Here is a 115,343-nt window from a genome sequence, read left to right as displayed (position 1 = left end):
CCGAAATCTCTTCGCCAATATGAGTCAGTAGATCACCTTTGGCGTATTTCGCTGCATAATCTTGGTCGAAAGGGATTTCTCCCAATAGTTCAATATCATTCTGTTTTAAGTAATCATATACCTCGGTGTTGCCTAAACCAGCTTTGTTTACAATAACACCAAAAGGTTTTTGTAATTCTTGTAATAGAGCAACCATCAATTTTAAATCGTGTAAACCAAAAGGTGTTGGTTCTGTAACTAGAATAACGTAATCCGTATCACTTATGGTTTCAACTACAGGACATGATGTGCCTGGGGGGGCATCATAAAGGGTTATGGTGTTTTTAGGATTAACGTGCTTTTTTATTTCTTTGATCACCATGGTTTGCATAGGTGAACCTATTTTTAAAACACCTTCCACTAAAGAGATCTGATTATCCTGCTGATAATAATTTATTTTGCCAATGGGATGTTCAATTTCTGTAATAGCTTGGTGTTCACAAGCAACAACACAAGCACCACAAGAATGGCATAGGCTTGCATTGACTTCAGCAAGTTGTGCTGAAGGAATAATATTGATAGCATTAAATTCACAGAAATCAGCACATTTTTTACAGTAGATACATTTATCTGTATCTATCTTAGGAATCAACTGAGTGATTTTTTGTGCTTTTTTCTTTTTAGCTTCCGGATAGAATAGAATATCATTGGGCTCTTCCACATCACAATCAACTAGTTGAACGTCTTTGGTGATATACTTTTTAATAAAGTGGTGTAGGCTAACCGAAATCGTTGTTTTTCCTGTACCACCTTTTCCGCTTGCGATGGCAATTTTGTAGGACATAGAATGAATAGTTTAAAGATGTAATCGGTGTAAATAATGATACACCGATTACTGATTTTTTTGATCTAACCGACTAATGATCACAGTAGTTTGCTGAAAATGTCAGACTGTTTTTAAGATAAGCTTCAATTAATTCTTTTGCTGATAATTTTGGTGCACCAACAAAAACATTGACACCATTTTGATTGAAAAGCTGAATAGCTTTTTGTCCCATTCCACCTGCAATAATATCACTAATGCCTTTTTCTGCTAACCATTTTGGAAGCAGGCCTGGCTCGTGTGGAGGAGGTGCTAGTCTTTCTTCAGAAACAATAATTTCATTTTCAAGATTTAGAACAGCAAAAAAGCTACAGTGTCCGAAATGGGCATCTAAAATATCCTGATTGTCTACTGGAATCGCAATTTTTTTCTTCATCATTTTATTATTTATTGGGTTAAGTTTGTTTAAAATGAATGGATAGTTTTATGTACGAAGAGGAAAATTTCACGCAAAGCTCTTAAGTGAAACGTTACTAGTAAAAAGAAGAATTTCCCAAACCTAATCTCTTTAAAAGTATGACGGTTCTTTACAAACGATGCGTGAATTTTAGTTCTACAGAATGGGTTCTAACTTGAACCTCTTCTTCGTCTCATTTTTTGACCTCTACCATATCCTCTATTTAGAGGAGCTGGTAGAGGTTGGTCTTCGCTTGGAATTTGTTTATCCGTTTCTTGAGGGTTAGGATTACATTTTCCAAGTCCTCTTCCAGTTTGAGAACCTTTTCCTCCTGGTCCTGTTCTGTCAAATCTTGGCATAAAACCTCCTTTTTATATAATTAAATACTAATGCGCTCAACAACATCTTGTATTTTTGTTGAGTCTTGAATAGCGATCATTTGTATGTTTAATTTTTCTAATAGTTCTTTAGCTTTAGGACCAAAATCTCCCGAAATAACTTTATCAGCCTTTAGCTCAAACATTAATTCTGCTGCTTTAGTTCCAGCACCATGGTTTGAATCTATAAACTCATTTTTCACAAAAGAGCTTTCTTTAGTTTCGCTATCGAATACACAAAACCATTCTGCTCTACCAAAGCGTTTGTCAAATTGAGATGCTAGTTCATTTCCTAAAGATGTAATTACCGTTTTACTCATGAGTTCTATTTTTGATTATTCAATAATTCTATTCTTGTTGACGTACACATAGGACATATTTCTTGTTCCAATGTTTTTGGAATTGTGAATCGTGCGTGGCACTGATCACAAATAAACCAGGAATCATCCATCCAGCTGTTCCCAAAAACTGTTACAATTTCTTTTGTTTCTACAAATGCCTGAGCAATTTTTCGTCTGGCACTTTCGTATATCCTTGCAAATGTAGGTCTTGATATTCCCATAAGCTCTGAGGCTTCTTTGTGGTTCATCAAATCGTAGTCTGCAAGTTTTATCGCTTCATATTCTTCGTAAAGTAGTTCTATTGGTGATTCAGCAACTTTATTTGTTCCATATGGTTTATAGCCTTTAAACTCTGGGGGGGCTACAATTTTTCTTAGTCTCCTTCTTCTGGGCATAAGGCAATTAAAATGATAATGAGAATATTCTCACTACAAATATAGTGAGAATATTCTCATTAAAAAGAAAGTTTGATTGTTTTTTATCACTTGCTAGATCAAATTCCTTAATTTTAAAAGTGAATATTTGTTAAATTCTTTATCTAGAAAACCTCTTTATTTTATCTCTTCAGCAAGAGATGCTTTTATTATTGGAGAATTGGTCTATTTTTGCAAAAAATATTTGATCTAGATTCTTTGATAATCGCTTCAGATATTCAATTATATAGAATAATAGAACGTAAGAGATGATTGATTTAATTGCATTTGATGCAGATGATACACTTTGGGGTAATGAAAACTACTTTTATCAGACCCAGAATGAATATGCTCAAATACTAAGTGATTATGGGTGTAAAGAAGCAGTGTTGGAACGATTACATTCTACCGAAATAAAGAATTTGAAGCTGTATGGTTATGGCGTTAAATCATATACCCTTTCGATGATAGAGGCAGCATTGAGCTTGTCATTTAGAGAAGTTCCTGGTGAGTTGGTTGCAAAAATTTTGGCTCTTGGGGCCAAGATGCTAACCGAACCTGTGTTGCCAATGAATCATGTGCAGCATGTTCTCGAGAATTTATCTCAAAACCACGATTTAATTAGTATTACCAAAGGTGATCTTTTGGATCAGAATAGAAAGATGAAGAAGTCAGGATTGGCAAAATATTTTTCTGATGTGATTGTTGTGAGCGAAAAGAATGATGAAGCTTATCAGCAAATTATTTCAGGACGAAATATTAAAGCAGAGAACTTCTTGATGGTGGGGAATTCCATGAAATCGGATATTCTACCAGTTCTTAATATTGGCGGTTATGGTGCTTATGTGCCTTCTGAATATACTTGGGAACACGAACAAGTTTCTGAGGTAGTAGAGCACGAGAAGTTGTTTGAATTAAAGGATATGAAAGAAATTCTAGACTTGAAATTCTTCAATTAGAAACAAGTAAGATATAATAGTGTAAGATCCCTGTTTCGTTGAAGCAGGGATCTTTTTCTTGAAGAATATATGGTTTAGAAGAGCATTAAATCTTTGATCTGTTCTTGGTAGTTTCGACCACTGATTATTTTAGAAGCTTTTTGATTGTTTAGTTTTAGAACAAAACGTCCTCCCATATATCTTTTTATTTCCTTGATATAGGAAACATTCACAATACAGGACCGCTGTATTCTTACAAATTTCTCATCTAACTTCTCCGAAAGGTAATTCAAGCTGTGGTCAATTACATATTCTTTACCTGATGATGTGTGTATGCTGACATATTTATCTTCGGCTGTAAAATGTGAAATATCATCTAAGCCTACAAAAATTACCCTATCAGCAATCTTTACAGGGATGGAGCTTATTTCTTTCTTAGAAATTTGCTTAAGTTGTTGTGAAAGAAAATTTTCCAATTCACTTTGATTATTCTCTGTTTTAAGTAGATGAAGTTTCTCAATGCTTTTTTCCAGTCGATCTTCTTTAACAGGTTTCAGAAGATAATCTATACTGCTAGTTTCGAAGGCTTGCAAAGCATATTCATCATGAGCTGTACAAAAAATGACAATAGCTTGATGGTGGATTTCTTGCAGAACTTCAAAGCCCGATTTACCTGGCATTTGAATATCCAGAAAAATCAAATCGGGTTTTAAATCCTCAATCATTTCAATGGCTTGATTTCCATTACGAGCTTCACCAATAACTTCAATTTTATCAGCATAGGGGAGTAGTAGTTTCTTTAAACGTTCTCGGGCTAGTGATTCATCGTCTATAAGTAGTGTTGTGTATTTTGATGTCATTTTTAGACTGATTTAGGAGTGAATGGAAGTCTGATACAGATGTTTTTATTTGGCTGATTCACCCAGGAAATCTTAGCTGATTCACCATATAGGAGTTCCAGTTTTTCGTATAAACTTTGTAAACCGTAACCAGAAATTGGCACGTCAGGGAAGTTAGGACCATTATCAAACACTTTCACAAATAAATGATCTTCCTTCTTTGAGATTTCTAGTTTGATGATGCCCTTTTCCTGAATGACAGAAACACCATGTTTCACTGCATTCTCTATTAAGGGTTGGATCAGGAATCGTGGAATTAATGATTTTTCTGCCAACTCGTCAATCTCGATTGAGTAATCTAAATCATCACCAAAGCGTACCTTCTCAATTTGTAAGTATGTTTCTGTTATTTCAACTTCTTTCTTAATATCAATCATATCTTGATCTTTGTGGTTGATGGCATATCTGAAAAAATCGGATAAGGCCAGTGCCATTTGTTCTGTTTTTGAAGGATTGATATGAGCTAGTGCAGCAATAGAGTTTAAGGAATTGTATAAAAAATGAGGATTGATTCTTGAATGTAAGGCTTGCAGTTCAGCTTTGCTTTTTAATAATTTGAGTTGGGATAATTCTATATCTCTCTTCCTAATTTCTTGAATATTCTTAAAGTTGACAAAGTTGAATATGAGTCTTGTGCATACAACTAAAATTAAGATTGTAATTTGTTCTAATTCGATTTCCCAACTCCAATAACTTTTATGAGTGCTTGTTAAACTTATAATGTAATGATAGTTGACAAAAAATAGGTAAACAAATAGTGCAGTTGAGAAAACTTGGAGGAGTAATTTATTTAAAACTCTAGAACTCACTATTTTTTGTTCTAAATAATAAAGACCAGTTAAGAGAATCAAAAGTGCTATTTCTGTTCCAATCCATATTTTGAGCAATCTAAATCCTGAAATGTATTGATAAGGAGCAAAACTCTGTGAAACTAAATAGAAGAAAATGATACAATTAATGGTTATAAAGCCTTGCTTTATGTACACACTTAATTGATTAGCTTCTGTCGTAATTATACGATATTTCAATAACAAAAGAATAACACAGAAGCCTAAGATGATACCTAAAATCTGGGTGACGAATCTGATCTTATCACCATATCGGTAGTCGTAATATTGTTTTATGGAACCATTGAAGTTCGATTTGAATTGATCATAGAAATTACCAGAATAGAGTTTGCTAATTACAAATTTATCTAGTTCAGTAAAGTTCGAAAGCTTGGGATCATCTTCATGAAAAATACAGGATGAGATATTCAATTCTTCTCTGGAATTGTGTCGTGTTTTTGATAAAGATCTTATAATGTAGTAGCGAAAATACTTGTTGCGATTTTCCTGATTCATTAATGAATCTAAAGAAAACATGTATTCCTGAGAACGAATCTTTCCATTAACTCTTAATCCGTAAAAGTTATGTACTCGTGTTTTGGTGTAATCCTTAGTCTTGTCAAGCCTTAAAGTTAAGTTGCCTAAAGAATTAACGAGTTCTATATTGACTGTTCTTATTAATTGCTGTAATTCTTTAATATTTTTTCTGATAGATAAGGAATCAAGCTTTGTAAAAGCTCCTGATAATTGCACTTTGATATCTTTTTCATATCTGTAAGCATATGAATTTGGGGGTAATATTTTGGATCGAATAAACCACCAATCGATTTTTTCAGACTCAGGTGTGATTTTTTCCGATTGACAAAAAGAACCAGTGCTAAATAAAAGTAGTTGTAGCAGTAAAAGCGTTAATTTTAGTCTCATAGTTTATTGTTTTAAAAGTTTCATATGTTAAAGAAACTTTTAGCAAGCCAAAACTACAAGATAATTCCGATAAGCTGCACACCTAATATGATAAAGAGCATTCTGATGAAAATATAATTTATGAGTATATAAAATGACAAATAGGAAGAAGCCAACTACGACATCGAAATTACAGTTTTAATTAACACATCACCAAATCAACACATTACCGCATTTCGACTTCGCTCAATGCAAGCATTCTCATTTCATCCTTCCGAAGCCTTGGCGTAGGCTTACATCACCACATCACCAAATCATCGTATTATTAAAGCAATGCATCAAACAAAATCTCTACAGGATGCAAGGCTTCTCTTTGGCTCCCATCCTTAATTTGGTGTCGGCATGAAGTGCCTGAAGCAGCCAAAAGTGTGGTGGGTTTTGTGTTTCGAACAGCAGGTAGGAGTTTAGCTATATCGATGCTAAGTTGATAATGTTCGGATTATTTTTAATAAATAATGGATTTTATAAAATTGAACTTTGTTAATGTTAAATAATTTACTGGTATTTGTTTATCAAATAATTTAATTATTGTTATATTTAAATGTTTTGTTTTTATCAATAAATACGAAATGATAATATTAACAAACATTATCTATTATGAGAATAAGCTTTACTCTATTAATTGCTCTGTTTTTGATCCCATTTTATGGTGTGTCACAAGGAGAGACACCTGTTTATAATACTGATGATGTAGCAGTATTAAAGAAAATTGCCAATGATAATTCATTGTTTATTCACAGACTTGACTGGTTAAATGACACCCCAGAATGGACTGGTGTGACTTGGAGTGATGCCACCAGTGATAAAAAAGTTGAGAAGCTTATTCTAAGAAATTCTAAGATGACTGGACTAGACATAACAGAACTAGAGGAGCTGGTTGAACTAGATTTCTATAATGGCAATTGGGGGAGTGATGACTCACCATCTTATTTTAATGTAGCAGGCTTAAAGAAGTTGAAAATTTTAAAATTTTGTGGGAGTTATGTAGAAAGTATCGATTTTTCAGGCCTGGAAAATTTGAAACGTCTTGATATTTCCAGTAATGATCTAGAGAGTCTGAACTTATCTGGTTTTGTAAATTTGGAAGAACTTTATTGCACATATAATAGACTCACACAAATTGATGTTTCAAACTGTATAAATTTAAAAGTAATTGATTGTAACTCAAATAAGCTTCCTTTTACTCAACTTTATCCACTTTTAGTGATTGATAGCCATGTATTAGGATCTGAGTACATTAAAGTTTTTTCTCCAACTGAATCTGATGGAATTGTTGATTATAGGGGTGAAGCAGAGTTTGATGGGCATATAACTGAATTTAAATGGTACAATAATGTAGACGTAGAGCTTAATTCTTCAGAAGTCGAAATGCTTGAGCCCGGTCTGTTTTCATTAAAGGTTGCAGGAGAGTTTTATTGCAAAATGACAAATATTCTCTTTCCATCTGTAGTACTAACGACGCATACTGTCTCAATTTTAGGAAAGAATAAAAACGAGAATGATATAATAGCTCTAAAAAAGATAGCAGAAGAAAATACAAAGTTTATTTATCGTGACGATTGGTTATCGGATAACCCTGATTGGAAAGGTGTAGTTTGGGGAGGCTTGTTGAGTGATACCAGAGTGGTTGAATTATCGATAGAAGACGGAAAATTGAGTAAGTTAGATGCAAGTGCCTTAACTGAACTTAGAAAGATTCAAGTCAATTCTTGGTATCATATTAAGACAAAGTTAAAAGAGGTTAATCTGTCAGGACTAGAACAATTAAGAGTATTTAGTTGCTCAGTCAATGAAATTGAAACACTAGATTTAACAACTGCTGTTAATATTGAGAAGTTAAATGTTTCGTATAATCAATTATCTGAAATTGATATTTCAAATAATCCAAGTCTAAAAGAATTATACTTTTCTGGTAATTTAATGACATTTAGCAAACTGTTTCCTCTTAAGTCATTCATTGATAATAATAATTTTTCACAAAAGCCTCTACTTGGCGAGATGGTGTCTAATGGACTAGTAGATCTTAGTTCTGAAGCTGATGTGAATGGAACAGCGACTAATTTTAAGTGGTTTAATAGTTTAGGCGTAGAGTTAACACCTGATCAGGTAGAAACAACGGATGTAGGAATATTTACTTTTAAGTTGGCAGGTGATTTCTATTGTGAAATGACCAATGACTTATTTCCAGATTTGACTTTACGTACCAATAAAGTCACAATAAAAGCAGCTAGCAACAATACCGATGATATCAAAACACTTAAAGGAATTGCAGAAGAAAACCCAAAATTTATTTACCGTGATGATTGGTTGTCTGAAAGCCCCGAATGGGAAGGTGTTACATGGGGAGGTAGTTTAAGTGATGCTAGAGTTGTAATATTAAACTTGAAAGAATCGAATATTACAAATTTAGATGTAAGCTCTTTATCTCTACTTGTAGAGTTTGATTGTTCTTCAATCTGGTCAAGTGAGATACGTCTTTCTAATTTAAATATTGATGGCTTACAATACCTTGAGAGAGTTGATTGTAGTAATAATAAGTTGTTGGAATTGAATTTAACGAATATACCTCATCTTAAATACCTTAATGCTGAGGATAATAATTTGGTAAGCCTAGATTTGTCTGCGCTTGCTAATTTAGAAAATCTTAGAATAGAAGGTAATGAATTAAAGTCGCTAGACCTGACTAATTTAAATAAGCTAATCGATTTAGGCTGTAGGTACAATCAACTAACAACTCTAATAAAACCCAATCCATCAGTGTTAGAACAGTGGTATTGTAATTATAATGCCTTAAGTTTTAGCAATCTTTATCATTTTAGAGATTTTAATCAAGTTTACTGGAGAGAACAGGGCTTGATATTTGATGAGTTAACGACAAAAGGAAATATTGATTATAGTAGCGAGTCGGAATTTGATCATTTTAAGACTGAATTTAAATGGTTTCATACAGCAGGCACAGAGTTAACATCATCTGAAATTGAAACAGTAGGTCCGGGTCAGTTTACTTTTAAAATAGCTGGTACTTTTTATTGTGAAATGACTAATGTTTTATTTCAGGATATGACATTACGAACCAAAACTGTTACGGTTGAAGGCACTGAAAAGAATTTAGCAGATATAGAGATTTTACGTCAACTTGCAGAAGAAAACTCTGAATTTATTTATCGTGACGATTGGTTGTCAGACGAACCTGAGTGGAAAGGTGTTGTTTGGGGAGGTAGCCTAGATGATATGAGAGTGGTCGAAATCAATATTGAAGCTGCCAGGTTTGAAAAACTTGATTTACGCCCCTTAAGTCAACTTAAAAAAATAAAATTAAACAGGTACAATGCACGACCAAGTTTGGTTGAGTTAAATATAAATGAACTTAAAGAACTTAAATATTTAGACATAGATAGGAACGAAATTGCCTCATTAGATTTATCAGCAGTTCCTGAACTTGAAACATTGATTTGTACGGATAATAAATTAGAAACGATAGATCTAAGTCAGCTGCCCAAACTTAAGCGTTTCTCTTGTGCCGAGAACAATTTGACAAATATAGATATCTCTCAAAATCCGAAGTTAGTATTTATCAACTGTCAGTCTAACCGTTTAAGTTTTTCTCAGCTGTTTCCATTATTAAGCATTGATAGTTATTATTGTACTTATCAAAGTGAAATTTTTGAAACGATGGAGTCAATAGGTATAGTTGACTATTCTTCCGAAGCAGAGTTCGATGGTGTTAAAACAGTATTTAAATGGTATAATAGTTTTGGCACAGAACTTAAAGAAGATGAGATTGAACTTATTGAACCAGGTAAATTTTATATCAAGATTAAAGGAGAGTTCTATTGCAAAATGACCAATCCTCTTTTCGAAGACATGACATTAAAAACGAACACTGTAAAAATAACAAGTGGGTCTGATCCTTATGGATTGAATAAAAATTGGATTCGTAAAAACAATTTTGCAGGAGGATCCAGACAAGGCGCAGTTGGTTTTAGTATTGGTTCATCTGGTTACCTTGGCTTAGGTGAGAATAATGGGCTATTGAAAGATTTATGGAGGTATAATTCAGATAGTGATTCATGGTGGAGACTTGATGACTGTCCTTTTGAAGCCAGAAGAAACGCTGTTGGTTTTGCCATAGATGGAATAGGATATATGGGACTTGGAAAGAATGATACCGATAAATTTGTAGACTTATGGCAATTCAACCCAGATAATAACACATGGACTCAAGTAGCCGATTACCCAGGGAAAAATACAGATTTAGCATCATGGGTTGTTCATAACAATAAAGTCTACTTTTTCTGTGGTAGAGATGAGGTTGGAAACTATTCCAATGAGGTTTGGGAGTACAATCCTACTGAAAATAGCTGGTTGAGAAAGAATGATTTTCCTGGCGATAAACGAATTTTTTCTGCAGCATACAGTATGCAAGGCAAAATATATGTAGGCAATGGTCAGAATTATGAAAATGGCTCGATGATGACCAACGATCTTTGGGAATATATGCCTGAAACCGACACTTGGATTGAGCAAGATATGCTATTGGGTTATACCACCATGTCGCCAAGTTATTTTTCGATAGGCGATAAAGCTTATTACGGATTAAGTGGATTTTCAAGCGGTAGCTTCTATCAGTTAGATCCCGTTAAAGAGGAGTTCGAAGAATCAATTTTTCCTTATGTTGAATCGGGTAAGAACCTAAATCAGCCCGTGATTTTTATTATAAACAAACAGGCTTATGTTTGTACTGGTTATCAGAAAGAGAGCTATTATAATGAAACCAATATTGCCGAAGTAATTGTTTTTGATCCGCCGGCACCTCCTGTTGTGAAAGTCCAAAATTTTGTGGCAACATTAGCCGACGACTTTAAAGTAAAACTGGAGTGGGAGGATATGTCAGTATCTGAGATTCGTCAGGAAATATTATATTCTAAAGATGGAGAAAACTTCGAACTTTTAGCAACTGAATATGCCAATTCTGGATCATTTGTGAGCCAGGACTTGGAGCCCAATACAAATTATTGGTTTAAAATTAGAGTGGTTGGAAAATGGGATGATTCTATCACAAGTGATATGGTGAATATATCAACCTTAACATTACCCGTTTCAGAGCCTACCGAGTTTAATGCTGTGCTTTTTGATCACCTAAAAGTAAATTTGATATGGCTTGATAACTCTAGGGCTGAACGATATCAGCAAGTTATGATTTCTGAGGATAAAGAAACGTGGAATGCTATTGATGTTGGTGCTGATTTAGAAAGCTATACCACCGATTATTTAAAAGCAGAAACAACTTATTACTTCAAAATAAAATCGATTGATAAAAACGATAATTCTGAAGAAAGTGAAATACTAAGTGAAACAACTTCAACAGCAACAGTTGCTAGTCCTACCGAATTTCAGGTTGAGGTTTTTGATTATCTAAAAGTAAAATTGTTATGGAAGGATAACTCAAGAGCCGATCAATCTCAAGAAATCATGGTTTCGGAAGATAAAGAAGATTGGTATATTATTGACATCGACGCTAATATTGAAACTTATACAACAGAATACCTGAATCCAGAAACAACTTACTATTTTAGACTTAAGTCTATCGGTGTTGATGGTGATCTGGCGGAGACCGATATTGTTTCTGTTACATTAGGTGAAAACGTATTTAATTCAGCTACAAATCTTACAGCTAATTTAGCATCAGATTTGGAAGTGAAACTAGACTGGCAAATTAATTCTATTGCAGGCGTTAGTCAGTATATTATGATATCGCAAGATGGTGAGAATTATACGCAACATGCCGAAATTTCTGCTGATGCAACGACTTATACCACAGCTGAGCTAAAATCAGCAACTTCTTATTATTTTAAGATCATGACCAAGTTTGATTATCATGAAAGTTTGATAAGCGAAAATGCTGAAGTAACAACAAATTTAGTGGTAGGCATTGAGGAAATTCGTGAGGATGAGATTAATATTTACCCAAATCCTACATATGATTACCTTAGGTTAGAACTTCCCGGTTCAGATCTAAAAAAAGTTAGAATTCTTGATGGGAAAGGGCAAGTAATACTTGTTAAAGAGGTAATTAATAATTTAACAATTGATGTAAATGGATTTGCAGCGGGAGTTTATTTTGTTCAAATATATTGCGATCAATTTTCAACAACTAAGAAAATTATAGTCATGTAAGCCAATGTAAATCAAAGCATAAGGGTTATCTGTTAATTCAGATAGCCCTTTGTTTTTTAAGGTTACGGATGCCTTATTTTATTAAACGCTTGCTTCAAATAATACCTCAACAGGATGCTGGGCTTCCCGCTGACTTCCATCCTTAATTTGGTGTCGGCATGAAGTGCCTGAAGCAGCCAAAAGTGTGGTGGGTTTTGTGTTTCGAACAGCAGGGAGGAGCTTGAGTTCCGCTATTTGCATGCTGAGCTGGTAGTGTTCGGCTTCGAAGCCAAATGAGCCGGCCATACCACAACAACCTGAATCAATTTCATTAGCCGTATAGTTCTTAGGGAAGGATAAAACTTCCTTTACAGGAAGGGTAGAGGCTAGTGACTTTTGGTAGCAATGTCCATGGAAACTTACTTCTTTAGTTTTATCAGTAAACTGTTCTTTTTTGATTCTTCCTGCTTGCATTTCTTGCCAAAGGAATTCTTCAATCATCAGGCAATTCTCTGAAAGCTCAAGAGCAGATGTTTTAAGCTCTGGATGGGCGAGATCTTTATATTCATCTCTAAAAGTGAGTAGAGCCGAAGGTTCTATGCCGACCAAGGGCGTTTCTTTACTAATGATATCTTTTAAGAGCTTGATATTTTTATTGGCAATTGACTGTGCTTGCTTTACCAAACCTTTCGATAGGTATGTTCTACCACTTTCGAGATGTTTGGGAATAATGACCTCGTAGCCTAATCTTTCAAGTAATTGAATAGCTTTTATACCGATATCTGTATCATTGAAATTGGTAAATTCATCTGCAAAGAAGTAAACGCGTTTTAGCTTTTCAATGCTAACTGAGTTTTGTTTTTTTGTCCAGGATTTCAATGTTGTCTCATGCAGTTTAGGAATGCTTCTTTCCTGTGCAAAACCTAGTTGCTTTTTAATTAGCTTTCCAAGTTTCGGATGCTGGTTGACGTAGTTGTATACCTTGGGTGCAATTCCACCTAGTTGATTAATCTTACTGATATTTGCAATAAGACGAGTACGCAATGGAATGCCATTGCTCTGATAGTAATGCTGTAAAAACTCAGCCTTTAGCTTAGCCATATCCACATTAGAGGGGCATTCCGATTTGCAGGCTTTACATGACAAGCATAAATCCAGAATGTCGTAGACCTCCTGACTATTAAATGGGTTTTCCTTTTCAGAATAGGTCAAGAATTCTCTTAATAGATTAGCTCTCGCCCGAGTCGTATTCTTTTCATCTAAACTTGCCTGATAACTCGGACACATTGATTTACCAGTAAGATGTGTATTTCTGCAGTCACCTGATCCATTACAGCGTTCGGCAGATCTGATAATACCTCCGTCAGCAGAAAAATCGAAATAGGTTTTTAGCTCTTTTGTTTCCTGATTGTTATTGTAACGCAAGTGGGTATTCATTTTGGGCGTATTCACTATCTTTTCAGGATTGAAAATAGTGTTAGGATCCCAAACAGCTTTAATATCTTTAAAAGCTTGATAGTTGATTTCTCCCATCATGAGTGGGATAAACTCACCACGTAAACGACCATCTCCATGTTCTCCACTTAGCGATCCTTTGAATTTTTTAACCAACTTAGCCGTATCCAGGGCAATGGCATGGAATTTTTCTCTATCAATGTCTTGTTTTAAGTTGAGTATAGGACGTAAGTGTATCTCGCCACTACCTATATGAGCATGGAAAACACAAGAGACCTCATGTTTCTTCATGAGAATCTTAAATTCTGCAATATATTCAGGAAGGACTTCAGGTAAAACAGAAGTATCCTCGATGACTGATACGGGTTTGGCATCGCCTTGCAAATTCGAAAGCACACCTAAAGCAGATTTTCTTAGGTCCCAAACACGCTTAATTTTTTCGGAGCCTTTTACAATTGGAAAATGATAACCCAAATTGTTGAGTGTAAACTCGGCTTCCATTTTTTGAGCTAGTTCATCAATTTCCTTTTGTGTTTCACGAGCAAATTCAATAATAAGTAGAGCTCCTGGCTTACCTTTTATAAAGAAACGGTTCTTTGCTTGTAATGGATTGCCTTCAGAAAGTTTCAGAATGGTATCATCCATCAGCTCGACGGCTCCAGGTTTATATTTTAAAGCAATTAAATTGCCTTGTATGGCATCTTCAAGAGAAGCAAAGTGTGCACAAACTAAAGCAACTTCCTTGGGAGGAGCAGGCACTAAATTCAGTTTTATTTCAGTCGTAAATGCTAAGGTCCCTTCAGATCCGGCAAGGAGATTACAAAAATTGAAGTTTTTGGAACTTGACGAAAATGGAGAGCTATCTAAAAGAAGATCGAGAGCATAGCCAGTGTTGCGTCTGTGATTTTTAGTGTCAGGAAATTCTTGACGAATGGTATCCTGAATTTCAGGATTTTCAAGAGTCTCACGAATGTGTTGGTAAATCTTTGTTTCTAAGCTCGACTTAACTCCTTTTGTGCGACATTTTTCATGAAACTCTTCATCGCTTAAAGCTGAGAAAGTGGCAGTTGAACCATCACTAAGTATTGTATTAATTTCCAGGGTATGATCTCGTGTACTGCCATATATAAGAGAATGCGAGCCACAGGCATTATTTCCCAACATACCACCAAGCATACAACGAGAAGCAGTTGAGGTTTCTGGTCCAAAAAATAAATTGAAATCTTTTAAATAAAGGTTTAGTTCATCAAGAATAACGCCTGGCTGAATACGAACCCATTTTTCATCTTCATTTAACTCAATAATTTTTGTGAAATATCTTGAAACATCTACTATAATACCATCGCCAACGACTTGTCCAGCTAGTGATGTTCCCGCTGCACGTGGAATAAGAGATAGCTTTTCTTGATTTGCAAAGAGGATAAGTTTCTTTATATCTGCTTCATTTTTCGGGTAGGCAACTGCAAGTGGTAAAACTTTATAGGCTGAAGCATCGGTTGCATATATTAAACGAGTGCTTTTATCTCTGTGAAATTCACCTTCGAATGTTTCTGTGAAGTTTTGGAATTTATCTGGTGTTTGCATGAAAATATTTCAAGTTTTAAGATGCGAATGTCTTAATATGCATAGCTTTGTACCATGTCTTAATCAATTGTTAACGATATAGATATTCTAGCTAAGTTCCCACTAAGATATTAAAATTTATTCTTATCAAGAATGGATATTAATATAGATTAAAATGTGTTAAAATGGACGCTTTCGAAATGCATTTTGGTCATTTATATCTAATTTCGCAATGTCGAGATTACAAAAACACATAAATTACTGACTTACAATGGACTTACTGCAAAAGATTAAGACGAATGCAAAGCTGCAAAACAAAAAAATTGTTCTTCCTGAAGGAACTGAGGAAAGAACATTGCAAGCTGCAGACATCCTTTTGAATGAAAAAATTGCACAAATTATTTTGATTGGAAACCCTGAGACAATCAAATCAGAAGCTAGTAGATTGAATTTAGAGCATATTTCTAAAGCAATTATCATCGATCCTGAGAATCATGATAAGATGGAAGCTTATGCTGAGATTTTGGTTGAGCTTCGTAAGAAGAAAGGGATGACAATGGAACAAGCTATGGGGCTTGTTAAAGATCCTCTTTATCTAGCTACCCTAATGATTAAAGCAGGTGATGCTGATGGTGAAGTTGCCGGTGCACAGAATGCTACTGGAGATGTTTTACGTCCAGCTTTTCAGATTGTGAAAACAATGCCTGGTTGCTCAGTTGTTTCTGGTGCTTTTATCTTAATCTTAAAGGATAAAACATTCGGTGATAATGGTATGTTGGTTGTTGCTGACTGTGCTGTTCATCCAAATCCTACTGCAAGCGAATTAGCTGAAATTGCCGTTGCAACTGCAAGAACAACTAAGGCTATTGCTAATATGGAACCCCGCGTTGCTATGCTAAGTTTCTCTACTATGGGATCTGCTAAGCACGAAATGGTTGACAAGGTTGTTGAAGCAACTCGTTTGGCAAAAGAAATGGCTCCAGAATTCTTAATTGATGGTGAAATGCAAGCTGATGCTGCTATTGTTGAAGCAATTGGTGCAAGCAAAGCTCCAAATTCAGAAGTTGCAGGTAGAGCTAACGTTTTAGTATTCCCTACACTTGAGGTTGGAAATATTGCTTATAAGTTGGTACAGCGCTTAGCTGGTGCTGAAGCTATAGGTCCAGTATTGCAAGGTATGGCTGCTCCTATCAACGACCTTTCTAGAGGTTGTTCAGTTAGCGATATCGTTAACTTGGTTGCTATTACAGCAAATCAGGCTGCAGGCATGTAAGCTGAGAATCAGAAAAAGAATCTTAATCAAACAAATAATAAACAAAATCTAATGAACGTATTAGTTTTAAATTGCGGAAGTTCTTCATTAAAGTATCAAATTTTGAGCATGGGCGAAGAGGCAACTCTTTTAGCTTCTGGTCTTGTTGAGCGTATTGGTCTTGAAAATGGTGTGTTAACTCACAAGCCTGAGGGAAAAGATAAGTTCAAGACTGTTCAAGATATTCCTAACCATTCTGTTGGTATTAACCTAGTACTTGCTGCTTTAGTTGATGCTGATCATGGTGTAATCTCTGACATTAAAGAAATTAACGCTGCAGGTCATCGTGTTGCTCACGGTGGTGAATATTTCCAGGATTCTGCTTTTGTTACTGAAGAAGCGAAAGCAAATATCAAAGCTTGTTGCGAATTGGCTCCACTTCACAATCCTGCTAACCTTGAAGGTATCCTAGCAATTGAGAAATTGTTACCAGGTTTACCACAGGTTGCTGTATTTGATACATCTTTCCACCAAACTCTTCCAAAAGAAGCTTTCATGTATGGTTTACCATACGATTGCTACGAGACTTTGAAAGTTCGTAAGTATGGTTTCCACGGAACATCACATAAATTTGTTGCAAACAAAGCGTGTGATATCTTAGGATGGAATATCGAAGATAAGAAAATCGTTTCTTGTCACCTTGGTAATGGTGCTTCTGTTTGTGCTATCGACGGTGGTAAATCTATCGAGACTTCAATGGGATTCACTCCAAACGAAGGTCTTTTAATGGGAACACGTACAGGTAACCTTGACCTTGGTGCTTTATTATATATCGCTGAGAAGAAAGATTTATCTATTCAGGAAACTAACAACTTGATCAACAAAGAATCAGGATTAGCTGGTATTTCTGGTATCTCTTCTGATATGAGAGATCTTGAGAATGCTGCTGCTGAAGGAAACGAAAGAGCTCAATTGGCTTTAGATATGTTCGCATATCGTGTGAAGCGTTTTGTAGGTTCTTATACTGCTTCTTTAGGTGGTGTTGACTTGGTACTATTCACAGGTGGTATTGGTGAGAACGATGCTACTTCTCGTGAGAAGATTGCTGGTAACTTCGGTTACTTTGGTTTAGATTTCGATTTTGAGAAGAACAAAGGTCTTCGTGGAAAAGATGCTGTTATCTCTACTGAAGATTCAAAAGTGAAGTGTATGATTGTAACAACTAATGAAGAATTAGTTATTGCTAATGATACTCAACGTATTGTTTCTGCGCTTTAATAAGCTCTAACATATTTCAGAAAGGCTATCTCGAAAGGGATAGCTTTTTTTTGTTTTTACTTTTATGGCTTTAATTTTACAATGTTGTATCTTAGATTGTTATTAACTTTAAAAAAGGACCAATGAAAAAAATAACAATACTATTCGTAATGTTTTTTGTTATCAATATGGCATTCGCTCAAGACATAGATGACGAGAAGAAAGCCATTAAGAATGTGATTCAAACTTCTTATGTTGAAGGTCTACAAAATGAAGGTAACCTTGAAAAAATAGATCAAGGAATTCATCCCGACTTTGTGTTATTAGGAATAGGAGAAGGAGAGAATATGTGGAAACTTCCTATTGATAAATGGAAAGAAAAGACGGTGAAAAAACTGGAAGAAGGAAAATTGCCAAGAAAAGAAAAGCCAGTTACAATTAAATTTTTATCCATAGATATTACGGGTACAGCAGCTGTGGCAAAAATTGAATTTTATGTGGGAAAGAAGTTGACCTATATCGATTATATTTCGCTTTATAAGTTTGAAGGTAACTGGAAAATGGTGAACAAGATTTTTTATAAGCTACCAGCTTAGTTTTATAAAAAATAGAATAATAAAAAGGCTATTAGAATTCAGTATTCTAATAGCCTTTCAGTTTTTAATGTAGTATTTCGCTAGCTTCTCTTTTGAGTTTCCAACGCTTATGTGTCCATAACCAATATGCTGGATCACGTTTGATTTGTTTCTCAAGAATATGTGTGTGTTTCTTGCTGATATCACCATACGCTGTTGAACGCGGATTCTCTTCTATTATTTCAAACTCAACTTCATAGTAGCCACGTTTGGTTCTTGTTAGGTTCATAAAAATAACAGCATAGTTGAATTCGACTGCATACTTCTCTGTACCAAACATGATTGCTGTATCTTGATCCAAAAATCTCGTCCAAAACAAATTGTTCTTCGACTTTTTAGGGCATTGATCGCTACCAAAACCTACTATTAGGTTTCGATTATCAATATTTTTAAAATAATCTTTTGCTTCACTCTTTGGGATCAATTCTACACCAAATTTGGACCTAGATTCTATGAATTTTTTGTTGAAAAATTTATTGCTCAGTGGTTTGTAGAGAGCTGCAGCTTGATATTTGAGAGTAAGGTTTAAGCAAGCAGCTGCCATTTCCCAGTTGTTATAATGCCCTGATGCCATCACAATACTTTTATTTTTCTTATAAAGGTCATCTAGAATTTCAGGATTTTTTATTTTACAACGCTCTAAAGCTTGTTCTTCACTTATGCTAAAACATTTAATACTCTCAACAATAAAATCACAGAAGAATTGATAAAATGTCTTTGTGATTTGCTTGATTTCAGTCTTGCTTTTTTCTGGAAAAGAAGCGTTTAGATTTGATAGTACGATCGATTTTCTATAGGATAGTAAGTAATAACAAACAAAATATAGTAGATCTGAAATCAGATATAAAATTTGAAGAGGAAGTAGTGAAAGTGGTTTTATGATGAGGTAATATAAGATTCGTGTCATTTGATTTTTTTAAAGCGACTGTAAATATAGAAAAGCAAAGTCATAAACGAAAGATAACCTGCATAGAACTATTAGAAATAGAGGGTTTGTGTCATAATAATGAATTGTCCTGATTTCTTAGATTCTAGAAATATTATTCTCTATTTTCTATTCAAATAATATATCTTTGTGGCAAATATCAAATTATGATTAGATCTACCGAACAAGCTTATAATACAATCGATACTAAGGCACAAGGCATACCTTATGAGGCTATTGATCATCTTAGAGATTTAGATTCGAATGAAGCAATAATCAAGAAGTTGAAATATGCTTTTGAGAATGCCTATAATGGAGCAGTTTATTATTCTGATGAATTGAGAATTATGCTACCTGCACCTTTATGGTATGCAGTAGTTGCAGAAAAACACTTGCATTTAGATTATGCTGAGGATTTATTGAACCTATTTAGTGTTGAGGAAGACTGGGATTTGATGAACGAGCAAGCTGTGTATCTAGTGGGACAGATGGCGAAGACATATCCGACAGAGTTTGTGAATAAGGTATTGGAATATATTGAAGGGAATATCGATAAGGAAAGCAAAACACCTTATATCTTTAGTCTCGAGGCTTTGTATTATGCTACTGATGCGCAATTCGATCGCATATTCGCTATTCTAGATTTGGATAACTTCCAATGGTTAGATCATTATATCAGAATACTCGGAGATATTCAACACGAAGGCACCCTGGAGAAGTTTAAGGCGATGTTGCCTAAATTTGAAGGGAAACATACAGCTGTAGAGTTACAGTTCTATATTGATGTGATGGAAGGTCGTGCGACTGATTTTGAAAAAGGCCTTGCTTTTTGTGAAATGCGCGATGTAGAGTGGAAAAACCATTACCAACAGATGGAAGCCATTTTTTCACAATCAGAGGCTCCAATTAAAAGTGATAAAAAAGTAGGAAGGAATGATCCTTGTACTTGTGGATCTGGAAAGAAATTTAAGCAATGTTGCATGAACTAGCATTTATGACCTATTAATTCAGGTTATCAATATATAAAAAGAGGATGTCAAATTATTTTGGCATCCTCTTTTTTTTGTCTTGTTCTAATACTGTATGATACTAAAGCAAAAAGGTTTCAATTCCCCATAATGACATAATTTTCAAAATTGACATATAAAAAATAATTCATTCTGAGAATTATGGAAATTTTGTAATTATGTGAATACTTTATTAGTTGTTGACAACAACTAATAAAGTATAATGTTATCGTCTAGCTTTATCAAGCAGCTTAAGATCGGCAAGTGCTATAGCTGTTACTGCTTCAATAATCACTGGTACTCGGAGAGCAATACATGCATCGTGTCTACCTTCAATCAGTAGATCTTCCATCTCAGATGTTGAAATGTTCATAGTTTTCTGACTCACACCAATTGATGAGGTTGGCTTAATAGCAACTCTAAATACAATCTCGTTACCATTGGTAATTCCACCATTGATTCCAGCAGCATGATTGGTTTCAGTCTTTCCATCAGCAGACAGAATATTGTCGTTGTGCTCCGAACCAGTCATCTTAGCTGCATCGAAACCTGAACCGAACTCAATACCTTTGGTTGCAGGAATAGCAAAAATCAAGTGTGAAATCATAGACTCAACAGAATCAAAGAACGGTTCACCTAATCCGATAGGCAGGTTGCTTGCCTTACATTCTACAATACCTCCAATTGAATCGTGGTTTTTAATCGCCTTATCCAAAGCGGCATCAAAATCAGTTGAACCACCAATTTCAGTCAAGTTAGCTTCGATATTAACATCACCAAGAATTTTTTTAGCAACAGTTCCTGCTACAACTAAACCTAGAGTGATACGTCCAGAGAAATGACCACCACCTGTGTAATCATTGTTTTTGCCAAACTTGTGTTGAGCTACGAAATCGGCGTGACCCGGACGAGGTGTATCAAGTAAATTGCTATAATCCTTCGATTGAGTATTGGTATTATGAAATAGTATAATAATAGGTGCACCTGTTGTTTTACCCTTAAAGGTTCCACTAAGTATGCTTGGTAAGTCTTTTTCGATACGTGGCGTTGTGCCTTTTGCACCTGATTTACGTCGACTCAAATCAGGTAATAGATCTTCTTCGGTAAGGGCAATGCCTGATGGACAACCATCAATAGTAATACCGACACCTTTGCCGTGTGATTCTCCGAATATGCTGATTTTGAAAATTCTTCCGTATGTATTCATAGGGGTAATCGATTGAATAATCTGGATGAGATCCAGTTGTGGTTTATTAATTTTGTAATAGCGAAAACAAAGATAGCAATTTTGCTTCTCGTAGGTAAGTATTTTTCTAGCTTATTGTATACTGCTATCAAAGTCTTACGGTGCAAGCTCTCAGTTTTGTGGTCAGACTTATAGTTAAGAAATTTGAAGCTTAACAATAAAAGCAAGAGAAAAATATTATCTTTCGGTGTTAATGAAATCTCTTTAATTGAATAGAAAAATAAGATGACGACAGAATTTGAAAATGATCAGATTTGGCTTGCTGATTTGCCTAAAAGCGAAACATTAGAGTTTACTGAACTATTACCTAAATATAAGTTGCTACTAAATATTCAATGGGCAATTTTTTTCGCACTCGGTTTAGGATTGATCGGCTTTGCCTATTTTAAATTCGACGATATTGATTGGATTTGGTTCGGAGTTGGATTGCTTGTATGGTTAGTATTATTACTAGCGAAGTTTTCTTTTATCCAATTAGGATTTCCTATGAAAGGATACGCTATTCGCCAAAGAGATTTACATTACAGAACTGGTTATCTGACTCACAAATTAATTACGGTTCCCTTCAACCGAATTCAGCATGTTGAGATTAGACAGGGATTTATATCGAAGATGTTAGATCTTGCTATTTTGAAAATCTACACAGCTGGGAATTCTGCTCACGATTTATCATTAAAGGGTATTTCATTGGAAACAGCTGAAGAGATTAAACAAGTAATCACATCAAAGGTGACTCAAGATGCATAAACACTCATTTGACACCGAACAACGTCAATCGGTTCTAGGTACACTCTTTTTCTTATTGATGAGTGTACAGAAGGTTGTTCGAATATTTTGGCCTTTACTTTTGCTTTATGTATTTAAGGGAAATGCATCGAAAATGATGGAGCCTAAGTGGATGATTGGTTTATTGATTTTAGTATTGGTTCTAATTGCTCATTCTATTTTGACTTGGTACAACTTTTACTTTCTGATAAAGGATAAGGAGTTTGTCTTACGCAAGGGGTATTTGAAACGTGTTGTTATTGCCATTCCTTTTGAGAAAATTGTATCGATTAATTTGAAACAGAATCTTGTTCAACAAGTTTTAAGCGTTGTACAATTGGAAGTTGATTCTGCAGGATCTAAAAAGAAAGAAGTTGCTATTTATGCTATAAGTAGAGAAATTGCCGAAGCCTTGAAGGAGCAACTTGCAACCTACAAAAAGGAAACTTCTGACTCAGAAGAAAGCATAGCTACTGGAGAGTTCGTAGAAGAAAAAGAGACTATTCTTCAATTATCTTTTAAAGATTTATTACGTATCAGTATTGCTAAAAACCACTTAAGAGGCTTGCTTATTATTCTTGCATTCGGAAATAATATCTACTATCAGCTTAAGGATTTGTTTGAGAGTGAGCTCACATTAGCGGCTGATCAAACCGAAAATTTCTTGGAACATTCCAGTAGTTTAGCTTTGGTTGGATTCGTTATTTTCGTTCTTATTATTAGTTTGATTATCTCTATGGCTGAGGTCTTTTTACGTTATTACGATTTCAATATGAAATCTTTTTCCAATGCGTTTAGTTTGCAGTCTGGATTACTGAAACGAAAGAATATTACAATCCCTTTTTCTAAGGTTCAAAGACTTAAACGTTCTATAAATCCCATTCAGAAACTGTTGAATATATCAGATATACATTTGGTTCAGGCCAATAGTGTTGAGGTAAGTAAGGAGAAAGATAAGGTTAGTATTCCGGGTTGTGATGATAAGAAGTTTAAGGAGTTATGTAACAAGATCTATGAGGATCCCTTTGCTCAATCGACAATAGATTTAAAACCGAATAAAGTATTTCTCTATCGTTATTTTAGCTTTATTTGTTTGCTTACGAGTATCCCTATTATTGCTTTGGGCTTTGAGTTTACTTGGGTGTGGTATTTAGAAACTCTAATTCCTTTTCTTGCAGCGGGTATAGCTTATCAAATTTATAAGAGAAGAATTTACCAAATTGGACATGATTTCCTTCAAGTACAATCGGGGATAATAGCCAAGGATTATAGCATTATCGAAATCTATAAAGTGCAGGCTGTTCACATTAGAAGGAGCATTTTCCAGAGAAGAAATGGAACAGCAAACCTACTTTTAGGAATGGCAGGTTCTGCTGTAAGAATTGACTATATAAACTATGATGAGGCTTTGAGAATAAAGGATCAAATTCTGTATAAGATTGAAAGTACAGATAAAAAGTGGATGTAAATAGAATCAGGTCTTATAGGACCTGAATTTTATTTTTTCATAAAAGCTTGAATGAGTTCCATGAAAGCTTGTCGATAACTTTGTCCTATAGGAAGTTTCTTATTTGCGATTTCAACTTGGTTTCCATTTATGGCATCAATGTGTTGAAGCGATACTATGTAGGACTTGTGAATTCTTGGGAATCGTTTCTTTGGTAAAATTTCTTCCATACTTTTAACGGTCAGTTTAGGAACTAGACATTTGTTGAACGTATGTATTTTGATGTAATCATTTAAACCTTCAATATAAATGATATCGGCAAAATTGATTTTGATACTTTTTTTATCAGCTTTTATAAAAATGAATTCTTCAGTTCGTTCAGGTTCAGTAGACTGATTACTGTGAGCTTGTGGAACAGAGAGTTGTAGTTTCTCTTCAACTTTGCTAACTGCACGAATAAAACGTGGAAAAGGGATGGGCTTGTGCAGATAATCAATTACATCTAATTCGAAAGCATCAAGTGCGTATTCTCTATAAGCGGTTGTGATAACGACTAGTGGAGGATGAGAAAGACTGGCAAGAAAGTTAAGTCCTGTAAGTTTGGGCATATTGATATCCAAAAACATAACATCTACTGATTTATTGCGTAGAACTTGCATGGCTTCCATGGCATTCTTGCACGAGTCCACCAACTCAAGGTAAGGCAAGTCCTGAATGTATTTCTCAAGAACCTTTCTAGCGTGTATTTCGTCGTCAACAATTAAACATTTAATGCTCATAGTAATGGATTTGTGATTTTGGTTTCATACACTTAAAGTGACTACGATCTTCTGATAAATTAGGATTGACTGATTTCAAGCATCAAGTGCGTTTTAAAATAGTGCCCATTTTGATTTATATCCAACTTGTACTTGTTTGGATAGAGCAGCTCTAGGCGTTTGCTTACATTCTCAAGTCCCAATCCCTTATGATTGTTTTCATCATCAATTCGTGTTTCGTCATAAGGGTTTTCCGTATTCAGTTCTATCTTATTGTCATCGATAAGTAGGTTTATGCGAATATCGGTATGTTCAACATCCGAAGAGATACCATGTTTGAAGGCATTTTCGATAAGGGGAATAAACAAAAGGGGAGGGATTTTATGTCCAGGATTATTCCCCGTCACCTCAAAATGAACTTCAGCGATATCTTCTACACGTATAGCTTCCAGAGCAATATAATTTCTTACAAATGCGATTTCCTGTTCCAGGTTTACCATTTCGTCTTTGCATTCGTAAAGCATGTAACTTAATAACTGCGAAAGCTTTAAAATCATTTCCGGTGTTTTCTTCGAGTCGTGAAGACTCATAGAATAGAGATTGTTCAGGGTATTAAAAAGAAAATGAGGGTTGACTTGTCCCTTTAACAAGCTTAGCTCAGCTTCCAGCTGTTCTTGTGCTTTCTCGGTATATCTCAGATTTTCATCTTTAAGTTTCATCCATTCTTTTACAAAGTGAAAGAGTGAGGATGTGACAACAAAAAAGTTGGTTTTGAATAGGGCCATTATCAGAACCTTACTGATCTGGTTATTTATTTTCAATTGTAATAGGTGTACAGGGAGATAATAAAAAGACAATACTAAAAGGCTTATGGGTATAATTTGGCCAAGTATAATAGCCCATACGTATTGCTTGTATCTACCCTTATTCCATAGGTTCGGAATCAGAACCCTTAAATTGAAATAAACCCAAAATGCAATAATGGACATTTGACAGAATTCGAAGAGCAATTCATTCTGTATTACTGTTGCTTCCATATAAAAGAAACGACCAGATATCAGGATGATGAATGCTGACCAAAAAGAAAGGTGTTGTACCCATCGTATTGAAAAGAGACGATATAATCTTTCGCTGAGGTTCATAGTTGGAAGTAATGGAATTAAGTAATGATATGGCGAAACAACTAAAACTATCTGTCATTTCAACTATTTGTCGACAAACAAGACCTATTCAAAGGTCAATAGTGCCAAAATCAAATTTAACTAAAGCAATCTATAGTTTTAAACTGTTGGCAGATAAAATGTCTATTGTTATCGATAAAATTTAAATGACAGTCTTCCTCGGGGTATTATTGTGTCAAATATTTAAAATCGAATCACGATGTTGAAAAAGAAAAGTATCATACTGGGCGTCTTAGTTGCAATTAGCTTGTTTGTCATGGCATTTGTTTTAGCTGGAATGAAAGAACCGCCCCGTGAAAAAGAAGCTGTTGTTAAAACACTGCAAATTCCTGTATTGAAAATCAAAAATGAATCATTGGAATTAAAGCATTCAGTTATTGGTACGCTTCAGGCTCACGAAAAAGTTGAAGTCTATGCCGAGGTGAGTGGTATACTTGAACGTATGGATAAATCTTTTCTGGAAGGTCTAAATTTTAATAAAGGTGAAATCTTGTTGCAGATTAACGATACTAAAATGCGCACCGGCTTATATGCCAAGAAGAGTGGTTTGATGACTGCCATCGCAGGTTTGTTACCCGATTTGAAATTCGATTATACTGAAAGTTACGAGAGTTGGAAAACGTATTTGAGTGAGTTTGATATTGAAAAGCCCATCGCTCAAATTCCTCAAGCCATAAACGATCAAGAGAAATATTTCCTTGCAGGCAAAAACATTTATCAATCCTATTACGATATCAAATCGGAAGAAGAGCAATTGACCAAGTACACGATAATTGCGCCTTATAAAGGTCAGGTAAGTGAATCGAATATCAAGGCAGGAACTGTTGTCAGAATAGGGCAGAAGCTGGGTGAGTTTGTGAATACTGATACTTACGATTTACTGGTTGGAATCGATTTAAATAGTTTGAGTCAGATAAAAGTAGGGAATCAGGCGAAACTCTATTCTGAAAATATCAGTGGAGATTGGACAGGAAGAGTTTCACGAATAGGCAACAAGATGGACTCCCAAACCCAGATGGTGAATGTTTACATATCGGTATCGGGTGATGACTTGAAGGAAGGTATGTTTCTATCTGCTGACATTGTGCTTAAGAGAAAGGTAAATGGAATTGAAATCCCCCGAAAACTGCTGATTGACGAATCTTTTGTCTACTTACTTGAGAAGGGAACCGTACTTAAGAAGAAAATTGACATTGCACAATACAAGGATGATACGGTGATTGTAAGCGGTATGGAAGATGGCAGCCTATTGGTTTTAAAAACATCAGGCATGCATAAAGGAATAAAAGGGAATGCGGTGTTGTAGGTCTAAAAAGTCTATTTCGACTTCGTTCAGCAAGCCTGAGAGAACTTAGCCAATATCTAGTTACCAATTACTAATAAGCATTTACTAAGAGAATAAATGAGAGCTTTAATTACATATTTTATAAAATATCCTTTTGCAGGAAACCTTCTTGCCGTTGTGTTTCTGCTTTTGGGTTGGGTGGGCGTTTCCCAGTTGAATTCAACTGTGATGCCACAAATCGATCCGGGGATTATTAATATAACGGCGAGTTACCCTGGTGCATCTCCCGAAGAGGTGGAGAAGGGCGTTAGTCTAAAAATAGAGGATAACCTTAAGGGGATAAGTGGCATTGATAAAGTGACCTCCTCGTCGAAGGAAAATATGGTGACGATTTCAGTTAAGTTGGAATCGGGTTACGATGGCAATCTTGCTCTTCAGGATGTGAAAAATGCTGTGGATGGCATCAGTTCTTTTCCTGTTGGTGTCGAGTCTATCAGTGTAAAGAAAAGGGAATTCGAAATCCTGGCCTTAACCATGACTCTGAGTGGGGATTTAGAGCTGAAAAGTCTTAAAACCTATGCCCGACAAATTGAAAATGACTTAAGGGGAATAGATGGTATATCAAAGGTAAATCTATCAGGTTTTCCTGCTGAAGAAATTGAAATCAGTATTAAGGAAGAGGCGCTAAAGGCATATCACCTTACTTTTGATGAGATATATGCGGCTGTAGCCAACGAAAATATTGAACTTACAGGAGGCTCCATCAAGGGCGAAGATGAGGAATTAAAAATACGTGTCAGGGAGAAGAATTATTATGCCGAACAGCTTAAAGACATTGTCATCCGTTCGCAAAATGAGGGAGGAACCATTCGATTGATGGATGTGTGTCAAATTAAGGACAAGTGGTCGGAAACACCCAATAGAACTTATGTTGATGGCAAGCCTGCTGTCAGTATTTCTGTCCTTCATACTTCCCGTGAAGATATCCTTTCCATATCGGAAAACTTAAATGCGTATTCGAAAACCTTTAATGAGAAGCATGATAATGTAAGGCTGGATGTCTTGTTCGATAATTCGACATCGGTTAGTGTGATGTTGGATATCTTAATGAACAATGGTTTGATGGGTTTCATGCTGGTGCTTCTATTTTTATCATTATTTCTGAATCATCGTCTTTCATTTTGGGTGGCGCTTGGTATTCCAATTTCCTTTATGGGGATGTTTATGGTGGCAGCGGCTTATGGTGTTACATTGAATAAGATATCTTTATTCGGAATGATTCTGGTTGTGGGGATTCTGGTTGATGATGGAATTGTTATTTGTGAGAATATCTTTCAGCATTATGAACGGGGTAAATCCGCTATGCGGGCTGGTATCGATGGAACAATGGAAGTCTTGCCAGCTGTGTTTTCTGCTGTCTTAACCACGATTGTAGCCTTTACTGCTTTCTTTTTTATCGAAGGCAGATTGGGACAGTTCTTTGTTGAGTTGGCATTCGTTGTGATTTTTGCATTGGTTTTCTCCTTAATTGAAGCCTTTTTGATCCTACCCGCACATGTGATTCATTCCAAGGCGTTAAAGCGCGATAAAAAGGTTTCGAAACTGGAAAGAATAACATCCAATGCGGTTATTTGGATACGCAGAGTCAGTTATGAACCCCTTGTTCGTTTTTGTATCCATAATAAGATGATTACAATAGCCATTGTATTTGGTCTGTTTGCGATTACGATTGGCGCGACGAAGGGTGGTATTATTATTAGTGGAGATAGTTCCATCGATAATACCAATTATACCAATGTTGAGTTGGAGATGCCAGCCGGCACACCCGAGAATGTGACCCTGAAGTATTTGGATGTGTTGGAGCAAGCTGCCATAAAAACAGGGAAGGAATTTCAGGACAGAAGTCTTACAGGAGAACCTGTTGTTTTGAATATCAAATCGGATTTAACTTCCACATCAGTGGGGAAACTCACTGTCTATTTGCTCGAATCGAAGAAACGTGATTTCCTTTCAGGTGAGTTTTCCAATGCTTTAAGCAAGAATGTTGGTGATATTCCTCAGGCGGAGCGTCTTAATTTTGTGCAGGAAAGCCACTTTGGCAAACCCATATCCGTTTCATTGCAGAGTAGTAATTTGGAAGATTTGGATCTTGCCAAGGAAGAACTAAAAGCCAGTCTTTCGAAGATTCAAGGTCTTAAGAATGTTATTGATAACGATCAACTAGGTATGCGGGAAGTCAAACTGAGCTTAAAGGATAATGCCTATAAATTGGGTTTGAATTTAAGTGCTGTGACTTCGCAGGTTCGAACTGGTTTTTATGGGAAAGAAGTGCAGCGATTACAGAGAGGTATCGATGAAGTAAGAGTTTGGGTGCGCTATGAGAAGAAAGAGCGTTCATCCCTCGGAAACCTTGAAAATATGCGCATCAGAACGGCATCTGGTGGAGAATACTTTCTGAAGGATATTGCCAATATCAGCTTCGAGAGAAACCTGGTGAAGATCAATCACCTTAATGGTCAGAGAGAAATAAGCATTGAGGCCGACGTGACAGGTGCCAGTGTGAATCTCGGGCAAATAAATTCTGAACTGAGAGAACATCTTCTGCCCACCTTGGAAGCCAAATACCCAGGACTAAAACATCGATTTGGTGGTAAAACGGAAGAGATGGCAAAAGCAGGTAGATCTGCTGTGTTAATTGCACCCATCTTTCTGATTCTTATCTTTTCAATCGTGATTTTCGCTTTCCGATCGGTATCGCAAACCTTTCTGATCTTCACCTTAATACCCTTGGGTTTTATTGGCGTAGGATGGGGACACTGGCTTCATGGTATTCCTCTTGATATGCCTTCTTATCTGGGAATGGTGGCTCTAATGGGTGTGATGGTAAACGATTCCATTGTCCTCATCAGTACTTTAAATTCGAATCTCAGGACAGGAAAGGAATACATGTCCGCTGTTTATGAAACTGCGGTGTCGCGTTTTCGTCCTATCGTACTCACGTCAATTACGACCATTATGGGATTGGCCCCACTGATTGTATCCAACGAACCTGAAGCGAACATGGTGATCCCGATGGCTATATCATTGGCTTACGGTATGGCTATAGCGACTTGTTTAAACTTGATTCTGCTTCCGGTTCTGCTTATTGTAATCAATTCAATCAAATGTCGATGGAAATATATAACGACAGGCGTAATGCCTTCACGCGAGAGTGTTGAGCCAGCCGTTAGGCAGATTGATGCGGTGATTGTATAATGAGTCAAAGGATGATGTGTTAAAGTGTTCAAATTGAGCTATCCAACACTGAAATTTAACGCAAAGGCGCTAAGTTTTTTCGTAAAGTTCGCAAAGAAATAGCCTCAACCCACTCAGCCCCGATGGATAGGGGGAGGTGGTCTAAAATGTAAATACCACTTAGACGACTATCTAAAAGAAGGAAATCTATCCAGAAAATAGAAAGAGCTGAGAATTAGTGATATCTACCATCTTACAATTAAAAATACAAGTATAGAAACATGAAAACTTTACTATTAACAGTAACAATTTGTTTGCTTTATGTTAGCAGTATGTTTGCGCAGGAAAATATTAAATCGATAAGGGTTAATGTATCCGGATTGGATTCCAACCAAGGGAAGGTGATGGTCGTTCTTTATAGCAATGCGGATAACTTTCTTAAAGAAGCTTGTCTCAGTAAAGATGCACTTATTCAGGACAACAAAGCCTTTGTAAGTTTCGAAAATATACAAGCTGGCATCTACGCGATTATGTGCTTTCACGACGAAAATGATAATAATAAACTGGATTTAAATGCCAAGGGGAGACCAATAGAAAGTGTTGGCGTCTCCAATAATGCAAAAGGATTCTTTGGACCTCCAAAGTTTAAGGATGCCAAGTTTTTAATTCAGGATACTGACCTTGTACAAAATATAGAATTTTAAAGACATGAAAAATATAAAGATACTAATTGGCTTATTGTTGTTTAGCACGACATTGTTTGCACAAGATGTCTTAACATTAGATACCGCCGTAGCGATTGCCTTAGAAAACAACCTGAATGTTAAAGTTGCCCGATCGGATGCTGAAATCTCATCAAACAATGCGACTCTGGGCAATGCAGGCTTGTTGCCCAGTATAGGTGTTGGAGCGAATACCAATTATGCGGAATATGCAAGTGATGAACTGTCTTCATCGGGTAACATAAATTTTTCATACACTCTTTTCAATGGCTTTGGCGGACGCTATACCTACAAACTATTGAATATACAGAAAGAACAAGGCGAATTAATGGCTCGTTTCAATATTGAGTCAACCATTGCTAATGTGATATCCGGTTTTTACGATTTGAGTGAGAGTAGTGATGATCTGTTTGTTGCGAAGGATAATCTTGCCATATCGAAAGATCGTTTAAAAAGAAACGAATCCAAATACGAATTTGGGAATATCAATAAACTGGAGGTGCTGAATGCCAAGGTTGACTTTAATAGGGACAGCAGCAATTATTTAAAAGCTCAACAGAATTACGATCAAAGTGTCAGGGAGTTGAATGTTTTGTTGGGACGATCAGTTGAGACGAACCTGGATATTATCCCCGATGCTTCTGAATTTAGAGTTTTTGATTTGAATCAGTTAAAGAATGAGGCTTTGATAAACAATGCCGACTACCTTTTAAAAAGAAGTCAATTAAAAGCCAGCGAGCTTACTGAAAAGAAAATAAGGGCAAGCCAATTGCCAACACTCAAGTTGAATTCAAGCTATAACTATTACGAAAACAAGATTGTAGGCACCAATTCAAATACACAATTAACGGGAGGTTTGAGTCTAAGCATGAATCTGTTTGACGGTAAAAAGAAGAAAATAAATATTGCCAATGCAAAAATACAGAAGCAAATGAGTTTGTACGAAGAAGCAGAACAGCGCTTGCAACTCGAAAAAGACCTGGTGAATGCTTTTGCTTCCTATCAGTATAATTTGCAAGTTCTGGATCTGGAAGAAGATGCCCTTGAGGCTTCCAAGCTAAATTTTGAGCAAAGTCGTGAATATTATCACTTAGGTCAGATTAGTTCGACTACTTATCGCGAGGCTCAGCTGAATTATGTTGAAGCTCAGAATAAAAGATCTGCAGCCAGGTATCAGGCTAAGCGATCAGAAATAAGCATTGAAAAAATTAGTGGGACTTTATTGAAATAGAAGAAGCCTTGCTGGGATTTGCATTAAACCTACTTGAAATATGATCGCAGCCATGCTTCTAAATTTGAACTTTTAATATTAAAGAATGCAGAAAAAAAATATAATACTCGTTTTCTTCTTATGTGTTTCGATGTCAGCTATGGCACAAATGGACAGAGAGCTTGCGGGATTCGACTATATCAACCTAAAACAAGGAAATCAAAGTGATGGTGTTGATTTTGAACGCTATAATTACAGAATGACACTGCCCAAACGACTTAAAAATGGGGGCGGTATGCTGCTTAATAAATTTGAGTACGCCCGAACCAATATAAGCTATGCCATTGATCCCAATTTAGATGGAGACGTTTCCAACTTCCATTCCATATCTTATACGTTTGGCTTTATTCGTCCACTTAAAAATGATTGGACCTTAATTAGCATGGCGAGTCCCAGTATATCTTCAAATTTTGCATCCTCAATTAAATGGGATGATATTCGCTTGTTTGGGATGGTCATGTTTTCAAAAAGCCTAAAATCAGATATGAAGCTTAATTTTGGCGTGAGATATTCTTCAACAATTGGTAAGCCTTTTCCTCTGCCAATGGTTTGTTTGATGTGGGAACCCAGTCCAAAGTGGACCCTTATGTTAGGTTTCCCAAGAATTGATGTTCAATATCAATTGACAAGGAATACACGTATAGGAACTGATTTTTTTATGGCAGGGGATAATTATACTTTGGGTGAGGATCTTGCCAAGGATGATAATGTGATTGATAATATTAGTGTTATGAATATGGGTGGAGGGCTTAAACTCACACAAAAGCTGTCCAAATATATCAAGTTAAACTTAAGTGCGGGATATACCTTTTATCGCAAGTTTGAATTTCTTGATGGAAAAGATAGTGTAATGGAATACGATCTGAATAACAATCTTTATTTAAAAGCAGGTATCTCAATTGGACTTTAATTGTTTTAAGGTTTAAACCTCGCTGCCCTAGAAGCTTCCAAACTCAATTTCGAACAAAGTCGTGAATATTATCACTTAGGTCAGATTAGTTCGACTACTTATCGCGAGGCTCAATTGAATTATATGGAAGCTCAGAATAAAAAATCGGCTGCCCGATATCAAGCTAAAAATTCTGAAATAAATCTTAAGTTGTTAAGTGGTACACTATTAAAGTAATGTAATTTTAATATCTTACTTCAATTCTACAATAAATGAATTTCTCAAATTAGAACAATGCAGAAAAAACATATAATTCTTTTATTCATTCTACTTATCTCTTTGCCAACAATGGCTCAATTTGATAGAGAACTTGCTGGTATTGATTTTGTCAGATTAGGAGATGAGAACTCTAAAAATAGTGTCAAATTTCAAAAATACAGCTTTAGATTAACCATACCCAAACGTCTCAATAAGAAAGGCAGCTTGTTAATTAATAAATTTGAGTATGCTAAAACAAGTATAGATTATTCAACAGGGCCAAGTATTCTTAAGGATTTGGAAAAATTTCAAACCATTTCATATACTTTAGGTTATCGTCGATCACTAAAAAACAACTGGTCTATGATGGCCATGTTAACACCTCAAATCTCCTCAAATTTTAGATCCTCACTCGAGTGGGAAGATTTGAAAGTGCGTGGACTTGTGATGTTTTCGAAACCTATTAAACCAAATTTACGTTTAAGCCTTGGTGTAATGTATGGGGCAACAACGGGCGTTCCGCTTCCTTTGCCTGTTTTTAGTATGATGTGGAAGCCTGCACCTAAATGGGAAGTAAATGTTGGTTTTCCTCGATTTGGAGTTGGCTATGAGGTAGGTCCAAAAACAAAAATAGCAGCTGACCTGTTCATGGTAGGAGATAACTTTACGCTGACAAAAGACCTATTCTATACCAATGAGAAGATCGATAACATTAGAATAATGAATTTGGGTGGTGGTCTTAGTTTATCACAAAAGCTCACCAAACATTTAAAATTTAGGTTTAATTCAGGTTATACCTTTTATCGGAAATTTGAATTCCTGGGAGGTAAGGATTCTGTCTTAGATTACAATTTAGATAATGATTTGTATTTTAAAGTTGGGCTCTCAGTCGGCCTATAGTTAATCACCTTTAACGTTTAATAGTAATACAGATTCTTTTGAAAGATTCAATAGGTCATTCTTAATAGAAGACATGCTGTACAAAACATGTTTAGTAATTGAGCTTTGGTAAGGTTTAAAGATCGCTTTTTTGTATTTTAGCCAACTGAGAAATATAGATTACTAACATAAAACAAACACAAAGTGAAAAGAACATTTCTTTCATTATTTGCAGCGAGTGTTTTACTAAGCTCATGCAATTGCGACAAGTGTGAAAAAACAGAGGCTAACGGAAACCCGTTTTTTGCTGAGTATAACACACCACATCAAACAGCTCCGTTTGATCAAATCAAATTTGAACATTACAAGCCAGCTTTCCTTGAGGGAATGAAGCAAGAGCAAACTGAAGTTTTAGCTATTGCTAACAGCACTGAAGAGCCTACTTTCGCGAATACCATTGAGGCTTTCGAGAAAACAGGTGACTTGCTATCTAAGGTAAGTAATGTATTTTATGCACAAAAAGGTTTCAACGGTAATGATTCTATTTCTGCTTTAGCTAAGGAAATGTCTCCACTATTTACTAAACATGGTGCTGATATTAGCCTTAACGAAAACCTATTTAAGAGAATTAAAACGGTTTACGATAAGAAAGATGATTTGAAGCTTTCTGTTGAAGAAAACACCTTGCTTGAGAAAATGTACAAGGGTTTTGTACGTAGTGGGGCAAATCTTGATGCTGACAAAAAAACAAAATTGCGTGAGATTGATGGTAAATTAGCTTTATTAACCATGCAATTTAGCGATAACGTATTGAAAGAATCCAATGCTTTCGAATTAGTTATCGATAAGAAAGAAGACCTTGCAGGTTTACCTGAGTCGGTTATTGGTGCTGCTGCTGAAAAAGCAACTGCTGCTGGTAAAGAAGGCAAATGGATGTTTGGTTTAGATAAGCCATCTATGCTGCCTTTCTTACAATACTCTGACAAGCGCGACTTGAGAGAGAAATTGTATATGGGTTATGTGAGCCGTGGTAATAACAACAACGAGTTCGATAACAAGAAGAATGCTCAGGAAATTGTAAACTTGAGAATTGAGAGAGCTAAATTGTTTGGATTTAAAAACCATGCAGCTTATATTCTTGATACAAATATGGCCAAGACTCCAGAGGTTGCCTTAGAGCTTTTGAACAAGCTTTGGGATGCTGCTTTGCCAAATGCAAAGAAAGAAGCTATTGAGTTACAGAAAATGATTGACAAAGAAGGTGGCAAATTTCAGTTGGCTTCTTGGGACTGGTGGTACTATTCTGATAAAGTAAAGAAAGCTAAGTATGCTTTAGATGAAGAAGAATTACGTCCATATTTTGAGATTAATAACGTACGTGACGGTGCTTTTGCTTTGGCAACTAAGCTTTATGGCATCAAGTTCGTCGAGCGTAATGATATCGCTAAATTCCACGAAGAGTGTCAAACTTGGGAGCTTCAAGAAGCTGACGGAACACATATTGGTATTTTCTATTTAGATTACCATCCTCGTGCTTCTAAGCGTTCAGGAGCTTGGATGGATTCATTCCGTAAGCAATCAGGTTTAGGAACAGACAAAGAGGTGACTCCAATAATCATGAATATCTGTAACTTTACTGGTCCAGTAGGCGACGGAGCAGCTTTAATTTCTGTTGAAGAAGTTGAAACTCTTTTCCATGAGTTTGGTCACGCACTTCACGGATTTTTATCGAAGTGTAAATACAACCAATTGTCGGGTACTTCAGTATCTCGCGATTTTGTTGAGTTACCATCACAAGTTATGGAGAACTGGTGTCTTGAGCCAGAAATGTTAGCTATTTATGCGAAGCATTACAAAACAGGTGAAGTTATCCCAACTGAATTGGTTAATAAGATTCAGGCTGCTGGTAAATTCAACCAAGGTTTTGGTACTATTGAATATCTTGCTGCTTCGATGCTTGATATGAAATACCATACTTTAACTGAGCCATTAACTGAAGATGTTATGACTTTTGAAAAGAACTACCTTGAAGGAATGGGATTAATTCCTGAGATCTATTCAAGATACCGTTCTACTTATTTTAACCATATTTTCTCTAGTCCTGTAGGTTACTCTGCTGGTTACTATGCTTACATTTGGGCTGGTGTACTTGATTCTGATGCTTTCCAGGCATTTAAAGAAACATCACTATTCGACCAGAAAACTGCAAAAGCTTTCCGCGATAATGTATTGTCTAAAGGTGGAACTGAAGATCCAATGGTACTTTACAAGCGCTTTAGAGGTGCTGAGCCAAGTATCGAACCTTTATTGAAGAAAAGAGGATTGAAATAAATCTTTCAAAAAAAATTAAACGGTAAAATCCGATCCACGCAAGTGGGTCGGATTTTTTTGTCTTTCCCTTTTTGGAGATGCTGAATATTCTAGTGTGTAAACAATTTGCTTAATTTTTCACTCTCCTTATGTTTGCGGGATTTCCTTCTTTAAATACAGTATAAATATTTATTATGTAGAGTCTTTCTATTTAGTTTTCATATTAAGTTTTACATGTTTTATAAATATTGTTTACTTGTTAGATTTGTTAAATTTGATTGATAGAAATAAAATATCTAGAAACAAACCTGATGAATAATGCCATATGTCACACTTTTGAAGATTTTTTACAATCCTCAAAAGATATAGGAAACATGATTTTTAAGCGAAAGAAAAAAAATAGTGAAAGATTGAAAGCATCCTTTGGCGAACAAAAGGATGATGCTTTTAAATTAAAATTGATTAGTAAGTACTTCAAGAATAAAAATAATTCAAATTCTTTTCATGTACTGTCTGATAAGACTTGCAATGATTTAGATTTTGAAGAATTATTCATGTTTGTCGATAGAACCTCTTCTAAAGTAGGTCAACAATATTTGTATCAAACTTTGCGCTGCATGCCATCAGACTCAAAGGCTACTGATTTAAACGAAAGACTGATTGATAAACTAAATGATGATGTTGATTTTAGGGTGAAAACTCAGATTCTTCTTGAAAAGCTTAAAAAAGAGGATGTGTATTATTTGCCTTCAATATTTCAGGAAGAACATTTGGAACCGCCTAAATGGTTTTTTGCAATTCGTTTACTGTCTTTTACAAGTCTACTGACAATTTTATTACTTCCCTTTAGGCCAGAACTCTCTCTTCTTTTGATTCCTATTTTTATTGTTAATCTTGGAATTCATTATTGGAATAAGAGAAACCTTTATCAGTACGTGGGTTCAATACCTCAACTGCTAAGCTTGAATAATATTGCAAATCAACTGCACAATGAGGATAGTTTTAAAGAGATAAATCCAGAATTGGATGATGCCATTGAAGTGATTAATCAGGTACGGAGCAGAATGTCTTTTTTCCAACTCGAAGAAAAAATTCAAGGCGACTTCGAAGCAGCATTTTGGGCAGTTCTTGAAATCTTTAAAACAATCTTCCTTCTTGAGCCTTTACTCTTGTTTGGTGTTTTAAAACGCCTCAACACAAAACGTAAGGAGATAGAAGAAGTCTTTTCTTTTGTTGGGCATATCGACTCATTAACTTCTATAGCTTCTCTACGAAAAGGATTAGATTCCTATTGTATCCCTACCATCAATATTAATAACGAAACTGAATTATCGAGTACAAATGTTTATCACCCTTTCATTGACGACTGTGTGACCAATAGTATTGCAGTAAAAGATAAATCCGTTTTGTTGACTGGTTCAAATATGTCAGGTAAAACATCTTTTATCCGAACTATGGGACTAAATCTGATAACAGGATTGACCATTAATACATGCTTTGCGAAATCGATGAGCATGCCAAGAGCTAGAATCTATTCGGCAATCCGCATTAGCGACGATTTAATGAATGATAAGAGCTATTATTTCGAGGAAGTTTTGACGATAAAGGAGATGATAGATAATAGCGAGAGTGTAACACCCAATCTCTTTTTACTTGACGAGATTTTTAAAGGCACTAATACGGTTGAGAGGATATCAGCTGGGAAAGCCGTTCTTTCCTCACTTTCGAAAAATAACAATATGGTATTGGTATCAACTCACGATATTGAGCTAACTGACATGCTTACGGATGAATATGAACTGTACCATTTCAGTGAGATAGTTACTGATAGACAAATCGACTTTGATTATAAACTAAAAGAAGGACGATTGAAGAACCGAAATGCCATAAGAATCCTTCAGATTAATGATTATCCAGATGAGGTGATCAATGAAGCCATATATTTATCAAAGCAGCTCGATGAAATTGCTGAGACAAATAGCGTGAATATCTAGAATATAATAAAGAGATGTTTAATTCAATAAAACTGAAAATAATGACAAAAGGAAAATCAATATTCATTTCATTCTTACTCCTTCTAACCGCATTCCTATTATATTTCTCAATGGCTGATAGTCCAATTGAGTTGGATGATGAATTGGTCTCATTTGTTGCAGTCTTTGCTTTTGTAATTGGCCTTTTCAATTTCGTGAGAGAATTATTTATGATGAAGAAATAATAAGTCATATGAATACGGAACTAAGTTGGGAAAGAAATCTCTTTTCTAGAACTTTTACGCTTTATAATGACTGAAAGTTATGCGGTTACCTAAAGAGTGATTCATTATCTCAATCAGCCCTTGTGGAGACAAAAGGTGAGGCTTATTCTTTTAAAACAAGTGGTGTCTTTAAAAAGAGTACTATCGTTTATGATATGCAAACTTATAAAAGTTTGGCTGTTATAACATACGATGAATGGCGCTCAAGAGCTATCCTGTCTGTTGGCAACAGAGTCTTATATTTTAAATCTGATAACCTTTTGCAAAACAAGTGGCAACTGTCAGATGTTGGAGGTGTGCATATTACATATACTGGTTCCTCTAACAAGGGATATATCAATTCAACTACCAATGAAAGCATTCTTTTATTGAGTGGTTTGTTGGTGGCAGATTATTACAAAAAGTCACAGCGTGATGTGTTTATCTTTATACTTATGATGGCGACCATAATCATAGTGTTTACTTTTCTGTTTTAAATACTAATCAGGCATAAAAACGAAACGATGAAGTCTATAATTAAATTATTAATCCTTTTTGCTCTATTCACATCTTGCGATTCTAAGTCGGTCAATTATCTTGAGGCTGACAATGAATTAGCTTTAGAGACAGAGATGTACGCGGAAGAAGAAATTCTCCCAATAACACAGCAAGATGCAGTAAAACCACCACCTCCTCCTGCTCCAGGCTTACCTGATGTACAGGTGAAAGATGTGATAGTCTAGAAACGCTTTTTACAGTTGACAATAGTGCAATTTCGAAAATGTTTGTACCAAAGCTTTTGAATAATGGATCTTTGTTGGAATTCTTTGGATTTTCAAATAATGGTGTTTATGAACTCGGATTAGAGGATGATAATGCTTCGTTTTCGAAATATACGATTCAGATAGAGAGAATAACGAAGGAGAACCAGCAAGCATTGAAACCTAACACCAGGCCTTATTGTTTGCAAAATCAGCGCGAGATCTTTATCCAGAATTATATTGAAAAGGATAGTATCTATTACATTCAGTATAATAAATGTGCGAGTCGTGAGCTGATGATTAAATTTGGCCATCACGAAAAGGCTAAACAGTACCCATCGTTTACTGAATTTGAGAACAAAATATTTCACACGATAAAAGAGCAGCCTATAAAGCAATTTATTTTTGATATGCGTTTCAATGGGGGAGGCAGTTCTTCTCAGGGAACTGAGTTTGTGAAAAAGCTTTCGCTTCTTAAAGAGATTAACTCAAAAGGTAAGCTTTATGTCGTGATAGGAAGAAAGACATTCTCTTCGGCTATCATAAACGCTATGGATTTTATAAATCAGACAGAAGTGATTCTTATAGGAGAACAAACCAGTGGAAAGCCAAATCATTTTGGAGAAATTAGATCATTCGACCTACCGCATTCTAAACTAAATGTGACTTATTCTACAAAGTACTTTAAAGAAACGGATGAGGATATTAACACCATCGTCCCAGATGTGCGTATCGAAACAAGTTTTGAAGACTATATGAATGGCATAGATCCTATTTATGAATGGATAAAAAAACAATGAACTAACTATACCGATTGGATAAATTAGTGGGTTATCTTATCGCTTTGCTAAAGCTTGTTTCTATTTATTCCATCGGTATTATACTTATGTGATTTCATTCGCTATAGCTTATTAGTTATTCACAATGGTATAAAATGTGGTGATATTGATAAGTTTCATACAGGATGTTGTGATATATTATATTATGTTTTGTTATTTTGCGGTTCAAATAAAATACATGAAATAGAAAATGGGGAATAAAATAGTTGGATCAGATACCCGATGGATACTGGGTTTTATATTATTCAATAGCTTACTTTATATGCTACTTGGACTTACCTTTATACTTAATGCAAATTATAATGACAGTTGGGCTACAAAGATATTTCTGCTAATTGCAGATATTGGGCATATGGGTTTTATGCCAATATTGTTATATCCACTACTTTATATTATTTATAAGATCACTCATAAAAAATCATTGACACTAGTTATAGGTAGTCTTTTGAGTGTTTTAGGTTTAATATATCTTATGGTTGATTCGGTCGTTTATGCTCAGTTCCGATTTCATTTAAATAAGTTTGTGTTCAATATGGTATTTAGTAGTTCGGCCGATGAAATATTTCAATTTCCTACTTGGATGTATTTTATAGCTTTATTAACGTTGTTTTTTCTTATTGCAACACAATTTGTTATTTCTAGATATAGTTATATAATTCGATCAAAGAAAAGTTCAATTTTTTTAATTGGAATCATAATATGTTTATTCTCTAATCATATTGTATATGCAGTTTCAAATGCTGTTTTTTATCACCCGGTTTCTCAGGTGCAGAAAGTATTTCCCTTATATTTTCCTTTAACTGCTAATTCGTTATTGAGTAAGTTTGATTTAGTAGATAGAGATAAATTAAAAAATAAAAAAACATTGAGCAATAAGGGTTCAAAAGGAGCTGTTAATTATCCTAAAAATGAACTCAAGTTTAAAGATGCGTCAAAATACAATGTGCTTTTTGTTTTTATAGATTGTTGGAGAGGGGATTGTCTTAATGAAACTATAACGCCCAATGCGTTTAATTTATCAAAAAAATCTCAAGTTTTCACTGATCATTATAGTGGTAGCAGTGGAACTCGTAGTAGTGTTTTTTCTTTCTTTTATAGTTTGCCTGCTTTTGCATATTGGGAAACAATGAAAGGTTTAAATAAAGGCCCTGTTTTTATGAAAACAATACTAGAGCAGGATTATAAGATGGGTGTTTTTGCAAGTGCATCAATAAGTAATCCACCTTTCGATATTACGGTTTTTTCGGATGTCGAAAATCTTAGAACGAATACAAAAACTGAGATAAATACACCATGGGCAAGAGATGAAAAATCAACTGAAGAATGGTTAGATTTTATCGATAAGTACAAGAAAAACAATGAAACAAAACCTTTCTTTGGATTTTTATTTTATGATGGCGTACATGGTTATTCTTCAGAAAAACCTGGTGAAGGACCATTTCAACCAGCTTGGAAGGAAGCAAATTATTTGGCATTAAATAATGAGTCAGATCCAAATGAATTTTTTAATTTGTATAAGAATGTATTGCACGAGGCTGATGAAAGAGTAGGCACAGTATTAAGAGATCTTGAAGATAAAGGTTTAATGGAAAATACTATCGTCGTATTAACAGGAGATCATGGACAAGAATTTAATGATAATAAAAAGAACTATTGGTCACATGGAGGAAATTATACGAAAGCTCAAACCCATGTTCCATTGGCAATATATTGGCCTAATATGGAAGCTAAGCATTATTACCATAAGAGTTTACATTACGATGTTATTCCTACTTTGATGTCCAACAACCAAGGCTGTATCAATCAGTTTAATGATTACGGCATTGGAAAGTCACTTTTTGATACTTCTGAACCTAACTTTTATGTTGCTGGGGCTTTTGAAACTTATGCAATTGTCGAAAAAGATAAGATAATAACTGTTAATTATAGTGGTAACTACTCGGTTACAGATTTACATATGAATATACTCGAGAATCAATCTATTGATGGAGCAAGGTTTGGAGGTATTTTTAAGTCGATAAATCGCTTTTACCAATAATAAGAAGTCACTATTTATTGAAAATTAGAATTTTGACGAGAAAATATAATTCAATTAATAAAATCGTAATTACTTTTAATGGGCTAATATTTTTTTGTTATTTATAGTTTGTTGTTTTTCTCTTTATCTGAGCCATTTTTAGGAGCTTTTTGCTTAATGTACTAGTAAAGGGGCCGAAGATTCAATGGTAATTTAAAAGCGCTTTATAAGTTCTGAGCCAAGTATCGAGACTTATTGAAAAATAAAGGTTTGAAATAAACTAAATTAAATTGAGTAATCCGATTCACGAAAGTGGGTCGGATTTTTTGTTGGATATTTTTCTGTACACTCAAAATAAATCTTATAGTTTGTGGGGACTAGTGTTTGTTTTAATAGTTTGTTTTAGATGCGACATGAATCAAAATTATAGCGATAGTTGGCCTACAAATATATTTTGCTAATTGAGGATATTGGACTTATAGATCTTTAACCAAAATTACTAAAAACTACTAATAATTCTCAATAATAAAATATTATATAATTGATTGGGTTGTTTAAAAATTGGCCAATAGAACTAGATGAGGAAATGAACTCTTAGGCTCAAATAATGTAACAATAGGGGGAATTAGTGCCTTTTCATAAATTATAAAGTCGTTTTTTTGACTAAATACCTACTAATAGTTAATTTTAGGGCCTAATCGAAGAATCCTTATTTGTTGTTCAATTTAAATGAGTATAATTGAATAATAGTATAGGTATTCTACTTTCATAATAGGGAACAAGAGTTTTGTCTATAAACCATATTAGGTATAATTAAGATTAATATAATAGAGATGCAAATATTGATATTAGCGGCAGGAATGGGGAAGCGCCTCCGTGATCTCACATCAGAATATACAAAGTGTATGGTTAAAGTAAATGGGGTTCCATTAATTAACCGTACTCTAGATACATTAACCGAGTTTGATTTCGAAAGAATCGTTATGGTTGTAGGATACGAAGGTGATAAGCTGAAACAACATCTGGGGAATTCATATAATGGGGTACCTATTGTTTATGTTGTGAACCCAATTTATAATGAAACAAATAATATTTATTCTTTGTTTCTAGCCAAAGATTTATTAATTGAAGATGATACTTTACTTGTTGAAAGTGATTTGATTTTTGATAAATCTGTTGTTCAGAAAGCCTTGTCATGTAAGGATTCGAGTAATGTTATTGTGGTTGACAAATACCAATCATGGATGGATGGTACTGTTGCTGAACTTAATGATCAGCTTGAAATTACAAAATTTATTTCGAAGTCCGATTTTAACTTCGAACATGTTGATACATATTATAAAACTGTAAACATTTATAGGTTTTCAAAAGAGTTCTCCAAAAATCACTATATCCCATTTCTTGAAGCCTATTGCAAATCGGTTGGGCACAATGAATATTATGAAAATGTACTTAAAGTGCTTGCCTTTTTAGATTCGCAGAAACTGCATGCCTGTATTTTGGACAATACAGATAAGTGGTACGAAATAGATGATAAGCTTGACTTGCATAATGCAGAGACTATTTTTGCTGATGATATTTCCAAGTATCAGTTGCGCTATGGTGGCTACTGGAGGTTTCCATCCTTAAAGGATTTCTGCTATTTAGTGAATCCTTATTTCCCTCCTCAGCGTATGGTTTCTGAGTATAAGGCATATTTCGAAAGATTGTTACACGATTATCCATCGACAGGTAGTATTCAAAATTTACTTGCAGCCAAAATGTTCAATTGTGATCAAGATAATATTATTGTTGGAAATGGGGCTGCTGAATTAATTAATGTCCTGATGTCAAGTTTTGGTGAGGATATCATTGGTATTATTACTCCAACCTTCCATGAATATGTGGCAAGAACGCCTAAAAATAGGATTAAGACTTTCACACCTGATAATTGTAACTTTTCATATACGATCGAAGACTTAAAGGTTTTTAGTGAAGAAATTGATACCTTGTTATTGATCAATCCTGATAATCCTAGCGGTAATTTTATTCCTAAAACCGATATACTCGAATTGGTTACCTATTTAAAATCTAAAGGTAAAAAAATGATTTTAGATGAAAGTTTCGTTGATTTCTCTTCCGAAAATGATGAAAACACACTCATTGAACGTCATGTTATTGAGGGATTCGAAAACTTAATCATCGTTAAAAGTGTGAGTAAAAGTTATGGTGTGCCTGGTATTCGTCTGGGGGTAATGGTTAGTTCAAATATCGACTTGTTAAATGTGGTAAAAGCAAAATTGCCAGTTTGGAATATTAATTCTTTTGGTGAATTCTTCTTTCAAATATATGGAAAGTACGAGGCTGATTATAAAAAGGCGAGTAGGATGATTGCCAATGAAAGAGACCGTTTTTATCAGGAATTAAAACAAGTTGCTTTCCTAAGACCAATAAAATCGCAGGCTAATTATTTTTTGTGTGAGGTGATGGGTGTATCTGCTACTGAACTAACACGGAAAATGATGAAACATTTTAATATTTTGCTTAAGGATTGTACGGGTAAAACCTCTTTCGAAAATAAAGAGTTTATACGTATTGCAGTGAGAAATGAGGAAGATAATGATTATTTGTTGCAAGCTTTAAAACAGATAGATGAAAAATAAATTACGTGTTGTTGTTTGTGGGGGAGGAAATTTAGGTCATGCTATTGTTGGAAAGATATCGCAACAGAGTAATGTCTCAGTATCTCTGTTAACGTCGAACCCCTCGGTGTGGGATAGGCATATCGAAGTAATAGAAAATAATGGTGATATTAGTCATGGTAAAATTGAAAGTGTCGATTCACAAGCAGAATTTCTTATTCCTGATGCTGATGTGATTATTATAACGACGCCAAGTTTTCTGATAAAGGACATGTTATTATCGATATCTCCTTATGTCAAAGTAGGAACTTGGGTGGGGTCGGTACAATGTTCAGGGGGCTTTTTTGGTATGGCTCGAACAATACTAGCCTCTAATGTTAATATTTTTGGATTTCAAAGAGTGCCATATATTGCCAGAGTCAAAGAATACGGTAAGTCCGTATTTTTAAAGGGCTACAAAAGTGAAATTAAAATTGCAGTGCTTAATACGGGTTCCTGTGATGAGTTTATGATGCGTTTGGAAGAACTTTTTGAGACTAAGATTATCAGGTTAAAATCTTATTTAGAGGCAACGCTTACAAACTCAAACCCTATTTTACATCCATCTCGATTGTATGGTTTGTTTAAAGATTGGAAGCCTGGTATCGAATATGAGGAGGAGGTCTTGTTCTATGAAGATTGGACTAATAGAGATTCAGAAATACTTATAGCCTGCGATCAAGAGCTTGCTTTGCTTGTAAGTGAATTGTCGGATTATATGGATAAGTTACCATCTATACTCGAGCATTATGGGGTGAGTGATAAATACAGTTTAACCTATAAACTGCAAACTATCGAAGCTTTTAAAGGTATTCGACTTAAGATGTCTGAAACAAAATCAGGTAAGTATATTCCTGACTTTAAGAACCGGTATTTTATTGAAGATGTTTCGTATGGCCTTTTATTAATACGACATATTGCTGACACTGTTCATGTTGATACACCCATGATAAATGTAATTATTAATTGGGCTCAGCAACTTATGGGTAGTGAGTATCTGGTTGGTAATGAATTAAAAGGGAAAGATTTTATAGCTTTGGGTCTACCATCTCAAATTAATTTGTAATGATCGGCTTCGTATATTATGATGATATGGTGAAACTGATGCCAGTATATATGAAACGATTCAATATATTAGGTTAGTATCCCTTTTTTTAAACATTCATTGATGTGTAATGTGTTTTTCTATGTTTCATTTCAGGTGGTTTCATGTAATCACCATATGTAGTTGTTAGCATTTGATCGTAGTTGTTAGGAATATAAAATTCATTGTCTACGAATAATGCTTTCTTTAAAGGGAATATTTCATCGACTTTCCAGTGTTTTTTATCTCCCCGTCCCCAATTAAAATCAATTCCATAAATAATGTGTTTCTTTTCTTTATGCTTGTTCATAGCACAACATTTTTCTGCAAAATTATATACGTTTTTCTTACGCATAACTCCAACACAAATATGACGGCATACTTTTAGAAATATTTTTTGAATTTTATTAGAGTAATTTGAGTAAAAGAAATTTGATACTGTCTGAAATCTTTTAGGATTATTGGTATAATCCATAGGGAAGATATCTAAGGATAAACCCAATTGACCATGCCTTTTTAAATTTTTGTTATTATTGTTAGAAGGCATGCAGTAGCTTTTCTTATCAACGATTTTTGAAATCACTGTTTTCACTTCAGGATTGGTTTCCTTATTCTGAAATATAAATTCATTAGGAAAAACATCATTGGCAATTTCTTTCAGTCTGTTATAGTCTGCTCGTGGCATCGCAACATCAATGTCATCGTCCCATGGAATAAATCCTCTGTGACGAATAGAACCAAGCAAGGTACCAGAATCAAGATAATAGGTAAGCTTATTTTCCTCACAAATATGATGGAATATCTTGAGCATTCTGAGAAGAACGTTTTGAGCTTTTTCTAATTCTGTATTACCAATATTTCTATTATCAGGAAATTTCTTTAGGAGTTCTTCTTTAGATGTCATGATAATTATTAGTCTGTTTGTAATCATCTGAGATAGGATAACCTAATGATTTGATTTTAATGCGTATCACTCAAGAGACTGATATCATCTTTGATAAGCCTTCTTTCGAATCCCAAAAGTAGTAATTTTAATGAATAATGCAGAGATGTAAAAAAATCTCATCTAAATTCTATGGTTTTATCCCATAATGAGGTGTACAAAAACCACTTTAGAATGATTTTTAAAATGGTTTTTGGTTATTTAGACTTGATAAGATTTGGGAGCAGGCTGTTAATAAATATTGTCGGGGAAAATTATGTCGCTAAAATCGAATGTGTATGAGAGATACTTATATTCCTGGGAATATATCATGCTGTTTACTAGTGCAGGATCTAATTAGCTAAAATCATTCAAGTATCAAACGCGATTGCTGATACTTGAATGATTGTTTTTTTTATAATTCTCTCTGTAGAACATCTACCATTCGTACAGCAACTTTTCCGTCAACCGGACCAATTATTTCATGTGTACATTCAGCTCTTCTTTTCTGGTGTTTGTTAGGGGACTTAAGTTCTTCCTTAACGACTTTGCTTAGATTCTTGTATTTCCAAACATTCTCACCAATATCACGGAATTGATTCATGGCGGTTTCCATCCGTTTATTGAATTTGTATTTTCCAAATAAGCGATAGGATAGACGCAGTTTTAAAAAACGATTGCAAATGACTGGTTTGTCAAGAGCTGCAAATTCAAAAACGACTGATGATTCATCGGATATCAACAGATCGGCAATGGCATAAAAAGGAACAATGTTGTAGTCCTCAAATTTGGCAAAATATACATTGGTGAATTTTGACCATTTATTTAACTTATTTCGTTGAGCTTTATATTTTTTACGCAAATAAGTGTAATAATGGGGTTTTACGATGATATTATATTCCTCAAAATCTTTTGGAAACTTATTAGACATCTTTTCCAGTGAACTTGGATAAAATGTAGGGGCATAAAGTAGTGTAGGCTTTTTACGATCCAACTGGTATTTATCGTAAAGAGCATATCTTTCATCCGAACTGTAAGTAAAAACATCATCGAGTTTAGAAAAGCCTACATTCTCCCAAATTGTTTTAGCTTCTGGGTAAAGTTCCCTTAGCTTTCTTAAACGGAAATCCCCTTCGATAAATCGTATGTCGAATTTGTTTTTTTCTTCGGTAAAGGCACTGACCTTGGTTCCAATACCATGAACGATCAGTACTGATTTATTATGGGGGATACTTGTTTGTGGGTAATTATCACCTCCGCATATTAAGTATTGAATCTCTGCATTTGACAAACCTTCTTCACCAATTTGGAAAGGAAGGTTTTCTTTTTCACAGACTTCACTGATCATGCTGTTCTGATCGAAGATGTCACGTTTGCTACTTTCCAATACAACGAATAAAAAGGGTAGATCTCGCCTTTCTAATTCACGGGCTACTGGTAAAAACTGTGGAATGTAATATAAGTGTTCAGCAAAAAAGACAGCGAAATATTTTTTTGTTTCCATATTGTTGTAACTCATAATTGTTTATTTATAGATTTGATCATTACGAATCAAATCATCAAAATACTGAATGGTTTTGATGAGACCTTCCTCCAACTGAATTTTAGGTTCCCAATTGTTTAGTTTTTCTTTGGCAAGACTGATGTCTGGCTGGCGTTGCATCGGATCGTCCATAGGCAATGGCTCATGAATAATCTTCGATTTAGATTTAGTAAGTTCAATCACTTTCTTTGCTAATTCTAATATGGTGAACTCATGAGGATTACCAATATTCACGGGGCCAATGAAATCTTTAGGAGAATTCATCATTCTAATGGCACCTTCAACTAAGTCATCGATATATTGAAAGCTCCGGCTTTGTAAACCGTCGCCATATATGGTGATATCCTCGCCTCGGAGTGCCTGCATAATGAAATTGGAAACTACACGACCATCATTGGGGTGCATATTGGGACCATAGGTGTTAAAGATGCGCATGATTTTGATCTCCACTTGATTCTGTTTGTGATAGTCCATAAATAAGGTCTCAGCACAACGCTTGCCTTCGTCGTAGCAGGATCTAATCCCTATTGGGTTTACACTTCCCCAATAGTCCTCAGTTTGTGGATGAACTTCCGGATCGCCATAAACCTCACTCGTTGAGGCTTGCAATATACGAGCCTTGATGCGTTTTGCCAATCCAAGCATGTTGATGGCTCCCATAACCGATGTCTTGGTCGTTTTTATAGGATTGTATTGGTAGTGAACAGGGGATGCAGGACAGGCCAAATTGTATATTTGGTCCACTTCTGCAAAATAGGGTTGAATCACATCGTGACGCACCAACTCAAAATAGGGATGAGTGATTAAGTGTTCAATATTACGCTTGTTGCCTGTGAAATAATTGTCGAGACAGATGACATCATTGCCTTCCTTAATTAAGCGATCACATAAGTGTGAGCCTATAAAACCAGCTCCTCCGGTAACAAGTATTCGTTTCATTTTATTCAAGTTTATAATATTCTTCTTCCTTTTTTACTTTATAACTGGTTCTTCGATTGAGTAATATGTCATGCCCATCTCCTTCATCTCATTTAAATCATAAATATTTCTGACATAAAAATCAATCTGTTGTTCAGAAGTTTTCAGTCATCTTAAAGGTAGGCATTCTAAACTCATTCCATGATCATCAATCAAGCAACGTAATTGATTAAGCCCTAATTGATCGTTGACACAAGTGGTGTGATCGCTTACTAAATGTCTACAGATAGTCGCGCCCTCGCTTATTAGCTATTTATAATCCCCAGAGCCGATATTTGGCGCATATTATCGGTTCTGGGTTATGATAGTCCCTTCGGCAATTTTCGTGCTTGAATATTGCCGTAAGGGTTCATTAGTTTTTTTACTAAAACAGACTTTAGAATTTTTCGTCCTAATAATTATCGAAATGAGGTTCAATTAACCTCACTTGAAATATTGTTTTTTGAACTGGTAGAGAGTCCGAATATTCTTAGAAAAAAGTTTCATCCCATACATTTGTCATCCTTTCCCCTTTTCCATAGACGTGAAAGTGTTGATTTTCAGCTAAACGATGTCCCGTGATTCGCTCGAACCACATTAATAGCCGTTCTTTGGCTTTGGGATATTTTCGGATAGAAGTATCAATACTTACTTCCCATGAATGCTCACTAATACGTTTTTCCATAACTTTTGGATGGCTTCCTCCATAGTTTAAAACGCAATCGTAATCTCTATTGTAGTTGAAATCAAGTTCTTCCATGCGTTCTGTAGTCCAGAATTCTTTATTCCAGTTACAGTGCTGTACCTTTTTCTGCATAAATTTAGGATGGCGAACCCAACCGTAGTGGTATATGTGAGCATCGATAGGAACACAAACAGGTTTTTCACCATTAGATTTCCTAAAGCCCTGAGCTCCATGCCATGAACGAATAGATTTGTCGTTGCGAATGATTCTAACATCACGGCGATACCATTGACGTCCAAATGCCAGGTAGTTATAATTACCCCAGAAATGTTTCCATTTAAAAATGAATCCCTCAACGGCTTTATTATCCTTGTATTTTTCCATTGCTTCGAGCATAACAGGATAATCTTCTTCGTGCATCACTTCATCAGCCTGAAGATAGATGCACCAATCGTATTCCGAACCAATCAGATCGAAAGCTTTATTGGTTTCTTCACCTAAATAGTATCCCCCTTTGGCAAGTTTCTTTGGCCAGGTTGAGTGTACTATTTCAATCTTATCAGATTCGATACCACGGATGATTTCTTCAGTATTGTCGTCACCATCTCCGATAGCAACTAAAAACTTGTCAACTATTGGAAGAGCAGAGGTAATGGATTCAACCATTTGATAGTCAAATTTAGCTCCATTTTTTACTATTGTAAATCCACAAACTTTCATATTGTAAAATGTTAATCAACCGACTTTGAGATAGATCGTTGTGTCGGAATTATTTCTGTTTTAATTATTTTAATCAAATTTAGAACCACCTTAATCGAACATAGGGAAATGACGAACAACTTCCTTCAACTCATGTTTGGGTTTTTCTATGCTTAGTAATTCATTATTCATAACCTTTTCGTAAAGTCTTAAATAGCCATCTGTCATTTGCTTTACAGAAAAACTATCACAAACATATTCATGACATCTTTTACGATTGTAATCCTCATAGTGTTTAGCAGCTTCTGTTAATTCTGCATATGAATTAGATACAAAGCCAACGTCAGAATGAATCAATTCGGGAAGTGAACCATAAGTGCTACCAAATGCCGGGGCCCCAAAATACATGGCTTCCACAATAGCTAAACCAAATGGTTCGTTCCATATTACAGGAAAGAGAAGTGCTTTAGATTTATTAATGACTTCACTTTTCTTCTTTCCACCAATAAACCCTTTGTATTTTATTCCTTTTTTAAAGGGTAAACCTCTTCCGCCAATAACAGCCAAATCTTCATTTAAAGCTCTTGCAATTTTGATACAACCTTTAATATTCTTTTTACTTCGACTTGCCTTTCCAAGAAAAAGGAAGTGTTCTCTTTTTATATTCCAATCTACAGGACCATATTCGTCAAAATCAAGGCCATTATATACAAACACTTCGCTATTGTGACGCTTGGCATGATTTTTAGATATAAAAACCGTGTTATTGTGATACACTTTATCTGCGGGGCTATTCCCATGAAGTGTCGTGATAAAAGGCTTTGTTAGTTTTTCCTCAACAGTGAAGTTCAGGTGAGCCACATCAATATGATTAGGGATTTGATCATTTAAGGGGATACTGGGATTATAGATGTAAACATCAGCGAAATCGGAATAGGAGCCTTTCCCTGCAAGAAAACTTATTTTATGTCCTCGTTTGTGTAGTTCTTCTCCAAGCCACCAAACAATCCTTTCAGTACCGCCATAAAGCAGAGCAGGAATCTTTTGGTCACACACCAATAATATATTCATTATATTCTATTTTTTTCGGATGACTAAACTTGATATAAATCGAGATTGAAATTAATCTAACGTTGAAAATGCTAAAATATCAATAAAAATATTGATATGGTTAAATTAGTTTTATTATTTATCCCCTCTGATCCTTCTTTTCCAAGCTAGTTTTCTTTGAATTTTTTCTTTATGTTCTTTGTCAAACTGAATCAGAAGTTTAACTGCTTCTTCTTCGTTTTTATTGTTAACTCTTGCGTATTCTCTGGCAACGATTTCCAGTTCATCGTCACTGCCCCATATTTGGGCAAAGTTTTTCAATCCCTCAAGATAATTCATTTTTTCGAATCGCATTCGATTGATATCTACAATGCTGAAATCATATTTTTTGTCTTCGAGTCGGGTTATTAGAATATTACCTCGTGAATAATCTAAATGGTGAATGTTGTTTTTGTGTAGTTTCTCATAGGTGAATACAGCAAATTGTTTCAGAATATTCACTTTGTCAGGAAAGTCAAAACCAATTAAATCACGTATGGTAAAATCGTATTTGTGATGAATGGAAACATAGTAACTGCGATTAAACAAACCATGTTTTAGTACTTCAATACATGCAATTGGCTCTGGAGTTTCGGCTCCGCAAGCTCTTATTTTCATTGCATATTCAAATGAATGTCTGGCTTTTGACCCTCTAAAATAGCCATAGGCAATTTTATTTATCAGATGAGGAATTTTAAATGACTTAACATTCAATTTCACCCCTTGATTTTCAAATATGCGAATTTCATTTCTTCCTTTATAGATAGATGTACCTTTTTTACTGAAATTCTCGTGTAGATTTTCTAGAAAATTGCTTAGATGTTGAAATTTAGGATTTATTTTGAATCGCATAGTAAATAAGATTGATTAATTGAATATCCCTGTTTTCGAGATTTTAAGGAAACATCCAAGATTATCTTGCAGCATTTCACCTTTGTCAATTGCCATTGCAAAACTAATATTAAAAGGTAATTTATTTATTGGCAGATCTAATTCTAGCACACCAGAGAACTGTTCTCGCATTCCTTCTGGAAATTTAATTTTGTATCTACCCCAATTTTGAGTGTAGCTAAGTTTTGTTCTGTATGGAATAGTATTGAATAAATAGCCTGATATTCCAAGGTGATGTCCTACGATTCTATTGTTATAAGTTCCCATCGCTAGTCCATTTTTATCAAAGCTTGGGTAGAAGAATGGTAAACCTATTGTTCTCTTCTGAAAAGTCCAGCCAGACTTATAAATATGATTATTAAAGAAATCATCCTGGCCAGTGAAGTAACCTCCTTTGCCAGGAAGTTCGCCATCGACGATAGGTTCTTTAGGTTCACCACCGGGAGAGCTTCCTGATTGAAATTTAGTGTAATAATTTTCATATAGAATAGAACTGACCCATCGGTTTTTACCCTTTATTTTAGCATAAATTCCTGTTACTCCATCAGGCCTTGTAATATATATCCCAGAATGATCTTCAAACATCGTTTGTCGATACAATTCAAAATCAACCTTTTTGGTTTTTAAATTTAAATGGATATCCCATCCGCCAAGGTGATTCCCAACACTATTTACATATTCGAAATAATTACTTTTATCAGTACCTCCTTTACCTAAAAATATGTTTTTGTAGTTGGCTAAATCAGAAGATAATTTACCATATTGGGTATCGGGAGAAGTTCCTGCCCACATAGCAAAATGTTGAAATCCCACTGTTAAATTCAGTTTTCGTTTCCCACCGAATTTAAGATATATGTTTTTGTGATGTACACGTGTTTTGTCAACATATCTATCATCGTACATAATACCCTCCGAATACATTCCTTTGATTGATATCCAATCTTCAAGATAGGGAATTGGAACAAACTTATGGAAGCCAATACTTAATTTAGGAATCGATCTTGAGTTGTTAGACAAGAAGATATTACCATTAGTAGATGAAATCCCATCAAACTTAGTATCCTCATGTTTAGCACCTAAGTCGAGCTGTAGTGGTTTGTAACGTAAACTGATAAAGGCTTGATCAATAATTGCTTTTGAACGCTTGCCTATAGAACCTACTAAATTAGCACCATAACGGAAATCGAAATTTTGGTTTTTATTGAACTCAGAAAACAACCCCATATGTGAAACAGAACTATTCTCATCAGGTATAATCCCATTTTTATTGGAAACGAGCCAAAAGGGAAGGGTTGATTTGCTTGATATAGCAGCTGAAGTCCCTACTTCGTATTTCATTTCTTTTTTTTGTGCAAAAGCAGAGAGTGAAACAAATAAAAGTGCGCAAATGATAGTGCTAAGAGTAATTTTTTTAAAGTTCATTAATTAAGTGTTTAGCAAAAGATTTAGCAATTCGTTTTATTGATTCACCACCAATCTGGTTGTAGGGGATCAAGTTGGGTGCTATGAATACGTAGTCAGAAATATCGTCTTTTGCGTGTATATGGTTAAATGAATTAAGTTTGCAAATATAAGCTAAATCGAGTGTGAAAACAGATAATCCACCAAAAATATATTCGTTAGGAGAGGACATGAAATACTGGAATGATTCAATGTTAAGGTTCAATTCTTCCTTTATCTCCCTACAAAGAGCATCCTCAGCGCTTTCCATTATATCAACAAAGCCTCCTGGTAAATCGAGCATGCCTTTATGTGGATCAAAAGCACGTTTTGTGAAAAGAATCTCTGCTCTATCATTAACTATCAGAGCGGCAACTGCAGCTGCTGAGTTGATGTATAAATGAAATTGACATTCACCACATAAAAAAGATTGATCTGTTCTAAAAGAAAATTCACTACTGCCACATTTAGGGCAATAGTGAATTGTATTTTTTGGTAATGTTGATTTCATATTATATTTTAAACGTTGAGCAATGAAATTTATTATCCTTCAAAAAATACATTGAGGAAATACTATTCTTGTCATTTATTTTGTTTCAAGATTCTGAAAAGTGAAAAACTCTGTGGTGCCAGCTTTTACATTAAAATCAAGCTCTTGCTTATGCCCTCCATTTACACCACTCTTAAGGTTTAATATGAGTTTATGGTTTCCAGGCTTTAGCTTAATTCGAGTGTAATAGATACCATGAGGAAGTGTTTGCCAGTTACGAGTATCTGCTTTTTCAGTTAAAGCATTTGCAATGCTAAGTAAAGTACCTAAGGTGTCGTCTTTACTACGCGCATATTCTTCTAATGCTTTTTTGGTAGCAAGTCGTAAAATTGAATTTGCCAACTCGCGAATCATTCTGTCCTTTAGGCATTTGAATGCAATTGCATTGACATCTTCAGCTTTTTCTAAATTATATTGACCAATTCCATCAATTTCAATCAAAGCCTCATTGAATAAGGGTACACGTTCTTTATATTTTGGGAATGCTACTCTTACGAAATCAAGATTCTTAAAAGCAGCATTCTCTTTACTACTCAAATTGTTAGTGTTGAATGGGAAGTTGACTCCTTCTTCATTATTGGCAAGAGTTAAAATGCCTCCGGCACCTCTACTTGCAGCAAAGTTGATACTCCATTCATCCTTAATAGGACCTAATCCATTCATCCAGATGAAAATAATATCGCCTTCATTATTTGAAACACTTTCGTAAGTCATGCCAAATTCTTTGCTGTAGAAATTGTATTCTTTTTCAAAGCCGATACGTTTGGCGGTTCTTAAAATGTCTTTTTTTAGCTGTTCAGGACTGAGAGTTCCAAAGTTTTCGGTATAATTAGTTTTATAGATGTTGTAGGCATTTCTATAGGCAATAAAAGCATTGTTGTAATCCTTAGATGCATCATAAATCATTCCCATTAGGTTATGAGCAAAGGCATCGTCGCTATATCTATTTTTATGATTTCGAGGGTATTTGTCGTTTAATGCGAATAGCTTTTCATTGACACGACGGCATTCCACTAGAGCTTCTTGATTTTTACCTAATTGAAGATAAGCAATTGCTTTGTAATAGTTGATAAGTACATTCTCAAAGTCTTCAGGCTTGTATGGCTTAACACTCGGATTAGATATAATAGCTAAAGCTTCAGAGCCCCAGTTTTTTCTTTGATCTTCAATAAATAAATCAGCTTCGTTAAAATAGGTATTGGCTAAAGTATAATCTTGTTGCATCCAAGCTAATGTACCCTTGTTTACAAGGTATAGCACTCTATTGCGATTTGATTGTAGCTTCTTATTGGCATCCAAATGCTTGTTTGCCATTTGCATATCACCACTTTCAAAACTTTTATTGAAGGCTTCATTTTGTTTGTAATAAGTCGCACAACTAGAAAGTAAAAATGAGGCTACTAAAAGGAATAATAATCGAAATCGCTTTTGTATAGAGAATATCATACTAAGAGAAAGGTTGAGTGTTTGACTTTGGGTTGTTAGTCAAGGGGTTAAATGCCTTGCAAGACAGGTTGCCTTGCAAGGTTTTGGATATAAATTCAGTTGATGTATTTCTATTTTAGAAAATAGCACCAATTCAACTGATTGTTATGCCTTTATTTATCGGTTTACGTATTTCTTGATTTTTTTATCACCCATCCAAACTAGTTCGCTAGTTTCAATGTTTGTTAATTCAAGACTCAACTGGTAATAACGAACTTTTTCTTTTTTGTGACTATCAATAATTGAGTTGATATCACCTTGAAGAATAAAGTCTGCACCCAGCTCTTGTCCCCATTTTTTAATAGTTGCCTTTGCTGCGAAGTCTTGTTGGTCAGCTCTTTCTTGACGAAGATCTTCACGTTTTGAACCAGCTTGAACTAAACGAACACGACCATCATTAAGAATTGATTTCTCAATATCTTTGATATAGGTGTCAGCTTCGATATGCTCAGAACTCTTATTATATATTAAGCCTACAATAACAACTGGCTTTCTGTTGAATTCTTTTTGGAAATTTTCAATCCAACTTTGACTTAAAACTTGCTGTGTTAAAGCTTGTGCAGCTAATTGAGAATCCGTGTCATTCCAACGACCACTTAAGTCGATTTGCTGATCAGGAGATACTCGTGTAATTTGACGTGAACAAGATGCGCTGGCTACCAATACCAAGGCAAGAACTAATAAACGCAATGAATGATTCATAATGTGTGTTTTAATTTACTCTAATTAGATTGTTATTTTAAATATACTCACATTCGTTGAGTATTTAAATATATTACTAAAAGTAATCTTTATGATGCTTATCAATTTACGTGCCACTCTTACTTAGTCTGATTAACTAATTCTTTAAGTTTTGAATAATGATTAGCACTAACACCAGTCATGGGTAATCTAAAGTTGTTTTCAATCAGATTATTAATGTGAAGAATGGCCTTTATTCCTGCAGGATTTCCTTCAGTGAATAAATTTTGAATGATTTCGAAAAGTTTAAAGTGTAATGCTTTTGCTTCAGAAATTTCTGATGCAAGTGCCGCATTCACCATATCACTAAACTCTTTGGGGAAGGCATTTGCTACAACCGAAATGACACCCTCAGCACCTAAACAAATCATAGGAAAAGTAAGTGCATCATCACCAGAAATTACGGCAAAATCGATAGGCTTATTCTGAATGATTTCCATAATTTGCTCCATATTTCCAGAAGCCTCCTTTACAGCCACAATATTTTTAAAATCGGAAGCTAATCTTAAAGTCGTTTCAGCTGAAATATTAACGGCTGATCTACCTGGAACATTATACAAAATTACAGGAACAGGACTTGCTTCAGCAATCATTTTATAGTGCTGGTAAAGACCTTCCTGACTGGGTTTGTTATAATATGGAGCTACAGACAAAATACCTGCAATTTCATTATATGCGTGGAAACTCTTGATTCCATTTATAACTTCATTTGTGTTATTACCACCGATCCCAATTACAAGAGGAACTCTTTTATTGTTGATTTTGATGATATAATCGATAACAGCTTTTTTCTCATCTTTATTAAGAGTTGCTGCTTCACCTGTTGTTCCCATAACAACAAGATAGTTGATTCCATTGTTAATTTGGAAATCGACCAAGTTAGTAAGAGAGTTAAAATCGATGCTCCCGTCTGTATGGAAAGGAGTAATAATTGCGACTCCCGTTCCTGAAAATTGATGTGACATTATATTTTAGTTTTTCTTGATTTCTGATAAGTAATTGATGCTGTCTTGAATCAGCTCTTTTATTGATGAATTCTCTTTCAATTCGATCATAAAGTCTAAGTAGTCGGCATTATTCGCTTTTGCACCGACTTTAAATGCTGCTGGTGAAAGAGATATTAAATACTGTACTGGTAATTCTTCAGATTGAGTCAAAACAAATAGAATATCAAATTTCTGTTTAAAGAATTCAGATATTTCGTGTGTTTGTGGAATGCCTTTCCAGTTACTGTCTAATTCAGAGAAATAGATAAAGTCTAGGGTATTTAATGGCTTTTTAGGAATATCAGTTCCTGTATACCAGCCTGCAGCATTTACTTTATAACCTTGATTTTTTAAATCTGTATAAAAATCACTAACGATACGATTATTTTCTTTTTGATTTGTATCGAATAGTATTCCAATATGATTTGCACTTTTCATGTTGTGAAATTCTACACGTCTCGAATCTTTTTTTAACAGTTTGTTTAGAATTTTTCGGGCAATTTTTTCAGCTGTATTTTTGAAAATGCTCATATTTAGTCAGGTAATCTTTTTTTTAATAAATAAAAAATGTTAGATTCTAAACTCAATAGAAGTCCTATTTGAGTGGAAATCAGTCACAATATAGTGATTTTTTAAGCTTTGTAGAATGAAAAAAAGCCTTAATTAAAAGGCTTTTTTTTGTTCGTTTGTAAATCAAGGAGCTAAGCGGCGAGAAATCCAATTTCCATCATTAAAGATATATTCAATTCTATCATTCAATCGACTTTCTCGACCTTGCCAAAACTCAAATTTCTCAGGAATTAATTTGTAACCACCCCAGAATTCAGGTCGTTCAAATTTTTCGTCATGTTTTTTCTTGTGCTCTTCAATTGCTTGTTCTAACTCAGTTCTATCATTTAATATTGACGATTGTGGAGATACTGCAGCTGCTCTGCGACTCCCCACTGGTCGTGCCATAAAATACTGATCAGAATGTTCAGGTTCTAATCTTACAATCCGACCTTCAATTCTAATTTGCTTTTCCAACTGAGGCCAAAAAAACACGATCGCAGCATATGGGTTTTGTTTTAAATCTTCACCTTTTCTACTCTTGTAGTTTGTGAAAAAACAATAAGCATCATCAGAGTAATCTTTGAGCAAAAGGATTCTAGCTGTTGGTTTTCCTTCAGAATTGACCGTTGCCAATGTCATTGCATTGGCATCTGGTAAATTAGCTTCAAGTGCCATTTTGAACCAAGCATCAAATTGAACAAATGGATTTTGATCAACATCTTGTTCATTGAGTTGTTTAAGCGTGTATTCGTGTCTTTTCTTTTGAATATCGTCTTGCATGGCAAAATATTTTATGGCTGCATGAGTATATTAGGTTCTATACTTAGACCATTATAATTGATGTAATATTGACCTCCTTTTTTAGGGAAAGCCATACCTGAATCATCTTTAGCATCAGCATTGGCTACTCCCACATGAGCGAATAAGATTTTTGAATTGTGCTTATCAGCGTGTTTGATGATTTCTTCGGCAGCACTAGGACTTAAGGAGCCCAGATCAGGATAGGTGCTTGTTTTCACAACAATGAAATACATGTCATTATCCTTACGTGCTAGAATCTGAGGGTTCTTCTCAAACTCGATATTTACAGATAGAATTTCATATTCATCTTTTATGTGTTTGTACACCCATTTTACCCCTAGCTCGTGTAATTCTTCTCCACTAAGTCTATTCCCTTCTTGACTCATAATTCAATTTTGATTTGATACTGCGAATATCCCTTTTATCGATACTAATTCCAAATAGCTTTTCTACAAAATTTATAAATCTTCTATAATATCATTCAAAAATTGATTGAGAGGATGTAGCACTTGAAAAGCTTCGTGAATGGCTAGGGGGAATTTGTCAGAAGTCACAATATCATCAGAAATAGATTTACCTACGGCATAGTGCTTATAGTTTAAGAGTTGAATATGTTCAAAATTTTTAGCGTAGCCACGAGGAGCTGTTTTTAGTTTATCACCATATAATTCCGGATAATGATTGATGAAATTAGGATTCTCAATGATAGATTTAAATTCTTCAGGATGATGAAAGATTTCTTCTCGAATGGCTTTTAAGGTTTTCGATTCGGGCATAAAACAACCACCTCCTAAAAAACACTGTTCGGGTTCGATATGAATATAATAACCACCATATTTAGATTTACGACCACCACGTGCAATAAATGCTCCAAAGTTGGTTTTATAAGGGCGTTTATCGTTGGAGAATCTAACGTCTCGGAAAATTCGGAAAATACAATCTTTGGCATTATTACCTGCTACTGAAGGATCTATTTGTTTAATTTGCTCAATACTTAATTCAACAAACAGTTCAAAATCTTCTTTTGCCTCATTGTATTGAGCCTTATTGGCATGAAACCAGTCTCTGTTATTGTTTTCTCGAAGGTCAAGTAGATATTTATAGATAGAATTGTTCAACATAACAATTGTTTAGGATTGAAAATTTAGATATCTCTCTATAGCGTTTCATTGAGAGATTTTCAGAATAATTAAGACCCTCAATTTACGATTTAATACTTATTTGTTAGAGTTCAGAGAAAGAAAAGTTAATTTTGAAAGCATATTTTAATGCTTGTTATTATATGAAGAACTTTTTGTTACTATTAGTTATATGCCTTTCATCCTGCTCCACAAAAGATATTGGTACAGAAGATGTCTTTGAACAGGATAAGATGTTTATTCAAGGAGCTGACCTTTCAGCTTTACCAGAAATCAGATCTTATAATACGATTTTTTATAATGCTGATGAAGTGGCTGAAGATGCCTTGACGACACTTAAAAATAATGGTGTTAATGTTGTTAGGTTGAAATTATGGCATACCCCCATAAACGAACATGCATCATTACTAGAAGTAAAGACTTTTGCCAAGGAAATAAAAAGAATGGGTATGAAGGTTTGGCTTACAGTTCATTATTCAGATACATGGGCAGATCCTGGGCAGCAGGTCGTTCCTGCAAAGTGGAAAGGGATATCTTTTAGTAGTCTAAAGGATAGTGTTTATGCCTATACACGCAAAATTACTCAAGAGATTAAACCTGATTATATCCAAATTGGGAATGAAATTAATTCAGGAATACTATTCCCTTACGGGAAATTAGAGGGAGGCTCTGAGCCATTAAAAGATTTTCTATCAGAAGGAATCAGAGCCGTTAGGGAAAGTTCAGATGATACTCAAATAATGCTGCATTTTGCAGGCCTTGAGAATTCTGATTGGTTTTTTAATGAAATGAAAACCTTAGATTATGATATTATAGCTCTTTCTTATTATCCTCTGTGGCATGGAAAAGACTTTGATGCTTTGTCAAATAAAATTGGACTACTAGGTGAGAAATATAAGAAACCTATCGTTATTGCTGAAACGGCTTATCCTTTTACTTTAGAGTGGAATGATTTTACCAATAATATTTTGGGTTCAGAGGATCAACTTATTCTGCCTGATTTTCCAGCTAGTCCTTTGGGACAAAAAGCATTTTTAATGAAGATAAGGCAGATCATGGAATCTAATAATCATGGGATTGGTTTTTGTTATTGGGGTGGGGAGCTTGTAGCCTTTAAGGGTAAACAAGCAAAGGACGCTTCTCCGTGGGAAAATCAAGCATTATATGATTTTAAACAGACTGCTCTACCGGTTTTAGATGTTTTTAAAGAAAAATAAGCTGTTGTTCATTTAATTTTAAAGTTTAGTATTTACTATGTGCCACATTAAATACATATTTAAATTTTAGAAAATATTTTTACTAAATGAGATATATTTTTAAGTCTGAATTTAAGAAACTGATTTCCTTTGTTAATTTTGCAAGACTTTAATACAGATGATAAATAAAAAGAAGAAGATGATTATAGGCATAATAGGGGCAATGGAAATTGAAGTGACCAGACTTCGTGATGAGTTGAAAAACAGAGAAGAAATCAGTAAAGCTGGTTTTACTTTTTATAAAGGACAGATTCATGGTGTTAACATCGTGTTGTTGCAATCAGGCATTGGGAAAGTGAATGCTGGAATTGGTGCTGCCGTTTTAATTGACAATTATGCTCCTGATTTTGTAATAAATACGGGTTGTGCAGGTGGTTTTATTTCTGATTTGAAAGTGGGGGATATCGTTATCTCAAAAGAAGCTATTCATCACGATTTTGATTGTACTGTTTTTGGTTATAAGCATGGTCAGGTTCCTGGTATGCCACCTAGTTTTATTGCAGATTCTAAGTTGATAGAATTGGCTGATAAGTCGATTCATAAATTAACCGATTTGACAACCAAATGTGGCACAATCGTTACTGGTGACCAGTTTATGAATAATCCTGAGGCTACAAAGAGAATTAAAGACCTGATACCTGAGGCTGATGCTGTTGAAATGGAAGGGGCTGCTATTGCACAAGCCTGTCATCGTTTTGAAGTTCCATTTGTTGTTATCCGTTCTATTTCGGATATTGCAGGACAGGAGAATGCAGTTCAGTATGAGGAGTTTGTAGAGACAGCAGCGGTAAATTCGGGTAATATGGTAATGGAAATGATTCAGGAATTAGGTCAAGCCTAATTTTTATCTAGTAAAATCTGTTCCAACTACTCTGTGTTCTGGATGCTATAAAAGCGAATGTGATGAAAAAGATAGACAGTTTTACAGTTGATCACGACAGATTGAAGCGAGGCATTTATGTTTCTCGTAAGGATCATGTTGGAAATGAGGTTTTAACTAGTTTTGATATCAGAACGAAATTGCCAAATCAGGAACCTGCAATGGAGATTGAGGCGATGCACACTATGGAACACTTGTGTGCAACCTTCTTGAGAAATCATGATAATTGGGCAAAGAAAACAGTTTACTTTGGTCCGATGGGATGTCGAACGGGATTCTATATGATCTTTCATGGCGATTTAATCTCGGATGATGTTGTTGATGTCATTCGGGAAATGTTTCAGTTCATGTCTGACTATGATGACAGAATTCCAGGTGCTGATAAAATTGAATGTGGTAACTACAAAAGTCACGATCTTGAAGGTGCAAGACTTGAAGCTAGGAAATTTAAGCAGGAAGTTCTTAGTCATCTCACTGATGAGAATCTCAACTATCCACAATAAAATAAAAGGCTACCATTTAGGTAGCCTTTTTTGTATCTCTATTTTAGAATCAAATTATTGATTCATTATTTCTTTAGGAATATCGATATCCTGATGCGCTTCAATCATCGGTTCAAATTTTTGTGATTTGATTTTGAAATCTGTTGAATAATTAATCATCTGAAGACCTTTGTTTTCGAATCCTCCCCAAGCACTCACATTTTCAATTGAATAATTTCCTTGTAGTAAGTCAATATCTTTAATTTCATTAAGATGATCGAAGAATTGAATGCCATGACGTTTTATCGCAGTTGAAAAATATAAGGTGAAATCGTATGCTCTAAATGTATAATCATTAGGTTCACAGTTAAACTCATATCTAAATCGATCAATAAAATTATTGATTTTTTCTGATTCATAATCGATAAAATAAGGTGAAAGAATAAGTGTGTTTAATTCGAACAGATTACTTGGATCCATACTGCTATAGCGTTGCCACGATGGAAAACCAATGAGTTGAATTGGGTATGATTTGCTAAGAATTTTTAAGTTGGTTAAAAAGCTCTCAACAACGGCAGGCTTAGATGATGGAATTACAATGATATTTTCTTGAGTTTTGCTTAAAAGATATTCTAAACCTAGGTTGCCATAATCTTCGAATGAGATTTTGCTGTAATTTAAATTTGAATATTGCCAATACTTACCATTCTCAAACAATTGTTGTTCGATATCTGAAACCAATTTGTATTCTTCTAATTCCTTATAGTTTTTACTGTGAACAATCACGATATTTTTATTCTCCTTGTCAGACATCAGGTGATTAAAAATATTATCGCATAAGGAGTGAATTGAAGTGTTAATTTGAAAAACAAAAGGATTATTGTGAAGCTGAGTATTCTTCGACGACAGTGGCGATACAATAGGAATTTGATTGGCTTGAGCGTACTCTGCTACAAGCTCAAAGGTATTGGAGTATACGGGTCCTAGAATCAAATCTAGTTTTTGAGCACCCAATTTTTCCAATGTCTTACGAACAGTCGATTGTTTTTTCTCTGTATCAAATACATGTAAATTGATTTCTAATCCCTCCTTTTTTAGATCCTCAACAGCTAATAATACACCTTGGTAAAGTCTGATGAAATCCCGTGATTTAGGATAAACTGTCTCAGGTTCCTTTCGAGTCATGACTTGAAGCGTATCCTGATAAGAGATTTCCCAATTAAGAGAATCACTTAGAGCCGCATAAAGAGGAAGAAATAGAGCGATATTAATTTTTGATTGTACTGTCGTATCTCTTGAATAGTCTTTGAAAATTTGATTGTAATCAGTTGCCTGTTCTAGGTCTTCAATGGTTTCTACCGATTTCTCTTCAATAGGTGCAATTTGTTTTGCATTTTTTGGAAGATTCACGATTGTACCCGCTCTAATATTCCTGAACGGTCTAGCATGAGGGTTTAGTTTTCGGAATGCTCTACGTTTGATATTGAATTTAAGAAGAATGTCAGCCTCCGAATCACTAGCCTTAACCGTGTAAGTGTTCTTCTTCTTATCTACTTGTTGAGGATTAGTCTGCTTTTGAATTTTAAGAACCGTTCCTACTGTAAGTCTACCATTATCGCCAATTTCAGGATTATTTGCTTTAATATTCTCAATACTTTGATTGAACTGTTTTGATAAGGAGTAAAGCGTATTTCCTTTCTGAATGACATGGTAGAAATAGTTGGATGTTTCCTTTTTCTGTACTTGATAATCTTTACTTACACTTGTAGACTGTATAAAAGGTATTCTAAGAATCTCATTTAAATCTAAGCCGTGTGTTTTCTTTCTGTTTATTCTCATGACTTCTTTAATGTCAACGCCATAAGCCTTACATATAGAAAACATGGTTTGTTTCTCACGCACAATGTGTAAGTAGTAAAATTTACCTGCAACAACGACTTTTTCGTTTGAACGAAGGACCTCCCTTGTTTGTGAATGAGCATTGAAAATTGATCCAGAAAGGAGTATTAGGATGATAAGTTTTTGGATGATATATCTCATTAACTAATTATTTTTCAGAGTTTTGGTGTTTGATAAGAACATTAACAAAAATAAGAAACAAAGTTTATAAAACAATCATGTGATTCACATTAGCTAAGAGAATTTAGTTTAATTTAAGATTTGTATTTTTAACGTGTTATAAATAAAAATGTTAGCCACAGATTAGTTTGGCTATAAATTAATTTTAGAATGAATTAGAGGCATTTGTACAAATGAAAAAAGCGGTGAGAAGACTCACCGCTTTGTATATGGATCACATAATGTGTGATACTATTGATTTATTACCAAATCTTCGCTCTTTGCTCTTCTGAACGATACAATGGATCAGTTTCGTTGATTTCGAAAGCTGTGTAAAATTCAGGAATGTTGAACAAGCCTCCGTTTACACGGTAACGACCAGGTGAGTGAACATCTTCTTTGATTAATTTTCTAAGATATGTGTCTCTCACATTACCTCTCCATACTTTTGAGTATGATAAGAAGAAACGTTGCATATTATTGAAGCCTTCAATATCTGCAGGTTTTTCGCCATTCAAACTCATTTTATATGCTTCCATAGCAACCGTTAATCCACCATAATCAGCAATGTTTTCTCCTAGAGTTAATTTACCATCAACGTTTAAATCATCGAAAGCCTGAAAACCATTAAATTGATCAGTAAGCTTCTGAGCTCTTGCATTGAATTTCTCTGTGTCTTCAGAAGTCCACCAGTCTCTCATGTTACCATCTTTATCGAAACGACGTCCTGAATCATCAAAACCATGAGTCATTTCGTGACCGATAACAACACCAATTGCACCATAGTTAACTGCATCGTCACCATTCATATAGAAAAATGGAGGCTGAAGAATAGCAGCTGGGAAAACAACCTCATTCAATAATGGGTGATAGTAAGCGTTTACCGTTTGTGGCGTCATACCCCATTTTTCTGTATCAACAGGCTGACCTAATTTGGCGATGTTCTTAGCTACTCCAAAACGAGAAGCTCTCCATGTATTTTGAATATAAGAATCAGTAGCCACTTCTAATTTTGAGTAATCTTCCCACTTTTCAGGATAACCAATCTTCACACCAAATGCATCAAGCTTTGCTAATGCCTCTTTTCTGGTTTCTGCGCTCATCCATTCTAATTTCTCAAGTCTTCCGCGTAAAACGATTTTCAAGTTGTTTACCAACTCGTCCATTCTAACTTTAGCTTCAGCTGGGAAATATTTTTCTACGTATAACTGTCCAACAGCCTCACCCAAAACAGAACCCGTCGCATTTGACATACGTCTCCAACGTGGTTGTTGTTCTTTAGCACCGGTTAAAACGGTTCCGTAAAAAGCAAACTGTTCTTTTTCAAGTTCGGTAGATACTTTACCAGCAGACTCGTCTAAAACTTTCCATTTTAAGTACAACTTGATGTTAGCCATTTTTTCATTCTTCAACATTAGGTTCAATTCCTTCATGTATCGAGGATGAGTTGTGATCACATATTCCTTAATATCTGCACCCATTTCTTTGAAGTAAGTTGCCCAATCGAAGTTAGGATACTCGTCCATTAAAACTTCAACAGTTTTAGGATTATACATGGCAGGATAATTTCTGTTCTCTAATTGCGTATTGAACTTCTCTGCCATGCGAGTTTCAAATCTCATGATTGATTCTGCATTTTTCTTAGCAATAGCAGCATCTTCACCAATCAATTCAAACATTTTTGCCATGTGCTTTACAAACTCGACTCTGATGTTTGCACTGGTTTCATTGTCTGCAGTATAATAATCACGATCAGAAAGAGAAAGACCATCTTCTGAAAGATACATTCTGTTAACAGTTGTATTCTTCATATCTTGATCAACACCAGCACCAAATAGTGCACTGATACCCATTTTATGAAGATGAATCAACTCATTACGCAAATCATCTGAATTCTGAACTGCAGCAATTTTATCAAATTCAGCTTGTAATGGTTTTAGACCAATTTCGTTGATTTTCTTTACATCCATTGCAGTTGCATAGAAATCCTGAATCTTTTTTAAATTACTTCCTTCAGGAGCATTTTCAGTCTTTGCAGCTTCTTCCAGAAGATTGTGAACCGCCTCATTGGCAGTCTCTCCTAAAATATCAAAGGCTCCATATCGACTTTTATCTGCTGGAATTGGTGTGTTTTTCATCCATGTTCCGTTAGCATATTCGAAAAAGTCGACACCTGGCTTCACAGCTAGGTTCATATCCTCTTTTTGTAGAACACCTTGACCTAATTGCTTCTCTTGTGTACATCCAGATAGAATACTAAGAGCTAAGCCTAAACCAAGAACAGTTTGGCTAGTTTTGTTTAAGTTCATATTTGATTGTTTTTGTTTTAACTTATGTTTGAATGACAAATATATACAAATGGAGATTAAAGCTCTCGTTTTTTCGATGACCACTATATTCTAGAAGATTTCTTGAATAAATGTTTATCCAACCAAATGGTTCTTTCTTTTTTTCTAGTTTTGTAAACTGTTAAGAAATGATTGAGATATGACTATGGGCTGTAGAGATAAGAATAAAGTGGTGTTGGGTATGAGTGGAGGAACTGATTCTTCGGTAACGGCTATGTTACTTCAGCAAAAGGGGTATGAGGTTATTGGTGTTTCTTTATGGTTTTGGAATTCACCCAATGAAGATTCTGATCATAAGGAACTTCCTCATTTTATTGTTGATGCTCAACAATTAGCAAAGAAACTATCCATTGAGCATCATGTGATTGATGCACGTGATGAATTTAAAGATGTGGTCATCGGTCAATTCCTTCAGGAATATTTAAATGGACGTACACCGAGTCCTTGTATACATTGCAACCCAAACTTAAAATGGCGCTTGCTTTTAGATAAAGCTGATCAGTTAGGAGTAAATTATATCGCAACAGGTCATTATATTCAGATACTTGAGGAAGACGGTACTTTTTATATTCATAAGGGGGATGATCCAGCTAAAGATCAATCCTATTTTTTATGGAATCTTAATCAGGAGATCTTATCGAGAACATTAACACCTTTAGGCGCTTTTACAAAACCTGAAGTGCGTGAAATGGCGACAGATTTTGGACATAAAACCGTGGCATCGAAGAAGGAAAGTATGGGCATCTGTTTTCTCGATGGTATGGACTACAGAGATTTCTTAAAACAAGAAATTGGGGATGTAGATGAGAAGATAGGGAAAGGAAAGATTGTCGATACTGATGGTAAAGAATTGGGTTGGCACGAAGGTTATCCTTATTATACTATTGGTCAGAAACGAGGCCTGGAACTCAAAGAGAAAACAGGTTTAATGGTGAGTCGAATTGATGCTGAAAGCAATACTTTAGTTATTGAGAAACGTGAAAAACTAAATAAGAAGGAATTTGGAGTAAGTGGCTATTATCTGAATAATGAGGATGATATTAACAACTCTGAAATAACGACTATTGTTAGAGGCTTAGGACTGAACCCAGAAGGCCATTCTAAACTGACTATTATCGATGAGCATAATTTAAAAGTCGAACTAGATAATCCTGCTTGGGCAATAGCTCCAGGACAACCAGTCGCTTTTTATATAGGTAATAAGCTAATTGGTGGTGGTTTTGCCGAATAGAGATAAGTAAGGATAAAGGAAAAAGGATATTAAAGCTGAGCGTAGCAAAGTCCGCCTCAAGGGGAATAAAGGGGTGCTTTGTCTATTTTTTCTAAAGAATATATATAAGATAATCGATAACAAATATGACAGCAAATACACCAAATATATTCTCTAATGGCGATGAGCTCATTAAGATTATTCAAATGCGTATGCCTTACGGTAAGTATAAAGGTTGGTATATATTAGATTTACCTGAACGCTATGTGGTTTGGTACCATCAAAAAGGTTTTCCAGCAGGTAAGCTTGGACAGATGCTAGGTGTAGTCTACGAAATTAAGCTTAATGGACTAGAAGACATGATGTACCCTCTTTGTCAAAAGTATAGATAATATCAATAAATTAGGGCGTTAGTTTAGCTTGTAAGATGAATGGAACATGACAAATTTAGGAATAATTGGCAGTTATCAGGATTTAAGCGAAGAGCAACAAGAGATGCTTCTTATTTTAGCTATTCATGGCTGCCCAACTTTAGGAAATGAACTAAGTAATTCATTCATCTATTGTAACGCATTATCTAAACTTCCTACATATAAACAGAAAGCTGTATTAAAAGACTTAATTCAGTTAGGAATTATTGTGCGATCTTCAAGTTCATATTACAGTTTTAAAAAAGATATAATTGATGATATTTTAATTGAAGGCAGTGTCTTAGATAATCGAATGTTTTTTGATATTTTTAATGATATCGTTATACAGCACCGTTACTATTATTTCACTGAAGATCTCCAAGTAATCCTTCGCCATTTTAGATACCTGATTTACACCCGAAATTTAAAAAGTTTCAATGAATTTCTAAAGAGAGATTTCGAGAAATTCAAAAATATTATTCCCGAGAAATTATTAATTTATATACTGAAGGATAAAATTCCCGGTGCATTAGCTTGTTTTAACAATTATATCGAATTGTTTGCCAAGTTATATGGGGAATTAATTTTGCGAAATCTATCACCAATACCTGATTTGGATGATTTTCATGAAATTTGTCGTAATGAATTGAGACGGGGTTTATTATTGCCGAATTTGTTTCAAGCCAACTCTTCAGGGGATGAATTCATTTCTTCGAATCCTGCCTTATCATCTTTTACAAAATTGATATCCGGAGATAAGGATCAGGTTTGTGTTGAAAGTCTTCAGTTTCTGGAAACTTATCAGATCGAAACAAAAAGTAAAAAGAAATTCATTCCAAAATTGGGAGGTCTACTCTATATTTTGTCGAGAATAACGAATCCAAGTCCTGATTTAAGTAATCTGCGACCTTTCGTGAATAATTTTATCAGTCTTCAAAAATCAAGCATATGGGCAGAGATATCTTTGCCTATTCAAGGCTTAATTAAGCTTCTTGATTGCAAAGGTAAGTTAAGCGATGTAACTGCATACTGTAAACACCCCTTGCCTTTAGTTCGTTTTTTTGCTTTTTTGTCTCTCCATATTGCTGATGTCGAAAAGATCAAATGTTTCCATTATGAAGTTCTGGAATTGAGGGATTTGGCTCAAGAGAATAAGTATCATTGGCTTGTTGCTGAACTCGATTATATATTATCGAAAATAGATAAGAATCACCCTTTCATCTCACAAAAAAAGATCATTCCGATTCTTAGTGATCTTGTGATACAAGAGACTTGGGAGAAATCTTTACTTGCCCTGAATCATATTTTCGAGAAGAAAACGCCTAAACCAAGTACAACTCGTCGTTTGGTATGGGAAGTAGACTTTCAATATACTGATCTAAAAGCCTTGGAACAAAGTTTAGGAAAAACGGGTTGGTCAAAAGGAAAGCCAATCTCGCTTAAGCGATTAAAAGAAAAGAGTATAAGTTTTAGTACTAAACAGGATGAAAAAATCATTGAGCATATCACAAAACGGATGGGCTATAGAGGTTATGAGTACTATTTCGATACCGAAGATGCTTTTCCTGATCTGTGTGGGCATCCTTATATTTTTAAATTAGGACAGCCTAATTTTACGATTGAACTGAAGAAAGAAGAACTTGAATTACAAGTTTCTAATGTAGGTGGGCACTATGTTATAGATTTGCCAGAAGCACTGTTTAAAGATGGGATCGAAATAAAGGAAGAAACCTTAACCAAATATACTGTGTTCGCTCCTAATCCTGATCAAAAAAGGATTGCAGAAACAATAAATGGACGGCAGTTAAAAGTTCCAATTACAGCAAAGCCTTTATTGGAGGAAGTCATTAAAAAGATAAGTTCAGTTATAACTATTAACTCTGATTTCATACAGAATAACATCCCTTTTATAGAGCCGGATTCTCAGCCCTTTGTTCAAATGGTGCCAAATGGACTTGGTTTAAGGGTTAAGTTGTTGGTTAAACCCTTGGTTGGAAATACAACTTGCTTTATTCCTGGCGAAGGTCGAGCTAATCTTATTGAACTTATCGACGGTGAAAAGCATCAAACCCGAAGGAATCTTTCCGAAGAAATTAAGTTGAGTCTGGAGATTGCTAATTCATGCGATAGTTTATCTGTTTGGAATGAAGGGTTTGGCAGCCTAGATTTTGATGAGCCTCATGATTGTTTGGATTTACTTGCCGAACTCAGGAATGCTAATATTAAAGTGGAATGGCCTAAGGGGAAGAAACTTAAACTAGTGAAGGGAACAGCTAGTTTTGCTGGTTTAAATTTAAAGGTCAAAAAGAATAACGACTGGTTTAGTTACGAAGGTGAAGTTGCCATTAATGAGAATTTAAGTTTGAGTCTTCAAAAGCTATTAGAGCTAAATAGAAATTCAAAACATCGCTTTATTAAGCTTGATGATGGGCGCTTTATTGAAATGTCGAAGGAGTTTAAAAAGCATCTACAGAAACTAAACGCTTTTTCGGTGACTGGTTCCGATGAGTTATTGGTGCATCCTTTGGCTTTATCCTCGCTTTCCGATTTCGAAGATCAAGCACATACATTAAGTGGCGATAGTCATTGGGATAAACAGAGAAGCAAGATCCAAGAAATGAATAAGTTTAAACCTAAACTTCCCGAAACCTTGGATGCCGAATTACGTCCTTATCAGCAAGAGGGGTTTCAGTGGATGGCCAAATTGGCCCATTGGGGGGTAGGGGCTTGCCTGGCTGATGATATGGGATTGGGTAAAACCATTCAAATTATCACCATTTTATTACAGCGAGCAACTAGTGGTGCGGCATTAGTGGTGGCGCCAGCTTCGGTTTGTGGTAATTGGAGAAATGAAATTAAAAAGTTTGCTCCTACACTGAATCCCGTTTTGATTTATGACTTAAATAAGGGATTTAATCTGACTGATTTTGGCCCTTTTGATGTGCCTATTATCAGTTATGGTTTGCTGGTTTCGAGATCGAAAGAAGTAAAGGCTAAAAAATGGCAAACACTTGTGCTTGATGAAGCTCATGCTATAAAGAATAATACGACAAAGCGATATAAAGCTGTCACGAGTCTTAATGCTGGCTTTAAAATTATTGCGACGGGTACGCCAATTCAGAATCATTTGGGTGAGTTGTGGAGTCTTTTCCAATTTATAAACCCAGGTTTTCTGGGTTCTTTAAAAGACTTCTCTGATCGGTTTATTACAGTCACTTCGATAGAGGACGAGCAACAAAAGAAGAATCATTTGAAGAAACTGATAACGCCTTTTATACTTCGTCGAACAAAAAGGCAAGTACTTGATGATTTGCCTAAAAAAACAGAAATTGTATTAAATGTAGACTTTAGCGAGGAGGAACGAGACTTTTATGAAGCTTTAAGATTACAGGCTATCGATAATATTGAGAATCCTGATGAGAACGAGAAGGCTGGTAAACACATGAAAATATTGGCCGGCATAACCAAGTTGCGTCAAGCTTGCTGTCATCCTAAATTGGCTCAGAAGGAATCGATTCTAAGCAGTTCGAAGCTTGAGGTTTTTGAACGAACGATTGATGATTTAAGAGAAAATAAACATCGCGTTTTGGTTTTTAGCCAGTTTACCTCTTATCTTAAAATGGCTGAAGAAATTCTTAAAAACAAAAACATAGCCTATCAATACCTCGATGGCTCAACGCCACTTAAAAAGAGAGATAAAAGTGTGAAAGCATTTCAGGCGGGAGAGAGCGAAGTATTTCTGATTAGTCTAAAAGCCGGTGGTTTGGGATTAAATTTAACGGCTGCCGATTATGTGATTCATATGGATCCTTGGTGGAATCCTGCCATTGAAGATCAGGCCTCAGATCGGGCACATCGCATCGGACAGACAAGACCCGTTACTATTTACCGTTTGATTACCAAAGGGACTATCGAAGAGAAAATGGTGAAATTGCATCACAACAAAAGAGAATTGGCCGATAATATTCTGGCTGGTACCGATAAAAGTAACAAGCTAAGCTCAGACGAATTGTTGAAAATACTGATGGAAGGCTAGTTGATTTATAGTCAATGTCGGCAGTAATTATAAGATATGAATTAGGAGCTCTGAGTTTCTCACATCTCTTTTTTCTCGGTTTTCTTATATCTACCATCTGATATAGAGGTGGTGTTTTTGCAAAAGGGATAGTAGCGTTTGTTTGAGCTCCTTTGTCTTTTTTTTTGACAAAGAGCGAGTTCGGATAGCCCGACCCGCAGGGGTTTGCCCAAAGAATTGTTATTGATGAGAAAAGAGTAAGCTTGCTATGCAAGCTGCCTTTACGTTTTTCCTTATTCGTGTTTTTTAGAAACCCAATTGCTGTTTTAACAGTTTGTAGCCATTTTTACTAACCTTAAGTTTTTCGCCTGATTTAAGAATAAGCATCCAACTATCTTTTTCGTAGGGTTCTAATTTAGATATTTCTTCAATACAAACTAAATAGGAGCGGTGGATTCGACAGAATTCATCGGGATTGAGATGTGTTTCGAAATATTTCATTGTTTTTTGCTTCAGGTAATGCCCCTCACCGGTATAGATCATCACATAGTCATCCTGAGCTTCAAAATAGCGAATGTCGTCAACGGGAATAATATCAATTTTATTTCTTGATTTAACAACAATTCTATTGAGTTCTTCCTTGTTTTTGTCTTCGTGCTCTTTCAGCTTTTCAATTACGTTGGATTTTTCTGCTTGATTTTCCAATCTGGAAATTGCTTTTGATATGGCATCAGCAAAGCGTTCTTGAGAAAATGGTTTTAAGAGGTAGTCTACGGCATTGTGTTCAAATGCTTTAATGGCATATTCATTATAGGCCGTTGTGAAAACAATATTATAGGGTTTATCTAAGAGTTCTAAGAGTTCAAACCCTGTCAACTTAGGCATCTGAACATCAAGAAAAATAAGATCAGGATTTAATTCGTTTATGGCTTTTAAACCTTGAAACCCATCTGAGTATTCACCTAAAAACTCAACTTGATCAATATTAGATAAATAGGATTTCACTAAATCTCGTGCTAATGATTCGTCGTCGATAATAATTGTTCTAATCTTTTCCATAGGTTGGATAGTTTGAGGTTTTAAAACTCAAATTTCATGTTGTTTTCAATATTTTAATACAAACTGATGTTGAACTTAGTTGTTTTGTGGGAATTCCATATTGACAACAAAGTTAGATTCAGTTCGGGTGATAGCCAATAAATCTGATCTTCCGTAAATGAGATTTAATCGCTCCATAATATTTTTTAAGCCAATCCCTTTTCCTTTGGGTGTGATGGCATCCTTATCAAAGTTATTTGAGATTTTAATAATTAAACTGTTATTTACAATCTCAGCTTTGGTTTTAATAACAACAGGTTCTAGACTTTCGTGCACACCATGTTTTATTGCATTTTCATAAATGGGTTGCAGTATCAAATTTGGAATTTTAAGGTCCTGACTCGATTCATCTATCTCAAAATCTAAGATTAGGCGATCACCAAACCTTACTTTTTCAATTTCCAGATACAAGCGACTATTTTCCATTTCATTGGTAAGCGTATTCAATTCCTTCAAATCCTGATCAAGTGAATATCTTAAGAAGGTAGATAGCTTAACTAACATATCTCTCGATTGTTCTGGTCGAACGAGAGTTAGTGAACTGACTGAATTTAAGCTGTTGAATAAGAAATGAGGATTGATTTGTGATTTCAGAGCATTAATTTCTGCCTCTTTAATCAGGTTTTTAAGATCAGCTTCATTCTCAATCTTCGATTTAAAACTTCGATAATAGATAAAGACATAGTAGACCATTACAATATAATCGTATAAAGCGAATGACATAAATGCCAGCCAATAATAAGGCATAATAATTTCAGGCTTATTGTTGGCAATTGGGGCCTTATCAAAAAATGAAAAAATCAGATAGGTTAGCGATAACCAGATCGTAACCATTATAATGGCAACTGCAATGTGATGAAGTGCAGCAGCTAACCTACCAATCTTGTCAACATCAATATGTCTAACAATATACCAAATTGAAGGGGCTATAATCAGAAGAGGCAAGGATATACTTAAAGATGATATCAGTGCAATCTGAAAAATTTCATCTTGGAAATACCAATCAATAGCAAATAGAGAGCATGTAAATGAAAACCAAAATCCAAGGTAAATAAGTAAACCAAAACGATGGGAAAGAATAGGATGCTCCATACTTGTTTATGAAAAATAATTGTAGAAATGATTTATATTGATTTAATAAGTAGAAATTATTTACTCGACTTAATTTCACAACCCCCAAGGGCAACAAAGCCTTTTATAATTAATTCTTTCTTAGGTTCTACAATATAATTTGGAGTCGGTACACGTTTGTCCGATACACCACCTAAAACAGCTGAAATACTAACTTTCACATCCCAATCTGGAGGAACAATAATAACAGAACCGCCAAACATGGCGAACAGCTCAATGGTGTGTGTACCTTCGGCTAATTGAGCATAAGTCAAGTCAACTTCTCCACCACCAAACATGCAAGTAATGCTTCCACCTTTAAATTTTTTTGAGTTTACAATACGCTCGCCACCTCCAAAAATATTTAGTTCATTAATATAATCTGTAGATTTATTTGATTCACCACATAAATTAGAAGGACAGGAGTTTCGTTTTCGGATTACGATAATACCTAATATAATTAGAAGAACGGGCCAGAAAAATCGATAAAGATCGATATGCCAATTAAATAGTCGTGGAAGCATGAAAACAGCACCAACTAGTATTAGGCTAAAACCCGTTGTTCTATCATTTTTAGCAAAGGCAAATAGACTACCTAAAGCGATAAGTAACATTGGCCATGAGAAAATAATATGATGAAGATCATTTGGAATTAAATCCAGATTATTGAGGATTAATGTGCCTCCAAATAAGATGAGTAGGATTCCAAAAATTGAATTGTTTCTTCCTTTTGGATTTTGCTGATCAGGAATATCTTGAAAATTTCTATTCATAACAGTATATTTTGAATTGTAATTGCTTGATTAATGATGACTTTTATTTTTTTTCTTATCGTCCCAGATAGAATGGCATTCATCAGGTTTTAATATATAACTAATCCCCATTAAAATTAAGATTCCTGGCCAAAACCATATTTGCCAATCATCGGAAAGTATAAAAAGATCATCAGCTAAAAAATATGTGCCAACAGCTAGAACTGCAATGCCACCAAAGATTCGGCCTCTAACAATGATCATTAAAAGACCAATTAGAATTAGAAAACTTTCCCAACGGAAAATGTAGTGGTGAATGTTCCTTGGTAAGAAATCGATATTACTTAGCAGGATAACAATTCCAATTATAATAAGTACTAATCCAACAACCAAAGGTCTTCTATCTTTATTCATAATGCGATTATTTTAGTTTCTAATGCTAAATTACCTCAAGTATATCTTTTTTACGATCATTAATCGGTTAGATGTACATTATTATCGGTGAATTCAATTCGTAAAAACTAGAGCCTTTATTTTCTGAAAGATACTATTTTGATTTAGAATTTATCATTGATTAATAGGTCTGAGACTCAGATGTGTTTTAAGAATTTGTTTAGATTTGAGAGTAAATAGCCATCGTATTGTTTATTCTATTGCTATTTTTATGCTCTAGATTATAAAACATCAACTGAAATATGAATAAGACTGAAGCTTTGCGACGTATAACAGTACTACGAGAGCAACTCCACACACATAACTACAATTATTATATTCTTTCACAGCCTACTATCAACGATTTTGAGTTTGATATGCTGATGAATGAACTGATGACATTAGAGCAGAAATTTCCTGAATATGCAGATGAGAATTCACCAAGTCAGCGTGTTGGTAGTGATATCAATTTGGAATTCAAGCAAGTTGCACATGAGTATCCGATGCTTTCTTTAGGGAATACGTATTCTGAAGAGGATATTCGTGATTTCGAAACTCGAATTTTAAAACTGACAGAAGAGAAGATTCAATACGTTTGTGAGTTAAAATATGATGGCACATCTATTAGTCTTAAGTACAAGAATGGAAAGTTGGTGGAAGCCTTAACTCGTGGTGATGGTGTTCAGGGAGATGATGTGACCACTAATGTGAAAACCATTAAAGCGATTCCTTTAAGCTTGCAAGGCAATGATTATCCCGATGAATTTGAGATTCGAGGTGAAATCATGATGCCGTTTCAAGTATTCAATCAGTTAAATGTTGAGAGAGAGGAGCAAGGCGAAAGCCCATTTGCTAACCCAAGGAATGCTGCATCAGGTAGTTTGAAAATGCAGAACTCTTCAGTAGTAGCCAAACGTCAGTTAGATTGTTACCTCTATTATTTACTGGGGAAGCAATTACCTGCTCGCGATCATTTTAATAATTTGGAACTAGCCAGATCATGGGGATTCAAGATCTCTGATGATAGTAAGCTTTGTAACTCTATTGATGAGGTGCTAGAGTTTATCAAATATTGGGATACAAAGCGAGAAGAGCTTCCTGTTCCTATCGATGGCATTGTGATTAAGGTAAATTCCCTTGATCAGCAAGATGAGTTGGGTTATACAGCAAAATCACCTCGTTGGGCCATATCCTATAAGTTTAAAGCAGAACGCGAAGCTACTAGATTAAATAGTGTGACTTACCAAGTTGGTCGTACTGGATCGATAACACCAGTTGCCAATTTAGATGCTGTTCAGTTAGCCGGTACAGTGGTAAAGCGAGCATCATTGCACAATTCAGACATTATCGCAAATCTCGATTTACATCTTAATGATTCTGTGTTTGTTGAAAAGGGAGGTGAGATTATTCCTAAGATTGTGGGTGTTGATGTGGATCAGAGAGAGGCTGATGCTGAAAAGATTGTATTCATTGAGAATTGTCCTGAATGTGGTACCGAGTTGGTTAGACTTGAAGGAGAAGCGAATCATTATTGTCCCAATAGTCTACTTTGTCCTCCACAAATCACAGGCAGAATTGAGCATTTTATTGCCCGTAAGGCCATGAATATTGATGGCTTGGGAGAAGAAACCATCGAACTTTTGTATCAGCAAGGTTTGGTAAAGAATATATCCGATCTGTACAGATTAAAGAAAGAGGATTTACTTCCTCTTGATCGTATGGGAGATAAATCTGCCGACCGTATTCTGGGAAGTATCAAGGAATCTTTAAATGTTCCTTTTGAGAAAGTCTTATTCGCATTAGGCATTCGCCACGTTGGTCAAACGGTGGCTAAGAAATTAGCTAAAACCTTAACATCTATTCAAGCTCTTAAATCAGCAAGTCTTGAAGATTTAGTGAATGTTGATGAAATTGGTGATAAGATAGCTAAGAGTATTATTCTCTTTTTTGAGGATGAAGCTCAGAACAAAATAGTAGATGAATTGATTGCATATGGTTTGCAATTTGAATTAGATCAAGAAGAATTAGCCAATCAAACGAATAAGTTAGAAGGTTTAGCTATTGTTATATCAGGGAGTTTTAAATCGCATTCAAGAGATGAACTTAAGGCTATGATTGAGCAGAATGGTGGAAAGAATACCAGTTCAATCTCTAAGAAAACTGATTTGTTTTTGGCTGGAGAGAAAGTAGGGCCTAGTAAATTGGAGAAGGTTGAAAAGTTCGGAATCAAAACTATTTCGGAGGAAGAATTTATAGAATCTCTAAAATAGGAGTAAGCTCAGAAATTAGAATAAAATAAATGGCAACCCGGTACAGACTCTGTACCGGGTTATTTCGTTTTGGTATAACCTGTCAGAGTGCTTGCACCTGACAGCGTTAATTTAATCGGAAAATATAAACGCTGACAGGTCGGAAACGATTCTGTCAGGTTTTTTTTAGGAGACTATTGAATAAGCTGAGAGTGGCTTTTTAAGAATACGAAAGCGGACATGAGATGTTCGAAATCGAACATCAAAATAAATTCTGATAATTGTTTTGTGTTGATTTTGTGCATAATACAACTTTCGGCACAAGATGTGATAAAAGGATGATGATCTGTTGGTTTTAGAATGATGATTTCCACTTTGAATTGAATCTTGCTTCACTCTAAGCTGTTAATAAACGTTAATTCTAAACCTATCGTGTAACTAAAAAATCTATGGCGTAGTCCTATGGTTATATCCAAATACAAAATAACATGAAATTCAAAAGAACTATACTATTTATTTTAATATCGACTTTAATCATAGCTTGTGAAAATAAGACAGAAACTACTTTAAAAGGAGAAGATACATTTACCGCACTGACTTTGTTGTCAAAAGATAGCATTGATTTAAAACTTACAAAAATCTACAATGTTGGCACTATGAATATTCAAGAGGAGGTAGTGCTATTAGAAGAAAATAAGAATTTTACTATCGCGGAAAAACTCGATAAATTACTTTTATGTTACGCCATTGCTGATAATGGATCTGTTGCTTTTTATATCGGTCCGGATATGGAGCGAAGCATCCAAATCAAAGAAAACGATTCTGGGAGTTTAGAATTAATTTTCGATAAGGAAGATTTTGTCAATAAATTTACTAGATCGTTTCATGAGAAGTTGAATTCTTTGTTCTCCCTTGATATCGGTAATGAAAAGGCTATTCTTAGTACCATAGATAAAGTAAAACTAGAATCCTTGAGTCAATTGGATGAAATTAAATCCAAAATTAGTGATCCTTCCTACAATACTTTAAAGGCTATGGTGTCAGGAAAAATGGCACATTTTAAATTTATGCTAAGCGAACGTATTGCTACTTTAACTTCACAATCTGGCTATTACGATTTTACCAATAACATAGATTTTGATAACGATTATTATCTCATTTATTCAGATAATCTAAACACTATATATAATACTTTGGAAATACAGTACGAAAGAAAGTACAAGAGTTCATTTAAAAATGCTTCAAACCAATTGGAATTTATCAACGGATTTATCAAAAACGATGAAGTAAGAAGTCAATTTATCAGTTTTATTCTCAGTAGAGAAATACCAGAAAAAACAGAGCAAGAAAAACAAAAAAAATTGGCAAAGTTGGCAAATATGAAAGTAAAAGAAAAATATTATCAACACATTACCAGCATTGAATCTGGCTCGGCACTTGGTGCAAAAATTGGGAATCAAGCAAAATTTTTAGAAACACTTATTTCTGAGAATAAAGATTTTAATATTGAAAGTCTTAAAGGAAAGGTATTATATATAGATAATTGGGCTACTTGGTGTGGTCCCTGTGTGAAATCTATGAAAATGTTTCTTAATAAATACAATGAATTAAATAAAATAGAAGGTGTAAGCTTTGTGTTTGTTTCTTTTGATAGAAACGAGTCTACCTGGCGTGAATATATCAAAAAGAATAATTTCCCCGAAGAAAATGTAATCCATTTGTATAATGGATCCGATATGAAGTCTACCTATAGCAAATACTATAATATCTTAGGTCTTCCTCTTTATCTTGTAGTTAATCCAGACGGAACAATAAGCGACTTAAACCCTTCGGCTCCTTCTGATGAAGATTTCGAACAATTTATCAAAAAAATATCTGCATATAACAAAGTATATAAAGAATAGCTGAGATAGTGCAAAAACGAAAATAATAATCATAAAACAGAAGGTGTATATAAATTGAAGAGTTAGTGAGTTCAAATCTGATGCTTTTCATATACCAACATTATAAATCTAACCGACCAAAAATAATCATGATGAGAAGAATTCTATTTTTAACTATTTTGATGCTGTATAGTTTTATTAACTATGCCGAAGAATCACCCATAAACAGCATTAGTAAGCTTGGTACCGTTTCAGGCCTTATTATCGATAACAATACCAATGAGGCATTGCCATATGTTAATATTGTAATTAGAGATGCAAACAATCAAATATTAACCGGAGGGATTACCGATGATAATGGGAAGTTTCATATCAAAAAAATCGCAAAAGGAAAGCATGTCATTGAAATTCAATATATCGGATACAAGCTTTTTACTAAAGAACTTGATTTTACAGCTAAAAATTCGACTTACAAACTAGGAACGATTCGTCTTGAAGAAGATTCTGAAGTGCTTAATGAAGTGGTTGTGAGAGCCGAATTGTCTACAGTAACTCAGAAGATTGACCGAAAAGTTATAAATGTAGGTAAAGACCTAACTGCAGCTGGAGCAACAGCTTCGGAGGTATTAAATAATGTACAGTCGGTAAGTGTTGATAGCCAAACGGGGACTGTGAGTTTACGAGGGAACGAAAATGTGAGAATATTAGTCGATGGTAAACCAACTAATATTAGTGCCGCTCAATTGTTGCAACAAATTCCATCTACTTCAATTAAAAGTGTCGAGTTGATTACCAATCCTTCAGCAAAGTACAATCCCGAGGGGATGAGTGGGATTATTAACATCGTACTAAACAAGAATGCAAATATTGGCTTTAACGGAAATGTAAACTTGGGAGTGACACGAGGCGAAAACACGCGTATGAATGGCTCTTTAGACATGAATTACAAAACTGGTAAGGTGAATTTTTTCATGAATTTTGGTGCTAACGGTGGAAAAAGAGACAATTATGGTAATGTTTTAAGAAGCTCGAAAGATGAGAATGGAAATGTAATTCTTGATAATGATCTCTTACAGAAATTTAAATTCCTAAGTGATAATAATTCCCAGTTGCTAAAAGTAGGAGCCGATATCTATTTGAATAAAAAGAATACACTTTCATTTTATACCACACAGAATTTTCGCGATGGTGTATTTGATGGTACTACAAAGATTTTTAGAGGAACAGATTTGGATTATCATAGTTTGATGAAATCTGAAACAAATAATGCATCTGGAACTTATAATTTTAACTATAAAACCGACTTTGAAAAAGAAGGACACAACCTGGAGTTCGAAGCTACATATAGTAAGAGCGATTCGCCTGAAGATGCTACATACACAGAATTACTTAATCCGTTTGACTTGACTTCGAATTACACAGATGCTATTGAAAATGATTATACCAATACGCTTCTAAACCTGGATTACACAAATCCATTGGCGGAAAATACAAAGTTGGAATTAGGTTTGGAGTTAAGATTAAATGATACAGAGAATTCAAGACTAACAAATCAAAATGATTTTACTAATAATGAAATAGGTAATTCTGCATTTACATACGACAGAAGTATCTATTCGGGATATGTGAATTTAAATCACAAAATAGATAAGTTCACGATGCAAATTGGCGCCAGACTTGAGCAATATGAAGTAGATGGTAAGTTTGTTAAGGGAGGTGAAAAGGCTAAGTATACCGATAGTCGTTTTACTGTGTATCCTTCTGTATTTATTACTTTCAATCAGAGCGAAAAAAATCAATTTCAGTTGAGTTACAGCAGGAGAGTAGACAGGCCATCTATCGGGCAAGTAAATCCAATTAGAGAGTGGAGTACGCCTTTGATTAGCTCGTTTGGAAATCCTGAACTAGATCCTCAATTCACTAACTCTTTCGAATTCAATTATACCAAAGGAATGAAGAATGGCTCTGCTACAATTGGAGCATTTTACCGTAGAGTAAATGGTAATATTTCGAGAGTATTAAACAAAGATACTTTGGATATTGAAAAGGTGGAAATGTCGTACTATAATACCGATAGTAACGATCGTTATGGTATTGAGCTGTCGGCAAATTACCGATTCTTTAAATGGTGGTCGATGAATGCCAGTTCCGATTTATATATCCAAAAAGAAACAGGAGTTTCAAACGATGAGAACCTTGAGATTACAAATAATTCTTTCAATGTTCGAGTATCGAATAGCTTTACGGCCACTAAAAAACTGAAATTTCAATTGTTTGCCATGTATCGTGGTGGAGGAAAAGATCTACAGTTTGAAGTAGATCCAATGTGGATGATCAATACGGGTGCTAGCTATTCAATCTTAAAAGGAAAAGGAACCTTAACCTTTAGAGTGAATGACATTTTTGAGGGAATGAAGTTCAAATTCAAGTCAAAAGTACCGTATAATCAGGATGGTGAATTCCATTGGGAAAGTAGAACAGCATATCTGGGCTTTGCGTACCGATTTGGTAGCGGTAAAAACAAAGCCAAAAGAAGAAAACGCAGAGATAGTCGTGAAACACAAGGTGGTGGTGGATTTATGTAAAAATCTATATTCAACCATTGAATAGACATCCATAAAAAATCTCCTTATCCTATTTGTTTAGGTTAAGGAGATTTTCCTTTTTAGATGAATTTGAATAATACCATTTTAATTTTAAAATCATCTTTAAATAAGATGGAATCATTTTAGCTATATCGAGGCAAAAAAGTAAAAGATAGCCGAGTTACATCGCATCTTTTTTAACGAAGATCTCGCTGAAAAGAAACTTTACTTACCAATTTGTTGAGAACGCCTTTTTTTTATCTTTGTGCGAGTAAAATTTTGACATGAATAAGAGAAAAAAAAGGTATAGTATTCGTAAAATTCTAATGGCAGCTGTAATATTCGCAGTTATCGTATTTTTAATAATTAGAGCTCTAAATCCTACACCAAAAGGCAAAAGTATAGACAAGTTTTCCGTTCCTGTACTTACAAAAGATGAAAAGGGATCGCTGCGCCGCTATAATAATAATAATCATCTTGAGGTAGCCCAAATAAAGGGCTTAAAAAAGCCTTTGGATTCAAGAGGTAATGATAAAGCGAGTGCCAAAGCTTTTTGTGACCGTCATGAACTTGTTGAAATTACTGATAATGAATATTACGAGATACCCCATTTAATAAATTCAATACCTTACCTGCAAGCACCAGCAGAAGAATTTTTAGATCTACTTGGTGAAAGGTTTTGCGACGAACTCGAAGAATTAGGCCTTAAAAAATATCGGTTTTCAATTTCATCAATATTACGGACCCTCGAAGATCAAAAATCGCTACGCAAAAGCAATGTAAACGCGACGCCAAACAGTTCATCGCATTATTATGGACGAACTTTTGATATTGTACAGACCCGTTATTTTGAGAGAGGTAATAGTACACCTGTTTATACCTACCGTCTTCGAAATATATTATTGCGTGAATTAATTAAGCTGCAAGATGAGGGTAAATGTTACGTTCTTCTCGAAAGACAGACAAAATGCATTCATGTAACTGTAAGGTAGTGTAGGCAGAAGGAACTGAAATGCAAGTCTTAAAAATTGAATTGTAAGTAAGAATTATACTCTCGCTGGTGCGCGATTATATCGCGTTCCCTTATTAAAAAACAAAAAACATACAATGGAATCGTGCGGCAGCAATAGGGTAGAAATGAATGTAATACAAAAATGCCCAGCTCAAATAATGAACTGGGCATTTTCTATATGTGTTTTAAGGCTTAATAGCCATGCATATCAATCTTTGAACTATCAATCATCGGCACTTCCTTTTTCATCTTATTCTGAATCACTTTAAAGTGATGCTCTTCATCGGGAGAGATAAAAGAAATAGCTTCACCTGGTGATTCTGCACGACCGGTTCTACCAATACGGTGCACGTAATCTTTGGGCGATCGTGGCAATTCGTAGTTGACCACATAAGGAAGGAATTCAATATCGATACCACGAGCCAAAAGGTCGGTTGTAACCAATACACGAATATTTCCAGCTTTGAATCGTCTTAAACTCTCGGTACGGGAATTTTGACTTTTCCTGCTGTGAATAGCAACCGCATGTATATTATTTCGGCAAAGTTTATTGGCAAGCGCATCGGCTCTAAAGGCAGAGGATGCAAAAACCAATACTTGTTTTAAATTATCTTTTTTGATCAAATAGCGCAATAGTGGCCCTTTTTTCTCATCAGTAACCGAATAGGCCACCTGGTTAATCAGTTCTAGATCTTCCTCCTTCGGTTCAATTTGTATCACTTCAGGATGACGTAACAAGACTTGCTTGATATTATCAACATCTTGGCTTAAAGTCGCTGAGAACAATAGATTCTGACGCTTTTTAGGTAGAAGAGCGAAAATACGATCCATCTCGTCCTTAAAGCCCATGTTAAGCATCTTGTCTGCTTCATCAAGAACCAAGGTGTCAATATCCGATAGATGAACAGCGTTCGATTCTGCTAATTCGATTAATCGACCAGGTGTTGCAACTAAGATGCTAACACCATTCATCCCCATCATTTGAGGGTTAATTGAAACACCACCGAAAATAGCCATTGTTTTTACTCTTTCAGGTAAAGCCATCGCAAATGTGCTAAATACGTCTTCGACCTGAACGGCAAGCTCGCGTGTAGGAACTAAAACGAGTACCTTAACATGTCTGTTTTTAAGAGGTTCATTGCTCTTTAGATTGTTTAGGATTGGTAGCACATAACTCGCCGTTTTACCTGATCCCGTTTTTGCAATACCTAAAACATCCTTATTGCTCAGAATAGCAGGAATAGCTTCCTTTTGAATGGGGTAGGGCTGTGAGTAATTCTCAATAGCCAAAGCTTTTAATAAGAAAGGAGATAAACCTAAAGATGTAAATGACATTATTTTGATTTTAATTTATAATTGAGCGTCAAATTTAAGAGGTCAAAGATACATCAAATTATATGAGGAAGGCTGAGCCCATGGCTTGCATTTTATGAAAATATTAAGGCCTTTTATATTCTATTTAAATGTTCTAATGAATTATGTTGATAAAACTCTCTTTTTTGATCTTAGAATAATTCAATAGCTCGCAGAGTTTATTAAATTTGTTGAAACTTTAAAATTATCCTTTTGAATATTTCTATTCTAACAGAATACTCCTTATGGTGGTTACTGCCTATCCTTTTATTGGCAGTCGCTTTGGTGTATGGGCAGTATTACTATAAAAGTGCTTTAAAGAACGATTTATCATCCATCAGGATATTAAGTCTAGCAAGTTTGCGTGCTTTGGTTTATGTTGGCTTATTATTTCTCCTATTAAACCCTCGTATAAAGCACAGCCAGGAACGCATAGAGAAACCTCTATTGATTTGGGCACAGGATAATTCCCGGTCATTAATATCAAATCAAGATTCAAGCTATTATAAAAGTGACTATTCTAAGGAAGTTGATGCTGTTTTGGAGAATCTCAAATCTAAATATGAGATTCAAAAATTAAGCTTTGGACAGGAGGTTAAAATTGTAGATGATTTTAATTTTTCTGATCAATCAAGTGATTATGCATCCTTATTTTCATATTTAAAAAGTCAGATTCAAGCCAGTGATCAAACTCAAGTCATTTTGGCTGGTGATGGTTTGTATAATAAGGGGAATGATCCTCGTTTCTCGGTACAAGAAATTAAATGTCCGGTCCATACCATTGCTTTGGGAGATGAGGCGAATCAAAAGGATTTATCTATTGTATCCTTAAGAAGTAATAAACTTGCTTTTCTTAAATCGAATACACCTGTTCGAGTCGCCTTGAAAGCTGATTTTTGCTCAGGAGAAAAGCTGAAATTTCAAGTTCGTTCAGGTTCTGAAATTCTATATCGAGATACTTTAAGTATTTCTGTAGATGATTACTTTGTTGAAAAAGATTTTTTTATTTCTCCTACTCAAACAGGATTGCAAACCTATCAATTGCAGATTGAGCCTTTAAAGGGTGAGTTAAATCTTAAAAATAATCGTAGAGAATTGATTGTTGATGTTTTGGATAGTAAGCGTAAAGTAGCCATTTGTTACGATTCTTATCATCCCGATATTGCTGCCTTGCAGTCGGCCATGCAGGATAAAACCAACTTCTCTATCAGCCTGATTGATGTTTCGAAGAAGCAAGTTGATTTTTCTGATTTTAACCTGATGATTTTGTATCAGCTACCATCATTCAAGTCTAAGCTAGACCATTTCTTTAGTCAATTAAAAAGTTCTCGTTTACCCTTTATGATGATTCTTGGTGGAGCAACAGAAATCAATAGTTTAAATCGTTTAGATATAGGTCTGACTCTTGTACGAGAAAATGAACTCTTTCAAAATGCTAGAATTGAATTCGGTTCGAATTTTTCGCTTTTTGAGATAGACCCTGTGAATAGGAAAACGATTGAGAATTTTCCACCCTTATTATCTCCTATGGCTAAATTTAACTTCAGTCATGAGATCAATGTTTTGGGAACTCAAACCATAAAGGGGATACCAACTGAACTTCCTTTATGCGTATTTACTCAAAGTGATGAACAAAAACAATGCTATATATTAGGTGAAGGGATTTGGCGTTGGAAATTACAAGATTATAAAGAGAACAACTCTCACGATAGTTTTAATGGTTTAATCAACCAGATGGTGCAATACCTTGCTCTAAGAGTAAAAAAGAACCAGTTAAATGTTCAGTATGATAGAGTCTATAAAGAAACGGATCCCATTCAAATAGAAGCACAACTTTATAATAAAAGTTATCAGTCTACGAATAAAGCCGATGTCAAACTTCTATTGAAGAGTGAAAATGGGAAGGAATTTGCTTATCAGTTTGAACGATCTGGAAATGTCTATAAATTAGAATTGAACAATTTACCCAAGGGGAATTACCAGTTTGAGGCCAAAGTAAAGGTTCTTGATCAAGAATTGAAAACAAAAGGTGCTTTTATCGTTAGTTCTGTAAATTTAGAAGCCAAGAATCTTAAAGCGAATCCGACTCTTTTAAAGAATTTATCTGAATTAAGTGGTGGTCAACATTTCCCTTTATCACAAATGTCGAATTTATCAGAATCTTTATTGAAGAATAATAATGTAAAAGCCCGTATTTCAGTGGAGACTAATTTTCGCTCTGTATTGAATTTTATTTGGATTTTATGTTTTATAATATTATTGCTTGTTTTGGAATGGTTTTTGCGAAAGTATTGGCTAGGAATCTAATTTTCGATTTAGTTTCTAATTCTTTTATTAAACCCAAAGCCCTAAATTATTTATTTATGGAATTTACTAAGTCCCCTATGAAGCTTATTTATTTTGCTATCATATCGCTCGTTATTATTACACCAGCTTGTAAAACAGTCTCTACAGTTCAGTTTCAGGCCTTGGAAGCTCCACGTGTTGTTCTTCCTTCAGATGTTAGTCGTATAGCAATTGTGGATAGGAATCAGTATTTCCCTTCAGATTCGGTGATGAATTATTATTCTGTTACTGGAGTAGTAATAAAAGATACAGTTGATCATACTCAGGATATGCCTTTGAGTTGTTATCAAGGATTTGTTGAAAATTTATCTGAATTTTGGTCACAAGATTCTATTCCTTTTATTCGTCTTCCTGAAGAAATAATGCCAGATACGATTCGTCATTTCACGCCTTTAAGTTGGGAAACTGTTGATAGTCTTTGCCAGGCAAGTCGGTCAGATGTATTGGTTGTTTTAGAAGATATTCAAGCTTTTAATAAACATGAGATTGTAGAAGGTGATGCTTATTGGGCTTTTACTGATGTGCATTATTATGGGAAATGGCGCATATACGACCCCTTGTATAAAAAGTTTTACGATGATAGAATATTAGTTGATAGTTTATTTATGGAAGTATCTGATGTGAGTTTTGAAATACTTGTGAATGAAAAATTACCAAGTAGGAAACAAATGTTGAATGATGCATCTTACGAGTTAGGGAGGAGCTATGTCGATTTAATTTCTCCTAGATGGGTAGATGTTAGCCGTAAGTATTTTGTTTCAGGCGACAAACGTTTATCTGCTGCTCTTTACTTTATGAATAAGAATGAGTTTGATAGTGCCATAAATATATGGGAAAGTCTGATAAATATGAACGATTTGAAGCTTGCAGGGCGTTCGGCATACAATTTAGCGGTTGTGCATGAAATGAAAGGTGATTTGAAGAATGCAAGGGGTTGGATTCGCAAAGCCATTTATTTTTACAAAAACATGAAAAATAGACCTGATGAGTACAAAGAAATAGAAGCTTATGCATTAGTTTTGAACTCCCGTTGGGAGAACGGAAAGAAAATAAAACGATTCTTTGGCGAAGAATAATAGTAGAACAATTATTGAGAATTTAATCGAGATTGATAACTAAGTGACTTAGTTTTTTTTATTTTCATCATCATCCGTCGACTCCGCTCAGTACATCGCATCATCAAATTAACACATCATCACATTAACCATGTCTACAGAACTTATTCTTACCCTCATTCTTGTCATATTAAGTTTAGATTTTTTACTAGAACGCTCACTCGATATTTTAAATAGAAAGAATTGGACAGCAAAAATTCCTAAGGGGCTAGAGGGGATTTACGATGACCAGAAATATGCTCAATCACAAGCTTATGAGAAGGATAAAAATCGCATAGGTCTTTTATCTTCAGTTTTGAGTTTTGTTGTCACTATTCTGATGATCGTAGCGGGTGGTTTTGCCTGGGTTGACGATTTTGTACGTCTTTATTTATCAAACCCAATAACAGTGGCACTTGGCTTCTTTGCTTTCATCATGATTGGTTCCAGTCTGATTAGCTTCCCATTTTCCTATTACTCAACTTTTGTTATTGAAGAAAAATATGGTTTCAATCGAAGCACATTAAAAACATTCTTACTTGATAAGCTTAAAGGAGCTATAGTTACAGCCATTTTGGGTGGCGGTATACTGGCTCTTATTATTTGGATTTACACGATGACAACCACTAACTTTTGGTGGATGGCTTGGGCATTGATTGCTTTCTTCATGGTCTTTATGAGTATGTTTTATTCTTCATTAATTGTTCCTCTATTCAATAAACAAACTCGTTTGGAAGAGGGCGAGTTGAATACAGCTATCAGTACACTTGCAGAGAAAGTCGGTTTTAAACTCGATAATATTTACGTGATGGATGGTTCAAAACGTTCGTCAAAAGGAAATGCTTATTTCTCAGGTTTAGGTTCGCGTAAACGAATCGTTTTATTCGATACATTGATAGAAGAATTATCAACTGAGCAGATTGTGGCTGTCCTGGCTCATGAAATCGGACACTATAAAAAGAAACATACGCTGAGTTCAATCATTTTGGGGCTATTGCAAACAGGTATCATGTTTTATATTTTTTCCTTATTAATAGGAAATGCTAGTCTGTCAGAAGCTTTGGGCACGACAAATCACAGTTTTCATTTAGGTTTGATTGCCTTTGGTATTTTATATTCACCAATATCAACTTTCTTGGGTTTAGGAATGAATGTTCTATCCAGAAAGAATGAATATGAGGCCGACGCCTATGCTGCCGAAAACTACAATTCAAAAGCTTTAGCAGATGGTTTGAAAAAATTATCGGTTAGCTCGTTGAGTAACTTAACGCCACATCCGGCTTATGTGTTTTTCTATTATTCACATCCAACCCTTTTGCAGCGTTTGAATGCCATGCAGGGCAAATAGAAGCCTGTTAACGTCAAGCGAAGCTTGTTCTTCAGCGTTTGAAGGAAAAATGGAGAAGTGAAAACAGACAACAGAGAATTTAATTTTAAGATAATGCAAGCAGAAATTATTACAATTGGTGACGAAATATTGATTGGACAAATTGTTGATACCAATTCAGCATGGATGTCTAAGGAATTGAATGAAATCGGTATTTCAGTTAATCGCATAACGAGTATTTCAGATACAAAGGATGCTATTGTTTCTTCTATTGAAGAGGCTATGTCGCGTGTTGATTTGGTTTTGATGACTGGTGGTCTTGGACCGACTAATGATGATATAACCAAGAAAACCTTGAGTGACTATTTTGCTTGTGAATTAGTACAAGATGATGGTCTTTATTCGAAGATTGAAGAGCGTTTGGCACGATACAAAATTGGGATGAATGCTTTTAATAGAGAACAAGCTTTGGTTCCAAATGGGGCTAGAATTATTACCAATGATTTTGGTACGGCACCATGCATGTGGTTTACAAGAGAGAATAAGCATGTCGTATCTATGCCAGGAGTACCTTTTGAGATGAAGAATATCATGCAATCTCAATTATTGCCAAGCTTGAGCGAGGAATTTGATTGTCCACATGTTTTGCATCAAACAGTTATGGTTCAGGGATTGGGTGAATCCGTTCTTGCCGAAATGCTACAAGATTGGGAAGCTAATTTACCTGCTGTTGTTAAGTTGGCTTATTTACCATCTCCGGGTGTTGTGCGCCTACGTATGAGTTTAGTAGGTAATGATGAGGCTGAATTAAAAGCTATCGTTGATACTCAACTATTAGGCTTGAAAGCTATCTTGGGCGAACGTATATTTGCCCTCGAAGATGAAAAAATTGAACAGGTGATTGCCAATCTTCTTTTAGACAAAAAGAAAACGTTGTCCACAGCCGAATCTTGTACAGGTGGAAATATGGCACATATGCTTACGGCAATGGCTGGAAGTTCAGCTTATTTTAAAGGCTCAGTTGTAGCTTACTCTAATGAGGTAAAAGCAAATGTTTTAGGCGTTAATACGGATAGCTTAGAAGATTTTGGTGCAGTAAGTCAGCAAGTTGTTGAACAAATGGCAACAGGGGCTTGTAAGGCTATTGGTACAGATTATGCTATTGCAACATCAGGCATTGCCGGACCCGATGGAGGAACTGATGAAAAACCTGTTGGAACCGTTTGGATTGCTGTAGCATCTGCAGACAAAGTGATCTCTGAGAAATTTGTTTTTTCAAAAGAACGAGGACGTAATATTAGAATGGCATCCATGGCAGGTTTTAATATGCTACGAAAGATGATTCTAGAAGATGATGGAGTAATTTGCTAATGTGAGGATGAGGTGATTTTCATATTAGTTGATTATTCATTACTATAGGATATTGAGAGCTTTTGTTATGGACTAACCCCTGCGTGCATGATGTATGATGCTCCTGTGGATTTGAAATCCACAGGTAAGGTGTATAAGAATTTGTAATCCGAAATAGACGATAAGTTAATCTGCTAAACTCATTTTGCAATAGAAGTCAGAAGTTTAAATTTCTAGAAATACATCATCAAAGCAACTCCTAAACCAAGGCCTGATAAAACCAAAGAGATTTTGAGCTTATCGGTTTTGAAGACAGTAAGAATGAGTGTACAGATAAGTAGGCTTAGGAAACTAATAAGGAGGAAAGCTGAAAAACTCCCCAGATTATAACCCAAATAAGACAAGAATTTAATACTGGTACCAAGTGCTGCTTTGTAATGAAGACTAAGAGTAAAGCCTTGCATAATGCCTATCAAAACAAAGATGTTGTAGTGAAGTGTTGTAATTCGATTACTAAATATTCCATTTAGCGATACAATGACTAAGCTGATAATGGCAAGCAAGTGTATCGTGGCTTTCGTAAGACTCACCGCTTTAAATACAGCAAGCGATAAACCTACCAATGATCCGGAACACAGAGCTAAAAGAATAAGTAGATAGGTTTTCCAATCCTTGAAACTAAAAAAGGCTCCAATTATAATTAGAAAAAGGATTTGATGAATTGCTGAAAATTGACATAAGTGTCTGAAGGCACTTTCTAAGCTGTAAATTAATTTATCCATATTTAAATCGTGTACTTACTGTTTTAATATAGCTTAAAGAAGCTGATTATTTGAGATGATTAAATTTAATTCGAGCACGGCAGTTTTCCTTGCTAGTTGTGCTGCTTTTGATTTTGCAGTTCATGTGATTATCACCATCCAATTCCTGAAAAATCTGAATGTGTTCGCCAAGCTTCAATTCATGAAGAAAGTTGATTTCCAATTCAGAAATGGGCTTCTCAGTTAAAGTTTCTTCTGGGAATGCATCAATCAACCATTTTAGATACTTTACATTATTCACATGGCGGTTAATATCGATATCAGAGTAATGAATTTTGAGTTCTTCAATAAGCTCAGCTTCCTGTGATAAGGGAGCTAACTTATCTAGTTCATCTTCGAAAACTTCTGTGTAATTACCAATGGGCATATTCTTTACAACATTGTGAGGACGGAGAGGTCTATGTGTCTTTAAATCGACAACCAACCAATAAGAACTCGCTAAAGCGATGATCTGATCGTCTGCATCGAAAATACGAAAGTCTCGTGCTCCGAAAAGACTTTTTAGGCCTGTAGGAAAAGTTTCTATTCTAATGGTCTCTTTCCATCTGGCAGGACGCATGATTTTAATTTTCATGCGCGAAAGCACCCATGCATGATTCTTTTGGTTCAGATCGTGTATGCCTTGCCCAATTTGATCAACATGATTGCCAGCAATTTCTTGTAGATAATTGCAAATACTGGTCAATTTAGCATTTCCGTGCCAATCACTATCAAATAAACTAATGGTGAATTCCTGATTGTATTTACTTAAGTCTGTCATCTCAAAAAAAATATTTGTTGTTAGGAGCGAGTTGCATTAAAAATTGATCGAATAAGGATTAGGATCACAAAGGGTAAAATTGTATAAGGAAGAGCCTGAGGGAATATTGGCCATGCTGCAATCAATAACAGAATGAAAATTGAATGATATTTGAAATAACTTTTTACCCATGCAGGTCTGTTTTTCTTGAAAAGAATATGCAATAAAGGTAAGTGAATTGGTAAAGCCCAAAGAATATTATAGTTTGGTCTCATAGCAAGGTGATCTGTAAATCCCCAAAGGAAAATAATGACCAAACCGAATAATGCCGTACTACCAAAAACAATCACATCAAGCAGTACGAATCGTTTTTTGTTTTTTATAGAACTCAATGTGAGTAGTAGTCCAATTAATGCAATCATTCCAAATACGAACAATGGGTGTTTATACCATGGGGTAGGTGTTTGGTTTGCTCTTTTACTAAGAATGATATTTTCTTTAATAACAAGCTTGGTGGTTTGGGTGCCTTGAGTAATTACAGCCTGATCGAAACCATTTTTTAGCATGTCGGGTAAAAACATCCTCTGATAATTGCTAGCCTCAGCATCACATGAAAAACCTAATGCTAAATGTATCCCTGTATAGATCCATGGCGTTTCGGTCATATATAAACTTAGTAATTCGCGATAACTATCTTCACTTCTTATATTGGAATCCTTATATTCAAACTGACCTACTATTTCTTTTTGAATAATATCGCGAATCATAGTAGAGCAGTTTTTGAATAGAAAATCGTACATGTAATATCGATTTTCAGGTCGATAGTTCTTTTCTAATGCTCGGAGTAATTTATGTTTCGACTCAGGGCTTAAATTTAATTCTTGTTCTACGACTGACTGTTTTTTGTACTTGTAATCTCTTTTGAAACGCTCAAAAGAACCAATGCCAAGACTGTATTTTAATTTTCCTCTAACAAATTTGGGGTAGAAGTTAGGTGTGTTGAAATCAAAGATGCCATAGTTGAAAACGATATCTAATTTTCTTGATGGATCCTGTACACGAATGGCAGAATGCCCAAAAAGGGAGTAAAGCTCTAGTCCTGGAGAACACGTGAGTATGCTGATTTTTATTTGAGCCTTAGAATCTTGAGCTTGCACTTGTCTGATTGGACTGGCAAGGAATAGACTTAAAAGTAGTAAAAAGAATAGGTGTCTCATAAGTTCGTTTTATTTCTCCTCGAAGATAATAATTTTTACTGCTGAGCTGTTAAATAGCTTTGTGAAGATTCCTTCTTTTTTTTGAAATGGGGTAATTTTAAAATAAACTGCCCCATTCTGAATGAATAGGGCAGTCTTGTAATCGTATTTTAGTCATATTTTATCTCATGTCAACAACTTCCACATCTGGATTTGCAGCTTGATCGAATACAAATTCAGAATCCTTGAAATCAATATTGGGTTCAAACTTTTTAATTTTAACCGTGATATTATTGCCATCTTTTCCGATTGAAAGCAATGATTTCATTTCTAAAGTTTTGGTGTCAATGTGAAGTCGAATTCGAGAAAATGGTCTTTCTTCATCTAAAGGAAATAGATCGATAACATGAAATGAACTTGTTGTAGTTGTAGTATTGGCAGCAGTTGTAGTCGTTGTTATTGTTTGTTCTTCAACATAACTAAACTTGAAGCCTGTTTCATATAGAGTGAAGATCTGTGTTGGATTTATGCCACTTTCTTCGTCTTCTTCATCTGGCTCTTTAATATTGACTTCTTCTGCATCTATCAAGTGCTGATAGATGGTTTTACCATCAAAATAAGTATAAACATCCATCAGGTATAAGCGGTATTTATTACCCTTTAGAATAATATTTCCATCTGAACTTTCGTGAACATCTTCTTCAGCATTATCCATATTGAATGTAAACTCAGCTTTCATACTGCTGTATTCTTTATTGATGGCCGAAACTTGGTCTAAAATTGTTTTTGCCTTATTCTCTTGAGCAGAAAGATTCAAGCTCAGTATAGTGATAATTATTAGTGAAATATACTTTGTCATATTTTTAAATTTAATCAATTGAGAGGTTCTTTATATCCTTTAACGTCTTTGTTTAGACAATTATTATGCCAGTTTAGGCTAAGACTTGAGTTAATAATTTTTCCAATGAATATTCATCAGAAACTAGAACTTGACGAGCCTTACTTCCTTCGAAAGGACCAACAATACCTGCTGCTTCAAGTTGATCGACAATACGACCTGCACGATTGTATCCGATAGAAAAACGACGTTGAATGGCAGAAGTTGATCCTTGTTGGTTCCCAACAACTAGGCGAGCTGCTTCTTCAAACAGAACATCACGTTTTTGTAAATCAATCTCAGCTGTATTTTCACTGCTTTCAGCCACATATTCAGGTAACATTAAGGCCGTTGGGTAAGCTTGTTGTTTTTGAATGTACTCTGTAAGGGCTTCAACTTCTGGAGTATCAACAAAAGCACATTGTACACGAATCAGTTCACTCCCTTGTGAGATAAGCATATCCCCTCTACCTATTAATTGGTTCGCTCCGGGGCTATCTAGAATTGTACGTGAGTCAATCATTGAGGCAACCTTAAAAGCTATACGAGCTGGGAAGTTGGCCTTGATGACACCGGTGATAATATTGGTTGATGGTCGTTGTGTTGCAATAATCATATGAATACCAATGGCACGAGCCAGTTGAGCAATACGAGCAATAGGCGTTTCCACTTCTTTACCAGCCGTCATTATTAAATCGGCAAACTCATCGATAATTACAACAATGTAGGGTAAGTATCTGTGTCCATTTTCAGGGTTTAGTTTGCGAGTGACAAACTTTCTATTGTATTCAATGATGTTACGAGTGTGTGCTTTTTTTAGTAGATCGTAACGAGAATCCATTTCAACACATAGCGAATTTAGTGTTGCAATTACTTTGTGAATATCAGTAATAATAGCCTCTTCTTCCTCAGGAAGTTTAGCTAAGAAATGCTTTTCAATAGTTGAATATATATTCAATTCAACCTTTTTAGGATCGATCAGTACAAACTTAAGTTGCGATGGGTGTTTTTTATAAAGTAAAGACGTAATAATTGCATTTAGACCAACCGATTTACCTTGTCCAGTTGCACCAGCAACAAGTAGGTGAGGCATTTTTGCAAGATCGAGCGTGTAGGTTTCATTCGAGATCGTTTTACCCAAAGCTACTGGTAGTGCATGTTTCGATTCTTGGAATTTTTTTGAAGCAATAATAGTCTTCATAGAAACAATCTCTGGTGTTCTATTTGGTACCTCAATACCAATTGTCCCACGACCAGGAATTGGTGCAATAATACGAATACCTAAAGCGGCTAAACTTAAGGCAATATCATCTTCAAGATTCTTAATTTTAGAGATACGTACACCAGGAGCTGGCACAATTTCGTAAAGCGTTACGGTTGGACCAATTGTCGCTTTAATCTGAGTAATTTCAATTTTATAATTGCGGAGTGTATCAACAATTTTAATTTTATTACTCTCAAGCTCTTCTTTACTAACCTCTGAATTATGAATGTGATGATCTTCTAAAAGGTCAAGTGTTGGATATTTGTAATTTGAAAGATCAAGTGTTGGGTCAAAATCCTCCATTGGTGCATGCGTGATAGAAACACTTTCTTCTTTTACGCGAATCGCTTCAATGGTTAATTCTACATCAGGATCTTCAAGGTCTTGTTTTTTTGTACTTGGTATTGGTTTAGAATCAGATTCAATATCAAGTTCTATTTCACTGGTTCTATTAATCGGAAGTTCTTCTTCCTCCTTAAGTTCAGGAATAAATTCTTCTTCAAGTTCAACTTCAAATTGGTCTTGGTTCGTTTCTTCAATTAGATTAGAACTTATAATAAGCTCATCTTGAGAGATTGTTTCGTTTTCAATCTCATCATCGTCTTCATCAATTTCCAATTCGTTAACTTCTGGTTTCACTTTCCTTTTGAAAGGCTTTTTCATATGACTAACAGCATTGTTGAAACCAAAAGCAATGAGAGTGAAGAAGGAAATAATAATGACAAAAAGAGTCCCAACATTTCCAATCAGTGAGATTAACCATTCACTTATGAAATAGCCATGAGCTCCACCTAAGTATAGGAAACTGGTACTAGTTGAATCGACAAATAAGAAAGCAAGCAATACTGAACCCCATATACTGAATAGTAGCGTGTAAAGAATGCCTTTTTTAAGTGATTGAATCTTTATTCCAAACAAGCGAATTGATAATACAGTAAGGATATATAGAATAGAACATGCTGCTATTCCAAAACCTTTGTTTATTAGAAGATTAGAGAGGAATGCTCCAGTTTTACCTGTCCAGTTCTCAACTCGAATTACCGAGTTAGAAAGTAGTTCAAGTAATTGGATATCTAATTTGGATTGATCGGCACCTCCAGTAAAAAAGAAGGATACAAATGCTAAACCTAGATATATGGTAAATAAGCTAGAACTGATTCCTAAAATAAATCGTATGCGTTCATCTAATAAAAAAGGAGGTGTTGTCAACCACTTCTTTTTTGTTTTTGTGTTTCTTTTTTTTGCCATTGAGTATGTTTTTCCTGCTTATAATCTGATGTGAAAGTAATAAAAATAGGCCGTATTTCCACATGAATGAAGGCAGAGAAATTCAGTATAGATTCTATGTGATTAGTAACTAAAGAGAACGGATTTTGTTAAGAAATATTGTACATGTGTATGCTTACTACCAAATAAAATAGGCTAATACCCTTGTGAATTGATTAAAATTGCATTTTAAAAAGTAGCTCCAATATTGTTACATAAGATGTATAAACGCTTATTTAAAGCTTAATACATACTTTAGGACCGTTTTAGCATCAGATTTGACATAGTCAGAAGGAATGACAAATTCATTTGTATCAATAGGAGTTAGAGAAACATTATGAGCCGAAAATTTTGCTTTTATTTGGTTCATTGTGGTCTCAAATTCAAGTAGTACACCGTCTATTTCGCCGAAAGGTGTATTTCTGTTGGGATTCTCCAGGTGGATATCCTGAGTATAATAAACATCTATGGGATCAGGTAATTCATTAATATATACTCTAGCCAATTTGCATTTATAACCAGCAATAATTTTATCCGTCTTCAGGTATTTAATCTTAGTGGCAAGTTTATGGCTATATATAAAAGGAATTTCATCACTAGAAAACTCATAGTTCATCTTATTATTCAGAATCTTAAATAGGATAGAACTATTGGGTTCATTAACTTTTGAGATAAATTTGGTGCTGAAAAACCCTAAATACCCTTCAGATAGAATTGAAATATCATTATTTTTAAATTTGTATTCTACTTGAGTAGGAAGGAGTGCGATAATCGGATTCGAATCTTCATTTGTTTCGTAGCTTACCTTATAAGTAATAATCCCCTCTGCGTCAGCCTTCTTTTTGTCCGACTTATTAGAACATGATATGAAAAGATGTAAGATTATCAGAATTAGGGTAGTATGTCTCATATGGTAGTTTTATTATCTAATAAAAATAGATAAAAGCGAATACTAATCAAGTCTTCGGCTTAGTTCTTACATGAATTTATCTTATTTCATTGTGAAAGTAGTTAAATACTTTGTAAAACTCATTCTCAAACTTATATGATTATTGATATAAGAACTACCAATTATTAGGTTTAATCTATAATATTGATGATTTATTAATAGAAATTATTTTTCACCTTTCGTGATTGTAAATGCATAAAAAAGATTTTATTCTGTTCATAATTATTGAAAATATGAAAAATATAAGCTGATTTTATAGAAATGTGTGGCTTGAACATAACAGTAAAAATTTATTGTAAATGCAAACGAGTGTATTCTTTTAAAAAGTCTGTGTATTGAATTTCAATTTTTTAGCTGTATCTATATTTTACAGTAAAAATATGATCACATAAGGTGCTGAATAAGAGTCGGTAAAAATGTTTTTAAATATTATTGAAATCCATTAATATCTTGATAAAATTTCTAGATTTGTAGCTCAATTATTCAAACAACATAAATAAAAACCTATAATGAATAAATTAGCAGTTGTAGCATTAGGTGGAAATGCCTTATTAAGAGGGAATCAAAAAGGTACTGTTGAAGAACAAAACCAAAATACGATTGATACTCTTGAAAATCTTATTTTTCTAGTAAAAGAAGGATACGATGTTATTATTGCTCATGGTAATGGCCCACAAGTTGGGAACATATTGATGAGAAATGATGCAGGAGAACAACTTTACAACATTCCTCAAATGCCTTTAGATATCGATGTTGCCGATTCACAAGGTGGTATTGGTTATATGATTGAAAGAAACTTGCGTAATGTATTAAAAGCAAATGGCATTGAAAAAGATGTTGTGACTTTGGTTACTCAGGTGGTTGTTGATAAGAACGATCCGGCTTTTGCTGATCCAATTAAGCGTGTAGGTAAAATCTATTCAAGAGATGAAGCAGATAAATTGATCGCTGATAAGGGATGGATTTTCAAAGAAGAAGTAAAAGCTGATGGAGGATGGAGACGTGTAGTTCCTTCGCCAAAGCCAATTCGCGTGATGAATGAGAAAATTATTGAGAACTTAGCTCGCCAGGGAAATATCGTAATCACTGTTGGTGGTGGTGGTGTTCCTGTTTCAGAAGATGAAAATGGTAACTTGTGCCCAGTTGAAGCTGTAATTGATAAAGATTTAGCTTCTGCATTAATTGGTGCTCGTACTAAGGCTGATGAATTTTATATTCTGACTGATGTTTCTTTTGTATACAAAGATTTTAAAGGACCAAACGAGGAAAAATTAGAGTTTTTGAATCACGCAGATACAATGGGATACTTGGCAGATGGAACTTTTGCTGAAGGATCTATGGCTCCTAAGATTCGTGCTTGTCTGAGCTTTATCGAAAATGGTGGTGGTAAATCAGTAATTACTGAAGCGACTAAATTAGAAGATAGATCTTACGGAACTAAGATTACAATGAATTACGAAGACTAAATCCTTTTAGGATTTGATTAGATAATACTTTTTTTAATTTCCGATTACACTTACTTTTGTGATTGTAATCAAAAAAAATATATACCATGAGTTTTAATTTAAGAAACAGAAACTTTTTGAAGTTATTGGATTTCACTCCAAAGGAAATGCAATACATGTTAGATCTTGCAAGAGATCTTAAAAGAGCAAAATATGCTGGTACTGAAGTACAGACTATGAAGGGTAAGAATATCGCTTTGATATTTGAAAAGTCTTCAACTCGTACTCGTTGTGCATTCGAAGCTGCTGCTTACGATCAAGGAGCTCACGTAACTTATTTAGGGCCTTCAGGTTCTCAAATTGGTGTTAAAGAATCAATGGCTGATACGGCTCGTGTACTAGGTCGTATGTACGATGGTATTGAGTACCGTGGATACGGACAAGCAATTGTTGAAGAATTAGGTAAGTTTGCAGGTGTTCCAGTATGGAATGGTTTAACTGATGAGTTCCACCCAACTCAGATTTTAGCTGACTTCTTAACTATGACTGAGCATAGCGATAAACCTTTGAACAAAATTTCTTTTGCTTACTTAGGCGATGCTCGTAATAACATGGCTAACTCATTAATGGTAGGTGCTGCTAAAATGGGTATGGATGTTAGAATCGTAGGTCCTAATAATCTTCAGCCAGAAGAAGAATTAGTAGCTCAATGTAATGAGATTGCTAAAGAAACTGGTGCTACTATTACAATTACTTCTGATGCTAAAGCGGGTGTTGAAGGATGTGATTTCCTTTATACTGACGTTTGGGTATCAATGGGTGAGCCTGATGAAGTATGGGCTGAGCGTATTGGTATCTTGAAGCCATACCAAATTAATACTGATTTGATGGCTGCTACAGGAAATGATAAGTGTAAATTCATGCACTGTCTTCCAGCTTATCACAACAGAGCGACTAAAGTTGGAGAAGAAGTTTTCCAGAAATTCGGTCTTGATGGTGTAGAAGTTACTGAGGATGTATTCGAATCTGCAGCATCTATCGTTTTTGACGAAGCTGAGAACCGTTTACATACTATTAAAGCTGTAATGGTTGCGACTTTGGGAGCATAATCTCAAAAAACCTTATTATATGAAAATGGCTCTTAGTTTATACTAAGAGCCATTTTTTTTTGTGCCTTCAAAGCTTATCTCTATAGGCTAAATGAGTTTCTACATTGATGGTTGACTTTTACTTTATATGAAAGGTGTTATTTGTAAAAGATAAGAATGCTTTTATAATAAATATCTGGTTTCCGAATCTCAGAGGAGTGCTACTGCAGGTCTGATTGCAATTAGGGCTTGGAATAATAGGATTACTCGCAAGCTCATTAACATGTCATATGATCCATATAAATAGTAAAGCTCACGTACAGTAATGTAGGTGAGCTTTCTCATATTAAGGAGTTAAGTTTTATACGGATTACTTCTTAGGATTGTCTGCCATCTTTAATCCATCCAATTTGATTTTGTTTTTCATCAATTCTTTTTTGATGTCACAAGATGCACATCCACCACATAACGAAGTTTTCTTACTCGGTTTTATCACTTTATAGAAATGATAAAGAGAGTAGCTTACAGCAGCTAAAATGATAAGATATGTTGTAAAGAGTTGAAAATCCATAATTTATTTATAAAAGATTAACAATATGGTAGCCAATAAATGATACTATCCAAGCCAAACAGGTCGTGTAAGTTACTACAAAAGCAGACCACTTCCAATTAGATTCTTTTGCAATGGTTGCTACCACAGCGATACAAGGAAAATAAATGAGAATGAATATTAAGAAAGCTAGGGCAGAAGCATTATCAAATACTTTTTCTCCATTTCGGAATGAGCCTGTGAATTTTTGTTCACGTAGATTATTTCTTAATCCTTCGCTATTTTCATCACTACCTTCTCCATTTTTATAAAGTACGCCCATTGTACTGACAACAACTTCTTTTGCAGCAATTCCTGTTAGGATACTTACGGTCATTTTCCAGTCAAAACCCATAGGATGAAAAACAGGCGCAATAAAGTTCCCAATCTGCCCGATGTAAGATAATTCTTGCTTTTCTTCAAGTTTTTCGTTCATTATAGATGCTGTTGCTATCTTATAATCCTCACGAAGTCTAACTTGTTCTATCGAATTAGCAGCATCAAGAGCAGTATGGAGTTGTACTTCGTTTTTAGTTAATAGTTTTTCGTAATCTTTCGAGTAATCAACCTCGAGAGGGAAATAGCCTAAAGCCCATATAATAACAGAGGCGACCAGGATAATGCCTCCCATTTTCTTAAGGTATTCACCACCTTTTGACCACATGTGTACCAGTGTCGATTTAAGCGTTGGAATACGGTAAGGGGGTAATTCCATGACAAAAGGCGCTTCCTTACTTCGAAAGAAGCTTGCTTTGAATACTTTTGCAAAAATGATAGCTAATATGATTCCTAATATGTAAACGCCAAATAGAACTAAACTTGAATTTTTAGGAAAGAAAGTCCCAATTATAAGAATATAGACAGGTAGTCGTGCAGAGCACGACATAAATGGCGTGATTAGCATCGTAAGAATTCTATCGTTCCTATTCTCAAGAGTTCTTGTGGCCATTAGTGCAGGTACATTACAACCAAATCCCATAACTAAAGGGATGAATGATTTTCCATGTAAACCAATCTTGTGCATCAACTTATCCATGATGAAAGCAGTACGGGCCATGTAGCCTGTGTCTTCCATAAAGGAAATGAAAAAGAATAAAATCAAGATATTTGGTAGGAATACAATGACACCACCAACACCACCAATAATACCATCAACAATCAAGTCTTTCAGAGGACCATTCGGCATTATGGTTTGAACTAACTCACCCAAATATGATATTCCTATTTCGATCCAGCTCATTGGGTACTCACCCAAGTTGAAAGTTGCATAAAAAGTCATGAACATGAAAAAGAAAAACAGAGGGAAGCCAAAAAGCTTATGCGTTAAGAAAGTGTCAATAATTGCGGTCTTTCGTCTTCGCTTAATTGGGTTTTCTGTGTAAGTTTCTTTTAAAGCACCATCAATGAAACCATATTTAGCGTCTGTAATTACTGTTTCACACACTTCAATATAAGATGATTCAATGATTTTAACTTCTTGTTTTATTGTGCTATGAATTGAATCTGAATTTGAGCATGATTCAATATATTCAAGAGCTTTGTCATCATTTTCTAGTAGTTTAATAGCTAGAAATCGAGGAGAAGTAATTGTTGTTAGATTACGATCTGCTCTAATGTGTTCCTGAAGTTTTGAAATTGATTTTTCAATAATAGGGCCATAATTGATATGGATATGACGAACGATAGGATCTTTCCCTTCGTACACATCAATGGCTTTATCAAATAAATCTTTTATCCCTTTTCCTTTCGAGCTAACAGTTGGAATGATAGGAATACCCAGCATTTTACCAAGAGCTTTATAATCAAATCGAGCTCCATTTTTCTCTAATTCATCATACATGTTTAAAGCCAAAATAACTTTAACATCCATGTCGATAAGCTGGGTTGTAAGGTATAGGTTTCTTTCTAAGTTCGAAGCGTCAACAACATTGATGACTAAATCGGGCAATTCTTCAGTAATATATTGGCGAACGTATAGTTCTTCAGAGGTATAGGCCGTTAAAGAATAGGTTCCTGGTAAATCAACAACATCAAAATTATATCCGTTTTGTTGAACTTTTGCAAGTTTTGAATCAACTGTTACGCCAGAGTAATTACCAACATGTTCTTTCGATCCTGAAGCAAAGTTGAAGAGTGTTGTTTTTCCAGAGTTTGGATTACCAACCAGGGCGATGTGAATATTTTTACCTTTTTCTTGAGCTGAATGTTTTAATTTTTCATCATCGATTATACCTTCAAAGTTGTTGATTTTTAAGTCAACGGCTTCTTCTTTGGTGATAACTTCGACTAGGGCAGCCTCACTTCTACGCAAGGATACTTGATAGCCCATAATGTTGTATTCAACAGGATCTTTAAGGGGGGCATTCTTAATAACAGTTACTTTTTTCCCTTTAATAAAGCCCATCTCCGTAATTCTCTTACGAAATGCGCCGTATCCTTGTACTTTTATAATTATACCTTCTTGATTATCGGTTAATTCAGAAAGCTTCATATTTTGGTGCGTATCAATAATGAAAAGAGTGAATGTTAAAATATCATTCACTTTAAAAACTCATGCCGATATTAAAAACTGATCGGTTTTGAAAAAAAATGGTCATGTTGTTCGCGAATCACTTGGTTCTCGATGTAAGACTATTTTAATTTAGTACAAATCTAGATGAAAATGTATTTAAAAACAATCACAACATCTAGGTATTGTGTTACTGTTTTCTAGGTTTAAAAACAGTTTCACGTTTCTTTTTTTTTAAAAGTAACAGATTGATATCTTATTACAGGTTTTATTGGTAAAACAGGGAAAGGAGAATGTGTATTGATAAAAAAAGAGCTATTCGAAATTTAATCGATAGCTCTTGTGTATTTTGTTTAAACGTATGACTTATTCAGTAAGATCTTCAAATTCTACTTGAGAAAAAGATTCGACCTCTAGTCCTTCAATTATTTCAGAAGTGGTTTCAATCTCTTCTGCAGCATCAAGCGTTTCTTCAGATACTATGTTGTTAGCTTTTTTTAGGATTTCAATAGCTTCCATTAAACCTCCAGAAAATTTATCGAAATCTTCTTTGTAAAGGAAAATCTTATGCTTTTCGAAAGTGTAGTTTCCCTCTTTATCGTATCGTTTTTTACTCTCAGTAATAGTAAGGTAGTAATCCTCGTTTCTAGTCGCTTTTGCATCAAAGAAATAAGTTCTCTTTCCAGCTCTAACCGCATTAGAATAAATGTCTTCACGATTATTCTTTACGAATTCTTCTTTTTTACCGTAACCTTCCATTTCAGAATGAATTAATGAGATTGTTGTTTTATTGATATCTCAAAAATAAAAAAAAATATATACATTTTCGACTTTTGTGAAGAAATAATTTTGAACATTTCATTATAGTTTTGTTTAATAGTTGATGTGCAGAACTTTATTTGAAGACTATTTTTTTTTGCTCTTTCTAGATTGATTTTAATGTTGATATGATTTGTTTTTTCTGTAATTGTATTAAAGTTATTGTTTTGCTGTAGATGATGTCAGTTTTGCTTTTTTATCACTCAAGGAAGCACGTAAAATGGCGTTTTTCCATCAATCTACCCAAAAGAGGGAGGAGTAGCTTTGGCTGATTAAAAAAAATAGCTACATTTGCAGCGAGTTTAAAAAAGTAAGATTCGTTGAAGAAGTATGAGAGTATTGCAAAATACGATTCGTTTTTTGTAATTATCATCTCTATTTATTTCACTGAATTGGAGTAATAAACAAAGTTCTTTAAAAGTATGATTAGTAGAAGATTGCTGCGTGTAAAAGTGTTACAAATGCTTTACGCTTATTACAAGAATGATGATCGTTCATTAGCAAAAGCCGAAAAAGAATTGTTTTTCAGTATTGGAAAGGCTTACGATTTATATCATTATTTACTTCTACTACTTGTAGATGTTGCATTTATAGCCGAAAAGAAAATTGAAGCTGGTCGCAACAAATTGGTTCCTACACCTGTAGATATTCATCCCAACACCCGATTTATTGAAAATAAAATATTGAAGCAATTAGCTGAAAATGTTCAGTTGAAAGGTTATGTGGAAAGAAATACTATTTCATGGGACGATCAGGATGGTTTTGTAAGAGGTTTATACAAAACGATTCTCGAATCTGATCTTTATAGTAATTACATGAATTCTGAGACCAATGATTTTGCAGCAGACAAAAAGTTGGTTGAAAAGATTTTCATGAACATTCTTGCTAAAGATGAGAACTTTTATTCTTTAATGGAAGATAAGAGCATCTACTGGAATGACGAGATTGAGTTCATCTTAAGTATGGTTGTTCGTACCATTAAGCAATTTAAAGCTGATGATAATGAGCATACTTCATTACTGCCATTGTTTAAGGATAGTGATGATGAAGAATTTGTGAGAGTTCTATTCCGCAAGACCATTTTGAAGCATGATGAGAATTTGAGCTTAATCAAAGAAAATACCCAGAACTGGGATTTGGAGCGAATCGCTTTTATGGACATTCTTATTATGGAAATGTCGCTAAGTGAGATTCAAGAATTCAAAAGTATACCAGTTAAGGCGAGTTTTAATGAGTACCTTGAAATTGCAAAGTATTATAGTACTAGTAATTCAAGCACCTTTATTAATGGTTTGCTAGATAAAATGATAAAAGATCTTCAGAAGGAAGGGAAGATTAATAAGATGGGAAGAGGTTTGATTGAAGAATCGAAAATATTGAAATCATAATATACAAGGGGAGTTGTTAAAGCAGCTTCCCTTTTTTTATATCTTAAGAATGTGTAGCCTGTGTTTTAGTTTGGATAAGACTTTTGCGCAGGTTTGTGTTTTTATACCCAAGCAGGTATTAATACTTGAGTCTATAATTCTCTGTTTAATTTATTTTTATGAGTTTTGTTGAAATTATATTGATTGCAATCAGTCTTGCAATGGATAGTTTTGCTGTTTCGATCACAGCTGGTTTAATCTTAAAGGAATTTAGCCCAAAGCATTTTATTCGAATCGCTTTTTATATGGGGTTTTTTCAGGCTTTAATGCCTGTTTTAGGTTGGATGATTGGTGTTAGTTTTCAACATTATATTGTGAGTTTCGATCATTGGGTCGCATTCTTTCTTCTTTTAGCTTTAGGAGGAAAAATGATTTATGATGATTTAAAATGTGAAGATGATCATTGTTGTTTTGATCCTCAAAAGAGACTTGTTGTAATGGGTTTAGCTTTGGCAACAAGTATTGACGCTTTAGTTGTTGGTGTCAATTTTGCTTTCCTTGATATGTCGATAACGATGCCGATTTACACTATTGGAATCACTTCTTTTGTTTTGTCATTCATTGGCATTTTTATTGGATGCCAGGTGGGAACCAAAGTGAAGTTGAAGTTTACTTTAATTGGAGGCGTGATTCTGATTGGTTTAGGATCAAATATTCTTTACGAACACCTTACGGTTTAAGGCTGATAAAAGATTTAGTTAAAAAAACTCAATTCCTTATTTTGTCAACGAATTTTTGATTTAATTGCGATTGATTTATAAAAAATATAGAAATGCCTTTTCTTAGTAAATACGTCTTTGTTTTATTAATTTGTTTTTCGTCTTTTTTGTCTTGTAAGCAAGCTACTCGAGTTGAAAATAAATCTGGGACAGAAATTGTGAAAGACAAAGATAAATCTGAAGGAGAACAATCTTATTCAAAATTTGCGTTTACTAAAGAAATACATAAATTTGGTGAGATTTCTGAAGGTGAAATCGGAATCTGTGAATTTTATTTTCGGAATGTAGGCAATACAAATTTGATTATTCAATCCATTGAAAGTTCTTGTGGTTGCACGGCAGTAAAATGGAAGAAGAAGCCTATAAAAGTTGGTGAAGAATCTAAAATCACAGTTGAATTTAATTCTAAGGGGCGACATGGCAAACAGTATAAGGTTTTGACTATATTCGCCAATACAAAAAGAAAAGTAAAAGAGCTTAAAATAACTGCTACTATTAAGTAGTATTCAGCGATAATTTAATTCATAATTTAATATTTATATCAAATGCTTAATTTTTTAAACATTGTTCTTATGGGACAGCCCCAAGAAGGACAAAATCCATTAATGTCTTTTCTTCCTTTAGTATTAATCGTTGTAGTTTTTTATTTCTTCATGATTCGTCCACAGATGAAGCGTCAGAAGGATCTAAAGAAATTCCGTGAGGAATTGAAAAAAGGCGATAAAATTGTAACTACAGGAGGTATCTATGGTAAGATCATCGAGATGCAAGAAACAACTATTATCATGGAAGTAGAAGGACAGTCTCGTCTGAAAATTGATAAGGTTGCTGTTATCAAGGATATGAGTGATGTAGCTCAGAAATAAGAGAAGAAAATAATAGTGAACACTCACTGTTGACATATTACAAAATACGATTACCGTATTTTTGTTAGCCTAAAAGCTATTACTTTGTAGAGTAATAGCTTTTTTTGCTTAAATTCAAGCTCTAATAGTTAGCATAAGGAGAACTCATTGAATGAGTTTGTGTAATGGCTTAACCTCTTAAATTATAAGATTTTGACTTTATCTGATTTTCCAAAAATTAAAAACGTATTTGATAAGGAAAATATAAAAGCCAATAAGAAATTGGTGACTTATATGTTTTTTGTTGCATTGGCAACCATCTTTTGGTTTTTAAATGCCTTGAGTAAGGAATATACGACCACTGTAAATTATCCGGTTTCTTATAGTGATTTCCCATCCAAAAAGATATTGAGTAATGAGTTGCCGCCAAGGTTAAAACTAACAGTTAGAGCTAAAGGTTTCGATTTGTTGCGATACAAATTGAGTTTTTTCCAGTCGATCAATCTTTCTGTGAATGAGTATACCAACAATAAAATGGAAAAGGTAGGAGAGAACAACTTTCTATTTTCTTCTAATAGAATGACCAGTCAAGTAGCTGCTCAGCTCTCATCTGCTATTAGTGTGACTCACATTTCTCCTGACACCATTCATTTTCAATTTTCTTCTTTAATAGAGAAGAAGATTCCCGTTCATTTAAATTCTGAATTAAAATTTGAGCCTCAATTTCGTTTAGGAGGTGATATTGTTTTAAAACCTGATAGTATATGGGTAATTGGTGCTCAGGCTATAATTGATAGTGTAAAACAGGTTGAAACTGAAACATTAAAACTTAAAAAGCTGAACGAAACGAAAAAAAAGAAACTTAGTTTTGTGAAAATAAAAGGCTTAGATTTCGTTCAGAAAAAGGTGGAAGTAGAGCTACTTATTGAACGATTCACCGAGGCGCAAAAACAAGTTGGACTCAAGGTTGTCAATCTACCTGATTCGTTATTTCTACGTTTATTTCCACACGAGATTAAATTGTCATATCTCGTTGGATTAAAGGATTATGAAGCCATTTCAGTTGAGCAGTTTGAACTTGAAGTTGATTATTCTTCCATTGACTCAACAAGCAACAAATTAAAAGTTAATCTTAATAATTTTCCACTGAATGTTTCTAATGTAAGTTTTTATCCCAAAGAAGTTGTTTATCTAATTGAAAAGAGAAATTCAGGAAATTAATAAAATGATTTTACTTTTCTAAGCGTATTAATAGTTGAATGATCACAAAAACTCAAAATTGATGAACAAGCCTTTGAGCATTGGATTAACAGGTGGAATAGGGAGTGGAAAATCACTTGTTGCTGACTTTTTCAAGCTATTAGGTATACCTGTTTATATATCTGATTTGGAAGCTAAAAAACTGATGCAGACCAATGATTCAATACGCAAAGATTTGATTGAGGCCTTTGGAAGCACCGTGTATTTTGAATCTGGAGAACTTAACCGTTCAGAGCTGGCTAAAATCATATTCAATAATAAAGAAGCTCTAAAAAAGGTAAATGCCATCGTTCATCCTCAAGTACGATTGCATTATCAGGAGTGGCTATTGAAACATGCTGACTGTCCATATGTTATTCAAGAATCGGCAATTTTATTTGATACCGGATTTTATAAGAACTTTGATCAGATTATTACGGTTACTGCTGATGATGAAATACGAATCAATCGAGTGTTAGAGCGTGATGCATGTTCCAAAGAATCTGTATTGGAACGCATGAGTAAACAGATTTCTGAGCGAGAAAAAATAGTGAAATCTGATTTTGTGATTTATAATAACTCAGAACTTATAATACCACAAATTATAGCAATTCATAACCAGCTTCTAGAGCTTTGATTGTGAGTTAGTACTAGGGTATTGTTGATTAAATATAGGCGTTAAACTTTGTTAAGCCCTGAATAATTCCTTAGATAAAAGCAGGTATTTCCCGCTTCTTTTGTTTCTTTGTTTTTTACGAATGTTTTTAGAATTACTCTTTAAACTATTCGGAATTTAGAATTTTCAAATCAATAAATATGGCAAAATTTGGAAAATGGATCGCTGGCGGTCTTGGTTGGGCATTTTTAGGTCCAATAGGAGGTGTTTTAGGCTACTTTGTAGGATCAGCATTCGATTCTGTAGATATGAAAGCTGCAACCGGTAGACCGGGTACAACGCAGGGCGATTTTTTGATGAGTTTATTGGTGCTGGTTGCTGCAGTTATGAAAGCTGATGGTAAGGTGCTTAAATCTGAACTTGATTACGTAAAAGAATATTTGATAAAGAGCTTTGGTCCTGAAAAAACCGGTGAAGCTTTGACTTTATTGCGTGATATCTTGAATCGCGACATTCCTGTTGAACAGGTTTGTATGCAAATAAGTCAGCAACTTGATTATTCATCTCGTTTACAACTTTTACATTTTCTATTTGGTATAGCTCAAGCTGATGGATCGATTGCCGATTCGGAACTGAAAATGATTGAACGTATTTACTACCATATGGGTGTAAAGTCAGCCGACTATAATTCCATCAAATCCATGTTTATTCAAGAAAATGGATGGGCTTATAAAGTTCTAGAGGTCGAAAAAACAGTCAGTGATGATGAAATTAAGAAAGCTTACAAGAAAATGGCAGTGAAATATCATCCAGATAAAGTTAGTTACTTGGGTGAAGATGTCCAGAATGCTGCAAAAGAAAAATTTCAAAAAGTAAGTGAGGCTTACGAAATAATTAAAAAAGAGAGAGCATTTGCATAAGATTACGCTTGTAGATTAAAAAACACACGCAATTAGTTTTTTTTAATCAACTGGAATTTTATTTTTGTGCTTCCAACTAAAAAAAAGACAATATGTTGAAAGGAATATTAGCTATAGCAGGACAAACAGGTCTGTTTAAATTAGTTTCAAACTCAAAAAGTGGTTTTATCGTAGAATCTTTAATCGATAAAAAACGTATGCCTGCACATGCGACTTCAAAAATTTCTGCTTTAGAGGATATCGCAATTTTTACAGAAGAAGGAGATGTTCAATTACAAGAGGTAATTAAGAGTATCAAAGAAAAAGAGAATGGTGGACAGGCTATCAGTCACAAATCTTCAGGTAACGAGTTGAAAGCTTATATGAGAGAGATTCTACCTAACTACGATGAAGATCGTGTTTATGTTTCTGATATGAAGAAAGTTTTTCAGTGGTATAATATTCTTCAGGAAAACGATATGTTGAATGAAGTTGAAGCTGAGAAAGAAGAAACTTCAGGCGAAGAATAGATTTAGTTCTAAAAGAATAAAGAGAGGCTGTCAATTAATTTGACAGCCTCTCTTTGTTTTAAGGCAATATCATTTATTCAAAAAGATTTCGCGATATGATAAATTTCGAATCTTCAAGAGCTTTTAAGGCATGCATTTCACCTTCAGAGAATGAAAAGAAGTCATCCGTTTCAACGAGCGTTTTCTTTCCAGAAATCTCAAATTCGATCTTTCCTGAAATTAGATATAAACCAGCATCGGCAGGAGCTGGCTGTGCAGGAACAATCGTATCTTTTTTAACAGCAACAATTAGTGATTCAAATTGACCATTCTTGTAGATCTGTTTTTTATCAATACCAGATATTTCAACTTCCTGAGATAGTTTATGAATGAACATGGGGTGAATTTTTGAGTTTAAAATGAAATACCATTTTAAAAAGGATTAGGTTTTACTATTTTTATATGACTAAAATAATGAAAGCAATGCTAAATAAAAATATAATTCAGATCTCTTTAGCTCTAATGTTAGGCTTATTATCATGTGGGAAATCAACGTCTTTAATTGATGAATGCAATATAGTTCTTGAAACGGATAGAGCTTTCTCAGCCTATTCTCAAGAGCATGGTATGGCTGATTCATTTTATAAATTTGCTTCACCAAAGGCAGTCATGCTTCGTGATAATTCATACCCTATCGTAGGGAATGAGAATATAAGAGCTCTTTTTGATAAAGTAGAACTTGCTGGGAATACATTAATATGGAAGCCCGAATATGTTGATGTTTCTACATCAAGAGATATGGCATATACTTATGGTTTTTATAAGTATATAACTGCCGATTCAACTTTCAGAGGCTCTTATGTTTCTATTTGGAAAAAAGATAAAAACAATAAATGGAAATATGTTCTCGATGCCGGAACGAGTGGGCTTGGCAAGGAAAAATAAGATTAGAATTATTGAATAAGGTCGATTGTAAAATGCGGTATATTTAAATCACCCTTTACCCTTTATTTTATTCTTTCTTGTATTCTGAATCATCGAAATAGTATACATCACAAGAGCTACCCAAATCAGACCAAAGGCGATAGCCTGTTCTTGTTTGAAAGTTTCGCCGTACATCACAATTCCAATTATAAGCATTATTGATGGTGCTATATATTGCATAAACCCGACTGAAGACAGAGGAATACGTTGTGCACCCTTTGCAAACCAATAAAGAGGTAGAGTTGTTGCAACTCCCGATAATATGAACATTATATCAACAAAGCTAGAGCCTTCGAATAGAGCTCCTGAACCTAGCACCATTTTGTAACCAATAAATATTGCGGCTATGGGTGTAAGAATTAATGTTTCAATGCTTAAGGCAGGCATCGCTTCAATTCCAGCAGTTTTCTTTATAAGTCCATACAGAGAAAATGATACGGCTAAGTATATAGAGATCCAAGGGAATTGGCCATAATCTAAGGTTAGATATAAGACAGATAGACAGGCAATAATTAAGGCTGATAGTTTAAGCTTATCTAATTTCTCTTTTAAAACTATAATCCCTAGCATGATATTCATCAGCGGAGTGATGTAATAACCAAGACTTGCTTCAATAATCTGATTGGAATTAACAGCATAGATATATAAGCCCCAATTTGATCCGATTAGCAAAGAGCTCAACAGTAAACTATTTCGAGTTCTCTTTTGTTTAAGTAAATTCCAAGCTCTTTTCTGTTGGGTCAACAAAAGCCATATAAGTAGAAAGATAAAAGACCAAAATATACGATGGGCAAGAATTTCTAGTGCGGGTACACTGTTGAGTAGTTTCCAGTAGATAGGAAGTATTCCCCATGCAAGAAAAGCTTGTAAAGTGTAGATGTAGCCTGAAGTCGTATTTAATTTTTTTTCCATTTCCCAGTGCTTGAATTTTAAGTGAAGCAAATGTACTTTAATTGTTTACTTATAGTCTCTTAAAAAGCACTCGTAACAATCAATTAGGATTTCGATCATGTTTTTATTCCCTTTATGAATGTGATTATTAGATAATTTTATGAGATGAATGATTTCGAAATTGAATAAAGAATTCTAGTCTAAAAAAAATCGTAGAGAAGAGCTTTAAATGAAGGTGGTTCAAATTTAAAGCAGATTTTTTTTTAAATAATTGATCCATAATTATTATATTACATCCAATTAGGTAAATTTACCATGCTATTAATAACAAAAAATTGAAGTAATGCCACAAGGTACCGTAAAATTCTATAATGAAACTAAAGGTTTTGGTTTCATTAAAAACAATGAGACAGAAGAAGACATCTTTGTACACGTAACAGGATTAATTGACAAAATTGACCAAGGAGACGTTGTTTCTTTCGATGTTGTTGAAGGAAAAAAAGGAATGAATGCCGTTAATGTAAAAATGGACTAATTCACTTATAAGAATTTTCTTTCTAAAGCTCAATGTGAATTGGGCTTTTTTTTATGCGCAATATTCTGATGTTCAGAACTAGATGTTCTTATCTTAATATATCGCCTTGTCATGATTTAGAATGCTTACCTTCTTTCTTAAAATCAATCTGCATTCCAGTTTCTCATCTCTGTCTATTATTATATATTTGCTATATGATTAATAAAGAAGAAAAACTCCTACATCTAAATAAGATCTGTTCCGACACTCTGATGGAACATTTAGGGATTCAATATACCGAAATTGGTGAAGACTATTTGGTTGCAGAGATGCCTGTTACTTCAAAGCATTATCAACCCATGCGTATTCTTCATGGAGGAGCAACTTTAGCTTTAGCTGAATCGGTAGGCTCTGCTCTTTCAGTTATTCATGTCGATTTGGATCGATTTGACGTGAAAGGTATGGAGATAAATGCCAATCATATAAGAAGTATCAAAAAAGGGACATTAAAAGCGAAGGCTAAGTTCATACATAAGGGTAGAACAAGTCACATTGTAGAAATAAATATTTGCAACGAACAAGATAAACTCATTTCAGTTTGTAGATTGACTAATGTTGTGTTAAAGAAACAGCTATGATAGATGCCTTTGTTTTGGAAAAGATGGAGAGTATTCTCACGTATTGTTTGAGTCATCACCTTCCATTTTTTGCTTACCGCTTACCAAATTCACATTCTATTAAGATTGGAGTTCAGAAGGATTTGAATCTGATGAAATTCCAAAATATTATTGAATTGCAAGGCAAAAAAGGATTTGTGTTGGCACCTTTTGATTCAAACGATAAACACCCTTCTTGGTTTATTCGACAGGATATGAATTTTAGTTCCGATAGTATTAATGAAGCTGAACTTCGTTTACTTAATTCGTGTAAAAACGAGTTGCTATCACATGAAAGCAATGCTTGTATTGAAGGCTCTGAATCTGATTATTTTTCTCAGATATCCGAAATGTTAAAGGCTCTAAAAGGAGGAAAGCTGAAAAAGGCAATTTTATCTCGTATTCTGATTGAAAATAAAGATAACAATGTGGATAGTCCATCCTTGTTTGTTCAGCTTTGCCAGCATTACCCACAAGCTTTCGTTTCATTTGTTTCTCTTCCAGGTATTTGTTCATGGATGGGTGCGAGTCCCGAATTACTTCTGAAATCTGAAAATAATAAAACAGAAACCGTTGCACTTGCTGGAACTCTGCCAATACTAAATTCGGACCTCTCTTCTATTAATTGGGGAAGAAAGGAGATT

Annotated in this window: 96 protein-coding genes and 1 pseudogene (2 of these 97 running past the window's edge); 52 read left to right on the top strand and 45 right to left on the bottom strand. The window is 34.7% G+C overall.

The features are described 5' to 3' along the window. The 5 genes from ACXR6G_RS00980 to ACXR6G_RS00960 all read right to left on the bottom strand — a co-directional run. Window positions 1-823, bottom strand: partial view of an ATP-binding protein gene (locus ACXR6G_RS00980; protein ID WP_458359529.1) — the 5' portion only. It extends 53 nt beyond the left edge of the window; only the first 823 of its 876 coding nucleotides appear in the window; its start codon is at window positions 821-823; its stop codon lies beyond the left edge, outside the window. Between the two features lie 73 nt (window positions 824-896). Continuing rightward, window positions 897-1,241: a NifB/NifX family molybdenum-iron cluster-binding protein gene (locus ACXR6G_RS00975; protein WP_458359528.1), complete on the bottom strand. Its 345-nt coding sequence runs from the start codon at window positions 1,239-1,241 to the stop codon at window positions 897-899. Window positions 1,242-1,429: 188 nt separating this feature from the next. Further along, window positions 1,430-1,618, bottom strand: a complete 189-nt coding sequence (locus tag ACXR6G_RS00970; RefSeq protein ID WP_458359527.1) for a DUF5320 domain-containing protein — start codon at window positions 1,616-1,618, stop codon at window positions 1,430-1,432. 20 nt (window positions 1,619-1,638) lie between these two features. After that, window positions 1,639-1,956, bottom strand: a complete 318-nt coding sequence (locus ACXR6G_RS00965; RefSeq protein WP_458359526.1) for a NifB/NifX family molybdenum-iron cluster-binding protein — start codon at window positions 1,954-1,956, stop codon at window positions 1,639-1,641. A gap of 5 nt (window positions 1,957-1,961) precedes the next feature. After that, window positions 1,962-2,372 carry a DUF134 domain-containing protein gene (locus ACXR6G_RS00960; RefSeq protein WP_458359525.1) on the bottom strand — a complete coding sequence of 137 codons (411 nt, stop codon included), beginning with the start codon at window positions 2,370-2,372 and terminating at the stop codon, window positions 1,962-1,964. 287 nt (window positions 2,373-2,659) lie between these two features. On the opposite strand from ACXR6G_RS00960, the gene ACXR6G_RS00955 reads away from it, so the two are divergent. Next, entirely contained in the window at window positions 2,660-3,349 is a 690-nt protein-coding gene (locus tag ACXR6G_RS00955; protein WP_458359524.1) for an HAD family hydrolase, read from the top strand. A gap of 74 nt (window positions 3,350-3,423) precedes the next feature. Here the strand turns inward: ACXR6G_RS00955 and ACXR6G_RS00950 are convergent, their stop codons facing one another. Then, window positions 3,424-4,188: a LytR/AlgR family response regulator transcription factor gene (locus ACXR6G_RS00950; RefSeq protein ID WP_458359523.1), complete on the bottom strand. Its 765-nt coding sequence runs from the start codon at window positions 4,186-4,188 to the stop codon at window positions 3,424-3,426. A gap of 2 nt (window positions 4,189-4,190) precedes the next feature. Then, the gene (locus tag ACXR6G_RS00945; RefSeq protein ID WP_458359522.1) at window positions 4,191-5,978 is read right to left on the bottom strand and encodes a sensor histidine kinase; all 1,788 of its coding nucleotides are present in this window, start codon (window positions 5,976-5,978) and stop codon (window positions 4,191-4,193) included. Between the two features lie 636 nt (window positions 5,979-6,614). Between ACXR6G_RS00945 and ACXR6G_RS00940 the strand changes: the two genes are divergently transcribed. Next, window positions 6,615-12,194 carry a T9SS type A sorting domain-containing protein gene (locus ACXR6G_RS00940; RefSeq protein WP_458359521.1) on the top strand — a complete coding sequence of 1,860 codons (5,580 nt, stop codon included), beginning with the start codon at window positions 6,615-6,617 and terminating at the stop codon, window positions 12,192-12,194. An 81-nt stretch (window positions 12,195-12,275) separates the two neighbouring features. Here ACXR6G_RS00940 and ACXR6G_RS00935 read toward each other — a convergent pair whose 3' ends face one another. Beyond that, window positions 12,276-15,212, bottom strand: a complete 2,937-nt coding sequence (locus ACXR6G_RS00935) for an FAD-binding and (Fe-S)-binding domain-containing protein (RefSeq protein ID WP_458359520.1) — start codon at window positions 15,210-15,212, stop codon at window positions 12,276-12,278. Between the two features lie 250 nt (window positions 15,213-15,462). On the opposite strand from ACXR6G_RS00935, the gene pta reads away from it, so the two are divergent. From pta to ACXR6G_RS00920, 3 genes are all read left to right on the top strand, one after another. Next, on the top strand, window positions 15,463-16,464 hold the full coding sequence (gene pta / locus ACXR6G_RS00930; protein ID WP_458359519.1) for a phosphate acetyltransferase: 1,002 nt from the start codon (window positions 15,463-15,465) through the stop codon (window positions 16,462-16,464). A gap of 51 nt (window positions 16,465-16,515) precedes the next feature. Next, on the top strand, window positions 16,516-17,721 hold the full coding sequence (locus ACXR6G_RS00925) for an acetate/propionate family kinase (protein WP_458359518.1): 1,206 nt from the start codon (window positions 16,516-16,518) through the stop codon (window positions 17,719-17,721). A 122-nt stretch (window positions 17,722-17,843) separates the two neighbouring features. After that, window positions 17,844-18,296 carry a nuclear transport factor 2 family protein gene (locus tag ACXR6G_RS00920; protein ID WP_458359517.1) on the top strand — a complete coding sequence of 151 codons (453 nt, stop codon included), beginning with the start codon at window positions 17,844-17,846 and terminating at the stop codon, window positions 18,294-18,296. A 64-nt stretch (window positions 18,297-18,360) separates the two neighbouring features. Here ACXR6G_RS00920 and ACXR6G_RS00915 read toward each other — a convergent pair whose 3' ends face one another. After that, window positions 18,361-19,242 carry a lysophospholipid acyltransferase family protein gene (locus ACXR6G_RS00915; RefSeq protein ID WP_458359516.1) on the bottom strand — a complete coding sequence of 294 codons (882 nt, stop codon included), beginning with the start codon at window positions 19,240-19,242 and terminating at the stop codon, window positions 18,361-18,363. Window positions 19,243-19,427: 185 nt separating this feature from the next. Here ACXR6G_RS00915 and ACXR6G_RS00910 point away from each other — a divergent pair, with 185 nt between their 5' ends. Next, on the top strand, window positions 19,428-20,249 hold the full coding sequence (locus ACXR6G_RS00910) for a YecA family protein (RefSeq protein WP_458359515.1): 822 nt from the start codon (window positions 19,428-19,430) through the stop codon (window positions 20,247-20,249). Window positions 20,250-20,493: 244 nt separating this feature from the next. On the opposite strand, the gene ACXR6G_RS00905 is transcribed toward ACXR6G_RS00910, so the two are convergent. Then, window positions 20,494-21,474: a chorismate synthase gene (locus tag ACXR6G_RS00905; RefSeq protein ID WP_458359514.1), complete on the bottom strand. Its 981-nt coding sequence runs from the start codon at window positions 21,472-21,474 to the stop codon at window positions 20,494-20,496. A 264-nt stretch (window positions 21,475-21,738) separates the two neighbouring features. On the opposite strand from ACXR6G_RS00905, the gene ACXR6G_RS00900 reads away from it, so the two are divergent. After that, on the top strand, window positions 21,739-22,260 hold the full coding sequence (locus tag ACXR6G_RS00900) for a PH domain-containing protein (protein WP_458359513.1): 522 nt from the start codon (window positions 21,739-21,741) through the stop codon (window positions 22,258-22,260). Continuing rightward, window positions 22,253-23,746 carry a PH domain-containing protein gene (locus tag ACXR6G_RS00895; protein WP_458359512.1) on the top strand — a complete coding sequence of 498 codons (1,494 nt, stop codon included), beginning with the start codon at window positions 22,253-22,255 and terminating at the stop codon, window positions 23,744-23,746. The genes ACXR6G_RS00900 and ACXR6G_RS00895 overlap by 8 nt, the downstream gene beginning before the upstream one ends. 29 nt (window positions 23,747-23,775) lie before the next feature. Here ACXR6G_RS00895 and ACXR6G_RS00890 read toward each other — a convergent pair whose 3' ends face one another. Both ACXR6G_RS00890 and ACXR6G_RS00885 read right to left on the bottom strand, forming a co-directional pair. Next, window positions 23,776-24,504, bottom strand: a complete 729-nt coding sequence (locus ACXR6G_RS00890; protein WP_458359511.1) for a LytR/AlgR family response regulator transcription factor — start codon at window positions 24,502-24,504, stop codon at window positions 23,776-23,778. 59 nt (window positions 24,505-24,563) lie between these two features. Continuing rightward, on the bottom strand, window positions 24,564-25,625 hold the full coding sequence (locus ACXR6G_RS00885) for a sensor histidine kinase (protein ID WP_458359510.1): 1,062 nt from the start codon (window positions 25,623-25,625) through the stop codon (window positions 24,564-24,566). A gap of 238 nt (window positions 25,626-25,863) precedes the next feature. Here ACXR6G_RS00885 and ACXR6G_RS00880 point away from each other — a divergent pair, with 238 nt between their 5' ends. The 16 genes and pseudogenes from ACXR6G_RS00880 to ACXR6G_RS00805 all read left to right on the top strand — a co-directional run bounded on the left by ACXR6G_RS00880 (window position 25,864) and on the right by ACXR6G_RS00805 (window position 46,090). Beyond that, window positions 25,864-26,970, top strand: a complete 1,107-nt coding sequence (locus ACXR6G_RS00880) for an efflux RND transporter periplasmic adaptor subunit (protein WP_458359509.1) — start codon at window positions 25,864-25,866, stop codon at window positions 26,968-26,970. Between the two features lie 96 nt (window positions 26,971-27,066). Further along, complete coding sequence (locus tag ACXR6G_RS00875) at window positions 27,067-30,204, top strand: efflux RND transporter permease subunit (RefSeq protein ID WP_458359508.1); 3,138 nt, start codon at window positions 27,067-27,069, stop codon at window positions 30,202-30,204. A 260-nt stretch (window positions 30,205-30,464) separates the two neighbouring features. Beyond that, window positions 30,465-30,887, top strand: coding sequence for a DUF2141 domain-containing protein (locus ACXR6G_RS00870; protein WP_458359507.1), 423 nt, complete (start codon window positions 30,465-30,467; stop codon window positions 30,885-30,887). 4 nt (window positions 30,888-30,891) lie between these two features. Further along, window positions 30,892-32,136, top strand: a complete 1,245-nt coding sequence (locus ACXR6G_RS00865) for a TolC family protein (RefSeq protein ID WP_458359506.1) — start codon at window positions 30,892-30,894, stop codon at window positions 32,134-32,136. 85 nt (window positions 32,137-32,221) lie between these two features. After that, on the top strand, window positions 32,222-33,085 hold the full coding sequence (locus ACXR6G_RS00860; RefSeq protein WP_458359505.1) for a DUF6268 family outer membrane beta-barrel protein: 864 nt from the start codon (window positions 32,222-32,224) through the stop codon (window positions 33,083-33,085). Window positions 33,086-33,115: 30 nt separating this feature from the next. Continuing rightward, window positions 33,116-33,301: pseudogene (locus ACXR6G_RS00855) on the top strand (TolC family protein); the annotation flags it as partial. Window positions 33,302-33,358: 57 nt separating this feature from the next. After that, on the top strand, window positions 33,359-34,222 hold the full coding sequence (locus tag ACXR6G_RS00850; RefSeq protein ID WP_458359504.1) for a DUF6268 family outer membrane beta-barrel protein: 864 nt from the start codon (window positions 33,359-33,361) through the stop codon (window positions 34,220-34,222). A gap of 183 nt (window positions 34,223-34,405) precedes the next feature. Then, window positions 34,406-36,532, top strand: coding sequence for a M3 family metallopeptidase (locus ACXR6G_RS00845; protein WP_458359503.1), 2,127 nt, complete (start codon window positions 34,406-34,408; stop codon window positions 36,530-36,532). 290 nt (window positions 36,533-36,822) lie between these two features. Next, window positions 36,823-38,505, top strand: coding sequence for a MutS-related protein (locus ACXR6G_RS00840; RefSeq protein ID WP_458359502.1), 1,683 nt, complete (start codon window positions 36,823-36,825; stop codon window positions 38,503-38,505). Between the two features lie 41 nt (window positions 38,506-38,546). Continuing rightward, window positions 38,547-38,729, top strand: a complete 183-nt coding sequence (locus tag ACXR6G_RS00835) for a hypothetical protein (protein WP_458359501.1) — start codon at window positions 38,547-38,549, stop codon at window positions 38,727-38,729. A 122-nt stretch (window positions 38,730-38,851) separates the two neighbouring features. Beyond that, complete coding sequence (locus tag ACXR6G_RS00830) at window positions 38,852-39,244, top strand: hypothetical protein (protein ID WP_458359500.1); 393 nt, start codon at window positions 38,852-38,854, stop codon at window positions 39,242-39,244. A 27-nt stretch (window positions 39,245-39,271) separates the two neighbouring features. Further along, window positions 39,272-39,490, top strand: coding sequence for a hypothetical protein (locus ACXR6G_RS00825; protein WP_458359499.1), 219 nt, complete (start codon window positions 39,272-39,274; stop codon window positions 39,488-39,490). Between the two features lie 38 nt (window positions 39,491-39,528). Continuing rightward, on the top strand, window positions 39,529-40,308 hold the full coding sequence (locus ACXR6G_RS00820) for a S41 family peptidase (protein ID WP_458359498.1): 780 nt from the start codon (window positions 39,529-39,531) through the stop codon (window positions 40,306-40,308). Window positions 40,309-40,537: 229 nt separating this feature from the next. Beyond that, window positions 40,538-42,385 (top strand): DUF3413 domain-containing protein, encoded by a 1,848-nt coding sequence (locus ACXR6G_RS00815; RefSeq protein ID WP_458359497.1) that lies wholly within the window; start codon window positions 40,538-40,540, stop codon window positions 42,383-42,385. An 812-nt stretch (window positions 42,386-43,197) separates the two neighbouring features. Further along, on the top strand, window positions 43,198-45,006 hold the full coding sequence (locus ACXR6G_RS00810) for an aminotransferase class I/II-fold pyridoxal phosphate-dependent enzyme (RefSeq protein WP_458359496.1): 1,809 nt from the start codon (window positions 43,198-43,200) through the stop codon (window positions 45,004-45,006). Next, window positions 44,996-46,090 carry an NAD/NADP octopine/nopaline dehydrogenase family protein gene (locus ACXR6G_RS00805; RefSeq protein WP_458359495.1) on the top strand — a complete coding sequence of 365 codons (1,095 nt, stop codon included), beginning with the start codon at window positions 44,996-44,998 and terminating at the stop codon, window positions 46,088-46,090. Before ACXR6G_RS00810 ends, ACXR6G_RS00805 begins: the two co-directional genes overlap by 11 nt. An 88-nt stretch (window positions 46,091-46,178) precedes the next feature. Here the strand turns inward: ACXR6G_RS00805 and ACXR6G_RS00800 are convergent, their stop codons facing one another. The 15 genes from ACXR6G_RS00800 to ACXR6G_RS00730 form a co-directional block, all read right to left on the bottom strand. Beyond that, window positions 46,179-47,012, bottom strand: a complete 834-nt coding sequence (locus ACXR6G_RS00800) for a LicD family protein (RefSeq protein ID WP_458359494.1) — start codon at window positions 47,010-47,012, stop codon at window positions 46,179-46,181. Window positions 47,013-47,445: 433 nt separating this feature from the next. Beyond that, a complete protein-coding gene (locus ACXR6G_RS00795) occupies window positions 47,446-48,549 on the bottom strand; it encodes a CDP-glycerol glycerophosphotransferase family protein (RefSeq protein WP_458359493.1) in 1,104 nt (367 codons plus the stop codon). Between the two features lie 6 nt (window positions 48,550-48,555). Continuing rightward, window positions 48,556-49,512 carry a UDP-glucuronic acid decarboxylase family protein gene (locus ACXR6G_RS00790; protein WP_458359492.1) on the bottom strand — a complete coding sequence of 319 codons (957 nt, stop codon included), beginning with the start codon at window positions 49,510-49,512 and terminating at the stop codon, window positions 48,556-48,558. Between the two features lie 508 nt (window positions 49,513-50,020). Continuing rightward, window positions 50,021-50,935 carry a hypothetical protein gene (locus ACXR6G_RS00785; RefSeq protein WP_458359491.1) on the bottom strand — a complete coding sequence of 305 codons (915 nt, stop codon included), beginning with the start codon at window positions 50,933-50,935 and terminating at the stop codon, window positions 50,021-50,023. 90 nt (window positions 50,936-51,025) lie between these two features. Next, on the bottom strand, window positions 51,026-51,985 hold the full coding sequence (locus tag ACXR6G_RS00780) for a glycosyltransferase (protein ID WP_458359490.1): 960 nt from the start codon (window positions 51,983-51,985) through the stop codon (window positions 51,026-51,028). A 114-nt stretch (window positions 51,986-52,099) separates the two neighbouring features. Further along, the gene (locus ACXR6G_RS00775; protein ID WP_458359489.1) at window positions 52,100-52,855 is read right to left on the bottom strand and encodes a hypothetical protein; all 756 of its coding nucleotides are present in this window, start codon (window positions 52,853-52,855) and stop codon (window positions 52,100-52,102) included. A gap of 15 nt (window positions 52,856-52,870) precedes the next feature. Further along, window positions 52,871-54,316, bottom strand: a complete 1,446-nt coding sequence (locus ACXR6G_RS00770) for a capsule assembly Wzi family protein (protein WP_458359488.1) — start codon at window positions 54,314-54,316, stop codon at window positions 52,871-52,873. Beyond that, window positions 54,306-54,845 carry an NUDIX hydrolase gene (locus ACXR6G_RS00765; RefSeq protein WP_458359487.1) on the bottom strand — a complete coding sequence of 180 codons (540 nt, stop codon included), beginning with the start codon at window positions 54,843-54,845 and terminating at the stop codon, window positions 54,306-54,308. Before ACXR6G_RS00765 ends, ACXR6G_RS00770 begins: the two co-directional genes overlap by 11 nt. Before the next feature lie 75 nt (window positions 54,846-54,920). After that, complete coding sequence (locus ACXR6G_RS00760) at window positions 54,921-56,330, bottom strand: COG3014 family protein (protein ID WP_458359486.1); 1,410 nt, start codon at window positions 56,328-56,330, stop codon at window positions 54,921-54,923. Window positions 56,331-56,486: 156 nt separating this feature from the next. Next, window positions 56,487-57,071: a penicillin-binding protein activator LpoB gene (locus tag ACXR6G_RS00755; RefSeq protein WP_458359485.1), complete on the bottom strand. Its 585-nt coding sequence runs from the start codon at window positions 57,069-57,071 to the stop codon at window positions 56,487-56,489. A gap of 119 nt (window positions 57,072-57,190) precedes the next feature. After that, the gene (gene dapA / locus ACXR6G_RS00750; RefSeq protein WP_458359484.1) at window positions 57,191-58,075 is read right to left on the bottom strand and encodes a 4-hydroxy-tetrahydrodipicolinate synthase; all 885 of its coding nucleotides are present in this window, start codon (window positions 58,073-58,075) and stop codon (window positions 57,191-57,193) included. A 6-nt stretch (window positions 58,076-58,081) separates the two neighbouring features. Further along, window positions 58,082-58,627, bottom strand: a complete 546-nt coding sequence (locus ACXR6G_RS00745) for a DUF6913 domain-containing protein (RefSeq protein WP_458359483.1) — start codon at window positions 58,625-58,627, stop codon at window positions 58,082-58,084. Between the two features lie 162 nt (window positions 58,628-58,789). Continuing rightward, a complete protein-coding gene (pdxH, locus tag ACXR6G_RS00740) occupies window positions 58,790-59,428 on the bottom strand; it encodes a pyridoxamine 5'-phosphate oxidase (protein WP_458359482.1) in 639 nt (212 codons plus the stop codon). Between the two features lie 11 nt (window positions 59,429-59,439). Beyond that, complete coding sequence (locus tag ACXR6G_RS00735) at window positions 59,440-59,835, bottom strand: hypothetical protein (protein WP_458359481.1); 396 nt, start codon at window positions 59,833-59,835, stop codon at window positions 59,440-59,442. A 72-nt stretch (window positions 59,836-59,907) separates the two neighbouring features. Next, entirely contained in the window at window positions 59,908-60,570 is a 663-nt protein-coding gene (locus tag ACXR6G_RS00730; protein ID WP_458359480.1) for a DUF2461 domain-containing protein, read from the bottom strand. Between the two features lie 161 nt (window positions 60,571-60,731). Here ACXR6G_RS00730 and ACXR6G_RS00725 point away from each other — a divergent pair, with 161 nt between their 5' ends. From ACXR6G_RS00725 to ACXR6G_RS00715, 3 genes are all read left to right on the top strand, one after another. Further along, complete coding sequence (locus ACXR6G_RS00725) at window positions 60,732-61,805, top strand: glycoside hydrolase family 53 protein (RefSeq protein ID WP_458359479.1); 1,074 nt, start codon at window positions 60,732-60,734, stop codon at window positions 61,803-61,805. Window positions 61,806-61,983: 178 nt separating this feature from the next. Next, a complete protein-coding gene (mtnN, locus tag ACXR6G_RS00720) occupies window positions 61,984-62,685 on the top strand; it encodes a 5'-methylthioadenosine/S-adenosylhomocysteine nucleosidase (protein WP_458359478.1) in 702 nt (233 codons plus the stop codon). Window positions 62,686-62,747: 62 nt separating this feature from the next. Further along, window positions 62,748-63,227, top strand: a complete 480-nt coding sequence (locus tag ACXR6G_RS00715) for an S-ribosylhomocysteine lyase (RefSeq protein WP_458359477.1) — start codon at window positions 62,748-62,750, stop codon at window positions 63,225-63,227. Window positions 63,228-63,281: 54 nt separating this feature from the next. Here ACXR6G_RS00715 and ACXR6G_RS00710 read toward each other — a convergent pair whose 3' ends face one another. Then, window positions 63,282-65,246: a PBP1 and LysM peptidoglycan-binding domain-containing protein gene (locus ACXR6G_RS00710; protein ID WP_458359476.1), complete on the bottom strand. Its 1,965-nt coding sequence runs from the start codon at window positions 65,244-65,246 to the stop codon at window positions 63,282-63,284. A gap of 281 nt (window positions 65,247-65,527) precedes the next feature. Beyond that, window positions 65,528-67,573, bottom strand: a complete 2,046-nt coding sequence (locus ACXR6G_RS00705) for a M13 family metallopeptidase (protein ID WP_458359475.1) — start codon at window positions 67,571-67,573, stop codon at window positions 65,528-65,530. A gap of 184 nt (window positions 67,574-67,757) precedes the next feature. Between ACXR6G_RS00705 and mnmA the strand changes: the two genes are divergently transcribed. From mnmA to ACXR6G_RS00690, 3 genes are all read left to right on the top strand, one after another. After that, on the top strand, window positions 67,758-68,843 hold the full coding sequence (mnmA, locus tag ACXR6G_RS00700) for a tRNA 2-thiouridine(34) synthase MnmA (protein ID WP_458359474.1): 1,086 nt from the start codon (window positions 67,758-67,760) through the stop codon (window positions 68,841-68,843). A 125-nt stretch (window positions 68,844-68,968) separates the two neighbouring features. After that, window positions 68,969-69,214, top strand: a complete 246-nt coding sequence (locus ACXR6G_RS00695) for a DUF3820 family protein (protein WP_458359473.1) — start codon at window positions 68,969-68,971, stop codon at window positions 69,212-69,214. A 46-nt stretch (window positions 69,215-69,260) separates the two neighbouring features. Then, window positions 69,261-73,268 (top strand): DEAD/DEAH box helicase, encoded by a 4,008-nt coding sequence (locus ACXR6G_RS00690; RefSeq protein ID WP_458359472.1) that lies wholly within the window; start codon window positions 69,261-69,263, stop codon window positions 73,266-73,268. A gap of 285 nt (window positions 73,269-73,553) precedes the next feature. Here ACXR6G_RS00690 and ACXR6G_RS00685 read toward each other — a convergent pair whose 3' ends face one another. From ACXR6G_RS00685 to ACXR6G_RS00670, 4 genes are all read right to left on the bottom strand, one after another. Continuing rightward, entirely contained in the window at window positions 73,554-74,306 is a 753-nt protein-coding gene (locus ACXR6G_RS00685; RefSeq protein WP_458359471.1) for a LytR/AlgR family response regulator transcription factor, read from the bottom strand. A gap of 75 nt (window positions 74,307-74,381) precedes the next feature. Further along, window positions 74,382-75,437 (bottom strand): sensor histidine kinase, encoded by a 1,056-nt coding sequence (locus ACXR6G_RS00680; protein WP_458359470.1) that lies wholly within the window; start codon window positions 75,435-75,437, stop codon window positions 74,382-74,384. Window positions 75,438-75,493: 56 nt separating this feature from the next. Next, window positions 75,494-76,228, bottom strand: a complete 735-nt coding sequence (locus ACXR6G_RS00675; RefSeq protein ID WP_458359469.1) for a LiaF transmembrane domain-containing protein — start codon at window positions 76,226-76,228, stop codon at window positions 75,494-75,496. A 30-nt stretch (window positions 76,229-76,258) separates the two neighbouring features. After that, window positions 76,259-76,621: a LiaF transmembrane domain-containing protein gene (locus ACXR6G_RS00670; protein ID WP_458359468.1), complete on the bottom strand. Its 363-nt coding sequence runs from the start codon at window positions 76,619-76,621 to the stop codon at window positions 76,259-76,261. Window positions 76,622-76,902: 281 nt separating this feature from the next. On the opposite strand from ACXR6G_RS00670, the gene ligA reads away from it, so the two are divergent. From ligA to ACXR6G_RS00650, 4 genes are all read left to right on the top strand, one after another. Then, window positions 76,903-78,909: an NAD-dependent DNA ligase LigA gene (gene ligA, locus ACXR6G_RS00665; protein WP_458359467.1), complete on the top strand. Its 2,007-nt coding sequence runs from the start codon at window positions 76,903-76,905 to the stop codon at window positions 78,907-78,909. Window positions 78,910-79,376: 467 nt separating this feature from the next. Beyond that, entirely contained in the window at window positions 79,377-80,792 is a 1,416-nt protein-coding gene (locus tag ACXR6G_RS00660) for a TlpA family protein disulfide reductase (protein ID WP_458359466.1), read from the top strand. A gap of 128 nt (window positions 80,793-80,920) precedes the next feature. Further along, window positions 80,921-83,356: a TonB-dependent receptor domain-containing protein gene (locus tag ACXR6G_RS00655; protein ID WP_458359465.1), complete on the top strand. Its 2,436-nt coding sequence runs from the start codon at window positions 80,921-80,923 to the stop codon at window positions 83,354-83,356. Window positions 83,357-83,640: 284 nt separating this feature from the next. Beyond that, entirely contained in the window at window positions 83,641-84,348 is a 708-nt protein-coding gene (locus ACXR6G_RS00650; protein WP_458359464.1) for a DUF5715 family protein, read from the top strand. A 212-nt stretch (window positions 84,349-84,560) separates the two neighbouring features. Here ACXR6G_RS00650 and ACXR6G_RS00645 read toward each other — a convergent pair whose 3' ends face one another. Next, window positions 84,561-85,703 carry a DEAD/DEAH box helicase gene (locus ACXR6G_RS00645; protein ID WP_458359463.1) on the bottom strand — a complete coding sequence of 381 codons (1,143 nt, stop codon included), beginning with the start codon at window positions 85,701-85,703 and terminating at the stop codon, window positions 84,561-84,563. Between the two features lie 231 nt (window positions 85,704-85,934). Here ACXR6G_RS00645 and ACXR6G_RS00640 point away from each other — a divergent pair, with 231 nt between their 5' ends. The 4 genes from ACXR6G_RS00640 to ACXR6G_RS00625 all read left to right on the top strand — a co-directional run bounded on the left by ACXR6G_RS00640 (window position 85,935) and on the right by ACXR6G_RS00625 (window position 91,859). Continuing rightward, window positions 85,935-88,028: a hypothetical protein gene (locus tag ACXR6G_RS00640; protein WP_458359462.1), complete on the top strand. Its 2,094-nt coding sequence runs from the start codon at window positions 85,935-85,937 to the stop codon at window positions 88,026-88,028. A 56-nt stretch (window positions 88,029-88,084) separates the two neighbouring features. Then, entirely contained in the window at window positions 88,085-89,143 is a 1,059-nt protein-coding gene (locus ACXR6G_RS00635) for a DUF6340 family protein (RefSeq protein ID WP_458359461.1), read from the top strand. Window positions 89,144-89,273: 130 nt separating this feature from the next. Beyond that, window positions 89,274-90,509 carry a M48 family metallopeptidase gene (locus tag ACXR6G_RS00630; RefSeq protein ID WP_458359460.1) on the top strand — a complete coding sequence of 412 codons (1,236 nt, stop codon included), beginning with the start codon at window positions 89,274-89,276 and terminating at the stop codon, window positions 90,507-90,509. Window positions 90,510-90,602: 93 nt separating this feature from the next. Beyond that, window positions 90,603-91,859 carry a competence/damage-inducible protein A gene (locus ACXR6G_RS00625; protein ID WP_458359459.1) on the top strand — a complete coding sequence of 419 codons (1,257 nt, stop codon included), beginning with the start codon at window positions 90,603-90,605 and terminating at the stop codon, window positions 91,857-91,859. Between the two features lie 212 nt (window positions 91,860-92,071). Here ACXR6G_RS00625 and ACXR6G_RS00620 read toward each other — a convergent pair whose 3' ends face one another. The 6 genes from ACXR6G_RS00620 to ACXR6G_RS00595 form a co-directional block, all read right to left on the bottom strand. Then, complete coding sequence (locus ACXR6G_RS00620) at window positions 92,072-92,620, bottom strand: hypothetical protein (protein ID WP_458359458.1); 549 nt, start codon at window positions 92,618-92,620, stop codon at window positions 92,072-92,074. A 46-nt stretch (window positions 92,621-92,666) separates the two neighbouring features. After that, window positions 92,667-93,419 (bottom strand): acyl-[acyl-carrier-protein] thioesterase, encoded by a 753-nt coding sequence (locus tag ACXR6G_RS00615; protein WP_458359457.1) that lies wholly within the window; start codon window positions 93,417-93,419, stop codon window positions 92,667-92,669. Between the two features lie 20 nt (window positions 93,420-93,439). Beyond that, on the bottom strand, window positions 93,440-94,615 hold the full coding sequence (locus ACXR6G_RS00610) for a lipoprotein N-acyltransferase Lnb domain-containing protein (RefSeq protein ID WP_458359456.1): 1,176 nt from the start codon (window positions 94,613-94,615) through the stop codon (window positions 93,440-93,442). A gap of 160 nt (window positions 94,616-94,775) precedes the next feature. After that, the gene (locus ACXR6G_RS00605) at window positions 94,776-95,453 is read right to left on the bottom strand and encodes a LolA family protein (protein ID WP_458359455.1); all 678 of its coding nucleotides are present in this window, start codon (window positions 95,451-95,453) and stop codon (window positions 94,776-94,778) included. A gap of 73 nt (window positions 95,454-95,526) precedes the next feature. Then, window positions 95,527-97,983, bottom strand: a complete 2,457-nt coding sequence (locus ACXR6G_RS00600; protein WP_458359454.1) for a DNA translocase FtsK 4TM domain-containing protein — start codon at window positions 97,981-97,983, stop codon at window positions 95,527-95,529. A gap of 250 nt (window positions 97,984-98,233) precedes the next feature. Next, a complete protein-coding gene (locus ACXR6G_RS00595; RefSeq protein WP_458359453.1) occupies window positions 98,234-98,911 on the bottom strand; it encodes a hypothetical protein in 678 nt (225 codons plus the stop codon). Between the two features lie 548 nt (window positions 98,912-99,459). Between ACXR6G_RS00595 and ACXR6G_RS00590 the strand changes: the two genes are divergently transcribed. Both ACXR6G_RS00590 and argF read left to right on the top strand, forming a co-directional pair. After that, the gene (locus ACXR6G_RS00590; RefSeq protein ID WP_458359452.1) at window positions 99,460-100,416 is read left to right on the top strand and encodes a carbamate kinase; all 957 of its coding nucleotides are present in this window, start codon (window positions 99,460-99,462) and stop codon (window positions 100,414-100,416) included. An 86-nt stretch (window positions 100,417-100,502) separates the two neighbouring features. After that, the gene (gene argF, locus ACXR6G_RS00585; RefSeq protein ID WP_458359451.1) at window positions 100,503-101,504 is read left to right on the top strand and encodes an ornithine carbamoyltransferase; all 1,002 of its coding nucleotides are present in this window, start codon (window positions 100,503-100,505) and stop codon (window positions 101,502-101,504) included. Window positions 101,505-101,853: 349 nt separating this feature from the next. Here the strand turns inward: argF and ACXR6G_RS00580 are convergent, their stop codons facing one another. The 3 genes from ACXR6G_RS00580 to ACXR6G_RS00570 all read right to left on the bottom strand — a co-directional run bounded on the left by ACXR6G_RS00580 (window position 101,854) and on the right by ACXR6G_RS00570 (window position 105,340). Then, window positions 101,854-102,054, bottom strand: a complete 201-nt coding sequence (locus ACXR6G_RS00580) for a FeoB-associated Cys-rich membrane protein (RefSeq protein ID WP_458359450.1) — start codon at window positions 102,052-102,054, stop codon at window positions 101,854-101,856. A gap of 7 nt (window positions 102,055-102,061) precedes the next feature. After that, window positions 102,062-104,563, bottom strand: a complete 2,502-nt coding sequence (gene feoB, locus ACXR6G_RS00575) for a ferrous iron transport protein B (RefSeq protein WP_458359449.1) — start codon at window positions 104,561-104,563, stop codon at window positions 102,062-102,064. A gap of 384 nt (window positions 104,564-104,947) precedes the next feature. Then, the gene (locus ACXR6G_RS00570) at window positions 104,948-105,340 is read right to left on the bottom strand and encodes a DUF3276 family protein (RefSeq protein ID WP_458359448.1); all 393 of its coding nucleotides are present in this window, start codon (window positions 105,338-105,340) and stop codon (window positions 104,948-104,950) included. Between the two features lie 482 nt (window positions 105,341-105,822). Here ACXR6G_RS00570 and ACXR6G_RS00565 point away from each other — a divergent pair, with 482 nt between their 5' ends. From ACXR6G_RS00565 to ACXR6G_RS00530, 8 genes are all read left to right on the top strand, one after another. Beyond that, window positions 105,823-106,788 (top strand): transcription antitermination protein NusB, encoded by a 966-nt coding sequence (locus tag ACXR6G_RS00565; RefSeq protein ID WP_458359447.1) that lies wholly within the window; start codon window positions 105,823-105,825, stop codon window positions 106,786-106,788. 158 nt (window positions 106,789-106,946) lie between these two features. Next, complete coding sequence (locus tag ACXR6G_RS00560) at window positions 106,947-107,507, top strand: manganese efflux pump MntP (protein ID WP_458359446.1); 561 nt, start codon at window positions 106,947-106,949, stop codon at window positions 107,505-107,507. 92 nt (window positions 107,508-107,599) lie between these two features. Continuing rightward, window positions 107,600-108,049 carry a DUF1573 domain-containing protein gene (locus tag ACXR6G_RS00555; protein ID WP_458359445.1) on the top strand — a complete coding sequence of 150 codons (450 nt, stop codon included), beginning with the start codon at window positions 107,600-107,602 and terminating at the stop codon, window positions 108,047-108,049. A 69-nt stretch (window positions 108,050-108,118) separates the two neighbouring features. After that, the gene (gene yajC / locus ACXR6G_RS00550; protein ID WP_458359444.1) at window positions 108,119-108,412 is read left to right on the top strand and encodes a preprotein translocase subunit YajC; all 294 of its coding nucleotides are present in this window, start codon (window positions 108,119-108,121) and stop codon (window positions 108,410-108,412) included. A 192-nt stretch (window positions 108,413-108,604) separates the two neighbouring features. Continuing rightward, on the top strand, window positions 108,605-109,612 hold the full coding sequence (locus ACXR6G_RS00545) for a hypothetical protein (protein ID WP_458359443.1): 1,008 nt from the start codon (window positions 108,605-108,607) through the stop codon (window positions 109,610-109,612). Window positions 109,613-109,673: 61 nt separating this feature from the next. Beyond that, the gene (gene coaE, locus ACXR6G_RS00540) at window positions 109,674-110,267 is read left to right on the top strand and encodes a dephospho-CoA kinase (RefSeq protein WP_458359442.1); all 594 of its coding nucleotides are present in this window, start codon (window positions 109,674-109,676) and stop codon (window positions 110,265-110,267) included. A 179-nt stretch (window positions 110,268-110,446) separates the two neighbouring features. Further along, a complete protein-coding gene (locus ACXR6G_RS00535; protein WP_458359441.1) occupies window positions 110,447-111,166 on the top strand; it encodes a TerB family tellurite resistance protein in 720 nt (239 codons plus the stop codon). Window positions 111,167-111,258: 92 nt separating this feature from the next. Further along, the gene (locus ACXR6G_RS00530) at window positions 111,259-111,675 is read left to right on the top strand and encodes a DUF5606 family protein (protein WP_458359440.1); all 417 of its coding nucleotides are present in this window, start codon (window positions 111,259-111,261) and stop codon (window positions 111,673-111,675) included. A gap of 73 nt (window positions 111,676-111,748) precedes the next feature. On the opposite strand, the gene ACXR6G_RS00525 is transcribed toward ACXR6G_RS00530, so the two are convergent. Beyond that, the gene (locus ACXR6G_RS00525) at window positions 111,749-112,051 is read right to left on the bottom strand and encodes a cupin domain-containing protein (protein WP_458359439.1); all 303 of its coding nucleotides are present in this window, start codon (window positions 112,049-112,051) and stop codon (window positions 111,749-111,751) included. Between the two features lie 65 nt (window positions 112,052-112,116). On the opposite strand from ACXR6G_RS00525, the gene ACXR6G_RS00520 reads away from it, so the two are divergent. Beyond that, window positions 112,117-112,599 carry a hypothetical protein gene (locus tag ACXR6G_RS00520; RefSeq protein ID WP_458359438.1) on the top strand — a complete coding sequence of 161 codons (483 nt, stop codon included), beginning with the start codon at window positions 112,117-112,119 and terminating at the stop codon, window positions 112,597-112,599. A gap of 48 nt (window positions 112,600-112,647) precedes the next feature. On the opposite strand, the gene rarD is transcribed toward ACXR6G_RS00520, so the two are convergent. Then, window positions 112,648-113,550, bottom strand: coding sequence for an EamA family transporter RarD (rarD, locus tag ACXR6G_RS00515; protein ID WP_458359437.1), 903 nt, complete (start codon window positions 113,548-113,550; stop codon window positions 112,648-112,650). A gap of 322 nt (window positions 113,551-113,872) precedes the next feature. Here rarD and ACXR6G_RS00510 point away from each other — a divergent pair, with 322 nt between their 5' ends. From ACXR6G_RS00510 to ACXR6G_RS00500, 3 genes are all read left to right on the top strand, one after another. Further along, window positions 113,873-114,064: a cold-shock protein gene (locus ACXR6G_RS00510; protein ID WP_458359436.1), complete on the top strand. Its 192-nt coding sequence runs from the start codon at window positions 113,873-113,875 to the stop codon at window positions 114,062-114,064. Window positions 114,065-114,258: 194 nt separating this feature from the next. Next, a complete protein-coding gene (locus ACXR6G_RS00505) occupies window positions 114,259-114,681 on the top strand; it encodes a PaaI family thioesterase (RefSeq protein WP_458359435.1) in 423 nt (140 codons plus the stop codon). Then, a protein-coding gene (locus ACXR6G_RS00500) for a chorismate-binding protein (protein ID WP_458359434.1) crosses the window boundary here: on the top strand, window positions 114,678-115,343 show its 5' portion. Its footprint extends 471 nt past the window's final position; only the first 666 of its 1,137 coding nucleotides appear in the window; it begins with the start codon at window positions 114,678-114,680; its stop codon lies beyond the right edge, outside the window. Before ACXR6G_RS00505 ends, ACXR6G_RS00500 begins: the two co-directional genes overlap by 4 nt.

Source organism: Ancylomarina sp. YFZ004 (assembly GCF_054254355.1).
Note: the sequence above shows the minus strand (reverse complement) of the source record. Positions and strands in the feature narration are given on the sequence as shown.

Bases quoted from the DNA above. Each gene is read 5' to 3' on its own strand.
- ACXR6G_RS00950 (WP_458359523.1), bottom strand. From the start codon at position 4,188: ATGACATCAAAATACACAACACTACTTATAGACGATGAATCACTAGCC.
- ACXR6G_RS00940 (WP_458359521.1), top strand. From the start codon at position 6,615: ATGAGAATAAGCTTTACTCTATTAATTGCTCTGTTTTTGATCCCATTT.
- ACXR6G_RS00520 (WP_458359438.1), top strand. From the start codon at position 112,117: ATGACTAAAATAATGAAAGCAATGCTAAATAAAAATATAATTCAGATC.
- ACXR6G_RS00690 (WP_458359472.1), top strand. From the start codon at position 69,261: ATGACAAATTTAGGAATAATTGGCAGTTATCAGGATTTAAGCGAAGAG.
- ACXR6G_RS00815 (WP_458359497.1), top strand. From the start codon at position 40,538: ATGGGGAATAAAATAGTTGGATCAGATACCCGATGGATACTGGGTTTT.
- ACXR6G_RS00955 (WP_458359524.1), top strand. From the start codon at position 2,660: ATGATTGATTTAATTGCATTTGATGCAGATGATACACTTTGGGGTAAT.
- ACXR6G_RS00820 (WP_458359498.1), top strand. From the start codon at position 39,529: ATGTTTGTACCAAAGCTTTTGAATAATGGATCTTTGTTGGAATTCTTT.
- ACXR6G_RS00925 (WP_458359518.1), top strand. From the start codon at position 16,516: ATGAACGTATTAGTTTTAAATTGCGGAAGTTCTTCATTAAAGTATCAA.
- ACXR6G_RS00755 (WP_458359485.1), bottom strand. From the start codon at position 57,071: ATGAATCATTCATTGCGTTTATTAGTTCTTGCCTTGGTATTGGTAGCC.
- ACXR6G_RS00610 (WP_458359456.1), bottom strand. From the start codon at position 94,615: ATGAGACACCTATTCTTTTTACTACTTTTAAGTCTATTCCTTGCCAGT.
- ACXR6G_RS00590 (WP_458359452.1), top strand. From the start codon at position 99,460: ATGAATAAATTAGCAGTTGTAGCATTAGGTGGAAATGCCTTATTAAGA.
- mnmA (WP_458359474.1), top strand. From the start codon at position 67,758: ATGGGCTGTAGAGATAAGAATAAAGTGGTGTTGGGTATGAGTGGAGGA.
- ACXR6G_RS00660 (WP_458359466.1), top strand. From the start codon at position 79,377: ATGAAATTCAAAAGAACTATACTATTTATTTTAATATCGACTTTAATC.
- ACXR6G_RS00600 (WP_458359454.1), bottom strand. From the start codon at position 97,983: ATGGCAAAAAAAAGAAACACAAAAACAAAAAAGAAGTGGTTGACAACA.
- ACXR6G_RS00580 (WP_458359450.1), bottom strand. From the start codon at position 102,054: ATGGATTTTCAACTCTTTACAACATATCTTATCATTTTAGCTGCTGTA.
- ACXR6G_RS00725 (WP_458359479.1), top strand. From the start codon at position 60,732: ATGAAGAACTTTTTGTTACTATTAGTTATATGCCTTTCATCCTGCTCC.
- ACXR6G_RS00860 (WP_458359505.1), top strand. From the start codon at position 32,222: ATGCAGAAAAAAAATATAATACTCGTTTTCTTCTTATGTGTTTCGATG.
- pdxH (WP_458359482.1), bottom strand. From the start codon at position 59,428: ATGCAAGACGATATTCAAAAGAAAAGACACGAATACACGCTTAAACAA.
- ACXR6G_RS00570 (WP_458359448.1), bottom strand. From the start codon at position 105,340: ATGGAAGGTTACGGTAAAAAAGAAGAATTCGTAAAGAATAATCGTGAA.
- ACXR6G_RS00770 (WP_458359488.1), bottom strand. From the start codon at position 54,316: ATGAACTTTAAAAAAATTACTCTTAGCACTATCATTTGCGCACTTTTA.
- ACXR6G_RS00910 (WP_458359515.1), top strand. From the start codon at position 19,428: ATGATTAGATCTACCGAACAAGCTTATAATACAATCGATACTAAGGCA.
- ACXR6G_RS00670 (WP_458359468.1), bottom strand. From the start codon at position 76,621: ATGAATAAAGATAGAAGACCTTTGGTTGTTGGATTAGTACTTATTATA.
- ACXR6G_RS00680 (WP_458359470.1), bottom strand. From the start codon at position 75,437: ATGGAGCATCCTATTCTTTCCCATCGTTTTGGTTTACTTATTTACCTT.
- dapA (WP_458359484.1), bottom strand. From the start codon at position 58,075: ATGTCACATCAATTTTCAGGAACGGGAGTCGCAATTATTACTCCTTTC.
- ACXR6G_RS00710 (WP_458359476.1), bottom strand. From the start codon at position 65,246: ATGAGATATATCATCCAAAAACTTATCATCCTAATACTCCTTTCTGGA.
- ACXR6G_RS00635 (WP_458359461.1), top strand. From the start codon at position 88,085: ATGGAATTTACTAAGTCCCCTATGAAGCTTATTTATTTTGCTATCATA.
- ACXR6G_RS00805 (WP_458359495.1), top strand. From the start codon at position 44,996: ATGAAAAATAAATTACGTGTTGTTGTTTGTGGGGGAGGAAATTTAGGT.
- ACXR6G_RS00840 (WP_458359502.1), top strand. From the start codon at position 36,823: ATGAATAATGCCATATGTCACACTTTTGAAGATTTTTTACAATCCTCA.
- ACXR6G_RS00620 (WP_458359458.1), bottom strand. From the start codon at position 92,620: ATGGATAAATTAATTTACAGCTTAGAAAGTGCCTTCAGACACTTATGT.
- ACXR6G_RS00650 (WP_458359464.1), top strand. From the start codon at position 83,641: ATGAATAAGAGAAAAAAAAGGTATAGTATTCGTAAAATTCTAATGGCA.
- ACXR6G_RS00735 (WP_458359481.1), bottom strand. From the start codon at position 59,835: ATGAGTCAAGAAGGGAATAGACTTAGTGGAGAAGAATTACACGAGCTA.
- ACXR6G_RS00800 (WP_458359494.1), bottom strand. From the start codon at position 47,012: ATGACATCTAAAGAAGAACTCCTAAAGAAATTTCCTGATAATAGAAAT.
- ACXR6G_RS00865 (WP_458359506.1), top strand. From the start codon at position 30,892: ATGAAAAATATAAAGATACTAATTGGCTTATTGTTGTTTAGCACGACA.
- ACXR6G_RS00810 (WP_458359496.1), top strand. From the start codon at position 43,198: ATGCAAATATTGATATTAGCGGCAGGAATGGGGAAGCGCCTCCGTGAT.
- ACXR6G_RS00765 (WP_458359487.1), bottom strand. From the start codon at position 54,845: ATGAAATCAACATTACCAAAAAATACAATTCACTATTGCCCTAAATGT.
- ACXR6G_RS00745 (WP_458359483.1), bottom strand. From the start codon at position 58,627: ATGAGCATTTTCAAAAATACAGCTGAAAAAATTGCCCGAAAAATTCTA.
- ACXR6G_RS00730 (WP_458359480.1), bottom strand. From the start codon at position 60,570: ATGTTGAACAATTCTATCTATAAATATCTACTTGACCTTCGAGAAAAC.
- ACXR6G_RS00715 (WP_458359477.1), top strand. From the start codon at position 62,748: ATGAAAAAGATAGACAGTTTTACAGTTGATCACGACAGATTGAAGCGA.
- ACXR6G_RS00630 (WP_458359460.1), top strand. From the start codon at position 89,274: ATGTCTACAGAACTTATTCTTACCCTCATTCTTGTCATATTAAGTTTA.
- ACXR6G_RS00870 (WP_458359507.1), top strand. From the start codon at position 30,465: ATGAAAACTTTACTATTAACAGTAACAATTTGTTTGCTTTATGTTAGC.
- ACXR6G_RS00905 (WP_458359514.1), bottom strand. From the start codon at position 21,474: ATGAATACATACGGAAGAATTTTCAAAATCAGCATATTCGGAGAATCA.
- ACXR6G_RS00775 (WP_458359489.1), bottom strand. From the start codon at position 52,855: ATGCGATTCAAAATAAATCCTAAATTTCAACATCTAAGCAATTTTCTA.
- ACXR6G_RS00935 (WP_458359520.1), bottom strand. From the start codon at position 15,212: ATGCAAACACCAGATAAATTCCAAAACTTCACAGAAACATTCGAAGGT.
- ACXR6G_RS00615 (WP_458359457.1), bottom strand. From the start codon at position 93,419: ATGACAGACTTAAGTAAATACAATCAGGAATTCACCATTAGTTTATTT.
- coaE (WP_458359442.1), top strand. From the start codon at position 109,674: ATGAACAAGCCTTTGAGCATTGGATTAACAGGTGGAATAGGGAGTGGA.
- ACXR6G_RS00915 (WP_458359516.1), bottom strand. From the start codon at position 19,242: ATGACACGAATCTTATATTACCTCATCATAAAACCACTTTCACTACTT.
- rarD (WP_458359437.1), bottom strand. From the start codon at position 113,550: ATGGAAAAAAAATTAAATACGACTTCAGGCTACATCTACACTTTACAA.
- ACXR6G_RS00595 (WP_458359453.1), bottom strand. From the start codon at position 98,911: ATGAGACATACTACCCTAATTCTGATAATCTTACATCTTTTCATATCA.
- ligA (WP_458359467.1), top strand. From the start codon at position 76,903: ATGAATAAGACTGAAGCTTTGCGACGTATAACAGTACTACGAGAGCAA.
- ACXR6G_RS00975 (WP_458359528.1), bottom strand. From the start codon at position 1,241: ATGATGAAGAAAAAAATTGCGATTCCAGTAGACAATCAGGATATTTTA.
- ACXR6G_RS00510 (WP_458359436.1), top strand. From the start codon at position 113,873: ATGCCACAAGGTACCGTAAAATTCTATAATGAAACTAAAGGTTTTGGT.
- ACXR6G_RS00505 (WP_458359435.1), top strand. From the start codon at position 114,259: ATGATTAATAAAGAAGAAAAACTCCTACATCTAAATAAGATCTGTTCC.
- ACXR6G_RS00785 (WP_458359491.1), bottom strand. From the start codon at position 50,935: ATGAAAGTTTGTGGATTTACAATAGTAAAAAATGGAGCTAAATTTGAC.
- argF (WP_458359451.1), top strand. From the start codon at position 100,503: ATGAGTTTTAATTTAAGAAACAGAAACTTTTTGAAGTTATTGGATTTC.
- ACXR6G_RS00920 (WP_458359517.1), top strand. From the start codon at position 17,844: ATGAAAAAAATAACAATACTATTCGTAATGTTTTTTGTTATCAATATG.
- ACXR6G_RS00835 (WP_458359501.1), top strand. From the start codon at position 38,547: ATGACAAAAGGAAAATCAATATTCATTTCATTCTTACTCCTTCTAACC.
- ACXR6G_RS00530 (WP_458359440.1), top strand. From the start codon at position 111,259: ATGTTGAAAGGAATATTAGCTATAGCAGGACAAACAGGTCTGTTTAAA.
- ACXR6G_RS00780 (WP_458359490.1), bottom strand. From the start codon at position 51,985: ATGAATATATTATTGGTGTGTGACCAAAAGATTCCTGCTCTGCTTTAT.
- ACXR6G_RS00970 (WP_458359527.1), bottom strand. From the start codon at position 1,618: ATGCCAAGATTTGACAGAACAGGACCAGGAGGAAAAGGTTCTCAAACT.
- ACXR6G_RS00960 (WP_458359525.1), bottom strand. From the start codon at position 2,372: ATGCCCAGAAGAAGGAGACTAAGAAAAATTGTAGCCCCCCCAGAGTTT.
- ACXR6G_RS00705 (WP_458359475.1), bottom strand. From the start codon at position 67,573: ATGAACTTAAACAAAACTAGCCAAACTGTTCTTGGTTTAGGCTTAGCT.
- ACXR6G_RS00525 (WP_458359439.1), bottom strand. From the start codon at position 112,051: ATGTTCATTCATAAACTATCTCAGGAAGTTGAAATATCTGGTATTGAT.
- pta (WP_458359519.1), top strand. From the start codon at position 15,463: ATGGACTTACTGCAAAAGATTAAGACGAATGCAAAGCTGCAAAACAAA.
- ACXR6G_RS00965 (WP_458359526.1), bottom strand. From the start codon at position 1,956: ATGAGTAAAACGGTAATTACATCTTTAGGAAATGAACTAGCATCTCAA.
- ACXR6G_RS00795 (WP_458359493.1), bottom strand. From the start codon at position 48,549: ATGAGTTACAACAATATGGAAACAAAAAAATATTTCGCTGTCTTTTTT.
- feoB (WP_458359449.1), bottom strand. From the start codon at position 104,563: ATGAAGCTTTCTGAATTAACCGATAATCAAGAAGGTATAATTATAAAA.
- ACXR6G_RS00605 (WP_458359455.1), bottom strand. From the start codon at position 95,453: ATGACAAAGTATATTTCACTAATAATTATCACTATACTGAGCTTGAAT.
- ACXR6G_RS00790 (WP_458359492.1), bottom strand. From the start codon at position 49,512: ATGAAACGAATACTTGTTACCGGAGGAGCTGGTTTTATAGGCTCACAC.
- ACXR6G_RS00695 (WP_458359473.1), top strand. From the start codon at position 68,969: ATGACAGCAAATACACCAAATATATTCTCTAATGGCGATGAGCTCATT.
- ACXR6G_RS00825 (WP_458359499.1), top strand. From the start codon at position 39,272: ATGAAGTCTATAATTAAATTATTAATCCTTTTTGCTCTATTCACATCT.
- ACXR6G_RS00885 (WP_458359510.1), bottom strand. From the start codon at position 25,625: ATGAACCTCAGCGAAAGATTATATCGTCTCTTTTCAATACGATGGGTA.
- ACXR6G_RS00535 (WP_458359441.1), top strand. From the start codon at position 110,447: ATGGCAAAATTTGGAAAATGGATCGCTGGCGGTCTTGGTTGGGCATTT.
- ACXR6G_RS00875 (WP_458359508.1), top strand. From the start codon at position 27,067: ATGAGAGCTTTAATTACATATTTTATAAAATATCCTTTTGCAGGAAAC.
- mtnN (WP_458359478.1), top strand. From the start codon at position 61,984: ATGATTATAGGCATAATAGGGGCAATGGAAATTGAAGTGACCAGACTT.
- ACXR6G_RS00565 (WP_458359447.1), top strand. From the start codon at position 105,823: ATGATTAGTAGAAGATTGCTGCGTGTAAAAGTGTTACAAATGCTTTAC.
- ACXR6G_RS00900 (WP_458359513.1), top strand. From the start codon at position 21,739: ATGACGACAGAATTTGAAAATGATCAGATTTGGCTTGCTGATTTGCCT.
- ACXR6G_RS00890 (WP_458359511.1), bottom strand. From the start codon at position 24,504: ATGAGCATTAAATGTTTAATTGTTGACGACGAAATACACGCTAGAAAG.
- ACXR6G_RS00895 (WP_458359512.1), top strand. From the start codon at position 22,253: ATGCATAAACACTCATTTGACACCGAACAACGTCAATCGGTTCTAGGT.
- ACXR6G_RS00675 (WP_458359469.1), bottom strand. From the start codon at position 76,228: ATGAATAGAAATTTTCAAGATATTCCTGATCAGCAAAATCCAAAAGGA.
- ACXR6G_RS00945 (WP_458359522.1), bottom strand. From the start codon at position 5,978: ATGAGACTAAAATTAACGCTTTTACTGCTACAACTACTTTTATTTAGC.
- ACXR6G_RS00555 (WP_458359445.1), top strand. From the start codon at position 107,600: ATGCCTTTTCTTAGTAAATACGTCTTTGTTTTATTAATTTGTTTTTCG.
- ACXR6G_RS00625 (WP_458359459.1), top strand. From the start codon at position 90,603: ATGCAAGCAGAAATTATTACAATTGGTGACGAAATATTGATTGGACAA.
- ACXR6G_RS00560 (WP_458359446.1), top strand. From the start codon at position 106,947: ATGAGTTTTGTTGAAATTATATTGATTGCAATCAGTCTTGCAATGGAT.
- yajC (WP_458359444.1), top strand. From the start codon at position 108,119: ATGGGACAGCCCCAAGAAGGACAAAATCCATTAATGTCTTTTCTTCCT.
- ACXR6G_RS00880 (WP_458359509.1), top strand. From the start codon at position 25,864: ATGTTGAAAAAGAAAAGTATCATACTGGGCGTCTTAGTTGCAATTAGC.
- ACXR6G_RS00685 (WP_458359471.1), bottom strand. From the start codon at position 74,306: ATGGAAAAGATTAGAACAATTATTATCGACGACGAATCATTAGCACGA.
- ACXR6G_RS00760 (WP_458359486.1), bottom strand. From the start codon at position 56,330: ATGATATTCTCTATACAAAAGCGATTTCGATTATTATTCCTTTTAGTA.
- ACXR6G_RS00645 (WP_458359463.1), bottom strand. From the start codon at position 85,703: ATGTCATTTACATCTTTAGGTTTATCTCCTTTCTTATTAAAAGCTTTG.
- ACXR6G_RS00655 (WP_458359465.1), top strand. From the start codon at position 80,921: ATGATGAGAAGAATTCTATTTTTAACTATTTTGATGCTGTATAGTTTT.
- ACXR6G_RS00850 (WP_458359504.1), top strand. From the start codon at position 33,359: ATGCAGAAAAAACATATAATTCTTTTATTCATTCTACTTATCTCTTTG.